Annotated in this window: 100 protein-coding genes, 9 tRNA genes, 1 other RNA gene and 2 pseudogenes (2 of these 112 cut by a window edge); 50 read left to right on the top strand and 62 right to left on the bottom strand. The window is 71.4% G+C overall.

Features of this window, described 5'->3' with window-relative positions; all coding sequences use genetic code 11:
* The 6 genes from WJM95_RS15920 to WJM95_RS15895 form a co-directional block, all read left to right on the top strand.
* A protein-coding gene (locus WJM95_RS15920; protein WP_339135594.1) for an ABC transporter ATP-binding protein crosses the window boundary here: on the top strand, positions 1-513 show its 3' portion. Its footprint begins 450 nt before the window's first position; the window shows 513 of its 963 coding nt (coding positions 451-963); its start codon lies beyond the left edge, outside the window; it ends in the stop codon at positions 511-513.
* Positions 503-1,408: an ABC transporter permease gene (locus tag WJM95_RS15915; RefSeq protein WP_339130390.1), complete on the top strand. Its 906-nt coding sequence runs from the start codon at positions 503-505 to the stop codon at positions 1,406-1,408. The genes WJM95_RS15920 and WJM95_RS15915 overlap by 11 nt, the downstream gene beginning before the upstream one ends.
* On the top strand, positions 1,405-2,316 hold the full coding sequence (locus WJM95_RS15910; RefSeq protein WP_339130389.1) for an ABC transporter ATP-binding protein: 912 nt from the start codon (positions 1,405-1,407) through the stop codon (positions 2,314-2,316). The genes WJM95_RS15915 and WJM95_RS15910 overlap by 4 nt, the downstream gene beginning before the upstream one ends.
* A gap of 10 nt (positions 2,317-2,326) precedes the next feature.
* Positions 2,327-3,046, top strand: a complete 720-nt coding sequence (locus WJM95_RS15905) for an ABC transporter permease (protein WP_103553117.1) — start codon at positions 2,327-2,329, stop codon at positions 3,044-3,046.
* 129 nt (positions 3,047-3,175) lie between these two features.
* Positions 3,176-3,511, top strand: a complete 336-nt coding sequence (locus WJM95_RS15900; protein ID WP_339136056.1) for a hypothetical protein — start codon at positions 3,176-3,178, stop codon at positions 3,509-3,511.
* A 262-nt stretch (positions 3,512-3,773) separates the two neighbouring features.
* Positions 3,774-3,860: transfer RNA gene (locus WJM95_RS15895), tRNA-Ser, on the top strand.
* 140 nt (positions 3,861-4,000) lie between these two features.
* Here WJM95_RS15895 and WJM95_RS15890 read toward each other — a convergent pair.
* The 9 genes from WJM95_RS15890 to WJM95_RS15850 all read right to left on the bottom strand — a co-directional run bounded on the left by WJM95_RS15890 (position 4,001) and on the right by WJM95_RS15850 (position 14,259).
* Positions 4,001-4,855: a Cof-type HAD-IIB family hydrolase gene (locus WJM95_RS15890; protein WP_339130388.1), complete on the bottom strand. Its 855-nt coding sequence runs from the start codon at positions 4,853-4,855 to the stop codon at positions 4,001-4,003.
* Positions 4,852-6,129, bottom strand: a complete 1,278-nt coding sequence (gene serS / locus WJM95_RS15885; protein WP_339130387.1) for a serine--tRNA ligase — start codon at positions 6,127-6,129, stop codon at positions 4,852-4,854. The genes WJM95_RS15890 and serS overlap by 4 nt, the downstream gene beginning before the upstream one ends.
* A gap of 573 nt (positions 6,130-6,702) precedes the next feature.
* A complete protein-coding gene (pheA, locus tag WJM95_RS15880) occupies positions 6,703-7,638 on the bottom strand; it encodes a prephenate dehydratase (RefSeq protein WP_339130386.1) in 936 nt (311 codons plus the stop codon).
* A gap of 116 nt (positions 7,639-7,754) precedes the next feature.
* Positions 7,755-8,966, bottom strand: coding sequence for an iron uptake transporter deferrochelatase/peroxidase subunit (gene efeB, locus WJM95_RS15875; protein ID WP_339130385.1), 1,212 nt, complete (start codon positions 8,964-8,966; stop codon positions 7,755-7,757).
* Positions 8,967-9,097: 131 nt separating this feature from the next.
* Positions 9,098-11,134 (bottom strand): copper resistance protein CopC, encoded by a 2,037-nt coding sequence (locus tag WJM95_RS15870; RefSeq protein ID WP_339130384.1) that lies wholly within the window; start codon positions 11,132-11,134, stop codon positions 9,098-9,100.
* A gap of 13 nt (positions 11,135-11,147) precedes the next feature.
* Positions 11,148-11,633, bottom strand: coding sequence for a copper chaperone PCu(A)C (locus WJM95_RS15865; protein WP_339130383.1), 486 nt, complete (start codon positions 11,631-11,633; stop codon positions 11,148-11,150).
* On the bottom strand, positions 11,630-12,283 hold the full coding sequence (locus WJM95_RS15860; protein WP_339130382.1) for an SCO family protein: 654 nt from the start codon (positions 12,281-12,283) through the stop codon (positions 11,630-11,632). Before WJM95_RS15860 ends, WJM95_RS15865 begins: the two co-directional genes overlap by 4 nt.
* Before the next feature lie 175 nt (positions 12,284-12,458).
* The gene (locus tag WJM95_RS15855) at positions 12,459-13,193 is read right to left on the bottom strand and encodes a YcnI family protein (protein WP_339130381.1); all 735 of its coding nucleotides are present in this window, start codon (positions 13,191-13,193) and stop codon (positions 12,459-12,461) included.
* 220 nt (positions 13,194-13,413) lie between these two features.
* Complete coding sequence (locus tag WJM95_RS15850) at positions 13,414-14,259, bottom strand: hypothetical protein (protein ID WP_339130380.1); 846 nt, start codon at positions 14,257-14,259, stop codon at positions 13,414-13,416.
* Between the two features lie 251 nt (positions 14,260-14,510).
* On the opposite strand from WJM95_RS15850, the gene WJM95_RS15845 reads away from it, so the two are divergent.
* Positions 14,511-14,966, top strand: a complete 456-nt coding sequence (locus WJM95_RS15845) for an ATP-binding protein (RefSeq protein WP_339130379.1) — start codon at positions 14,511-14,513, stop codon at positions 14,964-14,966.
* 138 nt (positions 14,967-15,104) lie between these two features.
* Positions 15,105-15,929, top strand: coding sequence for a triphosphoribosyl-dephospho-CoA synthase (locus tag WJM95_RS15840; protein WP_339130378.1), 825 nt, complete (start codon positions 15,105-15,107; stop codon positions 15,927-15,929).
* Positions 15,930-16,064: 135 nt separating this feature from the next.
* On the opposite strand, the gene WJM95_RS15835 is transcribed toward WJM95_RS15840, so the two are convergent.
* On the bottom strand, positions 16,065-17,516 hold the full coding sequence (locus WJM95_RS15835) for an aminopeptidase P family protein (RefSeq protein ID WP_339135592.1): 1,452 nt from the start codon (positions 17,514-17,516) through the stop codon (positions 16,065-16,067).
* A 134-nt stretch (positions 17,517-17,650) separates the two neighbouring features.
* Entirely contained in the window at positions 17,651-19,162 is a 1,512-nt protein-coding gene (locus WJM95_RS15830) for a PP2C family protein-serine/threonine phosphatase (RefSeq protein ID WP_339130377.1), read from the bottom strand.
* Positions 19,163-19,644: 482 nt separating this feature from the next.
* Here WJM95_RS15830 and WJM95_RS15825 point away from each other — a divergent pair, with 482 nt between their 5' ends.
* Both WJM95_RS15825 and WJM95_RS15820 read left to right on the top strand, forming a co-directional pair.
* On the top strand, positions 19,645-20,310 hold the full coding sequence (locus WJM95_RS15825) for a bifunctional DNA primase/polymerase (protein WP_339130376.1): 666 nt from the start codon (positions 19,645-19,647) through the stop codon (positions 20,308-20,310).
* Positions 20,311-20,365: 55 nt separating this feature from the next.
* On the top strand, positions 20,366-20,947 hold the full coding sequence (locus tag WJM95_RS15820; protein WP_339130375.1) for a hypothetical protein: 582 nt from the start codon (positions 20,366-20,368) through the stop codon (positions 20,945-20,947).
* A gap of 241 nt (positions 20,948-21,188) precedes the next feature.
* Here WJM95_RS15820 and WJM95_RS15815 read toward each other — a convergent pair whose 3' ends face one another.
* From WJM95_RS15815 to WJM95_RS15805, 3 genes are all read right to left on the bottom strand, one after another.
* Positions 21,189-22,154 (bottom strand): DUF5926 family protein, encoded by a 966-nt coding sequence (locus WJM95_RS15815; protein WP_339130374.1) that lies wholly within the window; start codon positions 22,152-22,154, stop codon positions 21,189-21,191.
* Positions 22,155-22,289: 135 nt separating this feature from the next.
* A complete protein-coding gene (locus tag WJM95_RS15810) occupies positions 22,290-22,919 on the bottom strand; it encodes an ATP-binding protein (protein WP_339130373.1) in 630 nt (209 codons plus the stop codon).
* Between the two features lie 128 nt (positions 22,920-23,047).
* On the bottom strand, positions 23,048-23,857 hold the full coding sequence (locus WJM95_RS15805; RefSeq protein ID WP_339130372.1) for a glycerophosphodiester phosphodiesterase: 810 nt from the start codon (positions 23,855-23,857) through the stop codon (positions 23,048-23,050).
* Positions 23,858-24,114: 257 nt separating this feature from the next.
* Between WJM95_RS15805 and WJM95_RS15800 the strand changes: the two genes are divergently transcribed.
* Positions 24,115-25,605: a trypsin-like peptidase domain-containing protein gene (locus WJM95_RS15800; RefSeq protein WP_339130371.1), complete on the top strand. Its 1,491-nt coding sequence runs from the start codon at positions 24,115-24,117 to the stop codon at positions 25,603-25,605.
* 79 nt (positions 25,606-25,684) lie between these two features.
* Here WJM95_RS15800 and WJM95_RS15795 read toward each other — a convergent pair whose 3' ends face one another.
* On the bottom strand, positions 25,685-26,527 hold the full coding sequence (locus WJM95_RS15795) for a DUF2637 domain-containing protein (protein ID WP_339130370.1): 843 nt from the start codon (positions 26,525-26,527) through the stop codon (positions 25,685-25,687).
* A gap of 457 nt (positions 26,528-26,984) precedes the next feature.
* Here WJM95_RS15795 and WJM95_RS15790 point away from each other — a divergent pair.
* Positions 26,985-27,069 (top strand) — tRNA-Ser (locus WJM95_RS15790).
* A gap of 68 nt (positions 27,070-27,137) precedes the next feature.
* Here the strand turns inward: WJM95_RS15790 and WJM95_RS15785 are convergent.
* Positions 27,138-28,019 carry a bifunctional DNA primase/polymerase gene (locus tag WJM95_RS15785; RefSeq protein ID WP_339130369.1) on the bottom strand — a complete coding sequence of 294 codons (882 nt, stop codon included), beginning with the start codon at positions 28,017-28,019 and terminating at the stop codon, positions 27,138-27,140.
* A 380-nt stretch (positions 28,020-28,399) separates the two neighbouring features.
* On the opposite strand from WJM95_RS15785, the gene WJM95_RS15780 reads away from it, so the two are divergent.
* The 8 genes from WJM95_RS15780 (at position 28,400) to WJM95_RS15745 (ending at position 37,000) form a co-directional block, all read left to right on the top strand.
* Complete coding sequence (locus tag WJM95_RS15780) at positions 28,400-28,711, top strand: hypothetical protein (protein ID WP_339130368.1); 312 nt, start codon at positions 28,400-28,402, stop codon at positions 28,709-28,711.
* Between the two features lie 426 nt (positions 28,712-29,137).
* Positions 29,138-30,388 carry an acyl-CoA dehydrogenase family protein gene (locus WJM95_RS15775; RefSeq protein WP_339130367.1) on the top strand — a complete coding sequence of 417 codons (1,251 nt, stop codon included), beginning with the start codon at positions 29,138-29,140 and terminating at the stop codon, positions 30,386-30,388.
* On the top strand, positions 30,385-31,350 hold the full coding sequence (locus WJM95_RS15770) for a bifunctional MaoC family dehydratase N-terminal/OB-fold nucleic acid binding domain-containing protein (protein WP_339130366.1): 966 nt from the start codon (positions 30,385-30,387) through the stop codon (positions 31,348-31,350). Before WJM95_RS15775 ends, WJM95_RS15770 begins: the two co-directional genes overlap by 4 nt.
* A gap of 1 nt (position 31,351) precedes the next feature.
* Entirely contained in the window at positions 31,352-32,425 is a 1,074-nt protein-coding gene (locus WJM95_RS15765; RefSeq protein ID WP_339130365.1) for an acyl-CoA dehydrogenase family protein, read from the top strand.
* On the top strand, positions 32,422-32,868 hold the full coding sequence (locus WJM95_RS15760; RefSeq protein ID WP_339130364.1) for a MaoC family dehydratase: 447 nt from the start codon (positions 32,422-32,424) through the stop codon (positions 32,866-32,868). The genes WJM95_RS15765 and WJM95_RS15760 overlap by 4 nt, the downstream gene beginning before the upstream one ends.
* Positions 32,865-34,031 (top strand): lipid-transfer protein, encoded by a 1,167-nt coding sequence (locus WJM95_RS15755; protein ID WP_339130363.1) that lies wholly within the window; start codon positions 32,865-32,867, stop codon positions 34,029-34,031. Before WJM95_RS15760 ends, WJM95_RS15755 begins: the two co-directional genes overlap by 4 nt.
* Positions 34,032-34,650: 619 nt before the next feature.
* Positions 34,651-35,244, top strand: coding sequence for a SigE family RNA polymerase sigma factor (locus WJM95_RS15750; protein WP_339130362.1), 594 nt, complete (start codon positions 34,651-34,653; stop codon positions 35,242-35,244).
* A 112-nt stretch (positions 35,245-35,356) separates the two neighbouring features.
* Positions 35,357-37,000 (top strand): long-chain fatty acid--CoA ligase, encoded by a 1,644-nt coding sequence (locus tag WJM95_RS15745; protein ID WP_339135590.1) that lies wholly within the window; start codon positions 35,357-35,359, stop codon positions 36,998-37,000.
* Positions 37,001-37,109: 109 nt separating this feature from the next.
* On the opposite strand, the gene WJM95_RS15740 is transcribed toward WJM95_RS15745, so the two are convergent.
* On the bottom strand, positions 37,110-41,291 hold the full coding sequence (locus WJM95_RS15740) for a PAS domain-containing protein (RefSeq protein WP_339130361.1): 4,182 nt from the start codon (positions 41,289-41,291) through the stop codon (positions 37,110-37,112).
* Positions 41,292-41,536: 245 nt separating this feature from the next.
* Complete coding sequence (locus tag WJM95_RS15735; RefSeq protein WP_339130360.1) at positions 41,537-42,133, bottom strand: SSI family serine proteinase inhibitor; 597 nt, start codon at positions 42,131-42,133, stop codon at positions 41,537-41,539.
* A gap of 158 nt (positions 42,134-42,291) precedes the next feature.
* Between WJM95_RS15735 and WJM95_RS15730 the strand changes: the two genes are divergently transcribed.
* Positions 42,292-42,382, top strand: a tRNA-Ser gene (locus WJM95_RS15730).
* 251 nt (positions 42,383-42,633) lie between these two features.
* Positions 42,634-42,706 (top strand) — tRNA-Arg (locus tag WJM95_RS15725).
* Between the two features lie 391 nt (positions 42,707-43,097).
* Here the strand turns inward: WJM95_RS15725 and WJM95_RS15720 are convergent.
* The 9 genes and pseudogenes from WJM95_RS15720 to WJM95_RS15680 all read right to left on the bottom strand — a co-directional run bounded on the left by WJM95_RS15720 (position 43,098) and on the right by WJM95_RS15680 (position 49,850).
* Positions 43,098-43,784: a hypothetical protein gene (locus tag WJM95_RS15720; RefSeq protein WP_339130359.1), complete on the bottom strand. Its 687-nt coding sequence runs from the start codon at positions 43,782-43,784 to the stop codon at positions 43,098-43,100.
* A 238-nt stretch (positions 43,785-44,022) separates the two neighbouring features.
* Positions 44,023-45,312 carry a tyrosine-type recombinase/integrase gene (locus WJM95_RS15715; protein WP_339130358.1) on the bottom strand — a complete coding sequence of 430 codons (1,290 nt, stop codon included), beginning with the start codon at positions 45,310-45,312 and terminating at the stop codon, positions 44,023-44,025.
* Positions 45,312-45,494 (bottom strand): helix-turn-helix domain-containing protein, encoded by a 183-nt coding sequence (locus tag WJM95_RS15710; RefSeq protein WP_132835788.1) that lies wholly within the window; start codon positions 45,492-45,494, stop codon positions 45,312-45,314. The genes WJM95_RS15715 and WJM95_RS15710 overlap by 1 nt, the downstream gene beginning before the upstream one ends.
* Entirely contained in the window at positions 45,491-46,954 is a 1,464-nt protein-coding gene (locus tag WJM95_RS15705) for a replication initiator (protein WP_339130357.1), read from the bottom strand. Before WJM95_RS15705 ends, WJM95_RS15710 begins: the two co-directional genes overlap by 4 nt.
* Positions 46,955-47,099: 145 nt before the next feature.
* The gene (locus WJM95_RS15700; protein ID WP_339136054.1) at positions 47,100-47,501 is read right to left on the bottom strand and encodes a hypothetical protein; all 402 of its coding nucleotides are present in this window, start codon (positions 47,499-47,501) and stop codon (positions 47,100-47,102) included.
* A 49-nt stretch (positions 47,502-47,550) separates the two neighbouring features.
* Positions 47,551-47,730: pseudogene (locus WJM95_RS15695) on the bottom strand (SpdA protein); the annotation flags it as partial.
* Positions 47,731-47,875: 145 nt separating this feature from the next.
* On the bottom strand, positions 47,876-49,294 hold the full coding sequence (locus WJM95_RS15690) for a cell division protein FtsK (RefSeq protein WP_339130356.1): 1,419 nt from the start codon (positions 49,292-49,294) through the stop codon (positions 47,876-47,878).
* Complete coding sequence (locus tag WJM95_RS15685) at positions 49,291-49,416, bottom strand: hypothetical protein (RefSeq protein ID WP_339130355.1); 126 nt, start codon at positions 49,414-49,416, stop codon at positions 49,291-49,293. Before WJM95_RS15685 ends, WJM95_RS15690 begins: the two co-directional genes overlap by 4 nt.
* Positions 49,417-49,499: 83 nt before the next feature.
* On the bottom strand, positions 49,500-49,850 hold the full coding sequence (locus tag WJM95_RS15680) for a hypothetical protein (protein ID WP_339130354.1): 351 nt from the start codon (positions 49,848-49,850) through the stop codon (positions 49,500-49,502).
* 170 nt (positions 49,851-50,020) lie between these two features.
* Between WJM95_RS15680 and WJM95_RS15675 the strand changes: the two genes are divergently transcribed.
* Entirely contained in the window at positions 50,021-50,506 is a 486-nt protein-coding gene (locus WJM95_RS15675) for a GntR family transcriptional regulator (RefSeq protein ID WP_339130353.1), read from the top strand.
* Positions 50,507-51,432: 926 nt separating this feature from the next.
* Here WJM95_RS15675 and WJM95_RS15670 read toward each other — a convergent pair.
* The 3 genes from WJM95_RS15670 to WJM95_RS15660 form a co-directional block, all read right to left on the bottom strand.
* Positions 51,433-52,269: a protein kinase gene (locus WJM95_RS15670; RefSeq protein WP_339130352.1), complete on the bottom strand. Its 837-nt coding sequence runs from the start codon at positions 52,267-52,269 to the stop codon at positions 51,433-51,435.
* Between the two features lie 71 nt (positions 52,270-52,340).
* Positions 52,341-52,784 (bottom strand): hypothetical protein, encoded by a 444-nt coding sequence (locus tag WJM95_RS15665; RefSeq protein WP_339130351.1) that lies wholly within the window; start codon positions 52,782-52,784, stop codon positions 52,341-52,343.
* A 251-nt stretch (positions 52,785-53,035) separates the two neighbouring features.
* Complete coding sequence (locus WJM95_RS15660; protein ID WP_339130350.1) at positions 53,036-53,266, bottom strand: hypothetical protein; 231 nt, start codon at positions 53,264-53,266, stop codon at positions 53,036-53,038.
* 125 nt (positions 53,267-53,391) lie between these two features.
* Between WJM95_RS15660 and WJM95_RS15655 the strand changes: the two genes are divergently transcribed.
* Positions 53,392-54,732: a tetratricopeptide repeat protein gene (locus WJM95_RS15655; protein WP_339130349.1), complete on the top strand. Its 1,341-nt coding sequence runs from the start codon at positions 53,392-53,394 to the stop codon at positions 54,730-54,732.
* On the opposite strand, the pseudogene WJM95_RS15650 reads toward WJM95_RS15655, so the two are convergent.
* The 3 genes and pseudogenes from WJM95_RS15650 to WJM95_RS15640 form a co-directional block, all read right to left on the bottom strand.
* Positions 54,710-55,048 (bottom strand): annotated as a pseudogene (locus tag WJM95_RS15650) (NUDIX hydrolase); the annotation flags it as partial. The gene WJM95_RS15655 and the pseudogene WJM95_RS15650 sit on opposite strands and share 23 nt — an antisense overlap.
* A 25-nt stretch (positions 55,049-55,073) precedes the next feature.
* Positions 55,074-56,414 carry an IS256 family transposase gene (locus tag WJM95_RS15645; RefSeq protein WP_339130348.1) on the bottom strand — a complete coding sequence of 447 codons (1,341 nt, stop codon included), beginning with the start codon at positions 56,412-56,414 and terminating at the stop codon, positions 55,074-55,076.
* A gap of 137 nt (positions 56,415-56,551) precedes the next feature.
* Positions 56,552-58,057 carry a helix-turn-helix domain-containing protein gene (locus WJM95_RS15640; protein WP_339130347.1) on the bottom strand — a complete coding sequence of 502 codons (1,506 nt, stop codon included), beginning with the start codon at positions 58,055-58,057 and terminating at the stop codon, positions 56,552-56,554.
* A 253-nt stretch (positions 58,058-58,310) separates the two neighbouring features.
* Between WJM95_RS15640 and WJM95_RS15635 the strand changes: the two genes are divergently transcribed.
* The 8 genes from WJM95_RS15635 (at position 58,311) to WJM95_RS15600 (ending at position 67,632) form a co-directional block, all read left to right on the top strand.
* Complete coding sequence (locus WJM95_RS15635) at positions 58,311-59,201, top strand: DUF2797 domain-containing protein (protein WP_339130346.1); 891 nt, start codon at positions 58,311-58,313, stop codon at positions 59,199-59,201.
* A gap of 120 nt (positions 59,202-59,321) precedes the next feature.
* Positions 59,322-59,672 (top strand): antibiotic biosynthesis monooxygenase, encoded by a 351-nt coding sequence (locus WJM95_RS15630; protein WP_339130345.1) that lies wholly within the window; start codon positions 59,322-59,324, stop codon positions 59,670-59,672.
* A complete protein-coding gene (locus WJM95_RS15625; RefSeq protein ID WP_339130344.1) occupies positions 59,659-60,564 on the top strand; it encodes an amidohydrolase family protein in 906 nt (301 codons plus the stop codon). The genes WJM95_RS15630 and WJM95_RS15625 overlap by 14 nt, the downstream gene beginning before the upstream one ends.
* A gap of 110 nt (positions 60,565-60,674) precedes the next feature.
* On the top strand, positions 60,675-61,415 hold the full coding sequence (locus WJM95_RS15620; RefSeq protein ID WP_339130343.1) for a response regulator transcription factor: 741 nt from the start codon (positions 60,675-60,677) through the stop codon (positions 61,413-61,415).
* The gene (locus WJM95_RS15615; protein WP_339130342.1) at positions 61,412-63,058 is read left to right on the top strand and encodes a HAMP domain-containing sensor histidine kinase; all 1,647 of its coding nucleotides are present in this window, start codon (positions 61,412-61,414) and stop codon (positions 63,056-63,058) included. The genes WJM95_RS15620 and WJM95_RS15615 overlap by 4 nt, the downstream gene beginning before the upstream one ends.
* Positions 63,059-63,072: 14 nt before the next feature.
* Positions 63,073-64,566 (top strand): bifunctional glycosyltransferase family 2/GtrA family protein, encoded by a 1,494-nt coding sequence (locus WJM95_RS15610; protein ID WP_339130341.1) that lies wholly within the window; start codon positions 63,073-63,075, stop codon positions 64,564-64,566.
* Positions 64,563-66,791 carry a glycosyltransferase family 39 protein gene (locus WJM95_RS15605; protein ID WP_339130340.1) on the top strand — a complete coding sequence of 743 codons (2,229 nt, stop codon included), beginning with the start codon at positions 64,563-64,565 and terminating at the stop codon, positions 66,789-66,791. Before WJM95_RS15610 ends, WJM95_RS15605 begins: the two co-directional genes overlap by 4 nt.
* 223 nt (positions 66,792-67,014) lie before the next feature.
* A complete protein-coding gene (locus tag WJM95_RS15600) occupies positions 67,015-67,632 on the top strand; it encodes a TetR/AcrR family transcriptional regulator (RefSeq protein WP_339130339.1) in 618 nt (205 codons plus the stop codon).
* A gap of 25 nt (positions 67,633-67,657) precedes the next feature.
* Here the strand turns inward: WJM95_RS15600 and WJM95_RS15595 are convergent, their stop codons facing one another.
* The gene (locus tag WJM95_RS15595) at positions 67,658-68,122 is read right to left on the bottom strand and encodes a PPOX class F420-dependent oxidoreductase (protein WP_339130338.1); all 465 of its coding nucleotides are present in this window, start codon (positions 68,120-68,122) and stop codon (positions 67,658-67,660) included.
* Positions 68,123-68,276: 154 nt separating this feature from the next.
* Between WJM95_RS15595 and WJM95_RS15590 the strand changes: the two genes are divergently transcribed.
* Positions 68,277-69,005, top strand: coding sequence for an ANTAR domain-containing protein (locus WJM95_RS15590; RefSeq protein ID WP_339135588.1), 729 nt, complete (start codon positions 68,277-68,279; stop codon positions 69,003-69,005).
* A gap of 7 nt (positions 69,006-69,012) precedes the next feature.
* Here the strand turns inward: WJM95_RS15590 and WJM95_RS15585 are convergent, their stop codons facing one another.
* The 3 genes from WJM95_RS15585 to WJM95_RS15575 form a co-directional block, all read right to left on the bottom strand.
* Positions 69,013-69,834, bottom strand: a complete 822-nt coding sequence (locus WJM95_RS15585) for a YceI family protein (RefSeq protein WP_339130337.1) — start codon at positions 69,832-69,834, stop codon at positions 69,013-69,015.
* Between the two features lie 94 nt (positions 69,835-69,928).
* Positions 69,929-72,460 (bottom strand): MFS transporter, encoded by a 2,532-nt coding sequence (locus WJM95_RS15580; RefSeq protein WP_339130336.1) that lies wholly within the window; start codon positions 72,458-72,460, stop codon positions 69,929-69,931.
* A 21-nt stretch (positions 72,461-72,481) separates the two neighbouring features.
* Positions 72,482-72,988 carry a MarR family transcriptional regulator gene (locus WJM95_RS15575; RefSeq protein ID WP_339130335.1) on the bottom strand — a complete coding sequence of 169 codons (507 nt, stop codon included), beginning with the start codon at positions 72,986-72,988 and terminating at the stop codon, positions 72,482-72,484.
* Positions 72,989-73,305: 317 nt separating this feature from the next.
* Here WJM95_RS15575 and WJM95_RS15570 point away from each other — a divergent pair, with 317 nt between their 5' ends.
* The gene (locus tag WJM95_RS15570; protein WP_339130334.1) at positions 73,306-73,503 is read left to right on the top strand and encodes a hypothetical protein; all 198 of its coding nucleotides are present in this window, start codon (positions 73,306-73,308) and stop codon (positions 73,501-73,503) included.
* Between the two features lie 151 nt (positions 73,504-73,654).
* Here WJM95_RS15570 and WJM95_RS15565 read toward each other — a convergent pair whose 3' ends face one another.
* From WJM95_RS15565 to WJM95_RS15520, 10 genes are all read right to left on the bottom strand, one after another.
* Positions 73,655-73,954 carry a hypothetical protein gene (locus WJM95_RS15565; protein ID WP_339130333.1) on the bottom strand — a complete coding sequence of 100 codons (300 nt, stop codon included), beginning with the start codon at positions 73,952-73,954 and terminating at the stop codon, positions 73,655-73,657.
* A gap of 634 nt (positions 73,955-74,588) precedes the next feature.
* Entirely contained in the window at positions 74,589-75,485 is an 897-nt protein-coding gene (locus tag WJM95_RS15560; protein WP_339130332.1) for an RNA polymerase sigma factor SigF, read from the bottom strand.
* 244 nt (positions 75,486-75,729) lie between these two features.
* Positions 75,730-76,707, bottom strand: a complete 978-nt coding sequence (locus WJM95_RS15555) for an RNA polymerase sigma factor SigF (RefSeq protein WP_339135586.1) — start codon at positions 76,705-76,707, stop codon at positions 75,730-75,732.
* Between the two features lie 322 nt (positions 76,708-77,029).
* Entirely contained in the window at positions 77,030-77,323 is a 294-nt protein-coding gene (locus tag WJM95_RS15550) for a Dabb family protein (RefSeq protein ID WP_339130331.1), read from the bottom strand.
* 129 nt (positions 77,324-77,452) lie between these two features.
* Positions 77,453-77,632 carry a hypothetical protein gene (locus tag WJM95_RS15545; RefSeq protein ID WP_037615173.1) on the bottom strand — a complete coding sequence of 60 codons (180 nt, stop codon included), beginning with the start codon at positions 77,630-77,632 and terminating at the stop codon, positions 77,453-77,455.
* A gap of 386 nt (positions 77,633-78,018) precedes the next feature.
* Complete coding sequence (locus tag WJM95_RS15540) at positions 78,019-78,930, bottom strand: ADP-ribosylglycohydrolase family protein (RefSeq protein WP_339130330.1); 912 nt, start codon at positions 78,928-78,930, stop codon at positions 78,019-78,021.
* 127 nt (positions 78,931-79,057) lie between these two features.
* Positions 79,058-79,142, bottom strand: a tRNA-Ser gene (locus WJM95_RS15535).
* Positions 79,143-79,232: 90 nt separating this feature from the next.
* Complete coding sequence (gene tadA / locus WJM95_RS15530; protein WP_339135584.1) at positions 79,233-79,664, bottom strand: tRNA adenosine(34) deaminase TadA; 432 nt, start codon at positions 79,662-79,664, stop codon at positions 79,233-79,235.
* Between the two features lie 285 nt (positions 79,665-79,949).
* A complete protein-coding gene (locus WJM95_RS15525) occupies positions 79,950-80,489 on the bottom strand; it encodes a hypothetical protein (protein WP_339135582.1) in 540 nt (179 codons plus the stop codon).
* A gap of 984 nt (positions 80,490-81,473) precedes the next feature.
* The gene (locus tag WJM95_RS15520) at positions 81,474-81,656 is read right to left on the bottom strand and encodes a hypothetical protein (RefSeq protein WP_209441133.1); all 183 of its coding nucleotides are present in this window, start codon (positions 81,654-81,656) and stop codon (positions 81,474-81,476) included.
* A gap of 138 nt (positions 81,657-81,794) precedes the next feature.
* Between WJM95_RS15520 and upp the strand changes: the two genes are divergently transcribed.
* Positions 81,795-82,430 carry a uracil phosphoribosyltransferase gene (upp, locus tag WJM95_RS15515; RefSeq protein ID WP_339130329.1) on the top strand — a complete coding sequence of 212 codons (636 nt, stop codon included), beginning with the start codon at positions 81,795-81,797 and terminating at the stop codon, positions 82,428-82,430.
* A gap of 120 nt (positions 82,431-82,550) precedes the next feature.
* Here the strand turns inward: upp and WJM95_RS15510 are convergent, their stop codons facing one another.
* A complete protein-coding gene (locus tag WJM95_RS15510) occupies positions 82,551-83,207 on the bottom strand; it encodes a LytR C-terminal domain-containing protein (RefSeq protein WP_339130328.1) in 657 nt (218 codons plus the stop codon).
* 90 nt (positions 83,208-83,297) lie between these two features.
* The gene (locus WJM95_RS15505) at positions 83,298-83,594 is read right to left on the bottom strand and encodes a type II toxin-antitoxin system VapB family antitoxin (protein WP_003999914.1); all 297 of its coding nucleotides are present in this window, start codon (positions 83,592-83,594) and stop codon (positions 83,298-83,300) included.
* A 105-nt stretch (positions 83,595-83,699) separates the two neighbouring features.
* On the opposite strand from WJM95_RS15505, the gene WJM95_RS15500 reads away from it, so the two are divergent.
* Entirely contained in the window at positions 83,700-85,334 is a 1,635-nt protein-coding gene (locus WJM95_RS15500) for a helicase HerA-like domain-containing protein (RefSeq protein WP_339130327.1), read from the top strand.
* Positions 85,335-85,418: 84 nt separating this feature from the next.
* Here WJM95_RS15500 and WJM95_RS15495 read toward each other — a convergent pair whose 3' ends face one another.
* Complete coding sequence (locus tag WJM95_RS15495; RefSeq protein ID WP_339130326.1) at positions 85,419-86,012, bottom strand: HhH-GPD-type base excision DNA repair protein; 594 nt, start codon at positions 86,010-86,012, stop codon at positions 85,419-85,421.
* A 140-nt stretch (positions 86,013-86,152) separates the two neighbouring features.
* On the opposite strand from WJM95_RS15495, the gene WJM95_RS15490 reads away from it, so the two are divergent.
* From WJM95_RS15490 to WJM95_RS15480, 3 genes are all read left to right on the top strand, one after another.
* Complete coding sequence (locus WJM95_RS15490; RefSeq protein ID WP_339130325.1) at positions 86,153-88,213, top strand: penicillin acylase family protein; 2,061 nt, start codon at positions 86,153-86,155, stop codon at positions 88,211-88,213.
* The gene (locus WJM95_RS15485; protein WP_339130324.1) at positions 88,203-88,835 is read left to right on the top strand and encodes a GNAT family N-acetyltransferase; all 633 of its coding nucleotides are present in this window, start codon (positions 88,203-88,205) and stop codon (positions 88,833-88,835) included. The genes WJM95_RS15490 and WJM95_RS15485 overlap by 11 nt, the downstream gene beginning before the upstream one ends.
* A 63-nt stretch (positions 88,836-88,898) precedes the next feature.
* Positions 88,899-90,797, top strand: coding sequence for a copper resistance protein CopC (locus WJM95_RS15480; RefSeq protein ID WP_339130323.1), 1,899 nt, complete (start codon positions 88,899-88,901; stop codon positions 90,795-90,797).
* Positions 90,798-91,402: 605 nt separating this feature from the next.
* Here WJM95_RS15480 and fxsT read toward each other — a convergent pair.
* On the bottom strand, positions 91,403-94,429 hold the full coding sequence (gene fxsT, locus WJM95_RS15475) for an FxSxx-COOH system tetratricopeptide repeat protein (protein WP_339130322.1): 3,027 nt from the start codon (positions 94,427-94,429) through the stop codon (positions 91,403-91,405).
* A 115-nt stretch (positions 94,430-94,544) separates the two neighbouring features.
* Between fxsT and WJM95_RS15470 the strand changes: the two genes are divergently transcribed.
* On the top strand, positions 94,545-95,078 hold the full coding sequence (locus tag WJM95_RS15470; RefSeq protein ID WP_339130321.1) for a hypothetical protein: 534 nt from the start codon (positions 94,545-94,547) through the stop codon (positions 95,076-95,078).
* A 58-nt stretch (positions 95,079-95,136) separates the two neighbouring features.
* Here WJM95_RS15470 and WJM95_RS15465 read toward each other — a convergent pair whose 3' ends face one another.
* Together WJM95_RS15465 and WJM95_RS15460 are read right to left on the bottom strand one after the other, a co-directional pair.
* Positions 95,137-95,721 carry an Ig-like domain-containing protein gene (locus WJM95_RS15465; RefSeq protein WP_339130320.1) on the bottom strand — a complete coding sequence of 195 codons (585 nt, stop codon included), beginning with the start codon at positions 95,719-95,721 and terminating at the stop codon, positions 95,137-95,139.
* A 139-nt stretch (positions 95,722-95,860) separates the two neighbouring features.
* Entirely contained in the window at positions 95,861-96,382 is a 522-nt protein-coding gene (locus WJM95_RS15460) for a GNAT family N-acetyltransferase (protein ID WP_339130319.1), read from the bottom strand.
* 106 nt (positions 96,383-96,488) lie between these two features.
* Here WJM95_RS15460 and WJM95_RS15455 point away from each other — a divergent pair, with 106 nt between their 5' ends.
* Positions 96,489-96,698: a helix-turn-helix domain-containing protein gene (locus tag WJM95_RS15455; protein ID WP_339135580.1), complete on the top strand. Its 210-nt coding sequence runs from the start codon at positions 96,489-96,491 to the stop codon at positions 96,696-96,698.
* Between the two features lie 9 nt (positions 96,699-96,707).
* The gene (locus WJM95_RS15450; RefSeq protein ID WP_339130318.1) at positions 96,708-97,967 is read left to right on the top strand and encodes a site-specific integrase; all 1,260 of its coding nucleotides are present in this window, start codon (positions 96,708-96,710) and stop codon (positions 97,965-97,967) included.
* 79 nt (positions 97,968-98,046) lie between these two features.
* On the opposite strand, the gene WJM95_RS15445 is transcribed toward WJM95_RS15450, so the two are convergent.
* Positions 98,047-98,134, bottom strand: a tRNA-Ser gene (locus tag WJM95_RS15445).
* A 72-nt stretch (positions 98,135-98,206) separates the two neighbouring features.
* Here WJM95_RS15445 and ffs point away from each other — a divergent pair.
* From ffs to WJM95_RS15415, 6 genes are all read left to right on the top strand, one after another.
* An RNA gene (gene ffs / locus WJM95_RS15440) (signal recognition particle sRNA small type) lies at positions 98,207-98,305 on the top strand.
* Positions 98,306-98,409: 104 nt separating this feature from the next.
* Entirely contained in the window at positions 98,410-100,752 is a 2,343-nt protein-coding gene (locus tag WJM95_RS15435; RefSeq protein ID WP_339130317.1) for a DNA polymerase III subunit gamma and tau, read from the top strand.
* Between the two features lie 788 nt (positions 100,753-101,540).
* Positions 101,541-102,794, top strand: coding sequence for a phosphoribosylamine--glycine ligase (purD, locus tag WJM95_RS15430; protein ID WP_339130316.1), 1,254 nt, complete (start codon positions 101,541-101,543; stop codon positions 102,792-102,794).
* Between the two features lie 367 nt (positions 102,795-103,161).
* Positions 103,162-105,000, top strand: coding sequence for a hypothetical protein (locus WJM95_RS15425; protein WP_339135578.1), 1,839 nt, complete (start codon positions 103,162-103,164; stop codon positions 104,998-105,000).
* A gap of 219 nt (positions 105,001-105,219) precedes the next feature.
* Positions 105,220-106,749, top strand: coding sequence for a N,N-dimethylformamidase beta subunit family domain-containing protein (locus WJM95_RS15420; protein WP_339130315.1), 1,530 nt, complete (start codon positions 105,220-105,222; stop codon positions 106,747-106,749).
* A gap of 133 nt (positions 106,750-106,882) precedes the next feature.
* Positions 106,883-107,782: a phosphoribosylaminoimidazolesuccinocarboxamide synthase gene (locus WJM95_RS15415; RefSeq protein WP_339130314.1), complete on the top strand. Its 900-nt coding sequence runs from the start codon at positions 106,883-106,885 to the stop codon at positions 107,780-107,782.
* A gap of 107 nt (positions 107,783-107,889) precedes the next feature.
* On the opposite strand, the gene WJM95_RS15410 is transcribed toward WJM95_RS15415, so the two are convergent.
* From WJM95_RS15410 to WJM95_RS15375, 8 genes are all read right to left on the bottom strand, one after another.
* A tRNA-Gly gene (locus WJM95_RS15410) sits at positions 107,890-107,962 on the bottom strand.
* Between the two features lie 22 nt (positions 107,963-107,984).
* Complete coding sequence (locus tag WJM95_RS15405; RefSeq protein WP_339130313.1) at positions 107,985-108,629, bottom strand: response regulator transcription factor; 645 nt, start codon at positions 108,627-108,629, stop codon at positions 107,985-107,987.
* Positions 108,626-109,945, bottom strand: a complete 1,320-nt coding sequence (locus tag WJM95_RS15400; protein ID WP_339135576.1) for a sensor histidine kinase — start codon at positions 109,943-109,945, stop codon at positions 108,626-108,628. Before WJM95_RS15400 ends, WJM95_RS15405 begins: the two co-directional genes overlap by 4 nt.
* A gap of 20 nt (positions 109,946-109,965) precedes the next feature.
* A complete protein-coding gene (locus tag WJM95_RS15395) occupies positions 109,966-110,769 on the bottom strand; it encodes an ABC transporter permease (protein ID WP_339130312.1) in 804 nt (267 codons plus the stop codon).
* Positions 110,766-111,773 (bottom strand): ABC transporter ATP-binding protein, encoded by a 1,008-nt coding sequence (locus WJM95_RS15390; RefSeq protein WP_339130311.1) that lies wholly within the window; start codon positions 111,771-111,773, stop codon positions 110,766-110,768. Before WJM95_RS15390 ends, WJM95_RS15395 begins: the two co-directional genes overlap by 4 nt.
* Before the next feature lie 171 nt (positions 111,774-111,944).
* Positions 111,945-112,017, bottom strand: a tRNA-Gly gene (locus WJM95_RS15385).
* A gap of 77 nt (positions 112,018-112,094) precedes the next feature.
* Positions 112,095-112,166, bottom strand: a tRNA-Gly gene (locus tag WJM95_RS15380).
* A gap of 143 nt (positions 112,167-112,309) precedes the next feature.
* Positions 112,310-112,627, bottom strand: a complete 318-nt coding sequence (locus tag WJM95_RS15375) for an Lsr2 family protein (RefSeq protein WP_339130310.1) — start codon at positions 112,625-112,627, stop codon at positions 112,310-112,312.
* Positions 112,628-112,988: 361 nt separating this feature from the next.
* On the opposite strand from WJM95_RS15375, the gene purS reads away from it, so the two are divergent.
* Together purS and purQ are read left to right on the top strand one after the other, a co-directional pair.
* Complete coding sequence (gene purS / locus WJM95_RS15370; protein WP_005482678.1) at positions 112,989-113,252, top strand: phosphoribosylformylglycinamidine synthase subunit PurS; 264 nt, start codon at positions 112,989-112,991, stop codon at positions 113,250-113,252.
* Positions 113,249-113,360: the beginning of a phosphoribosylformylglycinamidine synthase subunit PurQ gene (purQ, locus tag WJM95_RS15365; RefSeq protein ID WP_339130309.1), read on the top strand. It continues 569 nt past the right edge of the window; only the first 112 of its 681 coding nucleotides appear in the window; the start codon lies at positions 113,249-113,251; its stop codon lies beyond the right edge, outside the window. Before purS ends, purQ begins: the two co-directional genes overlap by 4 nt.

The following is a 113,360-nucleotide window of genomic DNA, read 5'->3' as shown; positions in this document are numbered from 1 at the left end:
CAGCTGGTCTTCCTGGACGAACCGACCAACGGCCTCGACCCCGTCGGCCGCGACGACATGCTCGGACTGATCCGGCGCATCCACACGGACTTCGGCATCTCGGTCCTGGTCACCTCCCACCTCCTGGGCGAACTGGAGCGCACCTGCGACCACGTCGTGGTCGTCGACGGCGGCAAGCTGCTGCGCTCCAGCTCCACCACGGACTTCACCAAGACCACCACCACCCTCGCCATCGAGGTCACCGACAGCGACGAGCACCCGGACGGCACGGGCGCGATGCGCGAGGCGCTCCACGCGCGCGGGATCGAGACCCACGAGGGCGGCGGACTGCCGGGCGCGGGACACATCCTGCTGCTCACCACGGAGAGCGAGGACACCTACGACCTCGTCCGCGACGTGGTCGCCGACCTCGGCCTCGGGCTGGTCCGCATGGAACAGCGCAGACACCACATCGCCGAGGTCTTCACCGAGAGCGACGCCCAGCGGAAGGAGGCGGTCGGCCATGGCAGTTGAGCACCCCCTCACCCAGCCGGGTGAGCAGACCCGTATCCACAACATCGGCTACCGCAACTACGACGGCCCGCGCCTGGGCCGTGCCTACGCCCGCCGCTCCCTGTACTCGCAGTCCCTGCGGGGCGCCTACGGACTGGGCCGCTCGGTCAAGTCCAAGGTCCTGCCCATGCTGCTCTTCGTGGTGATGTGCGTCCCCGCGCTGATCATGGTGGCCGTCGCGGTCGCCACCAAGGCGAAGGACCTGCCCGTCGACTACACCCGCTACGCGGTGATCATGCAGGCGGTCATCGGCCTGTACGTCGCCTCCCAGGGCCCCCAGGCGGTCTCCCGGGACCTGCGCTTCAAGACCATCCCGCTGTACTTCTCGCGCCCCATCGAGACCGCCGACTACGTGCGCGCCAAGTACGCGGCCCTGGCCTCGGCGCTGTTCGTCCTGACGGCCGCCCCGCTGATCGTCCTCTACGTGGGCGCGCTGCTGGCCAAGCTCGACTTCGCGGACCAGTCCAAGGGCTTCGGACAGGGACTGGCCTCCGTGGCCCTGCTGTCGCTGCTCTTCGCCGGAATCGCCCTGGTCATCTCGGCGATCACCCCGCGCCGCGGCTTCGGCATCGCGGCCGTCATCGCCGCCCTGACCATCTCCTACGGAGCGGTCTCCACCGTCCAGGCCATCGCCTTCGAGCGCTCCAGCAGCGGAGCCGTCCCCTGGCTCGGCCTCTTCTCGCCGATCACCCTCATCGACGGAGTCCAGACGGCCTTCCTGGGCGCCTCCTCCGCCTTCCCCGGCCAGGTGGGCCCCTCGTCCGCGCAGGGTGTCGTCTACCTGGTCGTCGTCCTGGGTCTCATCGCGGGCTGCTACGGCCTCCTGATGCGCCGCTACCGAAAGGCCGGGCTGTGACCACGCTCACCATCGACCACGTCTCACGCTGGTTCGGCAACGTGGTGGCGGTCAACGACATCACGATGACGATCGGTCCCGGAGTCACCGGACTCCTCGGCCCGAACGGCGCCGGAAAGTCCACGCTCATCAACATGATGGGCGGCTTCCTCGCCCCCTCCACCGGCACCGTCACCCTCGACGGCAAGCCGACCTGGCGCAACGAGGACATCTACCGGCACATCGGCATCGTCCCCGAGCGCGAGGCGATGTACGACTTCCTCACCGGACGCGAATTCGTCCTCGCCAACGCCGAGTTGCACGGACTCGGCCCGAAGGCCGCGGACCGCGCGCTGGCCACCGTCGAGATGGAGTACGCGCAGGACCGCAAGATCTCCACGTACTCCAAGGGCATGCGCCAGCGCGTGAAGATGGCGTCCGCGCTGGTCCACGACCCCTCGCTGCTGCTGCTCGACGAGCCGTTCAACGGCATGGACCCGCGCCAGCGCATGCAGCTCATGGACCTGCTGCGCCGCATGGGCGACGAGGGCCGCACCGTGCTGTTCTCGTCCCACATCCTCGAAGAGGTGGAGCAGTTGGCCGCCCACATCGAGGTGATCGTCGCCGGACGGCACGCGGCGAGCGGCGACTTCCGGCGCATCCGCCGGCTGATGACCGACCGCCCGCACCGCTATCTGGTCCGCTCCAGCGACGACCGGGCACTGGCCGCCGCGCTCATCGCCGACCCGTCGACCTCCGGCATCGAGGTCGACCTCGCCGAGGGCGCGCTGCGCATCCAGGCCGTCGACTTCGGGCGGTTCACCGCCCTGCTGCCGAGGGTCGCCCGCGACCACGGCATCCGGCTGCTGACGGTGTCGCCGTCGGACGAGTCGCTCGAATCCGTCTTCTCGTATCTCGTCGCGGCGTAGGAGGCCCAAGATGTACGACCCCACAGTCGCCCGGCTCACCTACCGGGGCCTGCTCGGCCGCCGCCGGGCCCTCATCCTCGGCGTCCTGCCCGTCCTGCTCATCGTGATCTCCCTGGCCGTCCGGAGCTTCTCCGGAGCCGACGACCAGGTGGCCTCGGACCTGCTCGGCGGGTTCGCGCTCGCCACCATGGTGCCGATCATCGGCGTGATCGCCGGCACGGGCGCGATCGGGCCCGAGATCGACGACGGCTCGGTGGTGTATCTGCTGGCCAAGCCCCTGAAGCGGCCCACGATCATCTTCACCAAGCTGATCGTCGCGATCGCCGTCACCATGGCCTTCTCGGCGGTGCCGACCTTCGTCGCGGGCATGATCCTGAACGGCAACGGCCAGCAGATCGCCGTCGCCTACACCGTGGCCGCCCTGGTCGCCTCGATCGCCTACGCCGCGATGTTCCTGCTCCTCGGGACCGTGACCCGGCACGCCGTCGTCTTCGGGCTCGTCTACGCGCTCGTCTGGGAGGCCCTGTTCGGGTCCCTGGTGTCCGGCGCGCGCACGCTCAGCGTCCAGCAGTGGGCGCTCGCCGTGGGCCACAAGGTGACCGGCGGCGACATCGTCACCTCGGACGTGAGCCTGCCGACGGCGACGGTCCTGCTGGTCGTGGTCACCGTCCTCGCCACCTGGTACGCGGGGCAGCGGCTGCGGTCGCTGACGCTGGCCGGCGAGGAGTGAGCGGCTCCCCGCGCGCGTGCCGTCTGGTGGGCGGCACGCGCGCGGGGAGCCCCCTTTCTTCTTGACAGCGGCTTCATCCCGGCCCGGGCACACTGGGCGCACGGGGACGCACGGCCAGGAGGAACGGGGATGGCGAGCGAGGAACCACGGGACGGCGGCCGGGACCGGTCCGGGGACGGACCCGCCGGCGAGCGCGGCGAGCGGGCCGGGAACGGGACCGCGGGCGGGAGCGGAGAGCGGGCCGCGGACGAGTTCGGGGACACGGCGGGGGAGCCGTGGGACGACCTCGTGCTCGACCAGGACTTCATACGGTCCGCGGAGACGACCGAGCCGTCGGCCCGCGCGCGCATGCTCGCCGCCCGCTGGCGTGAGGGCGGCCCCGATCCACAGCCGTGGCGCTCCGACGAGCCGCCCGCCGGCTGGTTCTTCAGCAAGGGACGCCGGCGCAGGTGGCGCCGCAAGTGAGGCCGTGCGGGCCCGCTCTTTAATCAGTGGCGCCCAAGTCGGCGTACGGGCACAGTGGTTCTGTCCACGCCGCCGCGTCGAGCCGGCGCCGCATTCTGGGAGAGGAGCGCGACGATGTTCATCAGGAGCAGTTCGTCGAGCTCCCGACAGGGCAGCCCGCGGCGGGTTCCGGAGTAGTCACTACCTCCGTCGAACCCGCTCGCAGGGGGAGTTGCCCGGGGCGGCCGCTTCGAGCGCGCGTCACCGCGCGGGCCGCCCACCCGGAGGATTGGCCGAGTGGAAAGGCACCGGCTTGCTAAGCCGTGGTCGGGGGTGAAACCCCGCGCGCGTTCGATCCGCGCATCCTCCGCACAAGACATGAGAAGGCACGCCACGAGCACCGAACCGCGCGGGCGCGAATCCGACGAGCACGAACGGGTCCCGCGCGAATCCGGCGTGCGCGACCGTTCGCGCGTGGCCCGACAAGCGTGAACCGTTCCCGCACCCGCCCTACGAGCGCGTCAGCAACCGCTCCAGCACGACCGCGATCCCGTCCTCCTCGTTCGAGGACGTCACCTCGTCCGCGATCGCCTTGAGGTCGTCGTGGGCGTTGGCCATGGCCACCGAGCGGGCCGCCCAGGCGAACATCGGGAGGTCGTTCGGCATGTCGCCGAACGCGATGGTGTCGGCCGCCTTGACGCCCAGACGCCGGGCCGCCAGGGACAGCCCCGTCGCCTTGGAGAGACCGAGGGGGAGCAGTTCCACGATCCCCGCGCCCGCCATCGTCACCCCGACGAGCCCGCCGGCGACCTTCTCGGCCGTGGTCGCGAGCTCGTCGTCGGAGAGCGTCGGGTGCTGGATGTACACCTTGTTCAGCGGGGCGGCCCAGAGGTCCGCCGCGTCCCTGAGCGGGACGACCGGGAGCGAGCCCTCCAGCCGGCGGTAGCCGGGGCCCACCAGCACATCGCCGTCGAGCCCGTCACGGCTCGCGGCCAGCAGCAGCGGACCCACCTCGGCCTCGATCTTGGCGAGCGCCAGACCGGCCAGCTGCCGGTCCAGGGTCACCGACGTGAGCAGCCGGTGCTGCCCCGCGTCGTAGACCTGCGCGCCCTGACCGCAGACCGCGAGACCTTCGTAGCCGAGCTCGTCGAGGATGTGCCGGGTCCAGGGCACCGCGCGCCCGGTGACGACGATGTGGGCGGCGCCCGCCTCGGTCACCGCGGCGAGCGCCTCACGGGTGCGCGGCGAGACCGTCCCGTCGGAACGCAGCAGCGTTCCGTCGAGATCGGTCGCGACGAGCCTGTACGGGAACGCCCCCGGCCCCGCGGCCGGAGACGATCCCGTCGAACCGGTGGTGCTGGTCACTTGGAGATCGGCTCCAGAACCTCACGGCCGCCCAGGTAGGGCCGCAGCAGCTCGGGAACCCGGACCGAACCGTCGGCGAGCTGGTGGTTCTCCAGGATCGCGACGATGGTGCGCGGGACGGCGCACAGCGTGCCGTTCAGGGTGGCGAGCGGCTGGACCTTCTTGCCGTCGCGCATCCGCACGGACAGGCGGCGGGCCTGGAAGCCGTCGCAGTTGGAGGCCGAGGTCAGCTCGCGGTACTTGCCCTGGGTCGGGATCCACGCCTCGCAGTCGAACTTGCGGGAGGCCGAGGAGCCCAGGTCGCCGCTGGCCACGTCGATCACCTGGAAGGGCAGTTCGAGGCCGGTCAGCCACTGCTTCTCCCACTCCAGGAGCCGCCGGTGCTCGTTCTCGGCGTCCGCGGGGTCGACGTACGAGAACATCTCGACCTTGTCGAACTGGTGGACGCGGAAGATGCCGCGGGTGTCCTTGCCGTACGTGCCCGCCTCGCGGCGGAAGCACGGCGAGAAACCGGCGTAGCGCATCGGCAGCTTGTCGGCGTCGAGGATCTCGTCCATGTGGTACGCGGCGAGGGGGACCTCGGAGGTGCCGACCAGGTAGTAGTCGTCCTTCTCCAGGTGGTACACGTTCTCCGCGGCCTGGCCGAGGAAGCCGGTGCCCTCCATGGCGCGCGGGCGGACCAGGGCCGGGGTCAGCATCGGCGTGAAGCCGGCCTCCGTGGCCTGGGCGATCGCCGCGTTGACGAGGGCGAGCTCCAGGAGCGCGCCGACACCGGTCAGGTAGTAGAAGCGCGAGCCGGAGACCTTGGCGCCCCGCTCGACGTCGATGGCGCCGAGCGCCTCGCCGAGTTCCAGGTGGTCCTTGGGCTCGAAGCCCTCGGCGGCGAAGTCGCGGATGGTCCCGTGCGTCTCCAGGACGACGAAGTCCTCCTCGCCGCCGACCGGGACGTCCGGGTGCACCAGGTTGCCGAGCCGGAGGAGGAGCCGCTTGGTCTCCTCGTCCGCCTCGTTCTGTTCGGCCTCGGCGGCCTTGACGTCGGTCTTGAGCTGCTCGGCCTTCTTGAGCAGCTCGGCCCGCTCGTCGGGGGAGGCCTTGGGGATCAGCTTGCCGAGCGACTTCTGCTCGGAACGCAGCTCGTCGAAGCGGACGCCGGACGACCTGCGCCGCTCGTCGGCGGAGAGAAGGGAGTCGACGAGCGCGACATCCTCTCCACGGGCGCGCTGGGAGGCGCGAACACGGTCGGGGTCCTCACGGAGCAGGCGAAGGTCAATCACCCCTCAAGGCTACCGGTGCCCGCTTCCGCCCAACGACCCGATATTCCAGAGGGTGACCGCTGTCACGGTATGAGTGAAATGCCGGGTCGAATCCCTTGATCACCGAACGACGTCAAGGAAAAGGGGCCTACTCCCTAAAACGGGGCAGACGGCGCCTCACCCGTTGACCGGATTTCCTTGTGCGGGGCGGGACTTGCGGGCGGGGTTGTCCACAGGGCTCGACCCCTCGTGCTAGTTATCCACAGGCTGTGTGGAAGATCTGTGGATGTCGGAATTGATCATTCCGATCCTGCTTCGTCGGCCGAGGAATTCCCGGTCCAAACCCTCCGTACGTCCACTTTCGGGTGTAAACGATTCGCCCCATCGGGTTGATCAATGGAAAAGGGTAGACGAAGAGGGACGTGCAGGGGTGTGGACGGACATGGGTCGAGTAGCCGATTTGTCGATGATGTAGTGCTTCGTTGTCGACTTGTCCCCAGGTCGAGAAGCGCACCTGTGGATAACTTTGTGGATGACGGAAAAGGGGCAGGCGGGACCTGGGGGAAACGCTCGGACGGGTGTGGACCCGCCCGTTCAGAACCGGCCGTCGGCGCAGCGCGCGAGCCAGTCCGAGGCCGCGGAGAATGCGTGGTCGGACGTACCGGGCCGCAGCGGCGCCACGTCCTCCAGTTCGACACCGGCCCGCGGGTACGAACCGAGGAAGCGCACCTGGGGGCAGATTCGCTTGAGACCCATCAGCGCCTCGCCGACCCGGCGGTCGGTGATATGGCCCTCGGCGTCGACGGAGAAGCAGTAATTGCCGATGCCCTGGCCGGTCGGGCGGGATTCGATCCGCATCAGGTTGACACCGCGCACGGCGAATTCCTGGAGCAGTTCGAGCAGTGCTCCGGGGTGGTCGTCGCCGAGCCAGATGACGACGGACGTCTTGTCGGCGCCGGTCGGCGCGGCGGGCCGGGCCGGGCGGCCGACCAGCACGAAGCGCGTCTCGGCGTTCGCCGCGTCGTGGATCTCGGTCACCAGCGGTTCGAGGCCGTAGGTGGCGGCGGCGAACTCGCCGGCGAATGCCGCGTCGTAACGGCCCTCCTGGACCAGCCGGGCGCCGTCCGCGTTCGACGCCGCCGACTCCCAGAGGGCGTCCGGCAGATGCGCGGCCAGCCAGTTGCGCACCTGGGGCTGGGCGACCGGGTGCCCGGTGACCGTCTTGACGTCCGTCAGCGCGGTGCCGGGCCTGACCAGCAGGGCGAAGGCGATCGGCAGCACGACCTCGCGGTAGATCATCAGCGGGTCGCCCTTGGCCAGCTCGTCGAGGGTGGCGGTGACACCGCCCTCGACCGAGTTCTCGATCGGGACGAGCGCGCCGGCGGCCTGGCCGCCGCGGACCGCGTCGAGCGCGGCCGGGACGGACACCATGGGGACCAGCTCCCGCGTCGCGGCCTCGGGAAGCGTGCGAAGGGCGGCCTCGGTGAACGTACCCTCGGGGCCGAGATAGGTGTAGCGCGTCGCCGACATACCGTCACCCTAATGGGCCTCGCCCGACGCGTCCGACGCCCGCGGACCCCCGGCCGCGAGGCCGGTACGGGGCCCGGTACCGCGGTACGGGACGGGGTACGGATACCCCCGGTCCGTCACCCCTCCAGCAGCCGCTGCCCCACGTACTCCCCCTCCGCCGCGCCGCCCGGCACCGCGAACAGGCCGCTCGACTCGTGGCGGATGAACGTCGAGAGCGCGTCGCCGCGGTCCAGCTTGCGCTGCACGGGGACGAACCCGCGCACCGGGTCGGCCTGCCAGCACACGAAGAGCAGACCGGCGTCGGGCGTGCCGTCGGCTCCGATGCCGTCGTGGAAGGAGAAGGGGCGGCGCAGCATCGCCGCCCCGCCGTTCTGGTCGGGCCGGGTGATGCGGGCGTGTGCGTTGACGGGCACGACGGGGTTGCCGTCGGCGTCGGTCTTGTCCAGGTCCATGGCGGTGGTCTCGGTGCCACCGCTGAGCGGCGCCCCGGTGGACTTCCTGCGCCCGATGACGTCCTCCTGCGCCTTGCCCGACAGCTTCTCCCAGTCGTCGAGAAGCATCCGGATACGGCGGACGACCGCGTAGGAGCCGTTCGCCATCCACGCGGGGGTGCCGGAGGCCGGGACGAAGATCCGTCCGTCGAAGTCGGACTCGGACGGCTTCGGATTGCGGGTGCCGTCGATCTGACCCATCAGATTGCGGGCGGTCATCGGCTCGGCGGTGGCTCCCGGCGAGCGGTTGAAACCGTTCATCTGCCAGCGCACGCGCGCCGCCGCTCCGGCGTCCTTCTGGATCGCGCGCAGGGCGTGGAAGGCGACCAGGGCGTCGTTGGCCCCGATCTGCACCCACAGATCGCCGTCGCTGCGGCCCTTGTCGAGACGGTCGGAGGAGAAGTCGGGCAGCGGATCCAGGGCGACCGGGCGCTGCTTCTCCAGCCCCGTACGGGCGAAGAAGCTGTGTCCGAAGCCGAAGGTGACGGTGAGGGACGAGGGGCCGGCGTCCCGCGCGACCTCCGTGTCCCCGTGGGCCGCGGCCTCGCCCGCCATCAGCCGCCGGGCCGTCTCCGACCAGCGGCGCAGCAGTGCGGCGGCCTCCCGGCGGCCCGCGCCGGCCGTCAGGTCGAAGGCGACGAGATGGCCGCTCGCCTGAAGGGCGTCGGTGATCCCCGGCTGATGTTTCCCGTGAAACATTGCCATGTCCGCGCCGACGGAGGTCAGCGGAACGGCCTTCACGGGAGACGGCGCGGCCGCGTACCCCACGGCCGCCCCCGCCGCTCCGAGCGCGAGCCCGGTCGCCCCCGCCGTTCCCAGCAGGCGACGCCGGGACATGACCCCCTGTGGGGAGTCGCCGGACGACGCCGTAGCGGGGGACGCCTGGGCGGACGGGCCCTTGCGGGCCGGGGCCGAGGGTGTCCCGGGGCCGGTGGTCCCCGGGGTGGACTGGTCGGGCATGGTCTGGTTCAGCCGATCTGCGCGGTCTTGTTCACGGTGGCCTGGTCGATGTCGGAGGTGCGCACGGTCACCGCGATCTTCCAGTCGCCCGCCATGGGGATCTGCACTCCGCTCGCCGCCCAGTGTCCGGTGGCGATCCGGTCGGGGGTCACGGGCAGCGGGCCGACGTTCTTCGCGGTGAGGGTGAAGGCGACCTTCACCTCGGGCACGTCGAAGGCCTTGCCGTTGGGCCGGAGCACGAAGACGTGCATCTGGTTGCCGCCGACGCGGGCCGGGTCCAGGGTGACCTCGACCGTCCCCTTGCCGTCCTGGCCGCCCGTGTCGAAGGGGATCTTCAGGGACAGCGGCCCGGAGCGCCGCGAGGCGGACGCGGTGGCCTGACGGGCCTCCTCCGCGGTACGTCCCGGCTCGGTGGCCGTGAGCACGGTCGTGACCGCGAGCAGGACGACCGCGACCCCGGCCTCGGCGAGCACCGAGCGCCGCAGGCCCGAGCGCTGCGGGTCGGCGTCCCTGACCCGCTTGTCGCGGGTGGAGTCCACGGCGGCCTGCTGCCGGGCGAGCTGGGCGGCACGCCGCGAGTCGGCGGGGACGGTGGCGGGCGTCCTCGCCCCGGCGTGCTCCACGACGACGGCGGGCGTCCGCGCCCCGGAGCGCTGCTCCACGACGGCGGCGGCCTCGGGGACGGCCGGTCCGGCCAGCTGGGCCGTCCAGCGCCGCGAGATCCACGCGATGCCCACGAGGACGGCCACCAGACCGACCTTGACGAGCAGCAGCTGCCCGTACGAGGTGCCGGTGAGCGCCGACCAGGAGCCGAGCTGACGCCACGACTGGTAGATCCCGGTCGCGACCAGCACCAGGACGGAGCCGAACGCGAGGCGGGAGAAGCGGCGTACGGCCGCCGCCTCGATCGGGGCCTCGGCGGGAGCCCGGAACAGGGCCACCAGCAGTGCCGACAGACCGCCGAGCCAGCCGGCCACGGCCAGCAGGTGCAGGACGTCGAGGGGCATCGCGACGCCCGGCTGGAGTCCGGTCGAGGCGTGCTCGGCCATGGCCCAGGTGGCGGCGAGACCGGCCGCGACGACCGTGCCGCCGACGGCGAGCCCGAAGGTGAGGTCGCTCTTCTCGGCGGCCAGGTCCTCGGATCCGGCGTCCGTCCCCCCGGTGCTCGTACCCGCGTCCCCGCCGTCCTCGGAGGCGGCGTCCGCCGTCCCGGCCGGTCCGCCGTCCGGGGTGTCCGTGCCGGCCGCCCGGTCGTCCTCGTCGCGCTTCGCGTACGCGCCGAAGAGCACCGCGATGAACAGCGCCGCCGCGGCGAGCAGCAGCAGCCTCGACACCAGCGCCGCGCCCGACTTGGTCTGGAGCACCTCACCGAGCAGGGTCAGGTCGAAGATGTCGCCGACCTTGCCCGACCCCACGTACGAACCGCGCAGGAGCAGCAGGGCGAGGGTGGAGGCGGTCAGGGTGAGCCAGCCGCCGACCACGAGCCGCTGCACGGGCCGGATGCCCGAGCCCCGCTGCCAGCAGGCCAGGACGAAGGCGGCGCCGCCGACGAGCACGATGAATCCGGCGTACGAGAAGTAGCGCGCGGTTCCGTAGAGGAAGCCCACCACACCGCCGCCCACGGCCTGGCCGGTCAGCGCGACGGAGGTCTGCGAGGGGGCGCCGACGGAGAAGGTGAAGGCGCCGGAGACGGGGTGACTGTCCGCCGACACCACCTGGTAGGTGACGGTGTACGTGCCGTCGGGCAGGCCCGGGCGCAGTTTCAGGCCGTAGGTGTCGCCGCCGAGGTCGCTCGCGCCGCCGGCGTCGACCCGGTCGCCCTTGGGGTCGAGCACCTGGAGCGACTCGCCGTTCAGGGAGACCTGCTCGGAGAAGGTGAGCGAGACCTGGGCGGGTGCCGTGTCGACCACCGATCCCTGCGTCGGGTTGCTCCCGGTCAGGGCGGCGTGCGCGGAGGCGGGCGCGGCGCCCGCCAGGAGCGCGCCGCAGACGGCGAGGAACAGCAGCAGGAGGGTCCTGAGGCGGGGGGCGATGGTCGGTTTCACGGTGATGCCTCCCTCAGTGCCCGGTCTTCGGGCTGTAGGTCGCGGGCTTCACCGGCATGGAGATCCTGACGGTGCCGGACTTGGCGAAATGCAGTTCCACGGACACCTTCTCGCCCGGTCCGGGCTTGTGGGTGAGCTTTGCGAACATGAGGTGGTTGCCGCCGCTGGCGAAGTCCAGGGTGCCCTCGGCGGGCACGGCGAACGACGTCCTCTCCTCCATCGCGCCGCCCACGGTCGCGTGCATCGTCACGTCGTCCGAGAGGTCGCTGGTGACGGAGGTGAGGGTGTCGGCGCCGCCGGAGTTGGTGACGGTGAAGAAGCCCGCCGCCATCGTGCCCATGCTCGGGGCGGGCATGTAGGCGCCGGTGACCTTGAGTCCGGGCGCCGAGGGGGACGACGAGGAGCCGTCCGCGCCGCAGCCCGCGAGGGTGCCGGCGGCGGCCAGGACGAGGGAGCAGACGGCGAGCGGTCCCGCGCGGCGGCCCGTACGGCGGCTCACGGGGTCCTCCCCTCGACGATCTTGGGCAGGTCCTTGGTGTAGTCGTCGACGGTGGCGCTCTCGCCGTACAGCACATAGCCCGCGTCGGTCTTCGGCGAGAAGGCGATGACCTGGGTGCCGTGCACGGAGACGGTCTTGCCGTTCTTGTCCTTGGTCGTCGGCTCGATGGTGATGCCCAGGCTGCGGGCACCGGCCTGGATCGTGGCGAAGTCGCCGGTCAGGCCGATGAAGTCGGGGTCGATGCCCTTGAGCCAGGTGCCGAGCGCGGCCGGGGTGTCGCGGGCCGGGTCGGTGGTCACGAACACGACGCGCAGCTTGTCCTGTTCGGCCTTCGGCAGCTGCTTCTTGGCGACGGCGAGGTTGTTCATCGTCAGGGGGCAGACGTCGGGGCAGTGCGTGTAGCCGAAGTAGATGAGCGTCGGCCTGCCCTTGGTCCGCGCGAGCAGGTCGTACTTCGCGCCGGTCGTGTCGGTGAGCACGAGGTCCGGCTTCTCGAACGGGTTGTCGAGGACCGTGGCGGCCTTGGCCGAGCCGGCCTCGGCGGAGACCACGGCGGCCGGCTTGGCGCCGTCGTCACCACTGCCACAGGCGGACAGGGTCAGTGCGGTGGCGGCGAACAGGGCGGCCGTCGCGTACGTCTTCTTGCGCATAGAAAAATGTCCCAGATGTGAGCGCTCCGGTGGGCACCGGGGGTCGGACGGGGCCGAAGGGCCAGGTCGGACCGGGCGGAAGCCGGGCCCGGCCGGTCCGGAGAGCCGCGTCGGCGACCCTCCGGTGTCCACCGGGAGCGTGTGTGTCTCAGTACCTCAGGCGGATGCCGGCACCTCAGGCGTTGGTACGCCGCCGGCCGGCCAGAACGCCGTACGCCACGCCCGCCAGGCCGACGGCGATGCCCACGGCGCCGAGCACGCGCGCGGTGGTGTCGCTGGTGTCGCCGGTGGAGGCGGCCTCGCCGGTGTGAGCGGCGGTCTCCTCCGTGTGGGAGGCGTCCTCCGCGGCGCCGGACCCGTGGTGGCCCCCCTCGGTCGCGGCCGTCAGCGCGAGCGTCGGGGCCGGGTGCTCGGGCTCCTCGGCGCCCTCCTTCTGCGGCTCGATCCAGCGCACGATCTCCTTGTCGGAGTACGTCTGGACGGCCTTGAAGACGAGCGTGTCGGTGTCCTCGGGCAGCGCTCCGATCGAGAGCGGGAACTTCTGGAAGAAGCCGGGCTCGATGCCCTTGCCGTCGGCGGTCCAGGTGACCTTGGTGACGGCCTCGCCGATCTTCTGGCCGTGCGAGGTGACCGGCTTGTCGAGCTTGGACTTGGTGACCTTCACGGTCCAGCCGTCGAGCGGCTGCGGCATGACGGAGGCCAGCGGGTGGTCGGCGGGGAGGTTCACCTCGACCTGGGTGGTCGAGGCGTTGTCGCGCTCGTTGGGCACCTTGAAGTCGACGACCGTGTAGCCGCCCTTGGCGGCCGTGCCCTCGGGCTGCACGCTGACGTGCGCGAACGCGGGGGCGGACAGGGCGAGGACGGCCGTGGCGGCGACGGTGCCGGCGGCGGCGAGACGAGAAGCCTTCATGGAAGGAAACACTCCACATTCAGTCCGGTGACGAAGGGGACGCGCGGGTGCCTCGGTGCCCCGCGAAAGGGGGCGAAGGGCGCCGGAGAACCGGCGGGCACGCGCGCGTGCGGCACGACCGCGTCCCCTCCGGGAAAGACCGTGAAGCCCGGCGCGTCCGCGGGGTCGAGGACTCCGGGACCGGGGCGTTCGGCGGATTTCCGTGAAGTGGCGCGTCGTGTCAGGCGACGAGGGCGAACACGGTGGAGGCGGGCGGTCCGCGCCGGACGACGGTGTGCTGAAGAGCGGTCGTCCGTGGAGCCAGGGGCGTGAGCAGCGCGGTGCGCGGCGTGCGCCCGATCTCGGGCGCCCCGGGAAGTCCCGTACGCAGGGCGCGTACGAGGGTCAGCGCGGCGCGCAGGGACCGTACGAGCGCCGCTTCGGTGACGCCCTGCGCCGACAGCCGCATCAGGCGCAGGAGGGCCAGGTCGCCGTGGCGCAGGACCCATCCGGCGGCGAGGGCCGCGAGCACGTGGGCGAGCAGCATCGGCAGGGAGGGCAGTACCGGCATCGGGCTGCCCGCGGCCGTGGGGACGGCGTCGGCGGCGTGCCGCATGCCCGCCATCCCCGCCATGCTCGTCATGCCCGTGTCGATCCGCGCGTCGGCGAGGATCCTCATGGCCTGCTCGGGGCTGATCGCCGCCGCGGCCGTACCGCACACCAGCCGGGCGGCGCGCGCCACGAGCGTGGCGTCGGACATCCGCGTTCCCGACGCCATCGCGCCCATGGACCCGGTGGCCGTCGAGGCGGCCTGGAGTCCCAGGCCGAAGAGCGTGTGCAGCACCGCCTGGCCGAGCGCGAGCAGCGCCACGATGCCGGGCAGCGCCCGTTCGCGGCCCGCCAGCGCGGCGGCGACGGCGAAGACCGCGAGGAACCCGGCGCCCAGGGTCCACAGGGGGACGACGGCGCAGGAGGCGATCCCGTGACCGGCCGCGGCCAGCACGACGCAGACCGCGGCGAACACCGCGGCCCTCAGGATCCGGAGACCCGCTCCGGAGCGCGCCGAACGCTGGTGGGGGGCAGTCATGGCCGGGTCATCATCGCACTGGGCCCCGACGCGCCGTGCGGCAGGTCCGATTGACGGCTTGTGACCGGTCCGTCCGCCGTACGGGGTACGCCCGAAGGGCCGACGTCAGACGCCTGATCGCTCCCGCATACACCGCTCCCGCGAGTGAGCGCGTCGGCCGTATGGGCGGCATCACGTCGTGTATGCGATTGCGCACGGGTCGTTGCGGCAATACGTAACGGTATGTCGAGCCGCGGCCGGGAGGCTGGAGCATGAGCATCTGGTGGTCACTCCATCTGCGGCGCGAGGCTGCGAGTGTTCCGCTCGCCAGACGCCTGTTGCTCGGCACGATGGAGAGCGCCGGGGTCGACCCGGACATCTCGTACGACCTCTCCGTCGCTCTCACCGAAGCCTGCGCCAACGCCGTCGAGCACGGCGGGGACGACGTGCGGGACCCCTCCTGCGGGGCGTACCGAGTGACGGCCTACCTCGACGGCGACCAGTGCCGTATCGAGGTCGCCGACTTCGGCCCCGGTTTTCCGGCCGGCAACGCCCCCACCCTCCTCCGCCAGGCGGGCGAGGACGCGGAGCACGGCCGGGGCCTGTGTCTGATCCGCGAGCTCGCCGACCACGTCCACATCGGCAACAAGCCGGGGCGCGGGGGCGCCGTGGTGAGCTTCGACAAGATCCTCAAATGGCGGACGGTCCCCTCGCTGCTGCCGGTCTGACGTCCGCGCGCCGGACCTCTCACAGGCCGGTGACAGCGCGCGCCCAGGTTCTTGAGGGCCTGCGCGTCTACGTTCCCTTCCCACACACCCGGCTCCGGTGCCTCCACCGCCGGCGTCCGCAGGGGAAGGGGTACGTCGATGAGCGGCCGCGAGGACGACGAGGCGCTGGCGGGGTCGGCGGTGGCCGCGCTCGTCGGGCAGCTGGAGCTGACCCCCAAACCCGGACTGCCCGACCCCCGTGACCTCCGCGCCGGGGTCACCCGCCGGGACCTGCGCGCCCTGCGCTGGTCCGCGAAGGCACTGGCACCCGGCCTCGCGGCGATGGCCGCCGCCGCCCGCCGCGACGGCGGGGCCACGCCCGCCCTTCGCGCGGAACTGGGGTCGATCGGCCGGTGCGCCGAGCACACCGTGGGCCTGACGGGCGGCGGCCACCGCGGCGCCCTGTGGGTTCTCGGGCTGCTGGTCGCCGCCGCGGCCCTCGACCGCCGGGCCACCGGACCCGAGGTCACCGCGACGGCCAAGCGGATCGCGGCGCACGCGGACCGGCGGGCACCGCGGCGGCCCTCCCGCGGCTCGACCGTCTCGGTGAAGTACGGCGCGGCCGGCGCGCGCGGTGAGGCACGTGCCGGATTCCCGCATGTACGCGGGGCGTTGGAGGCGCTCACCGCCGTCCGCTCGGCGGGCGCGCCCGAACCGTGCGCCCGCCTCGACGCGCTGCTCACCATCATGTCCACGCTCCAGGACACCGAGTTGCTGTACACGGCGGGGCCCCACGGCCTGCGCCATGTCCAGGCCGGCGCCCGGGGAGTGCTCGAAGCGGGGGGTACGGCCACGGAGGCGGGGCGTTCGGGCCTCGCCGCCCTCGACGACGACCTGCACGCGCGCGGGTGGAGCCCCCGGGGCAGCGGAGCCCTGCTCGCGGGCGCGCTGTTCGTGGACGCCCTGCCGGTCCCACCCCTCTGACACCTGTTCGGGTCCGCGTCCCGCATCGGCCCGCGAGCCGTCACCGGCGAACTCCCGCTCCCGGACGCACCGGTGGCCGGGCACCCCGAAGGGAACCCGGCCACCGGCTTCGTATCGGCCCTCGCGGGCACGGCGTCAGCCCTTGAGGGACGCCATCCAGGCCTCGACCTCGTCCGAGCGGCGCGGCAGGCCGGCCGACAGGTTCCGGTTGCCGTCCTCGGTCACCAGGAGGTCGTCCTCGATCCGGACGCCGATGCCGCGGTACTCCACGGGCACGGTCAGGTCGTCCGCCTGGAAGTACAGGCCCGGCTCGACGGTCAGGCACATGCCCGGCTCCAGCGTGCCCTCGACGTACGTCTCGGTGCGCGCGGCAGCGCAGTCGTGGACGTCCATGCCGAGCATGTGGCCGGTGCCGTGCAGGGTCCAGCGGCGCTGGAGGCCCAGCTCCAGGACACGCTCGACCGGGCCCTCCAGAAGGCCCCACTCGACGAGCCGCTCGGCCAGCACGTGCTGCGCGGCGTCGTGGAAGTCGCGGTACTTGGCGCCCGGCCTGACGGCCGCGATACCGGCCTCCTGGGCGTCGTACACGGCGTCGTAGATCTTCTTCTGGATCTCCGTGTACGTGCCGTTGACCGGCAGCGTGCGGGTGACGTCCGCGGTGTAGAGAGTGTGGGTCTCCACGCCCGCGTCCAGCAGCAGCAGGTCGCCGGAGCGGACCGGGCCGTCGTTGCGCACCCAGTGCAGCGTGCAGGCGTGCGGTCCCGAGGCGCAGATCGAGCCGTAGCCGATGTCGTTGCCCTCTACCCGCGCGCGCAGGAAGAAGGTGCCCTCGATGAAGCGCTCGCTGGTGGCCTCGGCCTTGTCCAGGACCTTCACGACGTCCTCGAAGCCGCGCACGGTGGAGTCGACGGCCTTCTGGAGCTCGTCCGCCTCGAACGCGTCCTTGACGAGTCGCGCCTCGGAGAGGAAGACGCGCAGCTCGTCGTCGTGCTCGCGGGTGACCTTGTCGGTCAGCGCGGCCTCGATGCCGGCGTCGTAGCCGCGCACGACGCGGACGGGGCCGGTGGCCTCCTTCAGCGCGGCGGGCAGCTCGCGGACGTCGGAGGCGGGGATGCCGTACAGCTGCTCGGCCTCGGCCAGGGAGTGGCGGCGGCCGACCCACAGCTCGCCCTGCCCGGACAGCCAGAACTCGCCGTTCTCGCGGTTGGAGCGCGGCAGCAGGTAGATCGTCGCCTTGTGGCCCTCGGTGGCGGGCTCCAGCACGAGGACGCCGTCCTCGGTGAGGTTGCCGGTGAGGTAGGCGTACTCGACCGAGGCGCGGAAGGGGTACTCCGTGTCGTTCGAGCGGGTCTTCAGGTTGCCGGCCGGGATCACCAGGCGCTCGCCCGGGAAGCGGGCGGACAGCGCGGCGCGGCGGGCCGCGGTGTACTCGGCCTGGGCGATGGGCGCGAGGCCCCGCAGCTCGGTGTCGGCCCAGCCCGACTTCATGCTCTCGGCCAGCTCGTCGGACACGCCCGGGTACAGGCCGTTCTTGCGCTGCTTGATGGGCTCTTCCTCGCCCGCTTCGTCAGCGGCTTCGTCGAGCACGGCTTCCGGGGTCTCCGGGGTGAGCGCCTCCGACACGGTCTGCCTCCTTCATACGACTTTGGACCACCCCATCGTACGGTCGTACTGAAGGGGGCCCAGGGCCGGAGGACCTGTTACACCATGTAAGAGCCCTCTCACTCGAAGCGGGCCGCCAGGAGGACGACGTCCTCGTCGCTGTCCGCCTCGTCGAGACCGCCCGGCAGCACCCCGCGCAGCACGTGGTCGGCGATCGCGCCCGGGTCCTCGCGCAGCGCCCGCGGGACGCTCGCCGCCGCCGCGTGCAGCCGGGCGAAGGCACGGTCCATCGGGTCGCCGGTGCGGTGCAGCAGGCCGTCGGTGTAGATGAGCACGGTCTCGCCCGGCTCGGCGGTCAGCTCGACGCTCGGCGCCTCCCAGCAGGCGAGCATGCCCAGCGGCGCGGACAGGGAGGTCTCCACGAACTCGGTGCGCCGCGGGCCGATCACCAGGGGCGGGCTGTGTCCGGCGCCGGCCAGGGTGAGCTTGCGCAGGGCGGGCTCGCAGTAGGCGAACAGGGCGGTGGCGGAGCGCGCGGGTTCGGTCAGCCGCAGCAGCAGTTCGAGGTCGGAGAGGACGGCGACGGGGTCCTCGCCCTCCATGACGGCGTAGGCGCGCAGGGAGGCCCGCAGTCTGCCCATGGCGGCGACCGCGCTCGGACCCGAGCCGGTGACGGAGCCGACCGCGAGGCCGAGCGCCGCGTCGGGCAGCGGCAGGGCGTCGTACCAGTCGCCGCCGCCGTGCGGGCCGGTGCGGTGCCGGGCGGCGAGCTGGACGCCGGGGACCCGGGGCAGCCGTGGGGGAAGCAGCTCCTCGGACATCGTCCGCACGCACGCCCGCGCGCGTTCGAGCTCCAGCAGGCGGGCCAGGTGTTCCGTGGCGTAGCGGGCGTAGTGGCCGACGAGGTGGCGCTGGCGTTCCACCGGCTCGGCGGGTTCGTCGTAGAGCCACACGGCGGCGCCGAGACGGCCCGCCGCCTCGGTGGACAGCGGCAGCGCGTAACTGGCGGCGTAGCCGAGGCGGGCGGCGACCTCGCGGTGGCGCGGGTCGAGCCCGTCCTCCGAGAGGAGGTCCGGCTGGGTGATCTCGCCCTCGCCGCCCGGCAGTCCGTCCAGGATCTTGCCGTACGACATGGAGCTGCGCGGCACCGTCTCGATGTGCCCGAGATCGGCGTGGGCGAGGCCGAGGCCGATCGTGGTGTCGGGGCCGAGTCCGTCGCCGGGTTCCATGACGACCAGACCGCGCCGGGCGCCCACCAGGGCGGCTCCGGCGCGCAGCAGTTCCTGGAGCGCCTCGCTCAGCGTCGCGGTGCCCGCGAGACGCTCGGTGAGTTCGTGGAGCGTGGTGAGGTCCGAGACCCAGCCCGCGAGGCGGTCCTGGAGAGCGGCCCCGGGGCCGGCCGGCGGGACGGCCGGTGAGCCGCCCGCGGGAGCGGGCGCGGGCGCGACAGTGTGTGCGGGCGATGGAACCGTTGAATCGATTCCGGCCACTTTCGGAAGGTGAGGGGCGTTCATGACGTCCGGCTTTCCGACCGGTGCGTATTGCTCAATAGCATCGCAAACCCCCATGTCGTTCTGCGCCGCTAGCGGTGTCTCCACATGTACACGTACTCGTGAGGGGATGTCCAGCATTGTCCTGCCGGGATTCCTGGTGTCCGTGCGACCGGTGGTAACCCTTGCGGGAAATCAAAATTGGCCTAAAACTGACTCGGGCAACGGCTTATTGAGGTCGACTGGCCTCGTTCGACGGAGCGTCACAGCGGTCGTGATGGGTACGTACTCGGTGAAGGCCAGGGGTGGTTGAGATCCGCCCGGAACCTGGCGACGGACCCGGGCGTCTTAACCACCGACGACCGTGCCCCATCCTCCCGTGGCGGAGGCGGCTAGCAATACGCGGGACGTAAAACGCCAGGCGCCGCCACCCCACGCCATGCCCATGCTTTGGATGTACGCGGTATGGGCGCGGACACAGCCACATGCTCGGCCCAGAGGGGTTCCCCTTGTCTCCAGCAGGGGTGTGATGCGCCAGCAGGTACGCACAGTGAAGTGATCGACACATGGTGTGATGTGATCCTCGGTGTTGCCAGGCGTGCAACGGAAAGGAACGAGCGCTCATGCGCGAGATCCTCGGAAGGCGACGCAGGCTCCTGTCCAGGCGGAACGACGGGAAGCCTGAGATGCTCAGCGCGGCCCTGACCTTCGCGACCTCATGGCGGTGGCCCGTCCTCCCGGGTGTGGCGGCCGACCCGCAGGGGCGCGCCCGCTGCGGCTGCCCCGACCCGGAGTGCACGGTGCCGGGCGCCCATCCCTTCGATCCCGGGCTCCTCGCGGCCACCACGGACGAGCGCATGGTGCGCTGGTGGTGGACCAATCGGCCCACGGCCTCCGTCGTGCTGGCCACCGGCGGCGGCGCCCCGTGCGCGGTGAGCCTGCCCGCTCCCGCGGCGGCCCGCGCGCTCGACGCCCTCGACCGCACCGGGATGCGTCTCGGCCCGGTCGTCGCGTCCCCCTCCCGCTGGGCGATCCTCGTCGCCCCGTACTCCATGGAGCAGCTCGGCGAACTGCTCTACGCCAAGGACTTCGTCCCCGGTTCCCTGCGCTTCCACGGCGAGGGCGGCTACATCGCGCTGCCGCCGTCCGAGACGGGCCAGGGCCAGATCCGCTGGGAACGCGCTCCGCTGCCCGGTTCGGCCGCCCCCTGGGTGCCCGACGTGGAGGCCGTGGTGGATGCCGTCGTCGAGGCACTCACTCGTACGGGTGTGAGCGCGCCCGAGTTGTAAGGGCGTCCGGCGCGCGGCGGGCCGAGCGCCCGCCCGCGCTCGTTATCGTCCGGCTATGCAGCGTCTTTCCGGGGGGTACCGGGCCGCGACGGCGCCGGGCGGCGGGCCGGATCCCCGAAGGGTCCGGCTGGTGGCGCTCGCGGGAGCCGTGGTGGCCGTCCTCGCCGTGCCGCTGGCGGTGGCCTCGGCCGGCCCGGTGCGCGACGGCGGTTCCACGGCTCCCCGCGGCTCGGCGCCCGTCGGCGACCGGCCGCGGGTGCCGGGACCCCGGCGCTCTCCCCCGGCGCCCGGCCTCGCCACCGTCGCCCGGTGCGGCCCCGAACTCTCCTCGCCCGACGGCGTCGAGGCGCAGACCTGTGTCCTGGCGCGGGGCGGGGAGACCTGGGCGCGCACCTACTACCGCAACGCGACCGGCGACGCGCTGAGCTCGGCCCTGACGCTGATGGGGCCCGGCGGACGCACGGTGCAGATGGACTGCGCGCTGGACGCGGAGGACGATCCGGGGGAGTGCGAGACGCCACGGCAGCGCTCGACGGGGGATTTGGGGGCGTACTCGGCGATCGCGGAATTCGCGCGGAGCGCCGGCGCCGACGACCCGCTGCTGCTGCGCTCGGGGAGCAACTCCGGCCGTGGGTAAGGCGATTGATATTGTTCGGGATTCCGAACATGAAAAGACCCGGTTGCTGGCGACGGGGGATGCACCAGCAACCGGGCTACTCGAACGGTAACAAGAGATCGGCTGTTCGCAAATTCGATCTCGGCTATTCGGACACGGATTTACCTGTCACAACGGGGAGTTGTGACAGGAGTCACCCGTTCCCGTGGCCCCGAGAAGCTGACTGGTCGGTCAGTTCGCCGTTCTGTGGGCCCGCTGTGGGTCAGCTGAGGGTCACCTGGCGGTTGGTGAGTCCGCCGCGCGCACGGCGCTCGTCCGCCGTGAGCGGCGCGTCCGTGGCCAGAGCGGTGGCGAGGCGCTCGGCGAACTCGGCCGCCGGCTTCTCGACGTCCTCGGCCGTGACACCGCTCGGCAGGTCCCAGACCGGCACGGTGAGCCCGTGCGCACGGAAGGAACCGACCAGCCGGGTGCCCTCCCCGAGGCTCGAACGGCCCTCGGCGTGCAGCCGCGCGAGAGCGTCCAGAAGCTGCTCCTCCGCGTGCGGCATGACCCAGCGCAGGTGGTTCTTCTCGGGCGTCTCGCACCAGTAGGCGGCGTCGACCCCGGAGAGCTTCACCGTCGGGATGGCGGCCGCGTTGGCCCGCTCCAGCGAGGCGGTCACCTCGGGCGTGGCGTTCTCCGCGTCCGGGACCCAGAACTCGAAGCCGCTGTGCACTTCTGGCTCGAAGGCGCCTTCGGGGTCGAGCAGGTCCTGGAGCCGCGGGCCGTCGGCCGGGGCGCGCCGTCCCTCGACCGGGGTGCCGGGCGGCGCGACCAGCGCGCGCTGGAGGGTGTCGGCCAGGTCGCGGCTGATGTCGCCGGACGACGTGTCGTTCTGGAGGCCGAGCAGCACCGAGCCGTCCTCGCGGCGCAGGGCGGGCCAGGCCATCGGCAGGACCGTGGCGAGGGTGACCGAGGGAACGCCCTCGGGCAGGCTCTCCTTGAGCTTCAGCCCGACCGTCGCGGCGGGCACCAGTTCGCGCAGCGCGACCCAGTCGCCCTCGCCCCGCAGACCCTCGAAGGGCCGGTGCACCAGCTCGGTCGCGGCGTGCGCGGCGGCCCGGCCGTGGCAGGCCTTGTAGCGCCGGCCGCTGCCGCAGGGGCAGGGCTCGCGGGCGCCTACGACCGGGATCTCGCCGTCCTTGAGCTGCGGCTGCTTGGCCTTCGTCTGGGGTCGCTTCTTGGCCATCGTGGCTGTCTCCCGATCACGGCTCGTCTCGTACTGGCGCGAGCCTAGCCGTTCGTACGGAGACCGACGGGAACCTGTGGACAACGCACCGCGTCGTCCGGAGCCCGTCGGCCGCTCCGCGCGCCCCGGTCCGGCTCAGCCGAGGTCGTCGAAGGCGTCCGTGAACTCCAGGGCGGAGAGGCCGGACACCCTCGGTGACGCGACGCGCGTAGCGAAGTCGTCGTGCCGGCGCGCCGTTTCCACGTCGCCTTGGACGACCACCCACACCGTGACCTCGCCGTGGACGTCGTCCCGGACACCCCAGTCCTTGGCCAGCGCCCTGATGATGTTCAGCCCGCGGCCGCCCCGGGCGGTGACCGACGGCGTGGCGGGCACGGGGCGGGTCGGGCCGCCGCCGTCCGTCACCTCGACCGTCAGCCGGCCCGCGGGGTCGACGCGCCAGGCCGCGCGCACATGGCCGTCGCCCGTGAGCGCGTCGCCCAGGGGCCTGCCGTGCCGGCACGCATTGCTGAGCAGTTCGGAAAGGATCAGTACGGCGTCGTCGACGACCGTTTCCGCCACACCCCCCGAACGCAGCTGATCGCGCATCCGGTGTCTTGCTTCCCCCACGCCCGCAGGGCCATGGGGTACGGCCATGCTCGACGACGTGGGCACCTCCTGTGCCACCACCAACGCCACCCCCGAGACCTCCTTCACCCCACGCCACGGTGTGGATGCCCCACTGGACTGGACCGGAAACCGGCCAATCGACGTCTGCTGACGCACTCGTAACGATCGAATGCGGAGCGAACGCGCCGGTGCACTCCCTGTGACCGAGTGGCCGGTTATCGCCGGTTTCCGAGGGGCGCCCGCGGTGTTTCCCGGCGCGGTCGCCGGCCCCCGGACGGGCCAGGTCAGCGGCCCAGTTGACGCAGGACCGCGCGCGGCCGGTTGGTGATGATGGCGTCGATGCCCAGCTCAACGCAGAGATCGACGTCCTCGGGCTCGTTCACGGTCCAGACGTGCACCTGGTGACCGGCGCGTTTCAGCCGCTCGATGTACGCGGGGTGGTTCCTCACGATCCGCATGGAAGGGCCCGCGATCCGGACACCGGCGGGCAGTCTTCCGTCCCGCAGCCGGGGGGAGACGAACTGGAGCAGATACACCGTCGGCAGGGTCGGGGACGCGGCCCTGACCCGGTGCAGCGAGCGCGCCGAGAAGCTCATCACGCGCACGGGGGACTCGGCCGGGACGGCGGGGGTGTCCAGGCCGAACCGCTTCAGCAGGTGGAGCAGCCGCTCCTCGACCTGGCCCGCCCAGCGGGTGGGGTGCTTGGTCTCGATGGCCAGCTCCACCCGGCGGCCGGCGTCGGCGACGAGTTCGAGCAGTTTCTCCAGCGTGAGGACGGAGGTGTCCGCGAGGCCGCCGGGGACGTGTTCCCAGTCGGGCGACTCCTCGCGGTTCTTCCAGGAGCCGAAGTCCAGCGCGGCCAGGTCGGCGAGTTCCAGGGCGGAGACGGCTCCGCGGCCGTTGGACGTCCGGTTCACCCGGCGGTCGTGGACGCAGACGAGATGGCCGTCGGCGGTCAGCCGTACGTCGCACTCGAGGGCGTCCGCACCGTCCTCGATCGCCTTCTTGTACGCGGCCAGTGTGTGCTCGGGGGCCTCTTCGGAGGCTCCGCGGTGAGCGACGACCTGAATCGGGTGCTGTCGTGCGAGGGTCACCGCGTCATGGTGCCACCGACGCCCGGCGCATGTGAGGTGAGATATGTCCCAGACCATTCCGTTTGGTAATAAAAGTCCGTTATAAAGGATGGCCTCGGACGCACAGCCACCGCTTATGGTGCCCTGACGCCCTGTGGGAAAAGCTGACGGCGTACAAAAGCACATGCACAGCTGAATCGCGCCGGGCCATCGACAAGCGTGAGTGGGCGTGACCGAGTGCGACCGAGAACAACAGCCGTGGATCGAGGAGAAGAGCTGTGAGCACCGAGAACGAGGGCAACGCAGTACCCCCGGCCCCGTCCGCACCTCCCGTGCCGGTGGAAACTCCCGCTGCTTCCGCGCAGGGCGCCCCGCCCGCGGGGGACGCGCCGACCGCTCCGATCCCCGCGGTGCCCGGCACCCCCGGCGCACCGGAGCACGAGTCGGCGCCCGCGGGCATGCCGGCGTACGCGTCGAACGGAGCCGGGCAGGGCGCCGACCCGTACGGACAGGCTCCGGCCCGGGGCTCCGCGCCCGAGGCGGGCTGGCCGCCTCCGCCGCCCGCCACCCCCGCGTACGCCGACGGCGGGGGCGCGGGGCACGGCGGCTGGGGTTCCGCCTACCAGCAGCCGGCGCCGAAGCCCAAGAACGGCCGCGGCGGTCTGGTCGCTGCGGTCCTGGTGGCCGCGCTGGTCGCCGGCGGTGTCGGCGGAGGCATCGGCTACTCGCTGGCCAAGAACGACGACAACTCCACCGACTCGACGACGGTCTCCGCGCCGAGCACCAGCGGACAGGTCAAGCGCGCCTCGGGCACGGTCGCGAACGTGGCCGCGAACGCGCTGCCGAGCACCGTCACCATCGAGGCCCAGAGCACCAACGGCGAGGGTGGCACCGGCACCGGCTTCGTCTTCGACAAGCAGGGCCACATCCTCACCAACAACCACGTGGTGGCGGACGCGGTCGACGGCGGCAAGCTCACCGCCACCTTCCCGAGCGGCAAGAAGTACGACGCCGAGGTGGTCGGCCACGCGCAGGGCTACGACGTCGCGGTCATCAAGCTGAAGAACGCGCCCTCGGACCTGAAGCCGCTCGCCCTCGGCGACTCCGACAAGGTGGCCGTCGGCGACCCGACCATCGCGATCGGCGCGCCCTTCGGTCTCTCCAACACGGTGACCACGGGCATCATCAGCGCGAAGAACCGTCCGGTCGCCTCCAGCGACGGCAGCGCCAGCAGCAAGTCCTCGTACATGAGCGCCCTCCAGACGGACGCCTCGATCAACCCGGGCAACTCCGGCGGTCCGCTGCTCGACTCGGCGGGCGCGGTGATCGGCATCAACTCGGCGATCCAGTCGTCGAGCAGCGGCGGTCTCGGCGGCTCCGGCCAGTCCGGCTCGATCGGCCTCGGCTTCGCCATCCCGGTCAACCAGGCCAAGTACGTGGCCCAGCAGCTGATCCAGACGGGCAAGCCGGTCTACGCGAAGATCGGCGCGTCCGTCTCCCTGGAGGACGGCACGGGCGGCGCGAAGATCACCGAGCAGGGCGCGAGCGGCTCCTCGTCCGTCGAGGCCGGCGGCCCCGCGGCCAAGGCGGGTCTCAAGCCCGGCGACGTCATCACCAAGCTCGACGACATGACGGTCGACAGCGGCCCGACCCTCATCGGGGCGATCTGGACCCACAAGCCCGGCGACACCGTCAAGCTCACCTACACGCGCGACGGCAAGACCCACACGGTCGACGTCACCCTCGGCTCCCGGGAAGGCGACAACTGACCTTCCGGTCGCACGCGGACGGGGTGCCTCTCACGTGAGAGGCACCCCGTCCGCGTCTGCGGGGCCGTCCGGCCCGGGATCAGGCGCGGGTCTTCTTCGCGGACGTCTGCCCCTTCTTGGAGGCGGTGCGCTCCGGGGGCGGCGGCGGTGAGGGACGCCGCTGCCGGTGGCGGGACACGTTCTGGCGCGGCGGCCGGGTCAGCGTGATCTGACGGATTAACTGCTGGAAGCAGGTCAGCGACGCGAGGGCGGGTACGACGGCGGTGGCGACGCCGGTGATCGTCTGGTGCGCGTCGGCCACACAGAACATCATGGCGACGGACGAGAACAGCAGGACGACGTACCAGGAGTGCACGGCCCGGCGCTGGTGCAGGGCAGCCCTCAGGATGGAGAGCGAGGCCACCATCCAGGGGCCGTAGACCAGGAGGGGCCACCAAGGTCCCGTGCCGCTCTGCGCGTTGGAGGCGATGCGCTGGAGGGGCGAGTAGGCCACCATGCCGCTGAAGACGCTCACCATCGACACGGTGGCGGCGGCGACGGCGGCCAGCACGAAACTGACGGTCTGGATCCAGTTCCGGGGATTGCGGACCCGTACCTTGCGGTGTCCGGCCGAGGAACGCCGCAGGGGCGGCAGTTCGGCGGTGATCTGGACCAGGTTGTCCATCGGGTCGCCGGTGAACTCGTCGGTGTACACCGGCTCGAACTCGTCCGCGTACGCCGGTTCGCTGCGCGGGGGAGGCACGGTGACCTCCTGCTCCGCCGCGGCGTCCTGGAGGAGGTAGGTGAGTTCCTCGACCGGGTCCCAGCCCTGGTCGTGCAGCGCGCCGCCGGGATCGCCGTACGTTCCGGTCTCCGGCCCGGTGGGATATCCGGGATGGTTTCCGTACCGGGCGAAGGAGAGATTCGGGTATTCGTCATTCACGGAAATTCGTCCCGGTCCCCTGAGTGCCGTGGCGGCCGGAATGTCCCGCGTCGTTCCACGGCCGGCCGATTTCCTCCCGAACCGTGTCGGGCGTGCGGGCACCTGGTCCGTCCGGCAACGCACGGGCCGGGCCCTCTGCCGTCGCTCCGCGGAGGAGGTCGGCCGGAGCGAGAGATCTTGCTTTCGCCATGTTCCGCTAACGCGGCTCCCCCGCCTCCAGATGTGCGGCAATCGAGTGAGCGGGCGGCGGCGCAAGTATTCACCAAAGCGGCTTTTCGTGTACGCGGGCCGACGGCTCCGGCCGCGTCGGCGGCCGGGCGTCGCCGGCACCCGGCCGGTGCCGTCGCGGGACCGGATCGGCGCTGGTCGATCCGGTGTCGATCCGGTGCGGACCGAGCCTCCGCGGAACCTCGGAGCCGGGTACTCTGTACCCGCTCCACCCGCCTGGGCGGAGCGGGGTGGGTTGCCCGAGCGGCCTAAGGGAACGGTCTTGAAAACCGTCGTGGCGCGAGTCACCGTGGGTTCAAATCCCACACCCACCGCGGATGTACGGCCCTCGACCGGGACGAACGGTCGGGGGCCGTCGTCGTGCCCGGCTCGGGGAAGGCCCTCACTCGTGCGGGGGTGAAGAGGCCGTCATCCGGGCCGCCGAGGCGATCGTCGAGCGGGCCTCCCGTTCGGGCAGGCCCGTGCGGACGGCGGCCTGGACGAGCGGGGTCGTCAGCTGCGGTCCGATGCCGTTCTCGTAGGCGCGGCACGCGGCCCAGAACAGACGGGTGTTGCGCTGGCCCTCGTGGGCGGCGAGCACGAACTGGACGAGCCCCTGGCCCTGCCGTTCGCTCGCGGAGGCGGCGGGGTGGTGGGCGCGGGCCGGGGGCGGGGGCAGGAGCAGCCGCAGGAGTTCGGGCGGGCAGGGCGCGGGAGCGAGCCGGGAGGTGCCGGGGGCGGTCCCGTACACACCGTGTTCGGTGCGTGAGCCGGGGCCGACGAGGTAGCCGCCGGCGCCGCGGATGTCGATGCCGGGGGCGAGGCGGCTCGCCGAGTTGGGGACGACGACGTCCGGCGGTCCGCTCAGCCACAGATGGCGGCCTCCGCTGGGAGTCAGGACGACGACCGTGTCCGGGATCGTGAAGAGATGGCGCAGGGCCAGCTCTCTCAGGGCGGCCGAGGAGTCGGTGGCGGACTTGGTGTCGAGGTCGACACCGATGAGGTGGTGCGGGTGCAGCCCGCAGGCGATGCCGTAGCCGGTGGCCCAGGGGGCGGCGGCGAAGAGTTCACGGATGCGCCGGGGCTCGGTCGAGGCGTCGTACACGCCGTGCCCGAGCCGGCCGCATTCGCCGTGGCACGGGCGGGGATCGGGGTCGTCCCGGTGGGGGGAACGCAGGGCCGGGAGCTTCGTACGGGACAGCGGGATCACCGCGAGCCCGCGCTCGGCCGCGGACAGGGCATGGGCCAGGGCCAGGGTGGTGGCCCGCCGGTCGATGGTGGCCATGACTCCATAATCGTACGAGTGTTCGAGAAAGGGAAGGGCTCGGGAGGGCTCTCCGGCTCACGAAGGGGCCGGGCGGGTGAGAGGCGGGGGCGGGCCCGGGAGGCGCCGGACCGCTCCCGTCGTTGCGGTGCCTGGGCCGGGCCGGCGTCAGGGGTCTGAGCAGGGGCTTTGTGTGCGTGAAGGTGGTTTATCGACATGTCATCACGCTTGAGGGGGAATCGCGGCTTCCGAGGTGGTTCGCCGGGACGGGCTGGGCAACTCTGGACTCGCGACGTCGTGGACAACACCGAGGCGGCCGGCCAACCGCCTTGGAACAAGCCGTCATTCGCGTACGTCCCGGCTCACCGCCGGTGCGTGCACCCGGTTCTGGAGGAACTCGCATGGCAAGCACCCGTACCGCTCGCGTTCTCGCCGCCGTCGCGGCCCTGCCCCTGGCCGTCACCTTCCTGGCCGGGGTCGCGGCGGCCGACAACGGCTCGATCGCGGACACCGGATCGAACGCGGGCGTGGCGACCGCGAGCGGCAGCGGGGTCGGACGCGACAACAGCGGCAATTCCGGGACCACCCAACAACAGGCGGTCGGCGGAGGGGCCTCGAACCAGAGCAACACCGCCCAGGTGAACGGCTCCGCGCCCACGGCCCTCAACCAGGGCAACTCGAACGTCCTCGTCACCTTCGTCAAGCTCTGGTGAGCCGGGGGCCGCCGGGCTTCCGCCGGCCGGGGGGTTCGCGGGCGGGGTGAGCGCCCGGTGGGGCGGGCGCTCGGGGTGAGCGCTCGGTGGGGCGGGCGCTCGGGGTGAGCGCTCGGTGGGGCGGGCGTTCGGAGGCGGGTGCTCGGTGGGGCGGGTGCTCAGGGGGTGGGTGTTCCGTGGGGGGCGAGTGCTCGGTGGGGCGAGTGCTCGTTGAGGGGAGCGCCCGACGGGGAGGGAGAGGGGAAGGGTGTCCGCGCGACGGTGCTTCGGCGCCGTCGCGCGGACGTGTTCCGGACCGCCTCGTGAGTGCGCCCGGCCCGGCGGTGCGCGGCCCGCCGGGGGCGGTGTCCACGACCTTGACAGCGAAAGGCATCTGACGGACAGTCAGAAAACCTTGTTCGTACGAGGTCCTGGAGGGCCGCCGCCGTGCACCTCGCCCCCACCGAGCGCCAGCAGCGGCTGCGCGCCGAACTCCGCGCGTACTTCCGGGATCTGATGCCGGACGGTCCGCCGCCCGCCGACGACCCCGGCCGGCAGCGGGCGCTGCTGCGCCGCATGGGCGCCGACGGTCTGCTCGGGCTCGGCTGGCCGGTCGCGTACGGCGGGCAGGGGCGCGGAGCGGACGAGCAGTTCGTCTTCTTCGACGAGGCCTACCGGGCCGGCGCTCCCGTCTCGATGGTCACGCTGAACACCGTCGGACCGACCCTCATGAAGTACGGCAGCGACGAGCAGAAGGAGTTCTTCCTGCCGCGGATCCTGAAGGGCGAACTCGTCTTCGCCATCGGGTACTCGGAACCCTCCGCCGGTACGGACCTGGCCTCCCTGCGCACCCGCGCGGTCCGCGAGGCCGCGGGGAGCAGCGGACCGGAAGGGACCGGCGTCGACGGCCCGGCCGATGACGGCCCGGCCGCCGACGGCCCGACCGATGACGGCGGCGGGCTCTGGCGGATCGACGGGCAGAAGATCTTCACGTCCAACGCCCAGAACGCCGACTGGATCTGGCTCGCCTGCCGCACCGACCCGGACGCACCGCGGCACCGGGGCATCTCGATCCTGCTCGTCCCCACGGACGCCCCCGGCTTCTCCTGGACACCGATCGAGACCGTGGGCGGCCAGACCACGACGGCGACCTACTACGACGGGATCCGCGTCCCGGCCGGGAACCTGGTCGGCGAGGAGAACGGCGGCTGGGCACTCGTCACCAGCCAGCTGAACCACGAGCGGGTGGCCCTCGCCGCGATCGGCATGCAGGCCGAGGACTTCTGCGCGGCCGCTCTGGAGGCGGCCCGCACGCCCGATCCGGTGACCGGACGGCGCCGGGCGGACGAGCCGTGGGTGCGGTACCGGCTCGCCGAGGTGCATGCCCGGCTGGCCGCGACCCGCCTGCTCAACTGGCGTCTGGTGGGGGCCGTGGGAGCCGGCGGGCCCGCTCCGGGGGACGCGAGCGCGGTGAAGGTCATGGGGACCGAGACGGCGGTCGCGGTGTACCGGATGTGCCAGCAGATCGTGGGCCCCGAGGCGCTGGTCCGCTCCGGTTCGCCGGGGGCCTTCGGGGGCGGCGAACTGGAGCGGATGAACCGGGCGGCCCAGATCAACACGTTCGGGGGCGGGGTGAGCGAGGTGCAGCGGGAGATCGTCGCGACGATGCGGCTCGGCATGAGAAGGGGGCGGCGGTGAACGAGGGGGACGGACTGACGGAACGGCTGAAGGAGTACGAGGGGCGTGCCGCCACCGCCGGGGGCGTCGGCAGGGACCCGGTGAACGCGCCGATGATCCGGCACTGGTGCGAGGCCATGGGCGACACCAACCCGGCCTACCGGGGGCCGGACGCCGTGGCCCCGCCGACCATGCTCCAGGCGTGGACGATGAGCGGCCTGTCCGGGCACACCGACCGCCCCGGCCGCTCCACGACCTACGACGAGCTGTTCGCCCTGCTCGACGGCGCCGGATACACCTCGGTGGTCGCCACCGACTGCGAGCAGGAGTACCTGCGCCCGCTGCGCCCCGGGGACGAGATCACCTTCGACTCGATGATCGAGTCCGTGTCCGGGCTCAAGACGACCAAGCTGGGCACGGGGTACTTCGTCACCACGCGCATGGACATCAGGGCGGGCGGTGAACTCGCCGGGACCCACCGGTTCCGCATCCTCAAGTACGCCCCGGCGCGGCGGAGTCCGCGGGACGGCGGCCGGCGGCCGGAGCCCGCGGAGGCGGGGAGCAGACGTCCGCGTCCGGTGATCAACCGCGACAACGCCGGGTTCTGGGAGGGCGTCGGGCGGCACCGGCTGCTGATCCAGCGCTGCACGGACTGCGGGGCGCTGAGGTTCCCGTGGCTGCCGGGGTGCGGCGCGTGCGGCGGCCCGGACTGGGACACGGTCGCATCGGGCGGCGAGGGGACCGTGTACTCGTACGTCGTCATGCACCATCCGCCCTTCCCGGCCTTCGACCCGCCCTACGCCGTCGCCCTCGTCGAGCTCGCCGAGGGGGTGCGGATCGTGAGCAACGTGGTGGGCGTGCCGCACGACGAGGTGCGGATCGGGATGCCGGTGCGGCTCGCGTTCCAGCGGTACGACGAGGAGCTGGAACTGCCCGTGTTTCGTGCGGCGCAGACGGTCGGCGGCCCCGGCGGGGGGAGCTGACATGGACTTCACGCCCACCGGGGAACAGACGGCCGCCGCGGAGCTGGCCGCGCGGATCTTCGGCGATCTCTCCACCCACGAACGGCTCACCGCGGCCGGGACCGGCAGCGACGCCGGACTGTGGAAGGAACTGTGCGCGGCGGGACTGGTGGGAGCGGTGACCGACACCGGGCTCCTCGGGCTGGTCCTGCTGCTCGAGGAGCAGGGGCGCACCACGGCGCAGGTGCCGTTCGCGGTGAGCTGTGTCTACGGACTGCTCGCGGTGACGGCGCACGGTTCGCCCGAGCAGCGCGAGCGGCTGCTGCCGGGGATCGCCGACGGGACGGTGGTGGTGACCGGGGCGATCACGGACCCGGGCGCGATGTCCGCGTTCTCGGGGCCCTCCTCCCCGGCCGCCTCCGGATCACCCTCCGCCCCCGGGGAGCTGACCGGTGTCCTGCCCGCCGTCCCGTGGCTGCGCGACGCCACCCATGTGCTCGTCGCCGACGGCCGGCGCCGGCTCTGGCTGGTGCGTGCGGCGGAGGCGGCGGCGAGGGAGCCGGTCGAGCTGACGGCGCCCTGGTCGGCGGGGCGGCTGGTGCTGGAGGGGACACCGGCCGAGCCGCTGGGCGGCGCCGGGGCGTACGACGACGTGCTGGCGACGGCGCGTACCGCCTTCGCGGGACTCCAGGCCGGTGTGTGCGCGGGGTCGCTGGCACGGGCGGTGGAGCACACGAACACGCGCGAGCAGTTCGGGCAGCCGCTCGCCGTCCGGCAGGGCGTCCAACTGCGGGCCGCCGACGCGTACATGGACACCGAGGCGATCCGCGTGACGGCGTACGAGGCGGCGTGGCGGCGCGACGAGGGGCTGCCCTGGGCGACGCACGCCCTCACGGCGGCCTGGTGGGCCGCCGAGGCGGGCCGGCGGGTGGTGCACACGGGCCAGCATCTGCACGGCGGGGCGGGCGCCGACCTCGGACATCCCGTGCACCGGCACTTCCTGTGGGGCAGGCAGCTGGACGCCCATCTCGGCTGCGGGGACGAACTGCTCCAGGAAATGGGGGAGTTGATCGTGGAAGGGGAGGCGGGGACATGAGGGTGGGCGACGAAATTCCGCCGCTGGAGATCGAGATCACCCGCACGCTGATCGTGGCCGGGGCGATCGCCTCACGGGACTACCAGGACGTGCACCACGACGCGGACCTGGCGCGCGCGAAGGGGTCGCCGGACATCTTCATGAACATCCTGACGACCAACGGCCTGGTCGGACGGTACGTGACCGACCACTTCGGCCCGGCCGCCGTGCTGCGCGGGGTCGCGATCCGGCTCGGCGCCCCCAACCATCCTGGAGACACCATGGTGTTGACCGGCCGCGTCGAGGAGGTCGACGGCGACACGGCGACCGTGCGGATCCTCGGCGCCAACGGCATCGGCCGGCACGTGACGGGAACGGTGACCGTCACGGTCCCGGCCTCCGCCGGCGCGCGCCACGCGGACGCGCCGTCCGCCGAGAGGCCTTCTGCGGGCGGTGCGGCATGAGCGTACGCGGGCGGGACGGTCTCGGCGGGCGGGCGGCGATCGCCGGGATCGGGGCCACCGAGTTCTCCAAGGACTCGGGGCGCAGCGAGCTGCGTCTCGCGGTGGAGGCGGTGCGGGCCGCGCTGGACGACGCGGGGCTGACGCCGGGCGACGTGGACGGTCTGGTGACGTTCACGATGGACACGAGCCCGGAGATCACCGTCGCGCAGGCGGCCGGGATGGGGGAGTTGTCGTTCTTCTCGCGCGTCCACTACGGCGGCGGGGCGGCGTGCGCGACCGTCCAGCAGGCGGCGCTCGCGGTCGCCGCCGGAGTGGCCGAGGTCGTGGTCTGCTACCGCGCGTTCAACGAGCGGTCGGGCCGCAGGTTCGGCTCGGGCGTCCAGCGGCGGGAGCCCTCGGCGGAGGGGGCGGCGCTGGGCTGGGCCCTGCCGTTCGGGCTGCTCACCCCGGCCTCCTGGGTGGCGATGGCGGCCCGGCGGTATCTGCACACCTACGGACTGACCCCCGAGGCGTTCGGTCATGTCGCGGTGGTGGACCGGAAGTACGCGGCGACGAACCCGGCCGCGTACTTCCACGGCAGGCCGATCACCCTCGCCGAGCACGCGGCCTCGCGGTGGATCGTGGAGCCGCTGCGGCTGCTGGACTGCTGCCAGGAGACCGACGGCGGCCAGGCCCTGGTGGTCACCTCGGTGGAGCGGGCCCGCGATCTGCGGCGCCCCCCTGCGGTGGTCGCGGCCGCCGCCCAGGGAGCGGGCCGCGCGCAGGAGCAGATGACCAGCTTCTACCGGGACGACCTGACCGGGCTCCCGGAGATGGGCGTGGTGGCCAGGCAGCTGTGGCGGACCGCGGGGATCGGCCCGGCGGACATCGACGTGGGCATCCTGTACGACCACTTCACGCCGTTCGTGCTGATGCAGCTGGAGGAGTTCGGCTTCTGCAAGCCTGGTGAGGCCGCGGACTTCGTCGCCGAGGAGAGGCTTCCCCTGAACACGCACGGGGGACAGCTCGGGGAGGCGTACCTGCACGGGATGAACGGGATAGCGGAGGGCGTACGGCAGCTGCGGGGCAGCTCCGTGAACCAGGTGCCGGGCGCCGCCCGTGTCCTGGTGACGGCGGGAACCGGGGTCCCGACCTCGGGCCTGATCCTCGGGACCGACACCTGAGACCACGGCCACCACGAATCACCTCGCACTTCCCGGCCCACCCGGCCCCGAAGGACCGACCTGCCCAGCCGCGCGCCCCCTTCTTTTCGCCCCCTCCGCCCCTACCCAACCCGTACCCGGGGGCTCCGCCCCCGGCCCCCCGCTCCTCAATCGCCGGAGGGGCTGACTGCTCCCGGAACCCAAAGGGGGCGGGCCGGCGGAGAGGCCACCCCCGGGGCTCCCCCCCAGCCCCCGCTCCTCAATCGCCGGAGAGGCTGAAGATCACGCACGTGAGGGGCTGAAACTCTCCCCGGCCGGGGCCGGAATGTGGACCGGGCACCACGACGCACCCGCACCCGGAATCGGACGCGAGGGGCCGTGCCGGTACATCGATGCCCGTCGCCACCGACGCCCACCCCTCACCCAACGGCGACGGGCTGATGCACCGGCACGGCCCCGACCCCCCACCGGACCGAACCCGCGACGGCCACCGTCTCTCAGGGGCGAACCCTCAGACGCGGCGACAGGCGTGTCCACCTTCAGGAGGTGAGGCCGACCCCGGTTCTACAACCTGAGGCGGACATGGCTTCGGGACCTGCGGCCGATCCGCCGGACGAGGGGGCGAACCTAGCGTGGAGCCATGACCACACTCGTCTGCACGAGCGCCTCGGACGCCGCCACCGGGGCGGCACGGACCCTGTCGTACCCGTCGTTCTCGTCGTACGTGAAGGCGCGCCAGCCGGTGCTGCTGCGGACCGCCCGGTCGCTCACCGCGAACCCGAGCGACGCCGAGGACCTGTTGCAGACGGCGCTGACGAAGACGTACGTCGCCTGGGACCGGATCGAGGACCACCGGGCGCTGGACGGCTACGTGCGACGTGCCCTGCTGAACACCCGGACCTCGCAGTGGCGCAAGCGCAAGGTCGACGAGTTCGTGTGCGAGGAACTGCCGGAGCCCGAGGGCCTGCCCGCCGCCGACCCCGCCGAGCAGCAGGCCCTGCACGACGCGATGTGGCGGGCGATCACCAAGCTGCCGGCACGGCAGCGCGCGATGGTGGTGCTGCGGTACTACGAGGACCTGAGCGAGGCCCAGACCGCGGAGATCCTCGGGGTCTCCGTGGGCACGGTCAAGTCCGCCGTCTCCCGCGCGCTGGGCAAACTGCGCGAGGACCCCGAGCTCATACCCGTGCGCAGGGAAGGCCCCCGGCCGGTGTCCGAGCGTGTCCTGCGGTGATCGATCATTCCGGGGCCTAGTGACATACCACGCGGTATGTGCGCAGAATCAGCGGAACCCATTACTACCGCGTAGGCAATGTCGCCCCCGGGAGGACGCCGTGCTGAGCACGATGCAGGACGTACCGCTGACTGTGACCCGCATTCTGGAGCACGGGGCGCTGGTGCACGGACAGTCGCAGATCACGACCTGGACCGGCGAGGGCGAACCGCACCGCCGCAGCTTCCAGGAGGCCGGCCTGCGTGCGAACCAGCTGGCCCACGCCCTGCGCGACGACCTCGGGGTGACGGGCGACGAGCGGGTCGCGACCCTGATGTGGAACAACGCCGAGCACGTCGAGGCGTACTTCGCGATCCCCTCCATGGGCGCCGTGCTGCACACCCTGAACCTGCGCCTCCCGGCCGAGCAGCTCGTCTTCATCGTCAACCACGCGGCCGACCGTGTGGTCATCGCCAACGGCTCGCTGCTCCCGCTGCTCGCACCCCTCCTCCCCCAGCTGCCGACGCTGGAGCACGTGGTGGTCTCGGGTCCCAGCGACCGTTCGCTGCTCGACGGCGCGGGCGTGCGGGTGCACGACTACGAGGAGCTCATCGCCGGCAAGCCGGCCGTCTACGACTGGCCGGAGATCGACGAGCGCCAGGCCGCGGCCATGTGCTACACCTCCGGGACCACGGGGGACCCCAAGGGTGTCGTCTACTCCCACCGTTCGATCTACCTGCACTCCATGCAGGTGAACATGGCCCAGTCCATGGGCCTCACGGACCGGGACACGACCCTCGTCGTGGTGCCGCAGTTCCACGTCAACGCCTGGGGCCTGCCCCACGCGACCTTCATGTCGGGCATCAACATGCTGATGCCCGACCGTTTCCTCCAGCCCGCTCCGCTCGCCGAGATGATCGAGTCCGAGCGGCCCACGCACGCCGCCGCCGTCCCGACCATCTGGCAGGGACTGCTCGCCGAACTGACCGCCAAGCCCCGTGACGTCTCCTCCCTCACCCAGGTGACCATCGGCGGCTCGGCCTGCCCGCCCTCGCTCATGGCCGCCTTCGACGACCTGGGCATGCACGTCTGTCACGCCTGGGGCATGACCGAGACCTCCCCGCTCGGCACCATCGCCCGCCCGCCGGCCCACGCGGTCGGCACGGACGAGGAGTTCGCCTACCGCCTCACCCAGGGCCGCTTCCCGGCCGGCGTCGAGGCCCGCCTCACCGGCCCCGGCGGCGAACGGCTCCCGTGGGACGGCGAGTCCGCCGGCGAGCTGGAGGTCCGCGGCCCCTGGATCGCCGGTGCCTACTACGGCGGCAACGACGGGGAGCCGCTGCGCCCCGCCGACAAGTTCAGCGAGGACGGCTGGCTCAAGACCGGTGACGTCGGCACGATCAGCCCCGACGGCTTCCTGACCCTCACCGACCGCGCCAAGGACGTCATCAAGTCGGGCGGGGAGTGGATCTCCTCGGTCGACCTGGAGAACGCCCTCATGTCCCACCCGGACGTGACCGAGGCCGCCGTCGTGGCCGTCCCCGACGAGAAGTGGGGCGAGCGCCCGCTGGCCACCGTCGTCCTGCGGGAGGGCTCCACCGCCGACTTCGCGTCGTTGCGTGCCTTCCTCGCCGACGAGGGCAGGATCGCCAAGTGGCAGCTTCCCGAGCGCTGGTCGATCGTCGAGGCCGTCCCGAAGACGAGCGTCGGCAAGTTCGACAAGAAGGTCATCCGCAAGAGGTACGCGGAGGGCGGCCTGGACGTGACCAAGCTCTGACTCCGACGCGCGTACGGCACACATGAGCCGGGAGGACCGCCCCAGGGCGGTCCTCCCGGCTCACACGCTTCTCACGGGCGTAGGGGCCCCAGTTGGTGCCGAAGCGCCCCTAGTTGGTGCCGACGCGGGCCAGCAGGTCGACGATCCGCTCCTGGACCTCGTCGGTCGTCGAGCGTTCGGCGAGGAACAGCACCGACTCCCCCGCGGCCAGCCGCGGCAGTTCGGCCGTGTCGACGGCAGCGGTGTAGACGACCAGCGGTGTGCGGTTCAACTGCCCGTTCGCCCGCAGCCAGTCGACGATCCCGGCCCGTCGGCGCCGCACCTGCATCAGGTCCATCACCACGAGGTTCGGCCGCATCTGCGAGGCCAGCGTGACCGCGTCCTCGTCCGTCGAGGCGCGCGCGACCTGCATCCCGCGCCGCTCCAGCGTGGCCGTCAGCGCGAGCGCGATCTCCGCGTGCTCCTCGATGAGCAGGACGCGCGGCGGGTGCTGCTCGGAGTCGCGCGGGGCGAGCGCCTTCAGCAGGACGGCCGGGTCGGCCCCGTACGCCTCCTCGCGCGTCGCCTGTCCGAGCCCGGCCGTCACCAGGACCGGAACCTCGGCCGCGACGGCGGCCTGGCGCAGGGACTGAAGCGCCGTGCGGGTGATCGGGCCGGTCAGCGGGTCCACGAACAGCGCGGCCGGGAACGCGGCGATCTGCGCGTCCACCTCCTCGCGCGAGTTCACGACGACCGGCCGGTAGCCGCGGTCGCTCAGCGCCTGCGCGGTGCCGGCGTCGGGCGCGGGCCACACGAGCAGCCGCCGCGGGTTGTCCAGGGGCTCCGGGGGCAGTTCGTCGTCCACGGGCCGCGGCTGCGGCTGGTCGGCGACCTCGACGGCACCGCCGGGACCGTCGAGCGGCTCGGGGCCCTCGGCGGCGTTCTCGTCGGGTGCTCCTATGGCGTACGACCGTCCGGCGCCCTCGGTGGTGCCGGGCCGCCGGGGTCCCGCACCCGGCTGGGCACCGCCAGGAAGGGCGCGCGCGGCCGTCTCCGGACGGTCGGCGGGCTCCGGCGGAGTGCCGAGCTTGCGGCGGCGTCCTCCGCCGTTCGTCGCGTGCGGGGGAGGCGTCGGGGCCTGGACACCGCCGCCCGGCTGGGCCGCCGCGACCTGACGGGCGAACGGAACGCCCTGGCCGAGCGTGCGCACGCTTATGGCACGGCCCTGCGTCGAGTTGGGGTCGGCCGGGGCGGACGCGGGCGCCGCCTCGGCGGGCAGCGGCTGGGCGACCCGCGCGGCCGGACGCTCCGGGGGGAGCGGGGCGGGAGCCGCGGGGAGCGCGGGCTGGGCGGCCGCGCCGGACGGCGCCGGGGCGCCCGTACCGGTGGTCGTGTTCGCGTCGGGCCAGGACGGGGCCGGGGCCGGGGCCGGGGCGGCACCGGGCCGCGCGGCGGCGGGCAGGCCGGTGGGAACGGGCTGACCGGCGGCGGCAGCGGCCGGGGCGACCTGCGCGGGGAGCCCCTGCGCGACCCCCTGCGCCGGAACGGTCTGCCCGAGCGCGGGCACCGGCTGTCCTGGCACGGCCTGAGCGGGTACGGCCTGAGCGGGTACGGACTGTCCGGGCACCGGCTGAGCGGGCACCGGCTGTCCGGGTGCGCCCTGGGCCGGGAGTGCCTGCCCGGGTGCGCCGGCCGCCGCGGGAGCCGGTTCCGCGATCTGGCGGGCGCGACGGCGGCCCGTCGGCGTGGAGACCGGGTGCGGCTGCGGCGGGGTGTGATCGTCCTCGGGATCGTGCCGCATCGCGTCATGGCGGCCGTCGGCCTGCTGGGCCAGCGCGACCTGGGCCTGAACCTGGGCCTGCGCCGCCTGGGCCACCTGCGCCTGGGCGGCCTGGACCTGTGCGGCCTGTGCCTGGACCGCCTGGGCCTGTGCGGCCTGCGCCTGCGCCGCGGCCTGGACGTACTCCGGCGAGCGGTCCGCCTCCGCCGGCGGCAGCGCGAACACCGCGCGGGCGCCCGTCTCCTGCGCGTCCTGCGCGGCGGCACGCTCGGCGGCCGCGGCGAGCGCACGGCGGCGCCGCCCGGTCGGCAGACCCGCCTCGTCGGTGTCGTCGTCCTCGTCGGCGCCCTGGTCCGGCGCCGGGGCGGCGGGCAGCGCGTTCTGCTCACCGTCGCGGCGCGCCCGTCGTCCGGAGGGCACCGGAACCCCTTGCGGAGGCACCGTCCCGCCCAGTCCCGAACCCACGGCCGCGGTTCCCGCGCCGTGCTCGCCCGCCATCACGACCGCGCCCTCGGAGACCGCGTCGGACGCGTCCCGGGCCTCGCCCGTGCCCTCGGCGGGGCTGGGCCGGCCACGGCGCCGTCCGGTGCCGCCCGAACCGTCCTCGGTGCCTTCGCCCTGCTGCTGCGCGGGGGCCGCCTCGACCGCCGCCTGCTCCTCCGCGGCACGCCGGCGACGGCGCCCGGTGGGAGCGGTCGCGCCCGCGGCCTCCAGGGCCTGCGGACCCGACTCCCCCGACTCCTCGCTCTCCAGGAAGGCGTCCGTGGAGGCCCGCCGGGCCCGGCGCCGGCCGCCGCTCTGCTGCGGGGGCTGCTCGGCCAGGGCGATCTCGGTGCCGATGGGCGCCACGCTGCCGGGCGGAACCGCGCCCGCCCCGCCGCCGATGGGCACCTCGAGGACGTAGGCGCTGCCGCTCATCCCCGGCACCTCGTGCGTCTGGAGCACCCCGCCGTGCGCGCGCACGATCCCGCGCACGATCGGCTCGTGCACCGGGTCTCCCCCGGCGTACGGCCCGCGCACCTCGATGCGGACGACCTCGCCGCGCTGGGCCGCCGCCACGACGACCGTGTTGTCCATGTAACCGCCCGCCGACACCGGCGCGTTGCCGGTCGCGTCGACACCGGCGACGTCCGCGACGAGGTGGGCGAGGGCGCGCGCCAGACGCTGCGGGTCGACCTCGGCCTCGATCGGCGGCGCGTGCACGGCGAACTGCACGCGGCCGGGCCCGATCAGGTCGATGGCACCCTCGACACCGGCCGCGACCACGGCGTCGAGCATCACGTTCGTACGGAAGATCGTGTCGACGCCCGCGTCCAGCCGCTGGTAGCCGAGGACGTTGTCGACGAGCGTCGTGATGCGCGAGTAGCCGGCCGCGAGGTGGTGGAGCACCTGGTTGGCCTCCGGCCACAGCTGCCCCGCGTCGTCGGCGGCGAGCTTGGCGAGTTCGCCGCGCAGCTGGTCGAGGGGGCCGCGCAGGGAGTGCCCGAGGACCGCGAGCAGCTGCTCGTGCCGGGCGGACAGGGCCTCGAAGCGGTCCTTCTCCCGCTCGCCGAGCGCCGCGTACCTCTCCTCGCCCGCGGCGAGTTCCTCCTCGTGCGCCTCGGTCAGCCCGGTGAGTTCGGCGCTGTGGTCCTCGCGCAGCTTCTCCAGCTCGGCGGTGTGCTCCTCGCCGAGCCGCTCCAGCTCCTCGGTGTGCCGGGTGGCGGCGGCTTCCTTCTCCTCGACCAGGGTGTCGTACGGCCGCCGGTCGGTGAAGGTCATGACGGCGCCGACGAGCTGGTCCCCGTCGCGCACCGGAGAGGTCGTCAGGTCGACGGGCACCTGGTCCCCGGACTTCGACCACAGCACCTGCCCGCGCACCCGGTGCTTGCGTCCGGAGCGCAGGGTGTCGGCCAGCGCCGACTCCGAGTAGGGGAACGGCTCGCCGTCCGCGCGCGAGTGCAGGACCAGGGTGTGCAGCTCCCTGCCGCCGAGGTCGCTGGCCCGGTATCCGAGGATCTGGGCCGCGGCGGGGTTGACGAGGACGACCCGTCCGTCGGTGTCCGTCCCGACGACACCCTCGGCCGCCGCGCGCAGGATCATCTCGGTCTGGCGCTGCGATCGCGCGAGCTCGGCCTCGGTGTCGACGGTGCCCGACAGGTCGCGTACGACGAGCATGAGCAGTTCGTCGGGGAGGGGGCCGTAGTTGTCGTAGGCCTGCTGGCCGCTCTCCAGGTTCGCGCTGGTGACCTCGACCGGGAACTCCGAGCCGTCGGTCCGCCGCGCGGTCATCCGGGTCGGCTTGGTGCGCCCGCGCTCGTCGGTGCTGTCGGGGCGCCGCATGGAGCCGGGGATCAGCCTGGAGTCGAACTCCGGAAGGAGGTCGAGCAGCCCTCGGCCCACCAGGGCCGTGCCCGGGGTCTCGAAGGCCTCTAGGGCGATCGTGTTGGCGTTGACGACGGTGCCGTTGGCGTTGACCAGGACCAGCGCATCGGGCAGCGCGTCCAGTATGGCTGCGAGGCGAGCAGCGCCTCGGGATGGCCTGCTGCTCACGAGACGCTTCCTCCCTGTTACCGCACCTTGCCGACCGCGGGGGCCATCTTGCCAACCGGCCCGCGGCGTGTCACGCGAGGGAGTCTACGGGCAGAGGTTGCGCTCGCGATGCCGGATGAGAGGGAGGTCGCACACATATGAGAGGCAGAACCGGCGGAGAAGCCGTGACCACGCACTTCACCGTACGGAACCGTGAGAGCACCGTGAGATCACCGTGACTTCGCCGTGTCCTCTCCCGATCCGCGCTATGGGCGGGTACCGGGAAGCACGGGCATCAGGGCGTTCCAGCGCGAGATCTCGCACCCGTTCGAGCGGTCGTAGCGCGCGTCGACGGGGCGGCCCGCCCAGGTTCCGGTGACATGCGCGGTGGCCGGGCCCCCGTATTCCATGGTGCACAGGGCGTCCGGCGGCACCGGGGCGAAGGTGTCCTTGCCCCAGGTGGTCATGCGGTCCAGGCGGTCGCAGGCCTCCGCCGCGTGCGGATGCGTGCCGCCCGCGGGGTGGCAGTCCAGTTCGAACGTCCCGTCCGCGCCGCCGCCCGCTCCGGCGACGGTCACGGTCAGCCGGTCGGAGGAGTCCTCCGGACGGGCCGGCGGGGGCATGAGGGCGGCCGGCGGCGTGAGGCCGTCCGCGACGGCGGCCCACGAGGACGGCACGCCGGGGAACGCGGTGAGTTCGGCGAACCCGGGGAGGGCGGAGGGGGCGGAGGGGGCCACCAGGGGGACGGCGGCCACGCCGGGAGTGTCGCTGACGGGGGTGCCGGTGGCGGCGGTGGCGCCGGGCGCCCAGGAGAGCGCGGCGGTGGCGGACACGGCGGCGGTGAGGAGCAGTCGGCGCAGCATGACCTGCCTAACGCCGGGCGGCCCTCCCGGTTGCGTGCTCCGCGGGGGCTTTGCAGTGCGGCGTATTCGCCTAGTACCGTAGGGGTCGATTGGTGACACCGCGCTCGTCTGTGTCATCATCTGCACGCACCACTCGCGCTCGCGTGAGGGGTTGTGCGGGAGGCGTCGCCTAGTCCGGTCTATGGCGCCGCACTGCTAATGCGGTTTGGGACTTCAATCCCATCGAGGGTTCAAATCCCTCCGCCTCCGCACGAAGATCCGAAACCCCGGTCCACTGGACCGGGGTTTCGGCGTTCCCGGGGTCCGCGCGACCCGCCGCCGGCATCGCGACCTCCTCGCCCTCCACCGCGCCCACGAACCCCCTGAAGCACGTTTTCGCAGCTCACAAGGGGTGGGGGGAATGGATTTCACATGGCGGCGGCAGTCATGTAATGTTCTTCCTGTCGCCGCGAGCGGGGCAAAAGCCCGGGGAGCGAAGACAGCAGCAAAAAAAAGAACAAGCACTCGTAGCTTAACGGATAGAGCATCTGACTACGGATCAGAAGGTTGCAGGTTCGAATCCTGCCGAGTGCACAGCACGCCAGAGGCCCTGCGGAGCAATCCGCGGGGCCTCTGGCTTATCCGTTGACGGCGGTCGTTGACGGCAACCACGCTTCGGCGGTGATCGCGCTGCGTTCTTACACGTAGAGATCCATCGGCTCAGCGGCGTACGTGCCATCGGGTAGCCGAGCGTCGGTTAGTTGGAACCTTTGCCGGTGACCCCCTACATTCACGTTGATCACCGAGCCAGGTCGGCGCGTCGTGACGATTTGCATCGGGTTCCCGTCGGTGCCCACCGTGCCTAGCAGGGTGTATCGGCGGAGACTCGTCTTCCGCCGGTGCCGGATGAGCCAGGTACCGTAGATGCCCACCGGAGCGGCTGCCACTTCTGCGAGGAACGCCGGCAGCGCTTGCCCAAAGATGCTCATGCTGACCTCCCCCAGAGCTCTGCGGCAAGACGTCGGACTTTGCGGTGCACCTGGTCCCCGGTGCGGTGAGGGTCAGGAGTCCCGGCGATCGATGCCGCGCCGCTCCAAGTCGTCGTCCCGGGCGTGCACCGTGCGGTGAGTACCTTGCGCTCTTCGCTCGTGAGGCGCTTCAGGAGGGTGCTCACGCGAGGGTCCATCACGTGAAGATCGGGCTCTGAGGTCTGTTCATCGCAGGAGACTCCGTTGACACCAGGGGGACGGAGGCCGTCGTACGTGAGTACTGGATTCCCGCTGGCTTGATGACTCCGCAGAGGGCGTTCTTGTTCCTCGTCCTTCAGAATCCTGTGTAGGAGTCCGGGTGAGGTGCGAACACCCGCGCGGTCCAACTCGTCCCTGTAGAGCCAGAAAACCTTCGCAACTTGGATGCCTGCTCCGGGGCTCAGCTTGAGGTACGTACGGGCGAAGCTCTCGACGGTTTCGATGTCGTCCGTGTCTGCTGCCTTACGGGCCAGACTCAGAGCGTCGTGAAACCGGAGGCCGTAGACAGAGTTCAGAGCTGCTTCGCGCTCGGCTGTACAGATGATCCGTGACCCGTTGACTCTCTTCACGGCGAGTTGGAGGCTCCCCCCAGTCCGTTCCTGGAGTCTCTTGGCGTCGTTCTTACGGGAGTGGCGCTTGACCACGGGGACGTCCTGATTCCGGCGTGGCGGTCCCGTGACTCCGCATGCCTAAAGGGCCGCTGAAGTCACAGGATGCGGAGCACCTTCGGGCCGTCGTCGCTGTCACCGGTCACGGGGCCGGGCAACTAGGCCGTGGCCGCTGCACGGCCAGGAAATCAGAGTAGCGGGGGAGACGATGGATTCGTCAAGAGGGGAAGGTCCCTTGAAGACCGCCCCCCTCACCACGCATTGCCGGAGTGGCTCAGACAGCCACTGGGATACCGTCGGCGTCGGCGTCGCCGTCGTCGTCCGGCTCGCCATCGTCTCCCCTCAGCGCTTCCCCGACACGATCGAACGCCGAGCGCTGCGAGTCGAGCCGGACGAAGGTGTAGATGTCCATGGTCACGCGAATCGAGCTGTGGCCGAGGACCTCCATGATCATGCGGGCGTCGGCGCCCTGTTCGTGGAGGAGCGAGGCGCAGGTGTGCCGTAGGTCGTGGAAGCGGACCTTGCGGACGCCAGCCCGGACGGACAGCGCTTCGAAGGAGCGATTCAGGTTGCGCGGCTCGATGGGGGTTCCGTTCCGCGTGGTGAAGACGAGCCCTTGCCCCGTCCCCTTCCAGTTGTTGCCCGCCCCCTTTCGGTCGGCGATCTGCTGGGCACGCTGGGCCCGGAGCGCGGTCACGCACTCGGCAGGCAGAGCGACGCGACGGGCCGAGCGCTGCGTCTTTGGCGCGACGATCAGCAGCTCACCGCCGACCCGCTGCAGGGCCTGTCGGACGGTGAGGACACCTTCGTGGAGATCCACGTCCGACCAACGCAGCCCGAGAATCTCGCCGCGCCGCAGGCCGATACGGACCGCCAGCTCGTATGCCGCCCAGAGCCGGTTTTCCCGAGCCGCCGCCAGGAGCTGACGCCCCTCCCTGGCGGTGAGCGGTTCGATCTCTCGCTTCGTTCCCATGCTCAGCTCCACGTTCCGGGCGACGTTGCGGGGCAACTCGTCTTCACGTACGCGGTGTTGGAGAGCGGCACGCATGATCACCAGGAGGAAGCGCACGGTCCGGTCGGACGGGAGCTTCTTGCAGCACTTGCCGAGGGCGCAGCAGCGCCGCTTGTGCTCCGGTCGCCTCTTGTCCTTGCCCTGCGCGCAGCACTGGCAGGTGACGGCCGTTTTCGCGAGGAAGGCCCGGATGTCGCGGGCGGTGAGCCGGACCAGCTTCTTCCTGCCGAACTCCAGGGTGACGTAGTTGCGGACGAGGGACTCGTAGTTGACGTACGTCGTCCTGCGGACCTTGCCCTTGGCGACGTTGGCCAGCCAGTACGTCAGGTATTCCGCGAGGGTCATCTTGCTGGTGGCGACCGGCAGGCCGCTGAGAGAATTGGCCTTGAGCTTCGTGAGCTTCTCGTGGGCGTCGTCCCAGGTCTTGCCGTAGACGCTGCGGCGCTTGTACGTGCCGTCTGTCGTGAGGACGTACGCGCTTCCCTCCCAACGGCCGTCCTTGCGGAGGTAGATGGTGCCCTCGTTGTTGGCGTTCTTCTTCGGCTGGGCCATCAGGCGGCTTCCTGTTCGGTGCGGAGGGATATGTACGCGTCCACGGCTGCTTCGCTGATGCGTCGGCAGCGGCCGATCTTGAAGGAGGCGAGTTCGCGCGAGCGGATCAGGTCGTGGACCTTCCAGCGACTGATGCCGAGACGTTCGGCGACCTGGTCCACGGTGAGCACGGCCGTTGTCATGCAGGCAGCAGTCCTTCTTGCTTGAGCTGTTGGGCGTGGGCGATGTCGTGGCGGACCTGGGCGGCGAGGAGCTCTTCGCCGGGGCGGTAGCCGCCGCTGAGGTAGGTCCATGAGGAGTCGGTGACGAGGGTGGTGTTCTCGTCGTCTGCAGGAAGGCCGGCGCGGATGCGGGCGGCTTCGGCTTGGGCGGTGCGCCAGGCACAGCGCACGTCGCGGAGCGCGCCGAGGGTGGTCGAGTAGGCGCGTGACTTGCTGGAGAAGTGGCCGCGGAAGCCGAGCATGTGGGCCCACTTCCAGAGCTTGAGATGAGCGAACTCCGGGAGGTGGCCGAGGGCCCACGCGGTGCGGATCATCTGCCGGGCGTGCTGCTGAATGGGTAGGGAAGCGAGGGGCTCGGCCTGGCCGGTGCCGTCGCAGTCGGTGCACAGGTCGCGGAAGCCGTCAGGGCCGCGTACGTAGCCGCGTCCGGTGCAGGGTCGGCATAAGAGGGTGCGGTCCACAGTGCCCGCGCCCTCGGCATTCTTGGTGGCGTACTTGGCGACGTATCCGGCGACCTTCGCGTCCGTGAGTTCGCCGTTTCCCAGGGCGGAGATCTCGTCGACCTTGAACCGGTCACCCCACTTGATGACGCGCTCGCCGACGGCGTCCGACTCGACGATGAGCCGGGCACGTTCGACCGCCAGGCCCACGGCGACGTGAAGTGCGTCGAAGGTGGCCCAAGGCGGGGGCGAGCTGGTGTGGCCCTCGGGCCCGTCGAAGCGGATCACGGCGTGGAAGTGGACCAGGCCGCGTTGTTGGTACTCGGCGACTTTGGCGAAGGAGACGCGAAGGGCCGCGGTGAGTGCCTTCTGCGTCATGCCGAGGTGCTCGGCGACGGCGCGACGCAGATAGGTGGTGAATCGCGCCCACAGGGCCCCGGCGTGGGCGTTCCACAGCACGGCCCCGGCGTAGTCGTAGCTCGCCGGGCGGAGAGGGGTGCCGAGTTGGGGAGCGTCGGCGGAGTGGCTTTCGCCGCACGCGCAGGGACGCGGCTTGCCCGCATCGGTGGTGGGGCGGTTGTGGACGGGGCCGAAGGAGGGGGCGGTGAGAGTGACGAAGGCGCGGGGGTGGTTCCGAACGGTCTCGGCGACGTTCTTGCCGCCGGACAGTCCGGCCTTGATCAGGTGGTACGTGTCGGCGGCGTAGAGGCGGGAGCAGGCGGGGCAGCGGGAGGCACGGCGGTTGCCGCACGTGGTGAGCAGACGTCCGGAGGGTTCGTTCTCGGAGCGGTAGGAGCGGACTACTTGCCGGGTGGTCTGGTCGGTGGTGACCGTCCAGCCGTGCAGGTTGACGGGGTTCGTGCAGCCGCGCAGGTTGCGGACCTGTTCGGTGACGCGGTCGAAGTCGTGGGTGTTGGCCAGTTCGACCAGGTCCCGCAGGCCGGGGCTGATGACGTGGCGCAGGTCGAGGGGGCGGTGCATGGGTGGCGGGGTGTCCCTTCTGGCGTGAGGGTGAGACCTGCGGGCAGCAGCGACTCAGTGCGCTCGGGCTGCTGCCCGCAGGCATGACAGGTCGGGCCTTGGAGAGGCCGGGGAGAGACACGGGGAGCCGGCGGAGGGCTCGGCCCTACAGGGCGGCGTGGAGCGCGGTGGCCATGGGCAGGCCGATGCCGAGTCGCGTCTTGAGCTGAGCGGCTGTGATGGGCTTGCTGTGCTCGGCGTGGTGGGACGCGGCGATGGAACGGGCCTCGGCGAGGAGCGGCTCAGGCACCTTGACCGCGGGTGAGGCAGGAGCCGGGGCGGTGCGCAGCGCGAGCGGGACCAGGGTCGACATCGGGGTGATGGGCTCGGCCGGGACGGTGGGCGGTGTCGTAGCGGGGACCGGGTCGGAGGGCGTCTCCTCGGGCTGAGCCTCGGTCCGGTCCGACAGGGAAACCGGGGCGGCCGGTCGTACGACGGTGTGGAAGGCGCGGAGGAGTTGCGGGCCGACCGAGCCCCAGCCGAGGAAGGAGCAGAGGGGCCACGGCATCCACAGCGGCGCGGCCGTAGTGGCTGGCGGCGATCGGTTCGGCGACGTTGAGGGCCAGGGTCAGCAGTCCGGAGAAGTGCATCAGACGGGTGGCGGCCGTCATCTGTTCGGCGGGAAGGCCACGCAGGGAGAGGTACCGCAGGGCGACCAGGAGGCCGACCACGGAGAGGTCCACCATCGGTGCGATGAGCGGCGCGATCGGGCCGGGGACGCCCAGACGCAGGGCCAGAGACCAGACGTTGCCGAACGAGAAGACGAACGCCAGCGTGGTAATGATGATCATGACGGCGGTGATGGTGCGCTGAGTGATTCGGTCCTCTGTCATGGGTGTTCACCTCCTCTCTTTTGGCGTTGTGAGCGTCAGGGGCAGTCGGTCAGGCCGCTTCAGCGTCGTCGGCCTTGATCAGGTCGGTGTCCCCCAGTCGAGGGCCGAGGACGGCTTCGAGGAGGGTGTAGGGGTCGGTGGAGAGGCGCGCGGTCTGCTCAGCGACACGGGCTGCGTCAGCGTCCGGAACGTAGGGCGTACGGATGCGGGTGAAGCCGGGCTGCGACTGGTGGTTCATGGACGCGACGCCGACATAGGTGGGGTCCTGGAGGTTGATCGGATTGGCGTCCGGCCATTCCCGGATCTCCTCGCCGAGCGCGGCGACGGCGGCTTCGGCGGTCTTCTGGGCGAAGCTCAGGCCCACGGGGCACACGTCTCGGATGAAGGTGGGGATCGCGTCACCCGTGGACTTCTGGGTGGTGAGGATGACGAGCAGGCCCACGGAACGGCCCTTCTTCACCAGGTCTTCCACGAGCCGGGCGTTCTCGGCAGCAAGCGCGGCGAGTTTCTTCGTCTTCGGATCGCTGCCCTTGTGGTCGCGGAAGTACGTGTGGGCTTCGTCGATGATCAGCACGACCAGCGGCCGGCTCTCGGACGGGCCGATGTCCCACATGGACTTCACTCCGAGCACCGAGCGCACCGAGGCCGAACGGGCGCGCCGCAGTTCCACCAGTCGCAGGAAGAGCGCGTTCGCCTCTTCCAGGTCATCACCTACGAAGGCGAACATGCGCTGGACCCAGTCGGCGTAGTCGCCCTCGTGCGCAGCCGACACCTTGCCGTCCGCACAGGCGAACTGCACCGCCGCAGACGGAGCCCAGTCCGAGAGAAGCCGGTTGACCAGACTCGTTTTACCGAAGCCGGGTAGACCGGCCACGGTCACGCCGGGTACCTGCGCGAGGTCCACAGACACCGGCTGCGCGTATTCGTCCACGCCCAGGTCCCACCGGGCCGTCTCGTCCGGCTCCTCACCCGTGGGGTGGTGCTCGGTGGGGAACTTCAGCGGATCCAGCCGGACACCGCGAATGAGAACCCGCCCGGGCTTGTCCTGAGTGACCGCGACCCGCGTGCACCTCCAGGCATCCGCCAGATGCGGGGCCGCTTTCTGGAACTGGTGGAGACCCACCCCAGGCAGGCAGCGCGCCCGTGCGATCACTCCGTACGCGTCATGCGTGACCTTCAAGGCGGGGATGAGAACACGGGGCTTGATGGGCCTGCCATTCGTGGTCTTTAGCGACGCCAGCGCGGTCGGGGTCTTGTCCACGGCCGACAGCTTGAGCATCGGCGCGAGCCGCTTCCAGCCCCACCGCACCCGTACCGCCTGCCGGATTGACTGGCGGGTCATGGCGTCCGCGCGCAGGTAACGGACCACCCACCACACCGTCCAGCCGACGAGCACGGCCAGCGTCAGGTCAACCACCAAGGAGCTGTGGCTTAAGGCCCCTTCCGCAGGGCTGTTCGGATCCTTCATATGCCGTTCTCCAATGAGTTGTAGAGGGAGGCCGCCAGGGCCGATTCGAGAGCCGCCCGATCCGCCGGAGTGTCGAGACGGGGGTAGCCGTAGCCGATGAGCACGACCGTCACCGAGTTCACGAGCGACTCGGTGAACCGGGCATCCGGCCTGGCGTGAGACAGCGGGTAGCTGCGCTCAGCGCCGGACCGGACAGGCGCGCCGCTCACGCCGCTTCAGCGGCCGGGGCCACGAGGTCCAGCCGGTCCGCGCGGTAGGCGATGCCGTCCGAGAGCGATCCGTTGAAGATCCGCGCCCACGGGGTGGCGAACAGCTCGACCGGCGCGACCGGAAGGCCGGGCTTGAGGCCGTTGGGAAGACCGGTCTCCGGAACGGTGATCTTTAGGGCTTCGGCGCGACCCTCCTCCATGAAGAAGAGGGTGATCGTGTAGAGCTTCGCGCCGGTCTCACGGTCGGTCGCGAACTGCGTCTTCTCAAGGTCCGCGTACTTCGGCACCGGCAGGGTGCCGACCATGAACGACGAGGTGGGGAGCAGGCCAACGCGGATGCGTGCCATGGGAGTTACTTCCTTTCGGTCGTGCTCTGTCGAGGCGGTGTCGCCCGATCTCCATTGAACATAGCTGACCTAGCAGTGTCAAGTGAATCGGGTGAGCTAGGTACGTTCTGACACAGGTCACCTATGTCAGTGGGGTGTGCTAGGCCAGCTAGGGTAGATATCCTTGGGCCATGAGCCCCGCGCCAGAGAGCAAGCAGGATCGTCGGCCGCCGTATCAGCACGCTGCCGACGAGCTCCGGCGCGACATCTTGCAGGGTCGGATCAAGCCGGGCGAACAGATGCCGGCCATTCGCGAGCTACAGGAACGCTTCGGCGTGGCCAACATGACTGCCAGGTCCGCGCTCAACGTGCTGCGCGACGAGGGCCTGATCTACACGATCCATGGCCGGGGCAGTTTCGTCGCAGACACCGACGCCGCTGGCCAGTTCTCAGCGGACTACACGGCACCAGCTTGGTACTTGGCCAACAGGGACAAGAGGCCAGGCCAGGCTGAGTATGAGGAGGGGCGCCCCGACGACACCGATGCCGCCGGGACCACCCTCGTTGAAATGCTCACTGAGCTACGGGACGAAATCCGTGTCCTCAGTGCTGAGCATCAGGAGCTGCGGCGCGAGGTCGAGGAGCTGAAGTCTCAGCAGTCGAAGTCGCAGTCCTGAGCCGAGCCACTTCCTCACGCAACTCTTTGGTCTCCCTGCCGAGGCGGCCGACCATGGCCTTCATCTCCTCGATCAGCGCAGCCACCTGATTCGCATCCCCGACGTGAATGCTGGTCAACCCCATTTCGTTGTCCGGTATGTGCTCGGTCATGTCTCCCCGCCGGCCGCCGTGCCCTCGTTGCGTATCGCGCTCGATCGGACCGCAGAGGTACAGCGACGGCATGGGGGCGTCTCCGCTGTTCGACGAGCGCCCTGCCTGCGGAGCTGTTCAGAGTTTCTTTACTGGATCAAGGCGGCCCGCCTGCGGCGGTCCGCGCGCGCTGGCGGCCACGGGCCGCCGCCGCTCCCTGTCTCCGCCACCGCTCCGGCGGCCCCCGGCCACTCAGCGCGCAATACCTACAAAGCGAACAGCCAGACCCGGAAGCAATCCGACCAGCCCGGGTGTCAGGACCAGGCCGAGACACTGAGAGCGAGCGCACTGCCCCGGTGACCGTCGTTCTGCCTGCCGAGACCCAAGGGCGAGCCCCGCGGCGCGTGCCCGTCGACAACGCCCCGGCCAGAAGCGGTGCGGTCCGTGACGTATCCAGGAAGCGTGGCTGAGATCCGTGCGGGGTTGCTGGAGGCACACGTGACGGGTGCTCGTGCGGCGTTCCCGCCGCTGTGGCTGACTTTCGGTGGCTGATGTCCGAACCACGACTCCTTCGGGCACAGCGCAAGGGTTGTCCTCTCCAACTCGACAGCAGGAGACCGAAGTTGTGGCCGCACCCGCATTCGGGCACGCCGACCACCCCGGTACCATCGGCACCGGGGTCCTGATCAGGGCCTCCACGACCGGACCACCCGGAATGCTGTCCAGGCTGAGGGTGGTCCGGTCTCTTGCTGTCTGCCGCCGACGCATGGGAGAGCTCCGCGGCGGCACCTTGGGGTCAGCTCAGGGCTTTGCCCACCTCGTAGATCGTCGGCCGGTCCTCCGGCGCATGGCTGAGCATCGCGTCGATCAGTTCGCCCAGCTCACCAGGCGCCTTCACGGGGCGGCGTCGGCCGCTGGCCACTGCTTCTCTCTGCACCGGGCGGGGAGCGTCGTCCGGGTACTCGACGGCTCGCCACCCGGTTGCGGAGATGAGCAGGGAGGCGCCGAGGGCGTAGACGTCGGCCGCCGTTGTCGGCTCGGCCTTGCCAATGGCGAGCACGCTGCGGGAGATCTCCGGTGCCTCGTAGTGGACGAGACAACCGCGGTAAGGGAAGTCGTACCCCTCGGGCACCTGGCCGCCCTGCGCGAGGGCGAGATCGATCAAGTGAGTTCGTTCCGGCCCGATGATGAAGTGGGCCGGTTGAACGTCACCGTGCGCCCAGCCCTTCGCGTGGAGTTCGGCCAGGGCTTCGACACATCCCAGCGCGACGCCGGAGTGCGGCTCGATGGAAGATCCCGGCCGACGGCAGGGCTCCCACAGCATGTGCAGGTCCGGGCCCTCGTACCAGGGCTGAAAGTTCCACGTACCGCACTCCCAGTCGCCGTAGGCGATTCGATCGTGACCGAGGCGGAGCAACACCGTTCCCTCGCGCGCCGGCGCAAGAGCCGTCCAGGGCTGCGCGGGCCAATCGGCCGTTGCTTCGATCGGATGACCGAGCTTGACCGCGTAGTGGCCGCGAGGGCTGTTCACCTCCCAGACGGTGGAGCCCCGACGGTTGAGGACCAGGCGCCATGCCGTGGGCATCAATGCGTCGAGCACCACGATCGGCAGGTCAGGAGTCGAGCCGGACAAGGTATCTGTCTCCTTCCGGGCGAACGCGGCCGACGCCCAGACGGGGCCGGCCGCGCCGCTTCTGTCGGGTGCTACGCCTGCCCGTACGGTCGGCCGCAGTCCGAGTCGCACTGGGCGAGGTTCTCGCCGTTCACGGTCCACAGGTCATCGAAGACCACGAACCCGGCCGCCTTCATGGCACGCGCGGAGGCGGCGACCTGCTCCGGGTCGCGGGCTCCGCCGCCCGGCTTCGGGTTGTGGTGCAAGAAGCGGCCCGCGTGCTCCTCACACAGCTGGGCGTACTCCTTCGTGTGCAGGATGAGCGCGTGGAGGCCGAAGTCCACGTCGTCCGACGGGACCATGAGAACCGTGGCGGTGGCCGCCGTGACCACGAATGCAACCGCCTGATCCGCGATCCGCTCGGCCCGCTCGGGCGCCTGCCCGTTGTGAGTGACCACGAAGTGGGCGAGGCTCTCGAACAGTTCCTCACCCGCTACCGCGCGACCGGTCTTCTGGCCGTTCGTCGTTGCCGTCATGTGCAGTCTCCTCGTGTGAGGTGGTGCGTGGCAGATACCTCCCACCCGGATCGCTGAGCGAGGCTCGTACGACCAGGGCGGGGTGGGGCTGGAGGCCAGCCCCGGGCGGGGACGGGGGAGCCGGAGAATCGGCACCCGCCCGGGGCGGCCGGTCTACTGGCCGGTGCCGAGGGCCATTCCGATCACCAGGCCGCACGAACCGCTGATGCAGATGATGAACAGGACCCCGGCATACCGGCCGACGGCGCGCATCACAGGCCGACCCGACGATTGCCGTTCCTGGCGGCCAGTCGTGCGCTCAGTTCCTCCCGTGGAGTGAGCGCCGCCACGTCGTCCGGCTTGGCATCCCACTCCCTGCCGCCCTGGATGGGCCGCATCTGCACACGACCGCCGATCTCACCCATGACGACGCCGATACGTTTCCCGGCAGTGTCCTTCGCCAGTTCGCCGATGCTCGGCCTGGTCTGCTGATTGCTCGCCATGTCGAAGAGCATCGCGATCCGGGCATGGTCGCCAAAAGGTCAGGCTGATTACCCAACTTGGGTAACATCGCGGGAAGTAGAGAATCGGCGACATTGCGTAGCCCTGGCAGGTGGGAGCCAGTCCGATGCCCGACGCATCCCAGCCGCAGGAATTACCTGTCAGGCTGCTCACCGATCCCGAGATGATCAATGCGTGTCGGGCACGGGACTTCACCAGGATCTTCCAGCTGGTCAAGGTGAGAGCGGGCATCTACCCCTCGATGATCGCCAGGCGGTGTGAGCTGACGCCCAGCCGCGTCGGCGAAGTCATGGCAGGGCGTCGCCAGTTGCAGCACATGGACTTGATCGAGCGCATCTCGGACGGTCTGCGCATCCCAGGAGACATGCTCGGCCTTGCGCGTCGACCCTGGGAAACCCCTCACGCTCTCGCCGTCACCGAGCGCGAGGCGCCGCAGGCACCGGAGCCGCAGCAGCAGACGCCCACGTCTCTTCCGGGGCCGGACGTGGACAGCATTTTGGCGCTGGCCACGCGCACCAACCTCAGCACAGCCACGCTCGAAGCATTCCGGTCCTCCATCGAGGACTACTGGCGGCGGGACGACCAGCACGGTGGCGAAGCTCTGCGGCCGGCCATCGTGGGTCAGCTCCGCTACGTGGTCGGACTCCTCAAGGAGAGCCGACCACCGTCCATACAAAACGGCCTGTACGGAATTGCCGCCGAACTGGCGCGCCTTACTGGCTGGACCTACTTCGACGCCCGCCAGTACAACCAGGCTCGCGCGTATTTCACCGAAGCCCTGCAACTGGCCAAGGAAATCGACGACCGCCAGTTCATGGCCAACGTCCTGGCCTGTATGAGCTTGCAAGCGACCTATCAGGACAAGCCCGCGGACTCCCTTGCACTCGTGACTGCCGCCCAGGACCAGGCCCGCTCATCTCTCGGCACCACCCCGCGCGTCCTGTCGATGCTGTCCATGCGTGAAGCCTTCGCCCACGCCTCGCTCGGCAACCAGACGTCCACGCACCAGGCGATCGGCGAAGCGCACCGTCAGTTCGAGCAGATCCGGGCGAGCGACCCCGACCCGTCATGGGTGAGCTACTTCGACGAGCTGAAGCTCATAGTCGACACGGGCATTGCCCACGGTCGACTCGGCGAGGCCGCAACGGCTGAGCCCTTGATCACGGATGCGCTGCGGCGTGAGAACGGCACCAACCACCGCGGCCGAGCGTTTCACGCGTTCTGGCTGGCCCGTACGCAACTGGATCAGGGCAAGGTCGACCAGGCGTGCACCACCGCCACACAAGCCCTGGAGTCCGCGTCCGCAGTGGCCTCCGAGCGAGTGTCAGGCCATCTCAGAGAGTTCTACGACCAGTTGGCCCCACACAGGCGGGAGCCCGTAGCCCTGGCCTTCGAGGCACGGCTACGGGCAGTCCTACCGCCGGTCAGCGGATCGCTTCATCCATGAGCAGGTAGAGCAGACCCACGAGTGACCCGCTACTGACGATCTCGCGGCGGTCGATCATTCCCCGCACCTCACTGAGCGGGATCCACTCGATGCGGTCGGACTCGTTCTTCTCCGTAGGCGGTCCGACGTGCGTCGCTCCGTCCGCACGGAAGACATGGTGCTGCGAGTCGGTGATGCCGTTGGCCGGCTCGGCGTAGATCAGCGGCTTGATGGGCCCAGGGCGCCAGCCCGTCTCTTCCAAGACCTCACGGGCAGCTGCCTCCTCGGGCGACTCGCCCTCCTCGATCAGGCCCATGGGCAACTCCCAGGCCCATGATGAAGCGGTGCACTGGTACTCCCATCTATGTCGATGCGGTCGGACTCGTTCTTCTCCGTAGGCGGTCCGACGTGCGTCGCTCCGTCCGCACGGAAGACATGGTGCTGGTGATGTCGAAGGCGTTCAAGGCGGTCTTCCAGCGCATGGTCCAGCGGGCCTGTCCCTTGCCGGTGGGGTCGAGCGACATGATCGCCATGTAGACGCATTTCAGGGCGGCGGTCTCGTTCGGGAAGTGCCCGCGGGCCTTGACCGCCCGCCGGATCCTGGCGTTCACGGACTCGATCGCGTTCGTGGTGCAGACGATGCGGCGGATCTCGGTGTCGAACCGCAGGAACGGGGTGAACTCCTCCCAGGCGTTCTCCCAGAGCCTGACGATCGCCGGATACTTCTTCCCCCAGGCGTCGGCAAACTCAGCGAACCGCTCGAGGGCCGCGTCCTCGGTCGGAGCGGTGTAGATGGGCTTGAGGAGCTTGGCGATCTTGTCCCAGTCCTGGCGGGCGGCATAGCGGAAGGAGTTCCGCAGGAGGTGGACCACGCAGGTCTGGACGGTGGTGCGGGGCCAGACGGTCTCGACGGCGTCGGGCAGGCCCTTGAGGCCGTCGCAGACGAGCATGAGGACGTCGTTCACGCCGCGGTTCTTGATCTCGGTGAGGATGTGCATCCAGTGCTTGGCGCCCTCGCCGCCGTCGCCGGCCCACAGCCCGAGGATGTCCCGGCGGCCTTCGGTGGTGACGGCCAGGGCCACATATATGGGCCGGTTGGCGACGGCGCCGTCGCGGATCTTCACGTGGATGGCATCGATGAAGACCACCGGATAGACCGGGTCCAAGGGGCGGTTCTGCCATTCCGCCATGCCCTCGAGGACCTTGTCAGTGATCGTGGAGATCGTCTGGCGGGATACCTCGGCGCCATAGACCTCCGCGAGGTGGGCCTGGACCTCGCCGGTGGTCAGGCCCTTCGCAGACAGGGAGATGACCATCTCGTCGACGCCGGTCAGGCGTTTCTGCCGCTTCTTGACGATCTTCGGCTCGAAGGACCCGTCCCGGTCGCGGGGCACGGATATCTCCACCGGGCCGACGTCGGTCAGAACAGTCTTCGCGCGGGTGCCGTTGCGACTGTTGCCGCCGTTCTTCCCGGCCGGGTCGTGCTTGTCATAGCCAAGATGGTCGGTGATCTCGCCTTCCAGTGCGGACTCCAACAGCCGCTTCGTCAGCTGCTGGAGCAGTCCGCCCTCGCCCGTCAGCTGCAAGCCCTCCGCCTGGGCGCGGGAGACCAGCTCGTCGATCAGCCGGTCGTCCACCGCCTTCGACTGCTGAGGCTCAGACGGCTCGGCGGTCTCCGCCTCGGTCACGTTCTCACTGGTCATCGATGCATCCTCCATGATCGGGAGTTACACCGAACGATTTACAGTCCCCCGCCGGTCGAACCGGCGGGGCCTTTGGCGTGGGTGCGTGACATCAACGCCTTCGGAATCGACTGCGTTTCGGGGTGGGTGGGCTGGGCTCAGGGGCGGTCCGGTTCCAGGGTCCAGTGGCTGGGGGAACCGGTGTAGCGGTAGCGCGGGAGTCCGGTGGTGGCCGTGGTGCGGAACGGGCGGCCGTGGTCGTCGATCCGGATGGTGCCGGTGCGGCCCTGTGAGGACCAGTCGAGATCGAGGTACCACGCGCACGCGCAGTGCGCGGTCCGCGCGTCGACCAGCAGGACCTCCGGGTCCTGGACGGAGACCCGGTACGGCAAGGGCCGCGCCGGCAGGATCGTGTCGCCCCTGCTGCCGGGCACGGCTCGGGGGACGGGGGTGCGCTTGTCGAGACTCACCGCGAAGGATCCGGGCGTGATGCCCCCGCCGCAGCCGAGCGACGTGTCGTAGTCGTAGGCGCCGCCTGCCGGGGGCGTGGCGTGGCGTACGACCCGTACGTGCAGGGCCTCCAGGACGACGGCCGTCGACGCGAGCCCCTGCACCGACACGCGCACCATGGTCTCTCCGCCGTGCACCGCGTCCTGGGCGTCGGCCCACACCTCGGCGTCCTCGGCGGACGGCGGCGGCGGTACCTGCCGCGGGGGCCTGCCGATGATGTAGTCGTGGCCGCAGTCCCCTTCCCACACATGGGAGTTCACGGTCCAGGTGAAGGGGGCGGCCGGGGCGGTCGGCCGAGCGGGGGAGGCTGAGGGCCGGGCCCCGCCGCCCGCCGTGGCCCCGGCCGCGAACCCGGGGAGTCCCGGGAGCGACGAGAACGCCGAGAGCCCCGCGGCGGTCAGCAGGAACACGGTCCCCAGCACCCCGGACACGATGGCCGGCCGCCGCCGGTACCAGGCACGGGCCCCCGGCGGCGACGGGAGAGACCCGGGAGCGGGCGCATGCGAGGGGGCGGGTGTCGCGAGGGGTGTGGGTGGTTTCGCGGGAGCCGGTGCTGTGGGGGGTGCGGGTGGCTTCCGGCTCCCGGGTGCGTTCCCCGGCTCCGGGGACCCACCGTGCGCCGGGGTGCCGCGCCCGGCCAGGCCGCACTCCGCAGAAGCGGGCTCAGCCGCGCCGCGCTCGGCCGCTCCGGGTTCCGCGGTGCCGTGCCCGGCCAGGCCGCACTCCGCAAGGGCGGGCTCGGCCGCGCCGTGCTTCACCGCGCCGGGCTCGGCCACTCCGGGTTCCGCCGTGCAGGGTTCCGGCTTGCCGGGCTCGGCGCGTTCCGGCTCGGCGGGCTCCGCCGCTCCGCGTTCCGCGCCCGGCCCGGAGGCGGCTGCCGCGCCCCGCCCCGCCGGGCGGCCCCGGCGGCGTTCCGCGGCTGCCAGGATCCACAGGCGGTGCAGCTCCACCCGCTCCCGGGGCGAGGCCCCGCACAACGTGGCGAACCGCTCCACCACGGCGAAGTCCAGCGGCACCGTCTCGCCCGCGCAATAGCGGTGCAGCGTGGAGGCGTTCATCCCCGCACGCCGGGCCAGGCTCGCGTAGCTGCGATCCGTACGGGCCTTGAGACGCGTCAGCAGCTCCGCGAACCGCGTCACGTCGTCGTCGGCCATGGCCCGTGCCCACCTCCGCTCGTAGCCGCCCGCCCCGTCCCGGAACGGCACCCCAGGAACGTGGACCCATCTCTTTGCACGTCACCAGCCCTGGGACGGTTCCACCGCCGCGGTTCCCCGGGGCCGCCCACGCTCTTGGCGTCGCCCCCGGCGGTACGGCCGCACCGGCCCGCGCGTTCAGCCGCGTCGGCCCGGCCCCGGGGCGTTCTCGCCGGTCGGGGTGTCTGTCAGTGGGGTCCTCTACTGTCGTCGGGTGCGGCGGGTGTGGACGTGTTCGGGGTTGCGGTGGTCCGCGGACGGACCCGTGCTCGTGTGGGGCGGGGGGCGGACCAGCCCGCTGGCTCCGGGGCGGCGGGTCGCGTTCGGTGTCGTGGACGGGGGTGCGCGGACCTGCGTCGGGGCGCGTGGGAACGCGTGTCCCGTACGGGCCGCCGTGTCGCCGCGCGGCACGGGCGCGCGCTGCGAGGACTGCGCGCGGCTGGACCGCGCGCACTCCGTGGCCGCCGACACCCTGGCCGACGATCCGCGTCCGTACCGCGTGTATCTGGCCTGGTTCGGGCCCGGCATGGTCAAGGTCGGGATCACGAGGGCCGAGCGGGGACCGGCGCGCCTCATGGAGCAGGGCGCCGTGACGTTCAGCTGGCTGGGGCAGGGGCCGTTGATGGCCGCGCGCCGGACCGAGGAACTGCTGCGGGCCGCGCTCGGGGTGCCGGACCGGATTCCGTACGCCGACAAGCGGGCGGTACGGGCGGCGCTGCCCGGGGCGGGGGAGCGCGTCGCCGAGATCCGCGATCTGCACGCGCGCGCCGGGGAACTCGACGGCTGGCCGGAGTCGCTCCGGCGCGAGCCCTTCGAGCCCGTGGACCACACCGACCTGTTCGGGCTCGCCGGGCTTCTCCCCACGTGGGGGGTCGTGCGCGAACTGGCCGCCGGAGGAGCGGTCACCGGGGAGCTGTGCGCCGCCGCGGGTCCCGATCTCCACCTCCTCACCGGGCGGGGAGTCGTGGTCCTCGACACCCGGCTGATGACGGGCTGGGACCTGACCGGAGCCGGGGACGCGGACCTGGCCGGGGGCTCCGGAGTCACCTTTCCCGTAAGGGAGTCGCCCGCGCCGGACGCGGCCGTGCAGGACGGCCTCTTCTGACGGCCGGCGGGGACCCCAAGGGCGAGCCGCCCGCCATGAAGGTCAAGACTTCGATCCCTTTCGGATCCCGTTCGGAAAGGTGCTGGACGACGGGGGACGCCGGGAAGGAGAGTGACGGACATGAGCGATCACTCCGACGTGCCTGTCGCAGCCCACGAGCCCCCCTACTACGCCGCCGTGTTCACCTCCGTGCGCAGGGAGGAGGACGACGGGTACGGGGAGACCGCCGAACGGATGGAGGAGCTGGTGCAGGGCATCCCCGGCTACCTGGGGATGGATCACGCCCGGAGCCCGGGCGGACTGGCCATCACCGTCGGGTACTTTCGGGACGAGGACGCCATCAAGGAGTGGAGTGCGCACGCCGAGCACCGGTCGGCACAGCGGCGCGGCCGGTCCGACTGGTACGAGCGCTACACCCTGCACATCGCCAGGGTCGAGCGGAGCCACGGGTTCGAACGTGCCGACGGCTGAGCACCGGGACGCGCGGGACGAGTCCCTGGAGGTGCGGGGCTTCTGGGAGGGGCTCGGACTGCCCGGACTCGTGGACGTCCACACGCACTTCATGCCCGAACGGGTCCTGCGCAAGGTGTGGGACTACTTCGACGGACTCGGTGAACTCACCGGAGGCATCGAGTGGCCCATCGCCTACCGCGCGGACGAGGACGAACGCCTGGCGCTGATCCGGGAGTTCGGAGTACGCGCCTTCACGGCGATGCTCTACCCGCACAAGGCCGGCATGGCCGAGTGGCTCAACTCCTGGGCCGTGGACTTCGCCCGCCGCACCCCCGACTGCCTGCACACCTCGACCCTGTTCCCCGAGAAGGGGGTCGAGGGTTACGTGCGCGAGGCGGTGGAGGCGGGCACACGCGTCTTCAAGGCGCACGTACAGGTGGGTGCGTACGACCCGGCGGACGAACTCCTCGACCCCGCCTGGGGGTTGATCGCCGAGGCGGGAATCCCCGTGGTGATCCACTGCGGTTCGGGGCCCTCGCCCGGCAAGTACACCGGCCCGGGACCGGCCGCGGCCGTCCTGCGCCGGCATCCCCGGCTGCGGTTCGTCTTCGCGCACATGGGGATGCCCGAGTACGAGGACTTCCTCGGCCTCGCCGAGCGGTACGAGGAGGTGCGGCTCGACACGACCATGGCGTTCACCGACTTCAGCGAGCGTCTCGCGCCGTACCCGCCGGGACTGCTGCCCCGCCTCGCGGACCTCGGGGACCGGGTGCTCCTCGGCACGGACTTCCCGAACATCCCGTACCCCTACGTCCACCAGCTGCGCGCGCTGGAACGGCTCGGGCTGGGCGACGACTGGCTGCGCGCCGTCTGCTTCGGCAACGGCGCCCGCCTCTTCGGCCTCCGCTGACGCGGGCGGGACGGTACCCAGGAGTTCCCTGAGAGGCGCCTGTGCGTTTCTCAGGGAAATCACAGGTTCACGAAAGGATGCTCTCAGCGGCGCCCACCAAGGTGTCCGCTATGACCACGACCTCGCCCCAGGGGCGCACCGAACTGCTGAGGCCGGACGGGAGCCCCGTCCGGGTGCTTGTGGTGGACGACGAGCTGTCGATCACCGAGCTGCTGTCCATGGCCCTTCGCTACGAGGGCTGGCAGATCCGCAGCGCGGGTGACGGGACCGGCGCGGTGCAGACCGCGCGCGAGTTCCGGCCCGACGCCGTCGTGCTCGACATGATGCTGCCCGACATGGACGGACTGACGGTGCTCGGCCGGCTCCGCCGGGAGCTGCCCGATGTCCCGGTCCTGTTCCTGACGGCGAAGGACGCGGTCGAGGACCGGATCGCGGGTCTCACCGCCGGCGGCGACGACTACGTCACCAAGCCGTTCAGCCTGGAGGAGGTCGTGGCCCGGCTGCGCGGTCTGATCCGGCGTTCCGGCGCGGCCGACCGGCGGTCCGAGTCCGTGCTCGTCGTCGGAGACCTCACCCTGGACGAGGACAGCCACGAGGTGTCGCGCGGCGGGGCCAACATCCACCTCACCGCCACCGAGTTCGAGCTGCTGCGGTTCCTGATGCGCAATCCGCGCCGGGTGCTGAGCAAGGCGCAGATTCTCGACCGTGTGTGGTCGTACGACTTTGGCGGCCAGGCCAATGTGGTCGAGCTCTACATCTCGTATCTGCGCCGCAAGATCGACGCCGGGCGCGAGCCGATGATCCACACCCGGCGTGGGGCCGGATACCTGATCAAGCCCGCCACGTCATGAGCGGACGACGACGGCCGCGAACGCAGAGGAGGCGAGCACGACAGCCGCGGACCCTGCGGTCGCGGCTCGTCGTCTCGGCGGTGGCGCTCATCGCCGTGGTCTGCGCCATGATCGGCACGGTCACGACCATCGCGCTGGACCGGCATCTGTACAAGCAGCTGGAATCGCAGGTCACGGACGCGGGCCGACGGCTCACGGGCCCTCCCGGAAACCTGCGGGGCGCGAACCCGGGCGATGCGAGCCAGGATCCCGGCAAGCCGAACGGTGACGGCGCGCCGGCTTCCCTTCCCGGCTCTTCCGACGAGAACAGGCTCGATGTCTTCGTCACCATGGGCGGGACACAGACGAAGACCATAGCGGCCCAGGTCGGCACGGACGGCGCGGTCGACGAGGCGGTCGTCGCCGCGGAACAGTCCAGCAGCAGCGTCGGCTTCCAGCGGATGAAGCCCGTCGCGCTCAACAACGCCCAGAAGGCCGCGCTCGCCTCCGTCGCCAAGGACGGCGACCCGCACACCACGGACATCCCGAGCCTGGGCGAGTACTACGTCATGTACGTGACCGGTGCTCATGGCAGCTACTACGTCGCCCTGCCCACCGCAGCCGTGAACAACACCGTCAACACCCTCATCCTCGTCGAGGCCAGCATCACCGGCGCCGGACTCGTCGCCGCCTCCATCGCGGGCACCGTGATCGTCGGCCTCGCCCTGCGTCCCCTGCGCAAGGTCGCCGCGACCGCCACCCGGGTCTCCGAACTCCCCCTGCACACCGGCGAGGTCACCCTCTACGAGCGGGTCCCGGAGTCCGAGTCCGATCCGCACACCGAGGTCGGGCAGGTCGGCGCCGCGCTCAACCGCATGCTCGACCACATCCACGGAGCGCTCCACGCACGCCAGCAGAGCGAGATGCGCGTACGGCAGTTCGTCGCCGACGCCAGCCACGAGCTGCGCACCCCGCTGGCCTCCATCCGCGGGTACGCCGAGCTGACCAGACGCGGCCGTGAGGAGACCGGGCCCGACACCCGGCACGCGCTCGGGCGGATCGAGTCCGAGGCCGGCCGGATGACCCTGCTCGTGGAGGACCTGCTGCTGCTCGCCCGGCTCGACGCCGGCAGGCCGCTCCAGCACGAGCAGACCGATCTCGTCCCCCTGGTGATCGACGCCGTCAGCGACGCGCGGGCCGCCGGGCGCACCCACAACTGGCGGCTCGAACTGCCCGAGGAGCCCGCGCTGGTGTCGGCGGACGCCGCACGCCTCCAGCAGGTCATGGTCAACCTCTTCGCCAACGCCCGCACGCACACCCCGCCGGGGACGACCGTCACCGCGCGCGTGCACCGGCACGGGCCGTGGCTGTGCGTGGACGTCCAGGACGACGGCCCGGGCATCCCGCCCGACCTGCTGCCCCGCGTCTTCGAACGGTTCGCGCGCGGAGATTCCTCCCGCTCGCGCGCCTCCGGATCGACCGGTCTCGGGCTCGCCATCGTGCAGGCCGTCGCGGCCGCGCACGAGGGCGCCGTGACCGTGGACAGCGTCCCCGGCAGGACCGTGTTCACCCTGCATCTGCCCGCGATCCACCCCGGAACATCGTGGCAATCGCACTCACAGGCACAGCACAGCGCCACCACATCGGTGCGACAGGGGGCCTGACGAGAGTCGTTCGCATGCGAACCGACTCTTCTCCCGGCAACCTGCCGGCGCGGGAGCACCTCCCGGCCACAGACGCCGGTACGGCTGTCCTGGACGTAGTGATCCCCGTCTACAACGAGGAGAAGGACCTCCAGCCCTGTGTGCTCAGACTGCACGAGCACCTCAAGCGCACGTTCCCGTACGCGTTCCGCATCACGGTGGCGGACAACGCGTCCACGGACACCACCCCCCTGGTGGCGGCGCGGCTGGCGGAGCGGATCCCGGAGGTCAGGTCCTTCCGGCTGGAGCAGAAGGGCCGCGGCCGGGCGCTGCGGACCGTGTGGTCGGCGTCCGACGCCCCGGTCCTGGCGTACATGGACGTGGACCTGTCCACCGACCTGAACGCGCTGCTGCCGCTGGTGGCCCCGCTGATCTCGGGGCACTCGGATCTCGCGATCGGCTCGCGGCTGTCCCGCTCCTCACGGGTGGTGCGGGGCGCCAAGCGGGAGTTCATCAGCCGTACGTACAACCTGATCCTGCGCGGCTCGCTCCAGGCCCGCTTCTCGGACGCGCAGTGCGGCTTCAAGGCGATCCGCGGTGATGTCGCCCAGGAGCTGCTGCCCCTGGTCGAGGACACCGGCTGGTTCTTCGACACCGAGATGCTGGTGCTGGCCGAGCGGGCCGGGCTGCGCATCCACGAGGTCCCCGTCGACTGGGTCGACGACCCCGACTCGACCGTCCACATCGTGAAGACCGCGACGGACGACCTCAAGGGCGTGTGGCGGGTGGGACGAGCCCTCGCGACCGGCTCCCTGTCGCTCGACCGGCTCACCCGGCCCTTCGGGGACGACCCGCGCGACCGCGAACTGACCGACGTACCCAAGGGCCTGGCCCGCCAGCTCGTCGGATTCTGCGTGGTCGGCGGCCTGTCCACCCTCTTCTACCTGCTGCTCTACAGCGGCTTCCGCTCCTTCTCCGGGGCGCAGGTCGCCAACGCGCTCGCGCTGCTCGTGTCGGCCGTCGCCAACACGGCGGCCAACCGCAGGCTCACCTTCGGCGTGCGCGGCCCGGGCGGTGCCGTCCGGCACCAGGCGCAGGGCCTGGTCGTCTTCGGCATCGGCCTCGCCCTGACCAGCGGCTCCCTGGCCGCGCTCGGCGCGGCGACGAGCGATCCCTCGCACTCCACCGAACTGGCGGTGCTCATCGCCGCCAACCTCGCGGCGACCGTGCTGCGCTTCCTGCTCTTCCGGGCCTGGGTCTTCCCCGACCGGCGGGACGGGACGCCGTCGCCGTCCCGTGAGCCGGCCCCGCACCTGCCGGACACGCGGTTCCAGCCGGCGGCGGTACGGCAGAGCGGCGCGGACGCCCATCCGCCGCTGCCGCAGCGCCCGGCCGCGCCCCCGTCCCCCTCCCCGTACGACACGGCCCCCCACCGCGCCGACGACGCCGTGGACCGGGCCCGGCGGGATTCGACCATGCAGTTGCAGGCGGTGCGCCCGCACGACCACGATCCGAGGAACGCGCGATGACGACACAGCCCGACACGAGCACCGGCACCGGCTCCGGCCTTGGACCCGCCTGGGGTCCGGCCGCCTCGGCGCCTCCCCCCGAGCACGCCCCGCCGACCGTCGCCCCCGGGCCCGGTGAACCCGGCCGGCCCTTCCCGTACAGGGTCTGGAGAGGACGGCCCGAGGACCCGCGCTGGGCGCGCCCCGCCTTCCTCGGTCTGCTGCTCGCCACGGCCGTGCTGTACCTGTACGACCTGAGCGCCTCCGGGTACGCCAACTCCTTCTACTCCGCGGCCGTGCAGGCCGGCAGTCAGAGCTGGAAGGCCTTCTTCTTCGGCTCGCTCGACTCGGCCAACGCCATCACCGTCGACAAGCCCCCGGCCTCGCTGTGGCCGATGGCCCTGTCGGTCCGGATCTTCGGCCTCGGCTCCTGGGCGGTCCTCGTCCCCGAGGTGCTGATGGGCGTGGCCACGGTCGGCGTCCTGTACGCGGCCGTGCGCCGCCGGTTCGGCGCCGCGGCGGGTCTGATCGCCGGCGCGGTGCTCGCGCTCACCCCGGTCGCCGCGCTGATGTTCCGGTTCAACAACCCGGACGCGATGCTCGCCCTGCTCATGACCGTCACGGTCTCCTGCGTGCTCCGCGGCCTGGAGGACGGCCGCACGAAGTGGCTCCTGTGGGCGGGCGCGGCGGTCGGTCTCGCCTTCCTCACCAAGACGCTCCAGGCCTTCCTGATCCTGCCGCCGCTGGCCGTGCTGTACACGGTCTGCGCGCCGGTGACCGTGCGCAAGCGGTTCGCGCAGCTCGGCCTCTCGGCGGCCGCCATGGTGGTCGCCGGCGGCTGGTGGGTCGCGATCGTCGAACTGTGGCCCGCCTCCTCCCGTCCGTACATCGGCGGTTCCCAGAACAACTCGTTCCTGGAGCTGACCTTCGGCTACAACGGCCTCGGCCGCATCAACGGCGACGAGACCGGCAGCGTCGGCGGCGGTGGCGGCGCCGGCGGCACCGGGATGTGGGGCGAGACCGGCTGGAACCGGATGTTCAACTCCGAGATCGGCGGCCAGATCTCCTGGCTGCTCCCGGCGGCCCTGATCCTGCTGGTGGGCGGCCTCGTCCTGACCCGCGGGGCGAAGCGGACGGACCTGACCCGGGCCTCGTTCCTCGCCTGGGGCGGCGCGCTGCTGACGACCGCGCTGGTCTTCAGCTACATGGCCGGCATCTTCCACCAGTACTACACGGTGGCCCTGGCCCCCTACATCGCCGCCGTGGTCGGCATGGGCGCGACGGTGCTGTGGGAGGAGCGGGGCAAGGTGTGGGCGTCGCTCACCCTCGCCGGAGCGGTCACGGCCACCGCCGCCTGGGGATATGTGCTCCTCAACCGCACCCCCGACTATCTGCCGTGGCTCAAGTGGCTGGTCCTGCTGGGCGGTTCGACCTCCGCGCTCGGTCTGGTCTTCGCGGCCCGGCTGGGCCGGCGGCTCGCCCTCGCGGCGGCCGGGCTCGGCCTCGCGGCCGCGCTCGCGGGCCCGACGGCGTACACGCTCTCCACGGTGGACACCGGGCACACCGGCTCCATCGTGACGGCGGGTCCGGCCGGGGCGAGCATGATGGGCGGCCGGGGCGGCTTCCCCGGTGGCGGCACGCGGGGCGGCTTCCCCGGTGGCGGCCAGAGCCAGCGGAACGGCACCGGCGGAATGCCGAACGCTCCGCAGGGCGGCGGCACTTTCCAGCCCCCGGCGGGCGGCACCGGTGGCCTCCCCGGCCGGAACCAGGGCAACGGCGCCGCCCAGGGCGGGAACCAGCAGGGCGGCATGCCCGGCGGCGGCACGGGTGAGGGCGGGATGCCCGGCGGCGGCGCGGGAGGACTGCTGAACGGCGCGTCCGTCGGCTCCGCGGCCAAGGCGCTGCTGTCGAAGAACGCGGGGGACTACACCTGGGCGGCCGCCGCGGTCGGTTCCCAGAACTCCGCCAGCTACCAACTGGCCACCGGCGAGCCGGTCATGGCGATCGGCGGCTTCAACGGCACCGACCCGTCGCCGACCCTGGCCCAGTTCAAGAAGTACGTGACGGACGGAAGGATCCACTACTTCATCTCGGGCGGCGGCATGGGCGGCGGCATGGGCGGCGGGACCTCGGGCACCGCCTCCACCTCCTCGCAGATCAGCTCGTGGGTCACGGCCAACTTCAAGAAGGTGACGGTGGGTTCGGCCACCTTCTACGACCTGACGCAGCCGAAGAGCGGCAGCTGACCGCACGGCCCGGCGGGGGCCCGGCGGGCGGAGGGTGACGGTGGCCCGGAGCGAACTCGCTCCGGGCCACCGCTCTTTCGTGCGAGGGCCGGGTTTCGGCCGGAGTGAGGGTCATGTCCCTGAAGTGCCCGCTTAGCATCATCGAGGAGGGTGGTCCGGGAAGTTCCGGTGGTCCGGGAGGTTCCGGCCCGCGACGCGGTTCGGGTTCCTAGGAAGGTGCGCCATGGTGAGGGCAGCCGACGGGGCGGGACGACCGGCGCGGACCAGTGTCTGGCTGGAGGGCAGGGCTCCCCGCGGGAGGGCCGTCCGGCACGGCGGCCAGCCGTCCGGGCTCGACCGGGAGCGGATCACCGCGACCACGGTGCGGCTCCTCGACGCGGAGGGGCCGGCGAAGTTCTCCATGCGACGGCTGGCCGCCGAACTGAATGTCACGGCCATGTCCGTGTACTGGTACGTCGACACCAAGGACGATCTGCTGGAGCTCGCGCTCGACGCCGTGTTCGGTGAGCTGGAGTTGCCGGACGCCACCTCGCCGGAGGGCTGGCGCGATCAGCTGCGGGCGCTGGCCCTCGGATACCGGGAGCTGCCGGAGCGCCACCCCTGGGTCTCGGCGCTGATCGCCAACTACCTGAACATCGGGCCGTGTTCCACCGCGTTCTCGGCCTGCGCGCAGCTCGTGATCTCGAACACCGGGATGCCGGTGGAGGCGCGGCCCGGGGCGACGGCGGCGGTTCTCCAGTTCCTGTACGGGTCCGGGACGGTCGGGAGCCGGGAGCGGGACTTCGCGTCCGGGCTCGAACTGCTGATCGCGGGGATCGAGGTCATGGTGTCCCGCGGCTGAGCCCCCGGCGGCCCGGGAGCGCGTCCTACGGAGCCAGGTGGGCCGGGAAGCCGCCGGTGGCCACCGGGCCCCAGCGGACGGGGGTGACGCGGATGATCGACTTGCCCTGCTTGCGCATGGCCGCGCGGTACTCGTCCCAGTCCGGGTGCTCACCCGCGATGTTCCGGTAGTACTCGACCAGGGGCTCGACGGAGTCCGGGGAGTCGATCACCTCGGCGGTGCCGTCGATCTGGACCCAGGGCCCGTTCCACTCGTCGCTGAGGACGACCAGGCTCACCCGCTCGTCCCGCTTGGCGTTGCGGGTCTTGGCCCGCTCGGGGTACGTCGAGACGACGACGCGGCCCGAGTCGTCGACACCACAGGTCAGCGGGGAGCCCTGGGGTCCGCCGTCGGCGCGGCGGGTCAGCAGGATCGCCCGGTGGCGGGGACGGACGAAGTCCAGCAACTCGTCCAGGGAGACGGAGGTGTTCGTCGCGATGTGGGGTGCCATGCGATCAGCGTAGGCCGCGTGCGGGCCGATCGCCCGCGGGCTGCGCCGACGGGCGGCACCGCGGCTCATCGGAGCGGCTAAAGTGCTCTTCGTCCTGTGCTCGCAGTCGGGAATGTGCTGCGGAGCTCTCCTGCGCATGGCCGTGTGGCCGTGCATGCCGAAGAGGTTCGTGGTGGCTGCGTCTGAGTTTTCCGAATTGTCCCGTTCCGATACGGGTTTTGAGCTGGCCGAAGGCCTCACGGCCGCGGCCCAGCAGCTGCACGAGACAACGACTCCCCACGCCACCCTGCGCACGGCCGTCGGGCTGGCCGTGCGCATCCTCCCGGGCGTCGAGTACGCCGGGATCTCCGTCATCGAACCGAAGGCCCACCGGCAGACACTGGCCTGGACGGACGAGGTCGTCCGCTCCGCCGACGCGCTGAACGCGGGCCGCGAGCACCACCCGTACTGGAGCAGGCTGTGGACGGCTCCGGTCGCCCGGATCGAGGACAGCGCCGCGGCGGACGGGGCCGGGGACCGCGCGCTGTCGGGCCTCGGCCTGCGGTCGGTGCTGTCGCTGCGGCTGCGGGCCGACCGGCGCCGGCTGACCGTCCTGACGGCGTACGCGCGGGCGCCCCGCGCCTTCGACGAGTCGGCCACCCGGATAGGGCGGCTGTTCACCGCGCACGTCGGCATCGCGCTGGACTCGGCGACCCAGCGCGAGCAGCTCACCGAGGCGATGCGCACCCGCGATCTGATCGGCCAGGCCACGGGCATCCTCATGGAGCGGCTCGACATCGACGCGTCCGAGGCGTTCGCCAGCCTCGTACGCACCTCCCAGCGGGAGAACGTCAAGCTCCGTGACCTGGCCCGACGGATCGTCGACGCCGGCGAGGGCGAGTGAGCCCGGCTCAGACGGCCGGCAGGGACTCCCCCTGCACCGCCTGGACGTCCAGCTCCACCCTCAGGGTCGTGCCGATCGCGGAGATGCCCGCCTGGACGATCTGGTTGTAGTGCAGGGCGAAGTCCTCGCGGTGCAGCTCGGCACTCGCCCGGAACGCGGCGCGGGTGCCGCCCCAGGGGTCGGCGCCGGTGCCGAGGTAGGCGAGGTCGAGGTCGACGGGCCGTACGACACCGTGCAGGGTGAGTTCGCCGTGCACGGTCCAGCGGTCGGAGCCGGCCGGGGTCAGGCCCGTCGAACGGTAGGTGATCAGCGGGTACTTCTCGGCGTCGAGGAAGTCCGCCGACCTCAGGTGCCCGTCGCGCATGCCGTTGCCGGTGTCGATGGAGGCGGCCGTGATCGTCGCCTCGACCCGGGAGGCGGTCACGTCGCCGGGGGCGATCTCGATGCGTCCGGTGAACTCCGTGAAGCGGCCGTGCACGCTGGAGATCCCCAGGTGCTGGGCGACCGTGCCGACCGAGGAGTGCGCCGGGTCGATGGTCCACGGTCCCGGCGGGGGCAGCTCGGTGCCGCCACGGCGGGCCAGTGTCACCTCGCCGACCTCGGCCCGGCCGGCCGCCGTGACGATGGCGCCGGAGGCGGCGGGCGCGTATCCGAGCGCGGTCACGATCACCGTGTAGGCGCCCGGCGCGAGGCTCGTGGTGTCGTGCACGGCCCCGTCGGTGTCCGCCTCGGCCCGCAGCACCTGCGCGCCGGCCGAGTCGGTCACCGTGACGATCGCGTGCGACACGGCCCATCCGTCCCGTGTGCGGATCTTCGCGGTCAAGCCCATGGCAGTAACTCCTTGCGGTGTACCAATGAAAACCGGCCCGTGGGGGGCGCACCTCCGCTCAGAGTGCGCGCATCCCCACGGGCCGGGGCTCGGACTACTCGCCGGGGTGGGCGAGTTCGATGTCGTGGGCGTCCACTCCACGGCCGCCGACGGTCAGCGCGGTCGCCACCGGCGGGTAGCCCGCCGCGATGACGGTGTACTCGCCGCCGTCCAGGTCGGTGAAGGCGTACGCCCCGTCGCCGCCGGTCCTGGCCGTGCCGACCACGTTCCCGGCCGCGTCCACCAGCGTCACGCGGGCGTCCGACAGGGGGCCGTGCGGCGCCCGGACGACACCCAGGACCTGGGCGCCGGCTTCCAGGTCGACCTCGACCCGGGTGACCCCGGTGCCGCCGACCTCGACGGGCAGCGCCCGCGGCCGGTGGCCCGCGGCGTTCACCGCGACCGTCACGACACCGGGCACCAGCTCGGCGAAGGCGAACTCGCCGTGTTCACCGGTGGTTCCGGTGGCCAGCACATCCCCGCGGACGTCGGTCACGACGACCATCGCGTCCTTGACGGGGGAGGCGCTCTCGGCGGCCCGGACGACACCGCCGAGCCCGCTGGTGCCGCTCAGCAGGATGTCGTACGCGAGCGGCTCCCCGGTCACGACGATCGTCGAGGCCTGCGGCTGGTAGCCGTCGGCGGAGGCGATCAGGACGTAGGAGCCCACACCGGGCGCGTCCACCGCGTAGGAGCCGTCGGCCTGGGCGACCGAGCGGCCGAGCTGGCGTCCCTCGGGCGAGATCAGCGTGACCGCGGCCTGCGGCACGGGCGCGCTCTCGGCGCCGCGGACCTGGCCGTGCACGGCGATGCCGCCGGAGCCGGGCCGCGGGTCGTCCTCACGCGTCGCGGTGGCGACGGCGCCGAGCCGCTGCGTGCCCTCGGGCGCGGTCCCGGAGACGGCTTCGGTGGTGGTGACGGCCGGGGCGAGGGCGGCGGTGGCCGCGGCCTCGACGGCCTCGGCGACGGGTGCCTCGGCGACCGGCTCGCCGGACTTCTCCGCGGCGGCCTGGGCCATCGCGCCGGACGTCCGCAGCGGGACCTCCTTGATGAACAGCACGATGAGGAAGGCGACCAGCGCCATGCCGGAGGCGATCAGGAAGACGTCCGCGATGCCGTGGCCGTACGCGCTCTCCATGACGGTGCGCAGCGGCGCGGGCAGCTTGTTCATGTCCGGGATGGAGCTGGAGTCCGAACCGGAGGCGAGGCCCGCGTACTTGGGACCGAGGTGGGTCAGACCGTCCTTGGCGTAGTCGGTGATCCGGGTGGCCATGATCGCGCCGAGCGCGGAGACGCCGACCGCACCGCCGAGGGAGCGGAAGAACGTCACCGTGGAGCTGGCCGAGCCCAGGTCGGCCGGTGCCACCTGGTTCTGCGTGGACAGCACCAGGTTCTGCATCATCATGCCGACGCCCAGACCCAGCAGCGCCATGAAGATCGCGATGTGCCAGTAGGCGGTGTCGTAGCGGATCGTGCCCAGCAGGCCGAGACCCGCGGTGACCAGGAAGCCGCCGGAGACCAGCCAGTACTTCCACCGTCCGGTCTTGGTGATGACCTGGCCGGAGACCGTGGAGGAGATGAACAGGCCGCCGATCATCGGGATCGTCATGACACCGGACATCGTCGGGGACTTGTCCCGCGCCAGCTGGAAGTACTGGCTGAAGAACACGGTGCCGGTGAACATCGCGACACCCACGAAGAGCGAGGCGAGGGAGGAGAGGGTGATGGTCCGGTTGCGGAACAGCCGCAGCGGGATGATCGGCTCGCTCGCCCGGGACTCGACCAGCACGAACAGCAGGCCGAGGACGATCGCGCCGCCGACCATCGCGCCCGTCTGCCACGAGATCCAGTCGTACTTGTCACCGGCGAAGGTGACCCAGACCAGCAGCAGCGAGACCGCGGCGGAGATGAAGAACGCGCCGGCCCAGTCGACCTTCACGTCCCGCTTCACGACGGGCAGGTGCAGGGTCTTCTGGAGCACGATCAGCGCGATGACCGCGAACGGCACACCGACGTAGAAGCACCAGCGCCAGCCGAGCCAGCTGGTGTCGGTGATGACACCGCCGAGCAGCGGGCCGCCGACGGTCGCGACGGCGAACGTCGCGCCCAGGTAGCCGGAGTAGCGTCCGCGCTCGCGTGGGGAGATCATCGCGGCCATCACGATCTGCGCGAGGGCGGACAGACCGCCGACGCCGATGCCCTGCACGACACGGCAGGCGATGAGCATGCCGGGGTTCTGGGACAGACCGGCGGCGGCCGAGCCCAGCACGTAGATGATCAGCGCTATCTGGACGAGCGCCTTCTTGCTGTACAGGTCGGAGAGCTTGCCCCACAGGGGGGTGGTCGCCGTCATGGCGAGCAGCGAGGCGGTGACGACCCAGGTGTAGGCGGACTGGCCGCCGCCCAGGTCGCCGATGATGCGGGGGAGGGCGTTGGTGACGATCGTCGACGACAGGATCGCGACGAACATTCCGAGCAGCAGCCCGGAGAGCGCCTCCATGATCTGCCGGTGCGTCATCGGAGCGCCGTCGGCGCCTCCGTGCTTGGCGTGAGAGCCCCGCACACCGGCTGGTGTGGTCGTTGCCATGGGGTTCCTTTTCTTACGTGTCTACGCGGGTGTACGGGTGGTCGGTTCTGTTGCGTCTGTCGCGTACGGGGGAGGGTGGGCGGGCGTCCGCTGCGGAGACCGGCAGTCGCCGAAGCTCTCGCGCAGCCGGCCCATCAGCTCGATGAGCAGTCCGACCTCGTCGTCGGACCAGTGGCTCAGCCGGTCGGAGAGCAGCCGCGACGTACGCAGGGACAGCTCGTCGAGCTGCGCGTGCCCCGCCCCGGTGAGGCGCAGGATGCGCGAGCGCCTGTCGGCCGGGTCGGGGGACCGTTCGATCCAGCCCCGCTCGGCGACATGCGCGACATGGCGGCTGGTCACCGACATGTCCACGGAGAGCAGCTCCGCGAGCCTGCTCATCCGCATCGGGCCGTACCGGCCGAGCAGGGTGAGAACGGCGGCGGAGCCCGCGGGGCACTCGGGCGGCAGGATCCGGCCCATGCCCCGCTTGACGGCACCGATGGCGCTGAGCTGACGAGCCAGTTCCTCGTACTGGGCCTGCCCGGCCATCGCACCCCCTCTATTCGTTGCTTAGGGCAACCATAAAGAAGTTGGTTGCCGCAGGCAAACGAGTTCGGGGCTTCAGGGATAAAAAGTTGGTAAAGGCAAGTGTTGGCGATCGGGAACGTGCAGGCGGGAGTGGTGGACGGGGCGGGCGGCGCGCAGCGGTGCGGGCGGTCGGGGGCGGCGGACGGGTGACGAACGGGGACGAGGTGGTGCGGGGTGGTGTGCGTCCTGGTCGTGGGCGGTGTGGGGACCCGTCACGATCGGTGTGAAGGGGAACCCGGCACTTGGGCAGCTCCCGCGTATTCGCTAGGGTCCGGCCTATGGCAAACACCCAGGGACCCGAGGGCAACTACGACCCCGCGGGCAGCACTCAGATGTTCCGTGCGTTCGTCGACGAGGCCCCCCAGGGCCGGCAGCAGCAGGCGGCCGCTCCCGCGGGCCCCCGCGTGGGTCTGATCGTCGGCGTCGTCCTCGCCGTCGCGGTCGTCGCCGCGGTGGCCTATCTCGCCTTCATGTGATCGGCCGGGACCGTGCGGCCGGATCACCGGCCGGGCGGGACCGGTGACGAGCACGCGGGCGTGACCCGGGTGACGAGCGGGGCGGGGTGACCCGCCGGGGCCTGGGCCGAAGGGCGTCAGTTCCCCAGCGACGACAGGGCCGCCACGCCCCCTACTTCCACCCGACGGACACGTCCCGCGTCTCGATGTGCATGCCCAGCGGCACGCGCCAGGCGTCGACGCACACCGTCCAGGTGCCGCTCCTTGTCGCGCCCGCGGCGATCGGCGCCGGCAGGGCCGCGGCCGACCGGATCGTCGCCCAGTCGATCCCGAGCGAGCCGATGATGTGGGTCCCGAACGTCACTGTGCCCGAACGCGCCGCCGTGCCGCCGGTGTTGGCGAAGGAGACGGTCACCTTCTCGCACCACCGCCGGTCGGTGGCCGCGCGCGAGGTGGACTTCACGGCGAGCACGGCCGGACCGGCGCTCGCCGTCGGGGCGGGTGCTGTCGGTGTCGAGGAACCTCCCGGGCTCCCGCCCGAACCGCCACCCGAACTTCCGCCCGAACTCCCTCCCGTACGGCCGGAGTCGCCGCCGGAGGACGAACCGGACGACGAGCCGGAAGCCGAGCCGGAAGCCGAACCGGGCGAGGTTCCGGAGGGCGAGGACTGCCCGCCGTCGGAGCCGATTCCCGCTCCTCCCGCGCCAGTTGACCGGGAGCCGCCCGCCTCGTCACCCGTGCCCGCCGAACCGATGGGGCCGTCGCCCGATGATCCGCCCCGGCCCGCGGATGATGCCCCGGTCCCTGAACCGGCCGTGTTCCCAGGGGTGTTGGAGCCGCTCCCGGCCCTACCGTCCAGCGGCACCAGGGACACCTCGCCCGAAGGCGCCACCGCCCGGGGAGAGTTGTCCGCGGCGCCGACGGCCGCATGGCCGTCGCCTCCGCCGCTCCCGCACCCGGCCAGGACCCCGCCCAGACAGAACACGGCCGCCGAGGCGCCCAGCAGGGCACCTCGGCGACGGCCTGTCGGCTCGTGACGCATCGGCTCGTGACGCATCGCGCCAGTGTGGCTGACGACCCGTCAATTAAGAACCCACGTGCGGGGATCAGTCGGAGATGAGCCCCTCGCGCAGCTGCGCGAGCGTGCGGGTGAGCAGGCGGGAGACGTGCATCTGCGAGATCCCCACCTCCTCGCCGATCTGGGACTGGGTCATGTTCGCGAAGAAGCGGAGCATGATGATGCGGCGCTCGCGGGGCGGCAGCTTGGCGAGCAGGGGCTTGAGCGACTCGCGGTACTCCACGCCCTCCAGCGCGGTGTCCTCGTAGCCCAGACGGTCCGCGAGGGAGCCCTCGCCGCCGTCGTCCTCGGGGGCCGGCGAGTCCAGCGACGAGGCCGTGTACGCGTTGCCGACGGCGAGACCGTCGACCACGTCCTCCTCGGACACCCCGAGAGCCGTGGCGAGTTCGGCGACCGTCGGCGAGCGGTCGAGCCGCTGCGACAGCTCGTCGCTGGCCTTGGTGAGGGCCAGGCGCAGCTCCTGGAGGCGGCGCGGGACGCGGACGGACCAGGACGTGTCCCGGAAGAACCGCTTGATCTCGCCGACGACCGTCGGCATCGCGAAGGTCGGGAACTCGACACCGCGTTCGCAGTCGAACCGGTCGATCGCCTTGATCAGGCCGATGGTGCCGACCTGGACGATGTCCTCCATCGGCTCGTTGCGGGAGCGGAAGCGGGCCGCGGCGTACCGGACGAGCGGGAGGTTGAGCTCGATGAGGGTGTCCCGGACGTAGGCGCGCTCCGGGCTGTTCTCGGCGAGTGCGGCGAGCCGCAGGAAGAGGGAGCGGGACAGGGTCCGGGTGTCGATGGCGCCCGAGGACTCGGGGACCAGAACGGGTTCCGGGGCCTCGGCGGCAGGGACATCGTGAAGCGCGGCGTGCGCCTCGGGCACTGCGTCGCTCTTCGTGAGCGTGAGCACCTTCGAGCTGCCCTGATCTGCGGACATGCCACCCCCTTTGGGTCGCGGACGGTCGCGGCAGTCGCTCCCGTCGGAGGAACGCAGCCTCCACCTGAATACCGGAGGCGAGGCCGCGGCAAACGCGCTCCGGGAAGAATGTCACATGTCGGCAACACGCTGTAGAGACTTGTCGACATGTAGAGGGTGGATCGGCCCTGGAAAAAGGGGGTCTGACGGATTTTCAGCGCTGAACTGACGTAAAAATCGACCTTGAGCGATTCGCTCTTTTCGGTTACGCCTCGATCCTGTTTGCGGATCGAAGACGCGCGAAGCTCCGGGCGAGGAGCCTTGACACGTGCATCTGGGAAACGCCCAGTTCCGCGCTGATCTGTGACTGGGTGAGGTTGCTGTAGTAGCGGAGCAGCAGGATCCGCTGCTCGCGTTCGGGCAGCTGTACGAGCAGATGCCGTACGAGGTCGCGGTGTTCGACCCCGTCGAGCGCGGGGTCCTCGTAGCCGAGCCGGTCGAGGAGCCCCGGCAGCCCGTCGCCCTCCTGGGCCGCTTCGAGGGAGGTCGCGTGGTACGACCGCCCCGCCTCGATGCAGGAGAGCACCTCCTCCTCGGTGATGCGCAGCCGTTCGGCGATCTCCGCGGTGGTGGGCGAGCGTCCGAAGGCGGTCGTCAGGTCCTCGGTCGCGCTGTTCACCTGCACCCACAGCTCGTGCAGCCGGCGCGGCACGTGCACGGTGCGAACGTTGTCACGGAAGTACCGCTTGATCTCGCCGACGACCGTCGGCATCGCGAAGGTCGGGAACTGCACGCCCCGGTCCGGGTCGAAGCGGTCGATGGCGTTGATCAGGCCGATGGTGCCGACCTGGACCACGTCCTCCATCGGCTCGTTGCGGGAGCGGAAGCGGGCCGCCGCGTACCGCACGAGCGGCAGGTTGGCCTCGATGAGGGCGCCGCGGACCCGGTTGTGCTCGGGGGTGCCCGGGTCCAGCACCTTGAGCTCGCCGAAGAGCACCTGGGTGAGGGCGCGGGTGTCCGCGCCGCGGCGCCGCTCGGGAGCGACCTCCTGGACCGGTGCGGGGCCGGACGCGGGGTCGGGGGTGACGGCGGTGGTGACGGCGGTGGCGGTGGCGGGGCCCTGGGCGGGCGCGGGCGGGAGGGGGGCCGTGGGGCCCGGGCCCGGCGCGGGGGCGGGCGGAAGCGGGGGCGTGGGGGCCGCCGCGGGGCCGGACGGCGGGTTCGGTGCCGTGGTCTGCGTCAGGGGGCGGGCCGGGGACGGCGGCGGGGCGGACGGGAGGGCCGTCGCCCTGGCCTTGGCCGGGGCTTCCTCCTGGGGCGGCGCAGTACTGGCCGACACGGTCAACGCCACCTCTTCGTTCGTCAACGACCCGTCAACATATCCGTCAATTCATCCCTCAAAAGCGGTCATAGCATCACAAGACATGTGCACTGTGTGCAAGCACCCCATAACGCCGTGTTGGGGGTGGGGCGGGAGGTGAGCCGAGGTGGATCGGGGTCCAGGACGTCGAAAACCCCTGACCGGTTGTGGTCAAGGGCTCGGTAAGAGTGTGCGATCGAAACGGTCAGAACGGATAGTCGGCGATCACCCAGGTGGCGAACTCGCGCCAGAGAGCGACACCCGCCACATGGGCCGGGTGCTCCAGGTAAGCCTTGAGGGCGTCGGCGTCCTCGACGGCGGAGTTGATCGCGAAGTCGTACGCGATGGGCCGGTCGCTGATGTTCCACGCGCACTCCCAGAACCGCAGCTCGGGGATCAGGCCGCCGAGCGCGCGGAAGGCGGCGACGCCCTCGGCGACCCGGGGTTCGTCGCGCGTGACACCCTCGTTGAGCTTGAAGAGGACCAGATGGCGGATCACGGGTGCTCCCTGATGGTGAGGTGGTTCTTCGCGGGGCCGCGGTCTCGCCCGGCCGTGCCCCGCCGCGTCGGGCGGCCGGTCCGGCGCCGGGCGCACGCACTCCCCGCCGGACGGTGACGGTGTCCGGCGTCAGTTCTTCGCGCCGTCGGCGATCCAGGTCATGAAGTCGCCTATCGCCCCGGCGGCGTTGGATATGCCCTCGAACGCTATCTGTACGTAGTCGGCTGCCTTGGCCGGGTCCGTGATGATCACGTAGAGCGCGAAGACCACGAGCACGTAGATGGCGATCTTCTTCGAATTCACCGCCATGGCGGCCTCCCCTGTGACTCCTGCGTCCGTCGGCCCCCTGCTGCCGGCGGCGAGTGTAACCTTCACGCCCGCTTTAAGGACCAACGGCCCGCTGGTAGAGGTCCTTTGCCGGGCCTGTGCGGCGCCCTCGCGGTCCAGGATGGAAGGGAGCCCCGGCAGGACCCGACAGGAGTCCACGGGGCCCGGAGGGACCCCACTGCGGGGTCTCGCCGCCCGACTTCCCCCGAGACGGCGGCGCGGACTTGCGGGTCCCTTCGTGGGGGAAGGGGCGCCCCCGATAGCGCTCCTTCCCCCTCCTCTGTGGGAGCGGAGAACCCCTCCGGGTACGGAGAGGCCCCGGCGACCGAGCGGCGCCGGGGCCTCTCCGTGTCACTCCGCCCCGCCCTCTACTCCGTCACGACCGGGGGCAGCGGTTCACGGGCCGCGTGCCAGGCGGGCGGGAGCCCCGCGACGCCGGTGCGGGCGGCGATCACACCGCCCGCGACGGCGCAGGTGGTGTCGATGTCGCCGCGCCCGGCGACCGTGAGCCACAGGCCCTCCTCCAGGTCGTCGAGATGCCCCGCCGCGCACCACAGGGCGTACGGGACGGTGTCGGGACCCGACATCCGGTAGCCGGAGCCCAGGACCTCCGCCGCGTGCCGGACCGAGGTGTGTTCCGGCATCCGGGCCGCGATCCGCACGCCCGAGCGGACGTCGCTGTCGGGGAGCCGCTCGGCGACGGCCCGGAGGAACTCCGGCCGGGCCGGAGCGGGTCCGCCGCGGCTGCGGGTGGCCAGCGCCGCGGCGACGGCGACCGCGACGGCCCCCGTGACGGCCTCCGGATGGTGGTGCGAGACCTCGCTCTGGCGGGCGGCCTGCTCGGCGACCGCGTCGAGGTCGCCGGCGTGCCAGGCGCCGAGCGGGGCGGCGCGCATGGCCGCGCCGTTGCCCCAGGAGCCCTGCCCGCCGAACTGCCCGGCGACCACCTCCCGCCAGGGCTCGCCCGCGCCGATCCGGCGGAGCACGTCGTGCATCGAGGCCCCGTAGCCGCGGTGCGTGTCGTCGGCGTACGCGGCCGCGAAGCCCAGGGCGAGGCGGTCCTGGTCGACCGTGCCGCCGCCCTCGGCGAGTTCGCGGACGAGGACGACCGCCTGCGCGGTGTCGTCACTCCACTGCCACAGCGGTTCCGGGGGCAGGGTCCTGGCCTCCAGGGCCTCCGGACCCTCCCGGCGCAGGATGCCGAACCAGCGGTCACCGAAGGCGTCGCCGAACGCGAGCCCGTGCAGCGAGTCCAGCACGGCGGGGGGCACAGTGATCATCGGCGCAGTATGGCAATCGGACGACCACCCCCGCGCTCCGATTTACGGGCCGGGTACGGGGCGCTCCGATTCCGGGCCGGGTACGCGCGAAGGGCCCGATCCAATGGATCAGGCCCTTCGTCTACCGCGGTAGCGGAGGGATTTGAACCCTCGGTGACTTGCGCCACACTCGCTTTCGAGGCGAGCTCCTTCGGCCGCTCGGACACGCTACCGAGGGAGACCCTACCCCAAGGTGGGCCATGGTCTGAAATCCGTTTCGGCGACCCCGGCGGCGGAAGGTTCCGCGGACCGGCCGGGTCCCGTCAGCGGTCGCGGAAGAAGTCCGTGAGCAGGCCGGCGCACTCGGCGGCGAGCACGCCCTCGATCACCTCGGGGCGGTGGTTGAGCCGGCGGTCGCGGACGACGTCCCACACGGATCCGGTCGCGCCCGCCTTCTCGTCACGGGCGCCGTACACCACCCGCTCGACCCGGGACTGGACGAGCGCGCCCGCGCACATCGTGCAGGGCTCCAGGGTGACGACGAGCGTGCAGCCGGACAGCCGCCACTCGCCGAGCCGGGCGGCGGCCCCGCGCAGCGCGAGCACCTCGGCGTGCGCCGTCGGGTCGCCGGTGGCCTCGCGTTCGTTGTGCCCGGCCGCCAGCACGGTCGTACCGTCCGCGGACAGCACCACGGCGCCGACGGGAACGTCCCCGCCCCGGAGCGCCAGCCGTGCCTCGTCCAGCGCGAGCCGCATCGGGGCACGCCACGGGTCGCGTACGGGGTCGGACGGCGGGGTCGCCTGCTGCGGGGTGCTCACCCGGGGAACCTAGCGGAATCCCGCCCGATCGGCCGTCCCCCGCCGTCCTGCCGTCTTCACCCTCCCGGGAGGACGCCCGGCTGACGGACGTCCGGCCGACGGCAGGCGAAGATCCGGCCCGGTGGATCGGGCCGGTTCGCCGGTATGGGGGAAGGCTCGTGGGCGGGAGGACCGGCCGGGCCGCCGTTTCCGGAGGCCCGGGGTCTGTCCCGGGGACCGGCCCTAGCGGACCGTCTCCAGGACCTCTGCCGCTCCCAGGGCCTCGGCGATCGTGCCGAGCGCGTCGCCTTCGTCCAGGGCCAGCAGTTCCTTCTCGCTCACTCCGAGGTCCGCGAGGATGTAGCGGTCCCCGACGGGGCTGTGCGAGACGGCGTCGCCGGACACGCTCCCCTGGTCCTCCTCGTCGTCCTCGGAGTCCCCTGGTTCACCGTCCTCCGTGCCGTCCAGATCGAGGGAGTCCAGGTCGGCGTCGTCGTCGCCCGGCTCCCGTCCTAGTAGCTCGTCCGTGAGCAGGATCTCGCCGTACGAGCTACGGGCGGCCGCGGCGGCGTCCGAGACGTAGATACGGGGATCCTCCTCGCCGTCCACGCGGACGACGCCGAACCACGCGTCCTCCTGCTCGATGAGCACGAGCACCGTGTCCTCGTCCGAGACTTCACGGGCCAGATCGGTCAGATCCGACAGGGTTTCCACATCGTCGAGCTCTGTATCGCTCGCTTCCCACCCGTCTTCGGTGCGCGCGAGCAGTGCGGCGAAGTACACCGTGACTCTCCCACTGGTCATAGGTGTGCCGGTTGGGGTTCCCCCCGGCGGAGGCTGTGGGCGAGGAGTGCTGCTGCTCCGAGCCCCGCCCACTCGGAATCGTGGCAGAAAGACAGCGTTCAGGGGACGTCTTCGGCCTGCTGTGTCCGCCCGGTCTGATCGCTAACAGCGGATCGTACGCGGCTGCCCGCGCCACGTGGACACCTCCCCGCCCGACACGTCCGCCACACGGCCCCTCGTGTCACGCGCGCGGCCCGGTTCCACGGAGGCCGGGCGGCAGGGCTCCCCCGGGCGCGGCCCGGCCGCCGCGCGGGCGCGTCCTCCCTGCCACGACGGGTCCGCCGGCGACGCCGGTCCGGGCGCCCCGCGCGGCCCTCCCACGGGCCCCGGGGCATCGGGCGCACGGTGAAACGCCCCCGATTCCCCGCGTGGGCGTGTCGGCGGGGCCGATGGAGGGTCCGTCCGACGCGTGGCGCGGGGGCCGGGGCGTGGCGTGGCGGCCCGGTGCTCGGCGCGCGGGCGTGACGCACGTGGGGGGACCGGGGCCGTTCCGGAAGGCGGCCCCAGCGGTGGCGCGGGGACCCGTCGGGGCGGGCCGGTGAGCGGGCCGGTGAGCGGGTCGGTGGGCAGGCCGGGAGGTGGCGTGGGGATCCGTCCGGGCGGGTCGGTGGGCAGGCCGGGAAGTGGCGCGGGGATCCGTCCGGGCGGGTCGGTGAGCAGGCCGGGAAGTGGCGTGGCGGCCCGGTGCTCGGCGCGCGGGCGTGACGCACGTGGGTGGACCGGGGCCGTTCCGGAAGGCGGCCCCAGCGGTGGCGCGGGGACCCGTCAGGGCGGGCCGGTGGGCAGGCCGGTGAGCGGGTCGGTGGGCAGGCCGGGAGGTGGCGTGGGGATCCGTCCGGGCGGGTCGGTGGGCAGGCCGGGAGGTGGCGCGAGGACCCGTCAGGGCGGACCGTTGAGCGGGTCGGAGGGCGCCGTGGGCGGCCGTTACCAGCGGAAGGTGCGCATGCGCATCGCGTGGCGCAGGCGGGCCGTCTTGGCGCGACGGGGCTGCACCCGGTCACGCAGCTCGCGCGCCTCGGCCAGGTCGCGCAGGAACTGGGCCCGTCGCCTCCTGCGCTCGGCGTCGGTCTCCAGCCGTTCGGACGACTCCTCTTGCGGGTTCCGCATTGGCACACCACCCCAGGTCCGTCCCTCCCACCTTCCCTCCGCCGGGGGGTTTGATGCCAGCGGACGGGTGATGCGGGCCGGTGGCCCTTGCCGGGCGGGTCAGTGGCGGGTGCCGTGAGCCCCGCTAATGTTGTGGACATGCGTCTTCACGTCGTCGACCACCCCCTGGTCGCCCATAAGCTCACCACCCTGCGCGACCAGCGCACCGACTCCGCGACCTTCCGGCGGCTGGCCGACGAACTGGTCACCCTGCTCGCCTACGAGGCCACCCGCGACGTGCGCACGGAGCAGGTCGACATCGTGACGCCGGTCTCCCCGACCACGGGCGTCAAGCTCTCCTACCCGCGCCCGCTCGTCGTGCCGATCCTGCGCGCGGGCCTCGGCATGCTCGACGGCATGGTCCGGCTGCTGCCGACCGCCGAGGTGGGCTTCCTGGGCATGGTGCGCGACGAGGAGACGCTGGAGGCGTCCACGTACGCCACCCGGATGCCGGACGACCTCTCCGGCCGTCAGGTGTACGTCCTGGACCCGATGCTGGCCACCGGCGGCACGCTCGTCGCGGCGATCCGGGAGCTGATCAAGCGCGGCGCGGACGACGTCACCGCCGTGGTCCTCCTGGCCGCCCCCGAGGGCGTCGAGATCATGGAGCGCGAACTGGCGGGCACCCCGGTCACCGTGGTCACGGCCTCGGTCGACGAGCGCCTGAACGAGCACGGCTACATCGTGCCGGGCCTGGGCGACGCGGGTGACCGCATGTACGGGGCCGCCGAGTAACAGCCCGCGACCACGGGCCCGGTCCCGGAGCCGGTGGCTTCGGGACCGTCACCCGGGCGGGGCCGGTGATTTCGGGGCCGGCCCGGTGCCGGTGACGGCAGACCCGGGCCGGTCCCGGGGTCAGCAGTGCTTCTTGGCGTCGGCGGGCGCCGGCGCGGGCTGCGTCAGGACGGTCAGCGCCTTGTCGGCGTCCTCCTTCTTCGACAGTGTCTTGAAGGCGGTGCCGATGATCAGGTCGACCGTGGTGGCCTGGGCGCGGCCGTCGGTCTTCAGCTGGGCGCCGGAGAGCTGGGTGTTGAGGACGGGCAGCGCGGCCCGGTCGGCGCCCTTGGCACCGAGCAGTATCCCGGCGCCCGGGACCTTCTTGTCGTACGCGGCCGTCGCGTTGCCCACGTCACCGATCTTGAAGCCGCGCTTCTTCAGCTCGTCGGCCGTCTGCTTGGCGAGCCCGCTGCGGGGCGTCGCGTTGAAGACGTTCACGGTGATCTGAGCGGGCTTCGGCAGCGTGGCCGCGACGGCGGCCGCGGCGGACGCCTTCGCCTCCGGCGTGACCTTCGAGGCGCAGTCCGCCTTGGTGTCCGCCGCGGTGGCCTTGCTGCCGCCCGTGTAGATGTCGATGAGCTGGAGGGACCCCCACCCGATCAGCCCGAGAACGGTCACGGACGCGACGCTCACGAACGCGAACCTGCGACGCCCGCTTCGTCGGCGCATCCGCGGGTACTTGTCCCCCGTGATCCGATACTGGCCACCCATGCCAGGGGGAGTAAGCATGCTCATGGGCGCAGCGTAGTGCGCCGGGGCGCCAATGCCTACTAGATGATCATTGCCCGGCGTTCAGTTCAACCCATTGGGGTCAAGCCGTGGCCATTAGTCCAGTTCAAGAACGCGCGCGTGCAGCACCTGGCGCTGCTGGAGCGCGGCGCGGACGGCGCGGTGGAGGCCGTCCTCCAGGTACAGATCGCCCTGCCACTTGACGACGTGCGCGAAGAGGTCGCCGTAGAAGGTGGAGTCCTCGGCGAGGAGGGTCTCCAGGTCCAGCTGGCCCTTGGTCGTCACGAGCTGATCGAGGCGGACCGGGCGCGGGGCGACGTCCGCCCACTGGCGGGTGCTTTCCCGGCCGTGGTCGGGGTACGGCCGGCCGTTTCCGATGCGCTTGAAGATCACACGGAAAGCCTACCGGTCAAGACCTTCCGGGCGCAGCCATGGCGGCGGAGTGCGACGCTGGAAAAGGTGTCGCAAATCCTTGCAAACCGGGAACAGGGGTCTGATATGAGTGACGGCGAGACCATGCGCTCGACTGCCGCAGGGACCGCTCCCGAACAGGCTCCCGGCGCCCCCGCGCTCCCGGCCGAGGCACTGGGGATCGCCGCCGGATACGCCTTCGCGGGCCCCGCCCTCGACCTCGGCGCCCTGCTCTGGGACGGGACGTGTCTGCCCGACGCGCAGATCCGCGTGCCGCTGCCGATGCTCAACCGGCACGGCCTGGTGGCGGGCGCCACCGGCACCGGGAAGACCAAGACGCTCCAGCTGATCGCCGAACAGCTGTCGGCGCAGGGCGTCCCGGTCTTCCTCGCCGACGTCAAGGGCGATGTCTCCGGCATCTCGGCCCCCGGTGAGCCCGGGGCGAAGGCCCAGGAGCGGGCCCGGGAGGTCGGCCAGGAATGGACACCGGCCGGCTGTCCGGCGGAGTTCTACGCGCTCGGCGGTCTCGGCCACGGCATTCCCGTACGGGCCACGGTCACCAGCTTCGGTCCCGTGCTGCTGTCCAAGGTGCTCCAGCTCAACCGGACACAGGAGCAGTCGCTCGGGCTGATCTTCCACTACGCCGACCAGAAGGGCCTGGAACTGGTCGACCTCAAGGACCTGCGCGCGGTCGTTGCCTTCCTGACCTCGGACGAGGGCAAGCAGGAACTGAAGGGGATCGGCGGTCTGTCCACCGCCACGGCGGGGGTCATCCTGCGCTCGCTCACGGCCTTCGAGGCGCAGGGCATGAGCCCGTTCTTCGGGGAGCCGGAGTTCGACACGGGCGAACTCACGCGACGGGCGCCGGACGGCCGGGGCGTGGTCTCGGTCCTCGAACTGCCCGCGGTGCAGGACCGGCCGCAGCTCTTCTCCACGTTCCTGATGTGGATGCTCGCCGACCTCTTCCACGACCTCCCGGAGGTCGGCGACGCCGACCGGCCGAAGCTCGTCTTCTTCTTCGACGAGGCGCATCTCCTCTTCAGCGACGCGTCGAAGGCGTTCCTGGAGTCGATCACGCAGACCGTCCGGCTCATTCGCTCGAAAGGAGTCGGCGTCTTCTTCGTGACACAGACGCCGAAGGACGTTCCCGCGGACGTACTCGCCCAGCTCGGCAACCGCGTCCAGCACGCGCTGCGCGCCTTCACCCCGGACGACCAGAAGGCCCTGAAGGCCACCGTGCAGACGTTCCCCGACTCCCCGTACGACCTCGAAGAGGTGCTCATGGGCCTGGGCACCGGCGAGGCTGTGGTCACCGTCCTGAGCGAGCGGGGCGCCCCGACGCCGGTCGCGGTGACCCGGCTGCGCGCGCCGCGGTCGCTGATGGGCCCGGTCGAGGCGGACGCGCTCGACCGGGCGGTGCGGGAGTCGCCGTTGTACGGGCGGTACGCGCAGGCGGTGGACCGGGAGTCGGCGTACGAGAAGCTGACGGCCGCGCGGGACTCCGGTGCGTCCTCGACTCCCCCGGCCGCCTCGGGGCCCAGGACGGGACCCGAGGCCGGGCCGGGGCGCTCCGGGGGCGGGGGCCGCCCGAAGGAGGAGGCATCCATGGTCGAACAGGTCGTCGGCAGCGGTCTGTTCAAGTCCCTGGCGCGGTCGATGGGCACGCAGATCGGGCGGGAGATCACCCGGTCGCTCTTCGGGACGGCGCGCAAACGGCGCTGACGCCGGCACCGGCCGAGCGGCGGCCGAGGTGCGGCCGAGGGTGGGGAGACGCGCGGGGCCCGCGAGACGTGCTGCGGCCCCGGGTCAGCCCCGGGCCGCCTTCGCCGCCTTGGCCGCCGCCTTCATCTCCTGCTTGTGGGCGCGGACCTTGGTGAGCGACTCCGGTCCGGTGATGTCGGCGACCGAACGGAAGGAGCCGGCCTCGCCGTACGGGCCCGCCGCCTCGCGCCAGCCCTCGGGGGCGACCCCGAGCTGCTTGCCGAGGAGCGCCAGGAAGATCTGGGCCTTCTGCGGACCGAAGCCGGGCAGTTCCTTGAGGCGGCGCAGCAGCTCCTTGCCGGTCCCTGCGTCCTTCCACACGGCGGCGGCGTCCCCGTCGTAGTGCTCGACGAGGTACTGGCACAGCTGATGGACGCGCTTGCCCATCGAACCGGGGTAGCGGTGCACCGCGGGCTTGGCCGAGAGCAGCTCGGCGAACTTCTCCGGGTCGTACGCGGCGATCTCGTGCGCGTCGAGATCGTCCGCCCCCATCCGCGTGGCGATCGTGTACGGCCCCGCGAAGGCCCACTCCATCGGCACCTGCTGGTCCAGCAGCATGCCGACCAGGGCGGCGAGCGGGCTGCGGCCGAGCAGTTCGTCGGCCTCGGGCTGCTGGGCTAGGTGAAGCGTGACGTCCATGGACCGATGATCTCGCGTGCGGTGGCGGGCCGCTCGGCCGCGGCCGTCGTGGCCGGGCCGGCTTCACCCGGTCTCCACTCCCGACGTACTATCCGAGAGTTAATTAGGTTAGCCTAACCTGACATGACTGGGGATGGACCGTGACCGCCGAGATCTACCGTGACACCTGGGGCATCCCGCATCTGCGCGCGGGCGACGCCCTCGAACTCGCCCACGCCCAGGGCCGAGTCACCGCCCTGGACCGCGCCTGGCAGATCGAGGTCGAACGCCACCGGTCCCGGGGCACCTCGGCCGCGTTCCTCGGCGCCGAGTCCGTCGGCTGGGACCGGTTCGCACGGCAGGCCCGGCTCGACGACACCGCGCGGCGCTGCTTCGCCTCCCTGGAGGAGCGCGACCCCGAGAGTGCCGCGTGGGTCGTCGCGTACGTCGACGGAGTCAACGCCGGTCTGGCCGAAGGGGCCGCGCGGGCGCCCGAGTTCGCCCGGAGCGGGCTCGTTCCGGGCCACTGGGAGCCCTGGAGCCCGATGGGCGTCTGGCTCGGCACCCACATCCTGTTCGCCGGGTTCCCCGCCAAGCTGTGGCGCGAGGAGGTCGTACGGCGCCTCGGCGCGGACGCGGTCCCGTTGTTCGCCATGGACGGGCCGGGCACGGCGGGCAGCAACGGATGGCTGGTGAGCGGCGAACGCACCTCCACCGGGCGGGCGTTGATCGCCGGTGACCCGCACCGCTTCATCGAGGACCCCGGCGTCTACCAGCAGATCCGCCTGTCCTGCCCGGAGTTCGACGTCGTCGGCCTCGCCGTCCCCGGCGTCCCGGGCATCGCCCACTTCGCCCACGCCGGAACCGTCGCCTGGGCGATCACCAACGCGATGGCCGACTACCAGGACCTCTACCGCGAGCGGCTGCGGCACGGCGACGGCGGAAGCGTCGAGGCGCTCGATCCCGACGGGGTCTGGCGGGTCGCGGAACGGCACGTGGAGCGCGTGGAGGTGGCCGGCGCCGAGCCCGTCGAGGTCGAGGTGACCGAGACGGCGCGCGGGCCCGTGGTGATCGGGGGCGCCGGTGCCGAGGAGTCCGTCAGCCTGCGCTACCCGCCCCGGGTGACCGGGGACCTCGGATTCGGCGCGCTCCTGCCGCTGCTGCGGGCCCGCCGCGTCGCCGACGTGGACCGGGCCTTCGACGTCTGGGCGGAGCCGGTGAACGTCGTGCAGGCCGCCGACACCGAGGGCGGGCTGCTGCACCGGGTCGCGGGCCGGGTCCCGGTGCGCGCCGCGGCCAACCGCGTCCGGGTGGTGCCCGCCTGGGAGGCCGGCCACGAGTGGACCGGCTGGCACGAGATGCCGCACGGCCCGGTCGAGGACGGACTCGCCGTGATGGCCAACCAGCGCGGCCCCGCCGCCCCGCTCGGCGTCGAGTTCGCCCCGTCCCACCGCGCCGACCGCATCCGCCGACTGCTGGACACGGGACGGACGTTGTCGGCCCGGGACATGCCGGCCATCCACATGGACACCCGTCTCGGGTCCGCGGCCGCCCTCCTGGAACCGCTGGCAGCCCTGGACCTCTCCGCCCCCGCGGCCGCCCTGCGGGACCAACTCCTCGGCTGGGACCGGCACATGGACGCCGACAGCGGCACGGCCGCCGTCTACGCGCGAGTGCGCGACGCGGCCGTACGACAGCTGGTGGCGCACCCGGCGCTCGCCGCCCTGGCCGAACCGCCCGCCCTCCCGGCCGTCTTCCTGCCCTGGCTCGCGCTCACCCCGCGCGTCGCCTTCGCCCTGGAGAACCTGCTGACGGCGGGGGAGCCGTACGGCATCGACCGCGACGCCGTGGTGCGGGCGGCCGTCGAGGAGGTGGCCGCGGAGCCCGTCACCGGCACCTGGGGCGACACCCACCGGCTCGCCCCCTGGCGGGCGCTCACCGGCGCCGCGCACGACGAACCGGCCCTGTCGGGCGACAACGACTGCGTCCTGTCCACCTCCTCGCTCCCGGGACTGACCGACCTGAGCGCCCGCGGACCCGCGGCCCGGTACGTCTGGGACCTCGCCGAGCGGGACGACAGCCGATGGGTGGTCCCGTTCGGCGCCGACGGCGTCCCCGGCGCGGCCCACCACCGCGATCAACTCCCCTTGTGGCTCACGGGAGATCTCGCCCCGGTGACCACCGACTGGAACGCCCTGACCAAGGAGAGCGATGACGACTGAGACGTACGCCGACACCCGCGAGGCCGTCCACGAGCAGCGGATCGAGGGCTTCGGCACGGTCCGCGTGCTGCCCCTGGACCCGCACGCCGACCTCGACGTCCTGCACGGCTGGGTCACCGAGGAACGGGCCGCGTACTGGGGGATGACCGGGTTCACCAGGCAGCAGGTGCTGGAGACCTATCTGCACCTCGACTCGCTCGACACCCACCACGCCTTCCTCACCGTCAAGGACGGCGTACCGGCGGCGCTGTTCCAGACCTACGAGCCCGGGGCCGACCGGGTCTGCGAGTGCTACGAGGTCCGGCCCGGCGACATCGGCGTCCATCTGCTCATCGGGCCCCCCGCGCCCGGCGCCGGCGCGCGGCCCGGCTGGTCGTCCACGCTGCTGGGGGCGTTCCTCGCGTACGCCCTGACCGGCCTCGGCCGGGAGCGGGCCGTCGTCGAACCCGACGCCCGCAACAGCAGGGCCATCGAGCGGCTGGCGAGGCAGGGCTTCGTCGACGCCGGGGACATCGTGCTCCCCGGGATCGACCTGCCCGAGGTCCGTCTGCCCGAGAAGCGGGCCCGGCTCGCCTTCCTGACGCGCGAGGCCTTCGAGAAGGGCCCGACGGCTCCGAGGTGAGCCGGACGCGGCCCGATTCCGTACATGACCGAGACTCTGGACATGCGGATACGGAGACGGCGTGTGAACGGAAGCTGGCAGCGAGAGCGGCGCTTCGGCGCCCGGGCGCTGGCCCTGCTGGGCGGCGTCCTGGTCCTGGTGCTCTTCGGCGGGGTGAGCGGCGCGTCCGCCCACGCCGCTCTGACGGGCACCGATCCGCAGGAAGGCAGTGTGCTGAAGTCGGCGCCCCGGCGGGTGACCCTGACGTTCAGTGAGTCGATCGGCCTGTTCGACGACTCCTTCCGCGTGCTCGACCCGGAGAACCGGCGCCTGCGCACCGGGGAGGCGGAGCACGCGGACGGCAGGTCCGACACCGCCGGGGTCACCCTGCCGCGCGGCCTCGCCGAGGGCACGTACACCGTCGCCTGGCGGGTCGTCTCGGCGGACAGCCACCCCGTCTCCGGCGCCTTCACGTTCTCCGTCGGCAAGGCCTCCGCGACCCCCGTACCGCTGCCGCCCACCGCCGGCGACCCCCTCTCGTCCGCCCTCTACGGCATCGCCCGCTACACCGCCTACTGCGGACTCGCCCTGTTCATCGGCGCGGTCACGTTCGTGGTGGGCTGCGGTTTCCCCGGATCCGTACGGCGTCTCCTGGTCACCGGCTGGTGGATCCTGCTCGGCTCCACGTTCGCGCTGCTCCTGCTGCGCGGCCCCTACGAGCGCGGCACCGGCGTGTCGGGGGCCCTCGACCCCGCGACCCTCAGCGACACCCTGGCCGGCAGGCCGGGCATCGTGCTGGTGGCGCGCCTTGCGCTGCTCGCCGCGGTGGCCTTCGTGCCCCCGCGCGTGCCCGTACGGGAGCGGGGGGCGGCCCGGGGCGTCCTCGTGCTCGGCACGCTGTTCTCCCTGGCCCTGGCGGTCACCTGGGCCGCCTCCGAGCACGCCTCCGCCGGGATCCAGGTCCCCGTGGCGATGGTCTCCTCCGTGCTGCACCTGCTCGCCATGGCGGTGTGGCTCGGCGGTCTGGCCGCCCTGCTGACCGCCCTCCACCGCCCCGCCGAGCCGGTCCCGCCGTCCGTCGTCACCCGCTTCTCCCGGCTCGCCCTCACCTCGGTCGCCGTCCTCGCGGTCACCGGCGTCTACCAGGCCTGGCGCGGCCTCGGCTCCTGGGACGCCCTGACCTCGACGGCGTACGGCAGGCTCCTGACCGTGAAGATCGTGCTGGTGGCGCTGCTCCTGGCGGGAGCCGCGTTCTCGCGCCGCTGGACGGCCCGGCTGGCGGCGACGGCCCAGTCCCCGGCCACGGCCGAACGCGCCGCGGTCCCGGTCGCCGTGACGGCGGGAGCGGGGACGGTCGAGGCCGGCACGGCCGAGGAGGGTCCGGCGGATCCGGCGGGCACCGGAGCGACGGTCGGCGAGGAGCCCACGGACGGACCGGGAACCACGGACGGACCCGGGGGCCCTGAGGCCACAGGGACCACCGACCACGATCACCAACACCACCACCGGGGACTGCGCCGCTCGGTGCTCGCCGAGGTCACCGTCGGGGTCGTGGTGCTGGTCATCACGACGATGCTGACCGGCAGCCAGCCGGGCCGCGTGGCGGCGGAGAGCGCCGACGCGGTCGCGGCCGTGCGCCGGGTGACCTCGAAGACGACCGTGGTCCCCTTCGACGTCGGCACCCCGGGCGGGCACGGAAAGGTGTCGGTCGAGCTGACGCCCGGCCAGGTGGGCGAGAACTCCGTGCAGGCCGTGGTCTTCGGCCCCGACGGCGGCCTCGCGACGGTCCCCGAGGTGCGCGTGACCTTCACCCTGGAGTCACAGAAGGTCGGCCCGATCGACGCGGAGATCACCGACAAGGGCGGCTACTGGACCTCCGACGGCCTGACCCTCCCCCTCCCCGGCACCTGGACGATGAAGGTCACGGTCCGCACCAGCGACATCGACGAGGTCACGGTCTCGAAGAAGGTCGAGATCGACTGACCCCGGCGGCCCGAGGAGAGCCCGGAACCGCGAGCACGCCGACGTACGTGCCGCGGTCCGGGCCGCACCCCTGGAGGGCCTGCCCGTTCACCGCGGCGGCGACCAGATCGACCGCTCCGGCACCCCTTCTGGACAGAAACCAGGACGACGAGGGCCGAACACAACGAAGCAGGGCCCCACCTTGCGGTGGGGCCCTGCGACATCGTGCCCGGTGAGGCACTGGCGGAGGATACGAGATTCGAACTCGTGAGGGGTTGCCCCCAACACGCTTTCCAACTCTGCTGGTTTGCGTTCCTGGTGGTTCAGGACCGTTCATCTCCTGCGTGTCACCTTCTGCCAGCACGGCCGTGAACGAGCGCGAACTCCAACGGATGAGACTGTCGTTGAGACTGGACGACAGGTCAGTCGGCAGATTTACAGACCGCGCGCATGTCTGCCTCTGACCAGGAACTTGAGCCACCGCAAGGTGAAGTTGCCCCACGCTTGCCCCACCAAGTAAAGACCGTTAGTGCCGTCAGCTTTCATGCCGTGTCGTGTCTGGGCTGAGAGCTGACCACGGTGTGAGCGTGACCTGCATGCCTATTGCAGACAATGACCGCGCTTCATTACCGCCGTTTACGGCCGAAGCGACCTTTGCTCTTTTTCAACTTGCCGCCAGTCAACTGCTGCGCCTCATGAGTCCTTCCCATAGCGGTCAGCAAAGCGGCGAGATTCTGGGTGGCACGCGCAGTTTTGGGATGCTTTACACCAAAGAGGCGCAGGTAGCCGACGCGCGCCTCCTTCAAGAGGGCAACCGCCGCCGGGTACTGGCGGAGAACGTGCAGCGTGGCGGCGAGGTTGACAGCGGATGTGAGGGTGTCAGGATGGTCCTCGCCCAGAACACGGCGGCGATGCGCGAGAACATCCTCCTTCATGCGGCGAGCCTCCGCATACTCCCCCAAGGAGTGCAGGGTGGTAGCGAGGTTATTCGCGGATGTGAGGGTGTCGGGGTGATCTTCGCCCAGAACACGGCGGTGACGCGCGAGAAGATCCTCCTTCATGCGGCGAGCCTCCGCATGCTTCCCCAAGTCACTCAAGGTGCTGGCAAGGTTGCTAGCGGATGTGAGGGTGTCGGGGTGATCCTCGCCCAGAACACGGCAGTGACGCGCGAGAACATCCTCCAGCATGCGGCGAGCCTCCGTATGCTCCCCCAAGTCACTCAAGGTGCTGGCAAGGTTGCCGGCCGAATTGAGGGTGTCGGGGTGATCTTCGCCCAGAACACGGCGTTGACGCGCGAGAACATCCTCCTTCATGCGGCGAGCCTCCGCTTGCTCCCCCAAGCGACTGAAGGTGCTGGCGAGATTGCTAGCGGATGTGAGGGTGTCGGGGTGATCCTCGCCCAGAACACGGCGGTGACCCGCGAGAACATCCTCCTGCATCCGGCGAGCCTCCGCATGCTCCCCCAAGTCACGCAAGGTGCTGGCAAGGTTGCCAGCGGATGTGAGGGTGTCGGGGTGATCCTCGCCCAGAACACGGCGGCGACGCGCGAGAACATCCTCCTGCATCCGGCGAGCCTCCGCACGCTCCCCCAAGTCACCCAAGGTGCTGGCAAGGTTGCCAGCGGATGTGAGGGTGTCGGGGTGATCCTCGCCCAGAACACGGCGGCGACGCGCGAGAACATCCTCCAGCATGCGGCGAGCCTCCGCATGCTCCCCCAGGTAGGCCGTGGTGACGGCAAGGTCGTTCGCGGAGTGAAGGGTGTCGGGGTGATCCTCGCCCAGAATACGGCGGCGACGGGTGAAGGTGTCCTCGATGATGAGGTGGGCTTTGTTGAAGTCTCCGAGGTCGCCGGTCGCGTGCCCCACATACTGCGCACAGGTGAGGGTGTCGGGGTGGTCCGGCCCCAAATCAGCACTCCATGCCTGATGCAGCGCCGTGCTGAGGTCATAGGCGGTGCGTGGCAGGCCGGTACGGATGAGGAAGTGAGCAGCTTTTGTGAGCGTGGGGCGCAGTTCGGGCCGGTCGGCGATGACGGCGGCGACGTGGGGGGTGGTGAGGTGGGCGGTAAGGGAGGCCCACCCTGGCCAGTCGGCCGGAGATTGCGGGTCGCCCGGATTGACTGCTGCGAGGACAGCAGTGACATCGTCGTGAATGACTGCGATCAGGTCAGGACTGCTCTGAGTGCGGAGGATGGCCTGGGTGAGGCGGTGAATCTGGAAGGCGTCGAAGTCGGTGCGGGCCAGTCCGAAGCGGCCTAGGGGCTGGAGGGCTTTGCGCGGCCACATCGGGTCGTCTGGATCACTGGGAATCGTGGCCAGACGGGGGCGAGATGCCTCTAGCCAGGCGATAGGGATGGGTTCAGGGCCGAAGAAGGCACCGAGCCGGAGCAGCGCGTGGGCGTCGGGATGGCCGTCGTCCGCGAGGCGGGAGGCGGCGATGTTGACCGTCGCGGCCAGTGACGCGGGGTAGTCGCGGACATCGCTCTCCTGCAGGAGGCGCTCAGTGTTGGTGGTCAGGAGTTGCCGGTAGCGGTCCAAGGTCATGCCGCTGCGCAAAACTCCCACAGCCTGGGCGAGAGCAAGAGGAAGGTCACCGAGATCCTGCGCCAGAAGCTCGGCGCGCTCGGCGGTCAATCCCGGGATACGACTCTGGAGGTAGACCAGGGAATCACTGCGGGTGAACACGTCCAGGTCACTCCGGTGAGCGATCCCGTGCCAGTCCGGGTTGCGTGAGGTGATCAGAACATGGCCTAGGCCCTCGGGGAGCCAGGGCTCGATCTGATCAGGTTGTTCAGCATTGTCGAGAATGAGAAGCCAGCGGTGCCGCGTCCGTAAATGCTGGAGAAGAGCATAGGCGTTGGCCTCGGCGCCAGCATCGAATTTGGCGATACCGAGGCAGTCGGCGAGTTCGGTGTAGCGAACAGGCAACTGGTCAGCCCGTTCGGCGTCGACCCACCACACGAGGTCGTACTGGCTTGCGAAACGGTGAGCGTACTCCAAGGCAATCTGGGTCTTTCCGATGCCGCCCATCCCCTGGAGCGCCTGGACCACTGCTTGGTGTCCACTGAGCAGACCGGTACGAACCTGCCCCAACACGGCCTCGCGGCCAGAGAAGTCGGGGTTGCGGCGACGGACATTCCACACCTCGGGCAGACCCACGCTGCTGGGTAGTCGGGGATGCTGTGTATCAGGTTTTGTAGTCGTATCGGCCGAGGTGGCGCCAGGGAAGGCGACCGGACCGGTAGGGGGAACCGGTCCACTCACGGCTTCGAGCAGGGCAGCAGTAGCGGCGGTTTCATCCAGATCGTGAACGTCTGTGCGCAGCCTCCCCGCCAGGAGGGTGGGGATGTCGTCATCGGCCAGAAGCTCGATCGCCACCGGAACGAGGCGTCCCCGCAGGGCCACGACGGCCGACCACTCCTCCCGGGTCCATCGGTTGGGGGCGAAGTACTGCCTGGAAAACAGGGCCACCACCGCGTCGGCGTTGTCGAGAGCAAGGTTCATCTTCTGGACGAAGTCGTCCCCGGTGCGCCAGCTCCACCGATCCAGCTCGACCTGGTGCCCGGCCTGCTGGAGTCGCCAGCTGGCCCACTCCGCCCAGGCCTGGTCCGGGCCTGCGTAGCTGACAAAAATTCGTTGCGCGATGTCGGTCACCGTTGACCCCCAAATCCCCTGGCGCTCGCGATGTGGAGCACTGGCCATGATCTCGCGTATAGCGTGGGACAGGGTAGAGAACGCGGAGATCTCACAAGTAGAAAGAGGCAGGGAAATGGCCCAGGCGCCGAAGAACGTGGAAGTCAGGCTGAAGCTACCGATGCTTGAGATCGCAGGTAGCTGGGAGCCAAACGACGCGGAGCGACGAGCTGCCTGGGAGCTGTATGTAGAGCTGATCACCCGAGTGTCTGTGGTGCCGCTGGGGGAGGACGAGGGCCTGCTGCGAGAGGCGCTGACGAGCCTGTACTCGCTGTTCGGCACCACTCGCGAGATCCTGCGCCGTTACGGGCCGCAGATCGCCGAACCGAAACGGAATGGCGAGTACAACTTCGGGTACCTGGCGGTGGCAATGCTCAACTACGCTGTACGCCCGCTCCTTGCCGCCTGGCATCCTGCGTTGGAGGACTGGGAGAGCCGCCGCCCTGCGGATCGCTCCCGCCGCGACCATGAGCACTCCTGGCCCCAGTCGGCTCAGCTGCGAACCGCCTTGAACGACACCCGTCGCATCCTTGCCGCGTACGCCGATCTCCTCGCCACCGCCTGCGGCGTACCCAACCTCCTTGGAGCCTATCCAAACCCCCGCTCCTGACGCACCACGAGGCGGGAGGTGAGCGTTCCTCGCTTGTTCCGCTCAGTCGTCGAACTGCTCACGGACTCTCGCCATATACGGCGACGGAGTACGAGATCTCAAGAACCTCGGGCTTGCCCTTGAGTTTGATCGAGTAACGGATGCCATCCGTGCCTTCGAAATCTGCCCAAGTCGTGTAAGTGGCCGTGCCGTTTGCCTTGTTGAGCTTCACAGTCCCGTACTTCGGTTTCGAGAGGAGCTTAATCTCCACATCCGTCGCCGTGAGGCCCTCGTCGTCATCGAGAGGGTCCTCGGACAGAGTCGTACTGTTGGCGTCCTCTGCGGTTACCGAGTCCAGAAGGTCGAACTTCTTAGGCTTGCTGACATCGACCCAGTGGATGTATCTGTCGCCAGAGTAATCCTCTAGGCGCCAGTCCGGCGGCTTGGCCTGCTGCGTCGTCCCAGCCGCAGGCTCGCTCGATTTTGCCCAATCCGGCTCGTAATTGTCCATGCTGCAACCCACGAAGACGACCGCGCCGATGAAGACGAGCATGACGCAGCCCAAGCAGTAATCCGTGAAACTTTCCCCACCCTTTTTGGCCACACTCACCCGTCCCCGCCAAAGCCTTACCTCGATCGCCGGGGGATCGTACAGCATCGCCATTGGCCCTCTGACCTGCGGCTCAGGCTGTCGTCACGGTCGGCTGCATGTCTAGGGCTGCTGCCCCGGCGCAAGCGCGCTATGGAGGCATCCGTCAGCGCACTGGACAAAGACTCAGGACGAAGAGCGGCAGCGTCGTCGGTCATCCGTTTGCCACGGGAGGTTGTCCGACCAAGCGCTGGAAGAGCGCTCCCGACCTGCGGTGTGGCAAATCGACGATGCGCACGAGTTCGAAACCTGCGGCCGAGTAGTAGCCGTGCAGCCCCTCGTTGTCCTTCCACGCGTCCAGCCGAAGCCACTTCTTGCCTTGAGAGGCAGCCCGACCTGCTGCCCACTCCAAGAGTCTGGCCCCAAGCCCTGCGCCGGCCGCGTCACGACGCACAGCCATGCGGTGCAGGTATAAGGCTGTGGCCGGTTCGTCGTCTGGTGTCCAAAACTCCGGATCGGCGAACTCGTCTAGCTGGAGCGTCGCGACCGGGGCGTCACCCTCGAACGCAATGAAGCACACCCCCTGTTCAAGGGCTGCCGAGATGCGGTCGCGGTGCGGCGGGTACTGCCATTGATCAATGCCGCGAGACGCGAGCCAAGTGGAAGCGCCGCGCAGCAGCGCTTCCACTGTGTTGAGTTCATAGGGGGTGCCGGGTCTGATGTGCAGATCGTTCATGCTTCCTCGGTGGAGGCTTCGCGTTGCCGCTCGTAGGAGATCACATGCCGGTCTCCGGGTAGCACGCTGACTGCGACGCGTACGGGCTGTCCCTCGGTCGTGAACCCTGTCACGACGTGTAGCCCAACTGGAGTTCCCGGACCGAGAGGAAGCCGCCCGCCGTCTGAGCATCGGCCGAACCACCATGTACGCGCTCATCCGCGATGGCGCAGTGCAGACCGTGCCGATCGGCCGGTCCCGTCGAGTTCCCGTGCATGCGCTCACTGACTACCTCGCCGAGCGCATGCAGTCCCGATCCACGAACGCAGTCGCGTAAGGAGTGCTCATGGCCAAGCGCGCCAAGCGCGCAGATGGTGCATCGTCCATCTACTTCGGTAAGGACGGCTTCTGGCACGGTCGCGTCACTGTCGGCGTCTGTGACGACGGGAAGCCCGACCGGCGTCACGTCAGCAGCAAGGTCAGTGAAGCGGAGGTGATCAAGAAGGTCCGCGCGCTGGAGAAGCGGCGCGACGAGGGGAAGGTCCGTAAGCCTGACCGGCCGTGGACCGTCAAGGCGTGGCTCCTGCACTGGGTGGAGGAGATCGCAAAGCCGTCGGTGCGGGAGAACACCTACGCCGGATACGAGGTGGCCGTTCGGGTGCACCTGATTCCCGGCGTAGGCGCTCACCGACTGGACAAACTGGAGCCTGAATACCTGGAACGCCTGTACGCGAAGATGCAGGCCAACGGGAGCAAGGCCGCCACTGCTCACCAGGCGCACCGCACGATGCGTACGGCTCTCAATCACGCGCTTCGCCGGGGCCACGTCACCCGGAACGTCGCCACCCTCGCGGTACCTCCCCGAATCGAGGAGGACGAGGTCGAGCCGTACGACATTGAGGAAGTGCAGCGGCTCCTGTCTGAGGCCGCCAAGCTGCGTAACAGTGCCCGCTGGTCCCTCGCTCTTGCGCTGGGACTGAGGCAGGGCAAAGCTCTCGGGCTGCGCTGGTCGGATGTCGACCTCCAGAACGGCATTCTCCGCGTGAGGAAGAACAGGCTGCGGCCGAAGTATCTGCACGGTTGCGGCGGCGACTGCGGCCGAAAGTCCGGGTACTGCAAGCAGCGGGTCCGAAGGAACGAGGACACGGCCAACACCAAATCGCGCGCCGGCCGCCGGGTGATCGGCGTTCCGGGTGAACTGGTCAGGCTGTTGGAACTGCACCGCAAGGAGCAGGACCGGGAGCGCCTGCTCGCTGGCCAGGAGTGGCAGGACACCGGTTTCGTCTTCACGTCCCCCGTGGGCGCGCCGCTCGTGCCCAGCACGGATTACGACGCGTGGAAACAGCTCCTGGCCGATGCCAAGGTGCGGGACGGTCGTCTGCACGACGCCCGGCACACCGCGGCCACGGTCCTGCTCATCCTCGGTGTTCCAGAACGAGTGGTGATGCAGATCATGGGCTGGTCGTCCACGGCCATGGCAGCCCGCTACCAACATGTCACGGGCGGAATCCTGGCCGACGTGGCACAGCGGGTTGGCGGTCTCATCTGGGAAGTGGCCAAGGCTGCCGACGATGGCGGCCCTGAGGGCTCCGAGGGAGCGCGTTGAGACTGTAGATGAGACCGCATACGAAGAAGGGCCCCGCTGCAAGCAGCAGGGCCCTTCGACATCGTGCCCGGTGAGGCACTGGCGGAGGATACGAGATTCGAACTCGTGAGGGGTTGCCCCCAACACGCTTTCCAAGCGTGCGCCCTAGGCCTCTAGGCGAATCCTCCGCGGCAAACAATACAAGACGTTGAGGAGTGCTCGCGAACTCGTTCCCCGCCCCGGGGATCCTGTACTCTTTGCGGAGCCCCTCACGTGGCGCTATCTGACTGAACTCCCCCAGGGCCGGAAGGCAGCAAGGGTAGGTCGGCTCTGGCGGGTGCGTGGGGGGCGCTTGCGTTTCCGGGGCGGTCGCCCCGACGGGCGCCGGGGCCGCGCACGGGATGCGTTCGGGATGCCCTCGGAGCGGTCCTTGATGTCAGTGGGCGCCTATAACCTCGTAGACGTGTCGTCTCTCGCGCTGTACCGCCGCTATCGCCCGGAGTCGTTCGCCGAGGTCATCGGGCAGGAGCATGTCACCGACCCGTTGTCCCAGGCGCTGCGGAACAACCGGGTCAATCACGCGTACCTGTTCAGCGGTCCGCGCGGGTGCGGCAAGACGACGAGCGCGCGCATCCTGGCCCGCTGTCTGAACTGCGAGCAGGGCCCCACCCCGACCCCGTGCGGCCAGTGCCAGTCCTGTCAGGACCTCTCCCGCGGCGGCCGGGGCTCCATCGACGTCATCGAGATCGACGCCGCTTCGCACGGTGGTGTGGACGACGCCCGTGACCTGCGGGAAAAGGCCTTCTTCGGCCCCGCGAGCAGCCGCTACAAGATCTACATCATCGACGAGGCCCACATGGTCACGTCGGCCGGATTCAACGCGCTGCTCAAGGTCGTCGAGGAGCCCCCGGAGCATCTGAAGTTCATCTTCGCCACGACCGAGCCCGAGAAGGTCATCGGGACGATCCGGTCGCGGACCCACCACTACCCCTTCCGGCTGGTGCCGCCCGGCACCCTGCGCGAATACCTGGGCGAGGTCTGCGGCCAGGAGGGGATCCCGGTCGCCGAGGGCGTGCTGCCGCTCGTCGTGAGGGCGGGCGCGGGGTCCGTGCGTGACTCCATGTCCGTGATGGACCAGCTGCTGGCGGGCGCCGCCGACGACGGTGTGACGTACGCCATGGCGACCTCGCTGCTCGGGTACACGGACGGCTCCCTGCTGGACGCCGTCGTCGAGGCCTTCGCTGCGGGGGACGGCGCCGCCGCCTTCGAAGTGGTGGACACCGTCATCGAGGGCGGCAACGACCCGCGCCGCTTCGTCGCCGACCTGCTGGAGCGGCTGCGGGACCTGGTGATCCTGGCGGCCGTCCCGGACGCGGCGGAGAAGGGGCTCATCGACGCCCCGGTCGACGTCGTGGAGCGGATGCAGGCCCAGGCCGCGGTCTTCGGCGCCGCCGAGCTGAGCCGTGCCGCCGACCTGGTCAACGAGGGCCTCACGGAGATGCGCGGAGCCACCTCGCCCCGCCTCCAGCTCGAACTGATCTGCGCGCGTGTGCTGCTGCCCGCCGCCTACCGGGACGAGCGGTCCGTCATGGCCCGCCTCGACCGCATCGAGCGCGGCGTGAACTTCTCCGGTGGCGGAGCCGCCCCCGCCATGGGCTACGTGCCCGGACCCGAGGCGCGCGGAGCGGCACCGGTTCCGCAGGCCGCGCCCGCGGCCGCCCCGGTTCCGCCGGTCGCCCCCGGGGGAGGTCTCGCGGCCGCCCGTGCCGCGGCCAGGGGCGCAGGGCCGGGCCCCGGTCAGGCGGGTTCCGCCGAGAGCGCCGGCGCCGTGCCGCCCGGTGTGGCCCCGGGGGAGCCTGTTCCGGCCGTTCCCGTCACCCCCGCCGCGTCCTTCACCGCCCCCGCTCCGACGGCCGCGCCCGCGCCCGCGCCGGCGGCGCACGAGCAGCCCACGGCTCCGGCAGGTGCCCCCACGGGGGCCGCGCCCGGCGCCTGGCCCACCACCACGGCGGCCGGCAGCGGCCGACGCCCCGGTGGCTGGCCCACGGCGGCCCCGGCGGGCGGTGGCCGGCCTCCGGCACAGTCCGCGCCCGCGCCCGCACCCGCGCCCGCCGGCACCCCGGCCCCCCAGGCCGCCCCGGCGGCTCCCGGAGCGCCCCAGGCGGCCGCTCCGGCCCCGGGCGGCATCGACCCCCGCGTGCTGTGGCCGAACATCCTGGAGGCGGTGAAGAACCGCCGCCGGTTCACCTGGATCCTGCTCAGCCAGAACGCGCAGGTCACGGCCTTCGACGGGACGACCCTCCAGATCGGGTTCGTCAACGCCGGAGCGCGGGACAACTTCGCCGGCAGCGGCAGCGAGGACGTGCTGCGGCAGGCGCTCGCGGAGCAGTTCAACGTGCACTGGAAGGTCGAGGCGATCGTCGACGCCTCGGGCGGCTCGGCACCGCCCGCCCCGACCGGCGGCTTCGGCGGTGGCGGCGGTTACGGCGGCGGTGGCTACGGAGGCGGTGGCGCCGGCGGTTATGGCGGGGCCCCGGCCGGCCAGCGCCCCGCGCCCCAGCAGCCGTCCGCCCCCGCTCCCGGCACCTCGGCCCCGCAGGCCGGCCCGTCCGCGGCCCGTCCCCAGGCCCAGGCGATGTCCGCGCCCGCACAGGCAGCCCCGGCGTACGAGCCGCCCCCGGTCGCCCCGGAGGACGACACCCCCGAGGACGACGACCCCGACCTGGACGAGTCCGCGCTCTCGGGCCACGAACTGATCGTCCGCGAACTCGGCGCCACGGTGGTCGAGGAATTCACGAACGAATGAGCGCCGCCATCCCGAACCAGACCTGAGGCCCGCCCTGGCCCGGTTCACCGGACATCGCCGGAGTCCGGGTTTCCGGCCGACACACATGCCCGGCCTCCAGGCCACCGCCCGTGCTCGGCCTCCGGGAACGGACCAGGGTCGGGCCCCGACCCCGGCCGGACACCGCCCGGGGCCGGGCTCCGTGCACGGACCAAGATCGGGCCCCGAACCCGGCCTGGCCCCGGCCGGACACCGCCCGGCGCCGGGCTCCGAACCCGGCCTGACCCCGACCCCGGCCTGACCCCGACCTGACCCCGACCGAGCCCCGCCCGGGGCCAGACTCCGGGAATCCTCCGTGCCCGGCCACGGACAGGACCGGCGACCACCGGGCTCGGTTTCGCCGGACCCCACCCGGCCCAGGGCTCCGGGAACGCTTCGCGCCCCGCCACGGACAGGACCGTCGACCGGCTTTCGGGCGGTCCAGGGCCCTGTTCCGGTCCGGCAGGACACACGTCCCCGAGGCGAGGCTCCGGGGGCGCTGCGGGCCCCGCCGCGGACGGGGCCGGCGACCGGCTTCGGACAGTGCGCGAGGCCCCGCCCCGAGGCCCTGCTCCCTCGCGGGTGCCCGGCGGGCCCGAGGGCTGCGGATCATGGGCGCGGGTGCCATCGGACCGGACCACTCCCCGCGCCGGGGACCCCGCCGGGCCCCCTGCCGGGACTCGTTTTCGGAGGATCGCACCAGTGTCGTACCCCCGTCGCTTCGGAAGCCCCCACAAGGGCACCCGTGCGCGGCGGCTAGGCTGACCCCCGTGAAGGTCCTTGTCATCGGTGGTGGCGCCCGCGAACACGCCCTGTGCCGCTCCCTGTCCCTCGACCCCGACGTCACCGCCCTGCACTGCGCTCCCGGCAACGCCGGGATCGCGGAGGTGGCGGAGCCGCACGCGGTCGACGCCCTCGACGGCTCCGCCGTGGCCGCGCTGGCCACGGAGCTCGGCGCCGAACTGGTGATCGTGGGCCCGGAGGCCCCGCTGGTCGCCGGTGTCGCCGACGCGGTGCGCGCCGCGGGCATCCCCTGCTTCGGCCCCTCGAAGGAGGCCGCGCAGCTGGAGGGCTCCAAGGCGTTCGCGAAGGACGTGATGGCGGGTGCCGGCGTCCCCACGGCACGCTCGTACGTCTGCGCGACGCCCGAGGAGGTCGAGGAGGCGCTCGACGCGTTCGGCGCGCCGTACGTCGTGAAGGACGACGGGCTTGCGGCCGGCAAGGGCGTCGTCGTGACCGACGACCTGGAGACGGCGCGGGCGCACGCGAACGCCTGCGACCGCGTCGTCATCGAGGAGTTCCTCGACGGCCCCGAGGTCTCCCTCTTCGCGATCACCGACGGCACGACCGTCGTCCCGCTCCAGCCCGCCCAGGACTTCAAGCGCGCGCTGGACGGCGACGAGGGCCCGAACACCGGTGGCATGGGCGCGTACTCGCCGCTGCCGTGGGCGGACCCGAAGCTCGTCGAGGAGGTCATGGAGACCGTCCTCCAGCCGACCGTCGACGAACTGCGCCGCCGCGGCACCCCGTTCTCCGGGCTCCTGTACGCCGGTCTGGCGATCACCAGCCGCGGTGTGCGGGTCATCGAGTTCAACGCCCGCTTCGGCGACCCCGAGACGCAGGTCGTCCTCGCCCGCCTGAGGACCCCGCTGGCCGGCGTCCTGCTGGCGTCCGCGAACGGCACCCTCGCCGATCTGGAGCCGCTGCGCTGGAGCGACGAGGCGGCGGTCACCGTCGTCGTGGCCTCGCACAACTACCCGGACACCCCGCGCACCGGCGACCCGATCACCGGGCTCGACGAGGTGGCCGCGAAGGACGCCCCGCACGCGTACGTCCTGCACGCCGGCACCCGGCACGAGGGCGGCGCGGTGGTGAGCGCGGGCGGCCGTGTGCTGTCCGTCACAGCGATCGGATCCGGCCTCACCGAGGCCCGCGAGCGCGCCTACGCGGCCGTCGCTCGCATCGGCCTGGACGGCTCACAGCACCGCACCGACATCGCGGCGAAGGCGGCGGCCGAGGCGTAGCCCACCGCCCCCGCACAGCAGCGCCGAGCCCCGGACTCCGTACGGAATCCGGGGCTTTGTCTGTTGCGTCCTGGCCCCTCCAGCTGCGGGTTTCTGTACGGAACCGGAAGCGTGTCCGGGAGTCGCCGTCACCCACCTTTCCCCAGAGCCATTCCATCGGGTGACCGATGCCGTATCCGGCTGACGAGGGCCGGGGCCCCAACTAGGGTGCGGCGAAAGCATTCCGGCACTTGGCCCACCGGCATTGCGATGTCGGCGGCGGGTGCCACAGTGGGGGAGTGACCAACGCCAGGGCATCCGTCGGCGCCGGCAGCGACAAGGCCGGGGCACGGCGGACAAGAGGGGGTGACGTCCGGTCGTGACCGGTATGGGTGTTGAGGTGGGCGCGCAGGCAGCGCGCTCCCGGGCTCTCGCCGTGCTGCGGGTCCGCAGCAGGGCGCTGGCCGTCGCCCTGCTGCCCGCGGCCGTGGCCGTCGTGCTGCTCGTCGGGGCCGCCACCGGCCGTGTGACCGGCAGGCCCTGGGGGATCGCGGGGTGGATCGTGACGGTCCTCGCCGTCCTCGTCCTGCTCGCGGCGGCGGGCGTCGCGCTCGTCGTGGCCCGTGCCCGGCCCGCGATGAGCCCCACCGTCCCGATCCCCGAGGCTTCGGCCCCCGATCTCTACCGCATGGTCCGTGACCTGGCCGATCGCCTGGACGTCCCGGCTCCCTCCGCGATAGCGCTCACCCCGGACTGCGACAGCTGGCTGGAGGACCGCACCCACCGGGCGCACGGCCGGTTCTCCCCGGGCGGAAGGGGCGAGCCGGACGGCGGGCGCCGCGATCCGGCAGGAAGCGGCCCTGTGACCGCGCTGACCGACCGCGCGGCCCGGGTCAACGACGCCCCCGTCCTCGTCATCGGCTCCCCCTTCCTGTGGTGGATGCGGGTCGGCGAGCTGCGGGCGGTCCTCGCCCCCGTGGTCGCCGGTACGGGCCCGTCCGCGCACCCGGACATAGCCGCGGCCCGCCGCTTCGTCCGGGGCCTGGACGCGGCCGTCGCCGTGGCCTCGGCACCGGGCCGCGGCCCGCTGCCCCGCACGGTCCTGGCCGGAGTCGGCCGGATCACCCGCATCCTGCTGCGCGGCTGCCGGGACCACGCCGCCCAGATGGAGCGGGCCGTGGCGTCCGCGGCGGCCGAGCGCGCCCAGGCCGTGGACTACGGCGTGCGGATCGTCGCCCAGGAGCAGGTGGGCCTCGCGTACGCCGGCTGGGACCGGCTGCTGACCCGGGTCGCGCTGCCCGCCTGGCGGATGGGCCGCTGGCCCTCCCGGCTGGACGTGGGTGTCGTCGCCGCCCTGACCGAGCTGTCCCGCCGCGACCGCCTCGCCGAGGGCTTCACCTCAAGGCTCGGCGAACGCCCCGCCTGCGACCTGCTCGAAGAGCCCGGCACGGTGGACGAGGCCGCCTCGCTGCTCGCCGCCCGGCTCTTCCACGGCGGCCCCGCGGAGTCGGGACCCGACTGGGCGCCGGTCGACTGGCAGGACTATCCGGACGAGGTCGTCGACCGGAAGTGGCGCACCGACGCCGCCCGGCTCCACCGGGTCCTGGACGCGCTCGGCGTACGTCATCCCGCCGACCCCGCGCTGCCCGAGGCCGACGGACCGACCCTGGCTCGTGTGCTCGACCACCTGTCCGCGCCGCGCGAAGCCACGCCCGCCCCGGATCCCGGCCCGGTGGGCTCCCTCGCCGAGCACCGCACGGAGGCGTACGGGGAGATGGGGATCTCCGAGAGCGACGATCCCGACCTCGCCGTGGGGAACGAACGGTCGGCGGCCCTCGCGGCCCGGCTCACCGCGGAACTGGCCCGCGAGGAGGCGTCCGCTCCGGCGCGGCCCGGACCCGCCGGGAGCACCGGGCAGCAGGACCCCGACCACGACCTCTGGGACGACCGGATGCTTCCGCTGTTCCCCCTCCAGCCGCCGAGGACCGGCCGGGAGCTGCTGGCCGACCACGTCACGGCGATGGTGTGCTGCGCGGCGATGGACACCGCGGGCGCGGTTCCCGGACTCGACTGGCTGGACGGTCCTTCCCTCCTGGTCGGCGGTGAACGGGCCGCCGACATCGGGCCCCGCGTCCTGACCCTCATAGAGACCGGGGATTCCACGCCCCTGCGGGACTGGCTCCGCCATCTCGGAGTCCGCCCGGAGAAACCGGTCCGCCTGGTCTGACGGCGGTCCGTCCGCGGGCCGCCCCACCGTCCCCGTTCCCGGCCCTTCGTCCACCCCACGGTTCGCAGGGGTCACGGCCCAGGTGGAGTCAGCCGTTCCACTCACGCCAATTCGCGACGAACGGTGACGGACTGCGTGCGTAATGTGATGTGCTGGGACCGATCGAGCACAGCGCAAGGGCTTGCCAGTACGACGGGGGCACGAGGGAGGGGTGCGGGCATGGGATCGGAGCAGATCCGCCGCTGGGAGTCGGGAGCACTCGCGCACGCCGTCACGGATCCCTTCGGCCTGGGACCCGTTCCCTGGCTGCGCGGCAGCGAGACCTATTTCGACGACACCGGGCACGTCGTCCCCTGGTACCTGGACACCGACACGCCCCAGGCGCCCCAGCCGGCGTCCGGGGCCTCGCGGATCCCGGCCCCGCGCTCCACCTCGGGCACGCGTGCGCGCACGGGCCCCGGCGGACCCCGCTCCGCCGACGACGTCCACCGCCAGATCAAGGGCTTCACCAGCACGGGTGCCGCCGCTCCCGGCGAGTCCATCGACTTCCACGTCACGGTCGACCCGCCGCAGGAGTTCAGCGTCGACATCTACCGCATCGGCCACTACGGCGGGGACGGCGCCAGCAAGATCACGACGAGCCCCCGGCTCTCCGGGATCGTCCAGCCGCCGCCGCTCACCGCCGACCGCACGGTCTCCTGCCACCACTGGTGGCTGTCCTGGCGCCTCCAGATCCCGTCCTACTGGAGCGTCGGCGCCTATGTCGCCGTCCTCACCACCCTCGACGGCTACCGCTCGCACGTCCCCTTCACCGTCCGCAATCGCCAGACGGCCGACCTGCTCCTGCTGCTTCCGGACATCACCTGGCAGGCGTACAACCTGTATCCGGAGGACGGCCACACCGGTGCCAGCCTCTATCACGCGTGGGACGAGAACGGCCGGCTCCTCGGCGAGGCCGACGCGGCCACGACCGTCTCCTTCGACCGCCCGTACGCGGGCGCGGGACTGCCCCTGCACGTGGGCCACGCCTACGACTTCATCCGCTGGGCCGAGCGGTACGGCTACGACCTCGCCTACGCCGACGCGCGCGATCTGCACGCCGGCCGCGTCGACCCCACCCGGTACCGCGGCCTGGTCTTCCCGGGCCACGACGAGTACTGGTCGCCGCAGATGCGCCGCACCACGGAACTCGCCCGCGAGCACGGCACCTCGCTGGTCTTCCTCTCCGCCAACACCATGTACTGGCAGGTGGAGCTGGGGCCGTCCCCGTCGGGTGTCCCCGACCGGCTGCTGACCTGCCGCAAGCGCCGGGGTCCTGGAAAGCCCGTTCTGTGGCGGGAGATCGACCGCCCGGAGCAGCAGCTCATCGGCATCCAGTACGCCGGGCGCGTCCCCGAGCCGCACCCGCTGATCGTCCGCAACGCCGACCACTGGCTGTGGGAGGCGACCGGGGCGCACGACGGCGACGAGGTGGAGGGCATGGTCGCCGGTGAGGCGGACCGTTACTTCCCGCGCACGCCACTGCCCGAGCACCAGGACCGGATCCTGCTCGCGCACTCCCCGTACCCGGACAGCGAGGGCGTCCCGCGCCATCAGGAGACCTCGCTCTACCGCGCCCCGTCCGGCGCCCTGGTCTTCGCGTCCGGGACGTTCGCGTGGTCCCCGGCCCTCGACCGCCCCGGCCACGTGGACCCCCGTATCCAGCGGGCGACCGCCAATCTCCTCGACCGCATCTGCAAACACGACTGACGAAACACCGCCGGGCGCCCGCGGCACACCCGTGCCGCGGGGCGCCCGCGCCCGCCCGGGACGCCCCGTGTCCACAGCCGCTCGTCCCGTACGGGAGAATCGAGCCACTTGTACAGAACCACGGGGAGGAACCGTGTCCGGATTCGTCGAAAAGCCCGAGCCCCTCCAGGTGCCGGGTCTGGTACATCTGCACACCGGCAAGGTGCGCGATCTGTACCAGAACGAGGCGGGCGACCTCGTGATGGTCGCCAGCGACCGCATCTCCGCCTACGACTGGGTTCTCCCCACCGAGATCCCCGACAAGGGCCGCACGCTCACCCAGCTCTCGCTGTGGTGGTTCGACCAGCTCTCCGAGCTGGCGCCCCACCACGTGCTGAGCACCGAACTCCCGCCGGGCGCCCCGGCCGACTGGGCCGGCCGCACCCTGATCTGCAAGTCCCTGCGGATGGTCCCGGTCGAGTGCGTCGCCCGCGGCTATCTGACCGGCTCGGGCCTCGCCGAGTACGAGGAGTCCCGCACGGTCTGCGGACTCGCGCTCCCCGAGGGTCTCGTCGACGGCTCGGAGCTCCCCTCGCCGATCTTCACTCCTGCCACCAAGGCCGCGGTCGGGGAGCACGACGAGAACGTCTCGTACGAGGAGGTCGTCCGCCAGGTCGGCGCCGACACCGCGGCCGAACTGCGCCGGGCGACCCTCGCGGTCTACGGCCGGGCCCGTGACATCGCCCGCGACCGGGGCATCATCCTCGCGGACACCAAGTTCGAGTTCGGCTACGACGGCGACACGCTGGTCCTCGCCGACGAGGTGCTGACCCCGGACTCCTCGCGCTTCTGGCCCGCCGACGTCTGGGAGCCGGGCCACGCGCAGCCGTCCTTCGACAAGCAGTACGTCCGCGACTGGCTGACGTCCGCCGAGTCGGGCTGGGACCGCAGGAGCGAGACGCCGCCGCCCGCGCTGCCCGAGCGGATCGTGGAGGCCACCCGCGCCAAGTACATCGAGGCGTACGAGCGGCTGACGGGCGTCAGCTGGTCCTGACCGCGCGCACGGGCCCGGCCGCGCGCCGGGCCCGTCCGCCGTCCGCGCGGGGAGGACGTCACCGCACACGAAGAAGCCCCCGACCGGAGTCGGGGGCTTCTTTTCGGAGCGGACGACCAGGTTCGAACTGGCGACCTCAACCTTGGCAAGGTTGCGCTCTACCAACTGAGCTACGTCCGCATGCGCCGTGGCGCGAGAGCAACTATACCCAACCTCGCGCCCGTGCGAGACGCACTGCCGTGTGCCGGTTCTCCGCGCCCAGTTTGGACACGGCCGAGGAGAGATAGTTCCGGACCGTTCCCTGCGAGAGGGCGGCCCGCTCCGCGATCTCCGCCACGGGCGCGCCGTCGGCGGCGAATTCGAGCACCTCGGCCTCGCGCGCGGTCAGCGGGGAGTCCCCGGAGGAGATCGCGTCGGCGGCCAACTCCGGGTCCACGTAACGGTTTCCGGCGTGCACGGTACGGATGATCTCCGCGAGCCGTCGCGCACTGACCGTCTTCGGGACGAACCCCCGCACACCCGCCGCGAGCGCCCGCTTCAGATGCCCGGGGCGCCCGTGACTGGTCACGATCAGCACCTGGCAGCCCGGCAGTTCGGCCCGCAGGGATGTGGCCACGCTCACACCGTCCGCCCCCGGCATCTGAAGATCCAGCACGGCGACATCGGGCACGTGCGCCCTCGCCATCGCCAGCGCCTCGGGTCCGGTCGCCGCCTCGGCCACCACGACCAGGTCGTCCTCGAGACCGAGCAGCGCGGCCAGCGCGCCCCGGATCAGATGTTCGTCGTCGGCGAGCAGCAGCCTCACGGGCCCCGCGGCCCCGGATGCGCCGTCCTGTACGTCCGTCATGGCGTGACCTCCTTCACCTGGTGCGGAAGCGCCGGAGGCGCCCCCTCGGGCCCCCTGGTCGTGCGGCCGGGGACGGGAGTGCCGGCTCCCGTGCCCGAGGGCGGCCGCAGCGGTACCTCCGCCGTCAGCCGGAACGTCCCGTGGCTCACCTCGGCCCGCAGCACCCCGTCCACCTCCTCCAGCCGCTCGCGCAGTCCCATGAGCCCGCTCCCCCTCCCCGGTCCGGGGTCCGGCAGCGCGTCGCGCGGCACCCCGTCGTTCTCGACGATGAGCGTCACCCGGTCCCGCGCCGCCCGCAGCGACAGCGAGCACTTCCCGGCGTTCCCGTGCCGCAGCACGTTGGTGGTCGCCTCCCGTACGACCCAGCCGAGCGCCGACTGGATCCGCGGAGGCAGCCCGGCGGCGGTGCCGGTGACGGAGCAGTCGATCCCGGCGGCCGTCAACACGCCCTTGGCTCCGGCCAGTTCGTTGGTGAGATCGGCGTCGCGATAGCCCCGTACGACCTCGCGCACCTCTCGCTGGGACTCCCGCGCGATCCGCTGCACCTCGGTCATCTGGTCCACGGCCTCGGGCCGTCCCCGCCGGGCCAGCTGCACCGCGAGTTCGCTCTTGAGGGCGATCACCGCGAGATTGCGGCCCATCACGTCGTGCAGGTCGCGGCCGAAGCGCAGCCGCTCCTCGGCGACGGCGAGCCGGGCGCGGGTCTCGCGGGCCTCGTCGAGTTCGTAGACGGCGTCGAGCAGCCAGACGGAGAAGGCCGCGGTGAAGGCGAGGAAGCCGGCGGTGAGCAGCACCAGGACGGCGGTGACGAGCGCTGCGGGTGCGGGGAAACCGAGGGGGAGGGCGAGCGCTCCGGTGCCCGCGGAGGCGCCGAGCACGACGTACGTCATCCGGCGCCCGTCCCGGGTCCCGAGCGCGAGCGTGCCCGTGCCGAACGCCGTGGCGCCGACGAGCAGCGAGGAGGCGACCAGGAACGCGCCGTCGTCCGCCGGGTGCCAGGGGGCGCCGGACAGGAGGGTGCCCAGGACGACCACGCCGCAGGTGCTCACGGCCAGCGCGAGCAGGGTGCGCCGGGGCCGTTCCCGGGTGCCGCGCGTCCAGTCCAGCGCCCGTGAGGCGGTCGCCGCGCAGAACGCCGAGTGTCCGCTGACCAGCAGGAGCACCGCCCAGGCCCGGGCGGTCGGCAGGTTCCCGAACACGGGCAGCCCGATCGAGGCGGCTTCGAGGAGGGAGAAGACGTGGAAGGACCAGCGGGTGTACGTCTCGACCTTCGCCGGTGTGCTCTTGCCCCGCCACCAGCCGGACGGCCTGCCCATGCCCACCCCCGTGTCCGTGGTCATCGCCGCGGCTCCCAGCGGAACCACCGTCGTACAGCAAACACCGCGATCACGGTCCAGGCCACCGCCGTGACGAGGGCGCCGACGGTGTCGTGGGCGGAGAGGTGCCCGGTCCAGCCGCCGCGGATCAGGGTGATCACCGGGGTGAGCGGCAGCAGTTCGCAGAACGGGGCCACGCCGTCCGGCAGCAGCTCCAGGGGGATCAGGGCCCCCGAGGCGACCAGCGACACCAGGGTCAGGGGTGTGGCGGCCACCTGGGCGCCCTCCACGCTCCTGCTGATGCTCGCGGTGACGGCGGCGAGCGCCGGCCAGGTGACGAACGCGGACAGCAGCCCCAGCAGGACGAGTTCGGGGCGCGCGGGCATCCCGACGCCGAGGGTCGCGCGGTAGGCGACCGTCAGGATCAGGCACTGGGCGAGGCCGATCGCCACCGAGGGCAGCGCGGCGCCCGCGAGGATCTCCAGGTCCCGCAGCTCCCCGGTGCGCAGCCGTTTGAGGACGAGTTCCTCGCGGCGCGCCGTGTACACGCTGACCAGGGAGCCGTAGACGGCGAAGAGGAGGGCGAAGCCGAAGGAGGAGGGGAGCAGGACGGAGCCGACGGTGAGTCCGGTGCCCTTCAGGCGCATCGAGGCGACGGCCGAGCGGAGCGTGAGCGGCATGACCAGCGGTACGAACACCGCCGCGGCGAGGGTCGCCCTGGTGCGGCCCAGCAGGGTGAGTTCGGCGCGTGCCAGGGCTCGCGTGCGGCCGGCGGCTGTGGTCCTCGCCGTTCCGGCGCCGGTGGTGACCGCTGTTCCGTTCATGCCGCCGTTCCCCTCGTGCGTGCCTTCCGCGTCTTCGCGGTCTGCGTCGGTGCGTCCGTGCTGTGTGCCACCGCGTCCCGCGAGATCCGCAGGAAGGCCTCCTCCAGGGAGGCCGAGCGCACGTCGAGCCCCCGCAGCTCGACGCGCGCCCGCTCGGCCCACACGAGCAGGGCGGTGGCGGTGCGCTGGAGGTCGCCGGTGCGCAGCCGGATCCTGCGGCCCGCCGTCTCGTGGCCGCTCACGCCGAGTTCCGGCAGCGGCGGCAGGTCGCCGGGGAAGTACCCGTCGGGCAGCTCGAAGGAGACGTGGGAGGGCTGGGAGGCGGTCACCTCGGCGGGGGTGCCGACGGTCGCGACCCGTCCTTCGTGCAGGATCGCCAGCCGGTCGGCGAGCGACTCGGCCTCTTCCAGGTAGTGGGTGGTCAGCAGGACCGTGGTGCCGCCGTCGCGGAGTTCGCGGACCAACTCCCAGGTGCTGCGGCGGCCTTCCACGTCGAGTCCGGTGGTGGGCTCGTCGAGGAAGAGGACCTCGGGGTCGCCGAGCAGCGCGAGCGCCAGGTCCAGGCGCCGCTTCTCGCCGCCCGACAGCTGCTTCACGCGGACGCCGGAGCGGTGCGCGAGTCCGGCCCGGTCCAGCACCTGATCGGCGGGCCGGGCGCCGCTGGTGCACCCCGCCCACATCCGCGCGGTCTCGGCGACGGTCAGCTCGGACGGGAAGCCGCCTTCCTGGAGCATCACGCCGATCCGGGGCCGTACGGCGGCGCGTTCGGTGTACGGATCGTGCCCGAGGACCCGTACGCGCCCGCCCGTCGCGGGAGCCAGACCCTCGATCAGTTCGACGGTGGAGGTCTTGCCCGCGCCGTTGGTGCCGAGAAGGGCGAAGATCTCACCGCGGCCCACGGAGAAGGTGACTCCGCGGACAGCCTCGAATTCCCTTCCGCCGCCCCCGTACACACGCCGCAGATCAGTGACCTCGATCACGTGGTCGCGCTCGTTCGTGTTCATGGGATCAGCGTCGGCGCGGACGGGGCCCGACAGCAGTGCGCGGTGTCATCACTCGGCATGACAAATGTCAGAAGCCCTCGGCATCCCGCCGGGAGAACACCGGTGGATACGGGGTTACGCGAGGGGATACGAGAAAGGCCCCGGTCGATGACCGGGGCCTTTACTTCGCTGAGCGGACGACCAGGTTCGAACTGGCGACCTCAACCTTGGCAAGGTTGCGCTCTACCAACTGAGCTACGTCCGCATTGCCTCCGACCGGCTTCCACCGATCGGCGCGAGCACCACCCTACCTGATCGACAAGCGATCGGTGGACGATGCAGAGCGGGTGACAGGAATTGCACACTGCGCCTTCCCCCTGGAAGGGGGATGTTCTGCTACTGAACTACACCCGCACGACCTTCGGGTTCCGGCCTTTCGGCCTGGCCCCTCGGCGTGTTCCAGACTCTAGCTGATCAGGCGGGGGTCAGCGCAAGTCGGTTGTTCCGGGGGCCGCGGAAGGCCGCGCGGCTCCGGGACGCGGGGCCCTGGGGCGGGCTCAGTGCGCCTCGGCGAACGCCTCGTAGACCTTCTTGGGGATCCGGCCGCGCGGCGGCACGTCCATCTTGTTGGAGCGGGCCCAGGCGCGGACCGCGGCGGGATCGGGCGTCAGCGCCGTGTGCGTGTACGCCTTCCCGGACTTCGACCGCTTGCGGCCGGCCTCGACGTACGGCTCGAGCGCCTTCCGCAGTTCCTCGGCATTGGTGGGATTGAGGTCGATCTCGTACGACTTGCCGTCGAGTCCGAAGGCGATCGTCTCCGCCGCTTCCGAGCCGTCGATGTCGTCAAAGAGAGTGACCACGACACGCTGCGCCACGAATATCGGTCCCTTCGTGCGACACCTCTGCGATCAACGGCCATGACGTGCGCTGACGTCAGGGAGTTGTCGGGGAGATGTCGACTGTCCGGCTGTTATTGAGCAAAGTATCGGCTATTGCCAATTCATTTGTACAGTGCCCGGCATTGCATTGTGAAGCCCGACTAAAACCCTCCGCGTGTCCGTCGGCAATGGTGTCCTGCCGTTCTTCTGCGGTTTTTCCCAGGATTTTCCGTGCATGCCCCCGTGCCGATGCGCGATCGTGATGGCGGTCACGTAGGATTCTACGAATCTACGCGAGTAGAAATTTCGTACGGGTAGTCTGAAGGGACCTGCTCAGCACCACACACCGGGAGTGCCAGTGGCACGCGTCGTAGTCGACGTCATGCTCAAGCCGGAGATCCTCGACCCCCAGGGCCAGGCGGTGCAGCGTGCACTGCCGCGCCTCGGTTTCGAAGGTGTCTCCGACGTCCGTCAGGGAAAGCGATTCGAACTGGAAGTGGACGGACCGGTGGACGACGCCGCGCTCGCCCGCATCCACGAACTGGCGGAATCCTTCCTCGCCAACACCGTGATCGAGGACTTCACCGTCAAGGTCGAGGAAGTCGCGGAGGCCGGAAAGTGACCGCTCGTATTGGAGTCGTCACCTTTCCCGGCAGCCTGGACGACCGCGACACCCAGCGCGCGATCCGGCTCGCGGGCGCGGAACCCGTAGCCCTCTGGCACAAGGACA

It is taken from the genome of Streptomyces sp. f51, from assembly GCF_037940415.1.
GTDB lineage: Bacteria > Actinomycetota > Actinomycetes > Streptomycetales > Streptomycetaceae > Streptomyces.
This window is presented reverse-complemented; position numbering and strand designations above follow the sequence as displayed.

Excerpts from the sequence above, each read along its gene's own strand:
- WJM95_RS15465 (WP_339130320.1), bottom strand. The coding sequence starts at position 95,721 with ATGGCGATGCTGTACGATCCCCCGGCGATCGAGGTAAGGCTTTGGCGG.
- WJM95_RS15710 (WP_132835788.1), bottom strand. The coding sequence starts at position 45,494 with ATGACAACGGCCGTGCTCACCGTGGACCAGGTCGCCGAACGTCTCGGC.
- WJM95_RS15500 (WP_339130327.1), top strand. The coding sequence starts at position 83,700 with ATGAGTGACGGCGAGACCATGCGCTCGACTGCCGCAGGGACCGCTCCC.
- WJM95_RS15855 (WP_339130381.1), bottom strand. The coding sequence starts at position 13,193 with ATGAAGGCTTCTCGTCTCGCCGCCGCCGGCACCGTCGCCGCCACGGCC.
- WJM95_RS15820 (WP_339130375.1), top strand. The coding sequence starts at position 20,366 with ATGCAGCGTCTTTCCGGGGGGTACCGGGCCGCGACGGCGCCGGGCGGC.
- WJM95_RS15600 (WP_339130339.1), top strand. The coding sequence starts at position 67,015 with ATGGTGAGGGCAGCCGACGGGGCGGGACGACCGGCGCGGACCAGTGTC.
- WJM95_RS15460 (WP_339130319.1), bottom strand. The coding sequence starts at position 96,382 with ATGAACGATCTGCACATCAGACCCGGCACCCCCTATGAACTCAACACA.
- WJM95_RS15470 (WP_339130321.1), top strand. The coding sequence starts at position 94,545 with ATGGCCCAGGCGCCGAAGAACGTGGAAGTCAGGCTGAAGCTACCGATG.
- WJM95_RS15450 (WP_339130318.1), top strand. The coding sequence starts at position 96,708 with ATGGCCAAGCGCGCCAAGCGCGCAGATGGTGCATCGTCCATCTACTTC.
- WJM95_RS15845 (WP_339130379.1), top strand. The coding sequence starts at position 14,511 with ATGAGCATCTGGTGGTCACTCCATCTGCGGCGCGAGGCTGCGAGTGTT.
- WJM95_RS15825 (WP_339130376.1), top strand. The coding sequence starts at position 19,645 with ATGCGCGAGATCCTCGGAAGGCGACGCAGGCTCCTGTCCAGGCGGAAC.
- WJM95_RS15900 (WP_339136056.1), top strand. The coding sequence starts at position 3,176 with ATGGCGAGCGAGGAACCACGGGACGGCGGCCGGGACCGGTCCGGGGAC.
- WJM95_RS15715 (WP_339130358.1), bottom strand. The coding sequence starts at position 45,312 with ATGGCCCAGCCGAAGAAGAACGCCAACAACGAGGGCACCATCTACCTC.
- WJM95_RS15915 (WP_339130390.1), top strand. The coding sequence starts at position 503 with ATGGCAGTTGAGCACCCCCTCACCCAGCCGGGTGAGCAGACCCGTATC.
- WJM95_RS15860 (WP_339130382.1), bottom strand. The coding sequence starts at position 12,283 with ATGCGCAAGAAGACGTACGCGACGGCCGCCCTGTTCGCCGCCACCGCA.
- WJM95_RS15905 (WP_103553117.1), top strand. The coding sequence starts at position 2,327 with ATGTACGACCCCACAGTCGCCCGGCTCACCTACCGGGGCCTGCTCGGC.
- WJM95_RS15605 (WP_339130340.1), top strand. The coding sequence starts at position 64,563 with ATGACGACACAGCCCGACACGAGCACCGGCACCGGCTCCGGCCTTGGA.
- WJM95_RS15815 (WP_339130374.1), bottom strand. The coding sequence starts at position 22,154 with ATGGCCAAGAAGCGACCCCAGACGAAGGCCAAGCAGCCGCAGCTCAAG.
- WJM95_RS15850 (WP_339130380.1), bottom strand. The coding sequence starts at position 14,259 with ATGACTGCCCCCCACCAGCGTTCGGCGCGCTCCGGAGCGGGTCTCCGG.
- WJM95_RS15615 (WP_339130342.1), top strand. The coding sequence starts at position 61,412 with ATGAGCGGACGACGACGGCCGCGAACGCAGAGGAGGCGAGCACGACAG.
- upp (WP_339130329.1), top strand. The coding sequence starts at position 81,795 with ATGCGTCTTCACGTCGTCGACCACCCCCTGGTCGCCCATAAGCTCACC.
- WJM95_RS15640 (WP_339130347.1), bottom strand. The coding sequence starts at position 58,057 with ATGGCCGACGACGACGTGACGCGGTTCGCGGAGCTGCTGACGCGTCTC.
- WJM95_RS15840 (WP_339130378.1), top strand. The coding sequence starts at position 15,105 with ATGAGCGGCCGCGAGGACGACGAGGCGCTGGCGGGGTCGGCGGTGGCC.
- WJM95_RS15765 (WP_339130365.1), top strand. The coding sequence starts at position 31,352 with ATGGACTTCACGCCCACCGGGGAACAGACGGCCGCCGCGGAGCTGGCC.
- WJM95_RS15485 (WP_339130324.1), top strand. The coding sequence starts at position 88,203 with ATGACGACTGAGACGTACGCCGACACCCGCGAGGCCGTCCACGAGCAG.
- pheA (WP_339130386.1), bottom strand. The coding sequence starts at position 7,638 with ATGTCGGCGACGCGCTACACCTATCTCGGCCCCGAGGGTACGTTCACC.
- WJM95_RS15405 (WP_339130313.1), bottom strand. The coding sequence starts at position 108,629 with ATGACGGACGTACAGGACGGCGCATCCGGGGCCGCGGGGCCCGTGAGG.
- WJM95_RS15700 (WP_339136054.1), bottom strand. The coding sequence starts at position 47,501 with ATGCCGTGGCCCCTCTGCTCCTTCCTCGGCTGGGGCTCGGTCGGCCCG.
- WJM95_RS15680 (WP_339130354.1), bottom strand. The coding sequence starts at position 49,850 with ATGGCACGCATCCGCGTTGGCCTGCTCCCCACCTCGTCGTTCATGGTC.
- WJM95_RS15675 (WP_339130353.1), top strand. The coding sequence starts at position 50,021 with ATGAGCCCCGCGCCAGAGAGCAAGCAGGATCGTCGGCCGCCGTATCAG.
- WJM95_RS15390 (WP_339130311.1), bottom strand. The coding sequence starts at position 111,773 with ATGAACACGAACGAGCGCGACCACGTGATCGAGGTCACTGATCTGCGG.
- WJM95_RS15760 (WP_339130364.1), top strand. The coding sequence starts at position 32,422 with ATGAGGGTGGGCGACGAAATTCCGCCGCTGGAGATCGAGATCACCCGC.
- WJM95_RS15655 (WP_339130349.1), top strand. The coding sequence starts at position 53,392 with ATGCCCGACGCATCCCAGCCGCAGGAATTACCTGTCAGGCTGCTCACC.
- WJM95_RS15400 (WP_339135576.1), bottom strand. The coding sequence starts at position 109,945 with ATGGGCAGGCCGTCCGGCTGGTGGCGGGGCAAGAGCACACCGGCGAAG.
- WJM95_RS15575 (WP_339130335.1), bottom strand. The coding sequence starts at position 72,988 with ATGGCCGGGCAGGCCCAGTACGAGGAACTGGCTCGTCAGCTCAGCGCC.
- WJM95_RS15690 (WP_339130356.1), bottom strand. The coding sequence starts at position 49,294 with ATGAAGGATCCGAACAGCCCTGCGGAAGGGGCCTTAAGCCACAGCTCC.
- WJM95_RS15585 (WP_339130337.1), bottom strand. The coding sequence starts at position 69,834 with ATGGGCTTGACCGCGAAGATCCGCACACGGGACGGATGGGCCGTGTCG.
- WJM95_RS15510 (WP_339130328.1), bottom strand. The coding sequence starts at position 83,207 with ATGAGCATGCTTACTCCCCCTGGCATGGGTGGCCAGTATCGGATCACG.
- WJM95_RS15560 (WP_339130332.1), bottom strand. The coding sequence starts at position 75,485 with ATGTCCGCAGATCAGGGCAGCTCGAAGGTGCTCACGCTCACGAAGAGC.
- WJM95_RS15595 (WP_339130338.1), bottom strand. The coding sequence starts at position 68,122 with ATGGCACCCCACATCGCGACGAACACCTCCGTCTCCCTGGACGAGTTG.
- WJM95_RS15425 (WP_339135578.1), top strand. The coding sequence starts at position 103,162 with ATGGGTGTTGAGGTGGGCGCGCAGGCAGCGCGCTCCCGGGCTCTCGCC.
- WJM95_RS15520 (WP_209441133.1), bottom strand. The coding sequence starts at position 81,656 with ATGCGGAACCCGCAAGAGGAGTCGTCCGAACGGCTGGAGACCGACGCC.
- WJM95_RS15395 (WP_339130312.1), bottom strand. The coding sequence starts at position 110,769 with ATGAACGGAACAGCGGTCACCACCGGCGCCGGAACGGCGAGGACCACA.
- WJM95_RS15665 (WP_339130351.1), bottom strand. The coding sequence starts at position 52,784 with ATGACGGCAACGACGAACGGCCAGAAGACCGGTCGCGCGGTAGCGGGT.
- WJM95_RS15660 (WP_339130350.1), bottom strand. The coding sequence starts at position 53,266 with ATGGCGAGCAATCAGCAGACCAGGCCGAGCATCGGCGAACTGGCGAAG.
- WJM95_RS15645 (WP_339130348.1), bottom strand. The coding sequence starts at position 56,414 with ATGACCAGTGAGAACGTGACCGAGGCGGAGACCGCCGAGCCGTCTGAG.
- WJM95_RS15580 (WP_339130336.1), bottom strand. The coding sequence starts at position 72,460 with ATGGCAACGACCACACCAGCCGGTGTGCGGGGCTCTCACGCCAAGCAC.
- WJM95_RS15540 (WP_339130330.1), bottom strand. The coding sequence starts at position 78,930 with ATGATCACTGTGCCCCCCGCCGTGCTGGACTCGCTGCACGGGCTCGCG.
- WJM95_RS15420 (WP_339130315.1), top strand. The coding sequence starts at position 105,220 with ATGGGATCGGAGCAGATCCGCCGCTGGGAGTCGGGAGCACTCGCGCAC.
- WJM95_RS15630 (WP_339130345.1), top strand. The coding sequence starts at position 59,322 with ATGAGCGATCACTCCGACGTGCCTGTCGCAGCCCACGAGCCCCCCTAC.
- WJM95_RS15780 (WP_339130368.1), top strand. The coding sequence starts at position 28,400 with ATGGCAAGCACCCGTACCGCTCGCGTTCTCGCCGCCGTCGCGGCCCTG.
- efeB (WP_339130385.1), bottom strand. The coding sequence starts at position 8,966 with ATGTCCCGGCGTCGCCTGCTGGGAACGGCGGGGGCGACCGGGCTCGCG.
- WJM95_RS15495 (WP_339130326.1), bottom strand. The coding sequence starts at position 86,012 with ATGGACGTCACGCTTCACCTAGCCCAGCAGCCCGAGGCCGACGAACTG.
- WJM95_RS15590 (WP_339135588.1), top strand. The coding sequence starts at position 68,277 with ATGCCGAAGAGGTTCGTGGTGGCTGCGTCTGAGTTTTCCGAATTGTCC.
- WJM95_RS15785 (WP_339130369.1), bottom strand. The coding sequence starts at position 28,019 with ATGGCCACCATCGACCGGCGGGCCACCACCCTGGCCCTGGCCCATGCC.
- tadA (WP_339135584.1), bottom strand. The coding sequence starts at position 79,664 with ATGCGGCTCGCGCTGGACGAGGCACGGCTGGCGCTCCGGGGCGGGGAC.
- WJM95_RS15705 (WP_339130357.1), bottom strand. The coding sequence starts at position 46,954 with ATGCACCGCCCCCTCGACCTGCGCCACGTCATCAGCCCCGGCCTGCGG.
- WJM95_RS15745 (WP_339135590.1), top strand. The coding sequence starts at position 35,357 with ATGCAGGACGTACCGCTGACTGTGACCCGCATTCTGGAGCACGGGGCG.
- WJM95_RS15750 (WP_339130362.1), top strand. The coding sequence starts at position 34,651 with ATGACCACACTCGTCTGCACGAGCGCCTCGGACGCCGCCACCGGGGCG.
- WJM95_RS15830 (WP_339130377.1), bottom strand. The coding sequence starts at position 19,162 with ATGCTGGACATCCCCTCACGAGTACGTGTACATGTGGAGACACCGCTA.
- WJM95_RS15610 (WP_339130341.1), top strand. The coding sequence starts at position 63,073 with ATGCGAACCGACTCTTCTCCCGGCAACCTGCCGGCGCGGGAGCACCTC.
- WJM95_RS15755 (WP_339130363.1), top strand. The coding sequence starts at position 32,865 with ATGAGCGTACGCGGGCGGGACGGTCTCGGCGGGCGGGCGGCGATCGCC.
- WJM95_RS15620 (WP_339130343.1), top strand. The coding sequence starts at position 60,675 with ATGACCACGACCTCGCCCCAGGGGCGCACCGAACTGCTGAGGCCGGAC.
- WJM95_RS15735 (WP_339130360.1), bottom strand. The coding sequence starts at position 42,133 with ATGCTGCGCCGACTGCTCCTCACCGCCGCCGTGTCCGCCACCGCCGCG.
- WJM95_RS15570 (WP_339130334.1), top strand. The coding sequence starts at position 73,306 with ATGGCAAACACCCAGGGACCCGAGGGCAACTACGACCCCGCGGGCAGC.
- WJM95_RS15545 (WP_037615173.1), bottom strand. The coding sequence starts at position 77,632 with ATGGCGGTGAATTCGAAGAAGATCGCCATCTACGTGCTCGTGGTCTTC.